The sequence below is a fragment of the Chromobacterium paludis genome (assembly GCF_008275125.1).
Taxonomy (GTDB): domain Bacteria; phylum Pseudomonadota; class Gammaproteobacteria; order Burkholderiales; family Chromobacteriaceae; genus Chromobacterium; species Chromobacterium paludis.
In genome coordinates this window covers 57,672-171,098 of record NZ_CP043473.1, presented here as the reverse complement: position 1 = coordinate 171,098, position 113,427 = coordinate 57,672, and the positions used below count along the sequence as shown (strand labels likewise).

Below are 113,427 nucleotides of genomic sequence, written 5' to 3'. Positions count from 1 at the left end.
TGATCGTGCTGCTGGTTGGCATCAATGTGCGCCGGCCGCTGGACTTCTCGTCCTTCCCCTCCGTACTGCTGATCACCACCATGCTGCGGCTGTCCTTGAACGTCGCCTCCAGCCGCGTGGTGCTGCTGGAAGGCCACACCGGCCCGGACGCCGCCGGCAAGGTGATCGAATCGTTCTCCCACTTCCTGGTGGGCGGCAACGTCGCCATCGGCATCGTGGTGTTCGTCATCATCACCATCATCAACTTCGTGGTGATCACCAAGGGCGCCGGCCGGATTGCCGAAGTGTCGGCCCGCTTCACCTTGGATGCCATGCCCGGCAAGCAGATGGCCATCGACGCCGACCTCAACGCCGGCCTGATAGGCGAGGACGAGGCGCGCAAACGCCGCGCCACCATTTCAGAGGAAGCCAACTTCTTCGGCGCCATGGACGGTGCCTCCAAATACGTGCGCGGCGACGCCATGGCCGGCATCCTGATCATCCTGATCAACGTCATCGGCGGCCTGATCGTGGGCGTGGTGCAGCACGACCTGCCGGTGGGCCAGGCCGCGGAAACCTACACCCTGCTCAGCATTGGCGACGGCCTGGTGGCGCAGATTCCGGCGCTGATCATCTCCACCGCCGCCGGTATCGTGGTGACGCGCGTCGGCACCGACCAGGACATGTCGGAACAGTTCCTGACCCAGCTGTTCACCAAGCCGCAGGTCTTGTACATCACCTCGGCGGTGATCGGCATGATAGGCCTGATCCCCAATATGCCCCACTTCTCCTTCCTGCTGATTGCCGGCGCCCTGCTGGCGCTGGCCCGCAGCATGGAGCAGAAGGCCAAGCGCGAGAAGCTGGCGGCGCTGCAGCAAGCGGCGCAGCCGCAGGCGCAGCCGGAACAGCAAGGCGCCGAGGTGGGCTGGCACGATGTGCAGCATGTGGACCAGCTGGGCATGGAGGTGGGTTACCGGCTGATTCCGCTGGTGGACCGCACCCAGGACGGGGAGCTGCTGCGCCGCATCCGCGGCATCCGCAAGAAAATCGCCCAGGACCTGGGCTTCCTGGTGCCGCCGGTGCACATCCGCGACAATCTCGAAATCAAGCCCAGCGCTTACCGCATCCTGCTCAAGGGCGTGGAAGTGGGCCAGGGCGAAGCCTTCATGGGCCAGTTCCTGGCCATCAATCCCGGCCGCGTCAGCCAGGAAATCGCCGGCACCGCCACCACGGACCCGGCCTTCGGCCTGCCGGCGGTATGGATAGACGCCGGCAAACGCGAAGAGGCCCAGAGCCTGGGCTACACCGTGGTGGACGCCAGCACCGTGGTGGCCACCCATATCTCCAACCTGCTGCAAACCCACGCGGCGGAACTGCTGGGCCGCGAAGAAGTGCAGGCGCTGATCGACCACCAGGCCAAGGAGTCGCCCAAGCTGATCGAAGACCTGGTGCCCAAGGTGGTGCCGGTGGGCATTCTGCAGAAAGTGCTGCAGCAGCTGCTGACCGACGGCATCCACATCCGCGACTTCCGCACCATCATCGAAACCCTGGCCGATCACATCCCGCTGAACCAGGATATAGACGAGCTGACCAGCGCGGTGCGCACCGCCCTGTCCCGCGTCATCGTGCAGCAGCTGTTCCCCGGCGAGGCCGAGCTACCGCTGATGACGTTGGAGCCGCAGCTGGAAAACGTGCTGATGCAGGCGGTGCAATCCAAGGCCGGCGGCGGCCTGGAGCCGGGTTTGGCGGAAAATCTGCTGTCCAGCGCCGCGCAACAAACGGAACAAGTGGAGATTCAAGGGTACAATCCGGTGCTGCTGACGGCCCCCGGCCTGCGCCCGCTGCTGGCGCGTTTCCTGCGTCGGGCATTGCCGCAGCTGCGTGTGATTTCGCATAATGAGATTCCGGACAATAAATCCATTCGTATAATTGCGGTAATAGGCGGCAGCAAGGGCTAAGGGCTAATCGACAATGGTGGTGAAAAAGTTCTTCGGGAAGACCACTCGAGACGCACTCCGGCAAGTTCGCGAAGAACTGGGGGCGGACGCCCTCATTTTGTCCAATCGTCCCACCATGGGCGGCGGGGTGGAGATCATGGCCGTGGCCGACGCCGACGTCGCCAACCTGGCCAGCACGCTGTCCCCGTCCAGCAGCAAGCATCCGCCGCGCAACGCGCCGCCCGCCGTCGCCCGCCCGCAGCAGCCCGCCCCCATCCCGCAAGCCAACGGCAACGCGGTCAACCGCGCCATCGCCCGCACCTACGCCATGCCGGTGGAACCGCTGGAAAGCCCGGCCCCGCCACGCGTGGAGGCCATTCCGCCCCGGCTGGAGCCGGTCTATGCCGCCACGCCGCAGCCCGCCCCCGCCATGGCGCCGCAATACGCCCAGCAGCCGATACCGCCGCAAATGGCCGCCCCGGCCCAGCCGCAGCGCCCATCGCCGCCTCCGGCCGCGGCGGCGCGACCGCACGCCGCGCCGCCCGCCCTGCACAACGGCGAAGAGCCGGAGCAGATGGCGCAGGAGCTGAGGCTGATAGGCGACGAGATCAAGCTGCTCAGGAGCCTGCTGCAAAGCCAGCTGGCCAGCTTCGCCTGGTCTGACATGGAGGGCAAGGCGCCCAACCGCATCGAGCTGTTCAAGCACCTCTTGGCCATGGGCTTCTCCGCCCAGCTGATCCGCCAGCTGATCGAGAAAATGCCGGCGCAGTACCAGGCCGAAGTGGCCGTCAAATGGGCGCGCTCGGCCTTGGTGCACAATCTGAAATGCGCCGACGCGGACCGCGAGGTGATGGACCGCGGCGGCATCTTCGCGCTGGTCGGCCCCACCGGCGTCGGCAAAACCACCACGGTGGCCAAACTGGCGGCGCGCGCCACCATGCGCTTCGGCGCCCAGCACGTGGCGCTGATCACCACCGACAGCTACCGGATCGGCGCCCAGGACCAATTGCGCATCTACGGCAAGATACTGGGCGTGCCGGTGTTCTCCATCCAGAACGAGGGCGATTTGCAGCTGACGCTGGCCGACCTGTCCAACCGCCACATCGTGTTCATCGACACCGTGGGCATGGGCCAGCGCGACGCGCGCGTGCTGGCGCAGATCGACATGCTGCGCACCGCCGGCCGCCCCATCGAGCGGCTGCTGCTGCTGGCCGCCAACACCGACGGCCACACGCTGGAAGACGTGGTGCGCCGCTACCGCGGCGAAGGCCTGGCCGGCTGCATCCTGTCCAAGATAGACGAGGCGGTGGCCCAGGGCCCCAGCCTGGACGTGATCATCCGCAACCGCCTCAAGCTGTTCTACATCACCAACGGCCAGCGCGTGCCGGAAGACTTGCACTCGGCCAACGCCGCCTTCCTGGTCGACCGCGCGATGCGCGCGCAGCAGATCGGCTCGCCGTTCGCGCTGCAGGCCGACGAGCTGCCCATCATGCACGCGGCGCAATCCGGTTGGTTGTAAGCGCGATGCAGGATCAGGCCGCCAGTCTCCGTTTGCTCGCCGCGCAGCACAAGCGCGCGCCCAGCTTCGCCTTCATCGGCTCCCCGCACTCCGGCGCCAGCACCATCGTCACCGAACTGTCGCTGGGCCTGGCCTACGCCGGCCTGCGCCCGCTGGTGGTAGACTGCTGCCAGGGCCAAGTGCAGACCCGCCGCCTGGGCGTGCCCGCCACGGCGACGCTGGAAAGCCAGCTGACCAGCGCGGGCGGGTTGGACGAGATGATGGTGATGTCGCGCCAGGGCGTGCAGTTGATCAATCTCCACGCCCAGCCGGAACAGCGCGCCTTGTTCTCCGCCCAGCTGTGGCTGCGGCTGGGCAGCGAGTTCGGCGCGCTGGAGCGCGACGCCTCGGCGCTGCTGGTGGACGCGCCCAATCCCGGGCAAGACCCGATACCGGCCAGCGTGGCCGATAATCTGGTTTTGGTATTAACACCGGCAGCCGACTCCCTGACCACGGCCTACGCTAATATCAAGCGTCTGGCCAGCCTGTACGGGCGCCAGCGCTTCAACGTGCTGATCAACCGCGCGCGCCACCTGAACGAGGCGCGCGAGCTGTTCACCCGGCTGTCGGCGGTCACCAGCGAATTCCTGACCGTCTCGCTGCGCTGGGTGGGTTTCGTGCCGCAGGACAATACCGTGCGGCGCAGCCAGACGCTGCACCGTCCGCTGATGGAGGCGTTCCCGGACAGCGAAGCCGCGGCCGCCTTCTCGCAGCTGGCCGCGGTATTGCTGCAGTGGGACGCGCCGGAAACCGCGCGCGACAGCACCGGATACATGGACTTGCTGATTGCCGCCTCACGCGACTGGGCCGAGGCGGATGGAGCCAAACCCTTATGACCTTGCCGTCTTTCCGCCGATCGGGCTACGCCGCAGCGGCCCCCAGCGTCGAGATCGACGTGGAGGCCCATGCGCCGCTGGTGCGCAAGCTGGCCAGCCTGATGATCGCCCGCCTGCCGGCCTCGGTGGACCTGGGCGATCTGATCCAGGTCGGCATGATCGGCCTGATCGAGGCTTCGCGCCAATTCGACCCGGCCCAGGGCGTGCTGTTCGAAACCTTCGCCAGCCAGCGCATTCGCGGCGCCATGCTGGACGAACTGCGGCGCGAGGACTGGCTGCCGCGCCAGGCGCGCCGCAACTCGCGCCAGATCGAAGAAGCCATTGCCCGGCTGGAACACCAGTTCGGCCGCGCGCCGCTGGAGTCGGAAATCGCGGCGGAAATGGGCCTGGAGCTGGAGCAGTACCAGGAGATGCTGGGCGACTGCAAGGGCACCACGCTGCTGCATTTCGAAGACTTTAATACGGGCGACGACGAGAGTAGCCATAATCCCGTCGCCAATATCGCGGATGAGGATTCGCCGGACCCGCTGGCCGCGCTGGCCGACGACAGCTTTCGCCAGCAGCTGGTGGACGCGATCAAGCTGCTGCCGGAACGCGATCAACTGGTGATGGCGCTGTATTACGAACAGGAACTCAACCTGAAGGAAATCGGCGCGGTGCTCGGCGTCACCGAGTCCCGCGTCTGCCAGCTGCACAGCCAGGCCGTCGCCCGGCTGCGCGCCAAACTGAAAGACTGGCTGTAAACACCGTCGCGGAAAGCCCGCGTCCCAGACCAGATCGACAACGGAAACATTGTGGACAAGATCAGTTTAATCGCTGTCATATTGGGCCTGACCGCCATCATTGCCGGCCAGGCCATCGAAGGGGGCAATATCGGTTCGCTGCTGCAGCTGACCGCCTTCATGATCGTCATCGGCGGCACCACCAGCGCCGTGATGCTGCAAAGCACGCCCAAACAGTTCATGGCCGGCCTGCGCATGCTGCGCTGGGTATTCCGCCCGCCCAATTTCGACCACGAAAAAATGATCCGCGAAGTGGTCAGCTGGAGCCAGGCCTCGCGCAAGGGCGGCCTGCTGTCGCTGGAAGGCACCATTGCCCAGCAAAAAGATCCTTTCACCAAGAAGGCGCTGCAAATGCTGGTGGACGGCACCGAGCCGGAGACGCTGCGCGCGGTGATGGACGTGGAAATCAGCATGTTCGAGCACGCGCGCAAACAGGCCGCGCGCATTTGGGAGTCGGCCGGCGGCTACGCGCCCACCATGGGCATTCTGGGCGCGGTGCTGGGCCTGATCCACGTGATGGAGAATCTGTCCGACCCGGCCAAGCTGGGCGGCGGCATCGCGGTGGCCTTCGTCGCCACCGTCTATGGCGTGGGTTCGGCCAACCTGTTCTTCCTGCCCATGGCCAACAAGCTCAAGCACCTGGTGGCGGCCGAGATCGCCATGAAGGAGCTGGTGGTGGAAGGCGTGGTGGCCATCGCCAACGGCGAAAACCCGCGCATCATCGAGAGCCGGTTGCGGGGGTATTTGGCGATGCATGAATAAAATCGCCATCACCCGTTTCGACGGCGTGAAAAAGGGCAAGCCTGGGCTTGCCCTTTTTCTTTGCCGCAACGGGGCTCAGAGCTGGCGCAATTCCCTGTCCGGCTTGCGCAGCTCGCTCTCCAGCAGCTTGTAGTAGTCCAGATCAAAAGCCGGCTCGCCTTCCAGCTCGCCGCCGTTGCGGCGGCTGCCCAGATAGCACCAGCGGTCGAACACATGCTCCACCACGTCGCCGCACACCTCGTCGCGCTCCACTACCGCCACCGCGCCCTCGAACGGCCATGGCTTGACGCGCAGCCGCTGCAGCGCGGCCGATAAGCGCTGATTGTGGCTGTCCGCCCCCTCCTCGCCCACGCAGGCGCCGCGGCAACGGCGGATCTGGTAGGCCGCGCAGGGCATGCCCTTGCGGCTGGTCACCTGCTCCACCCCCAGCACGGACTGGCACAGGCCCTGGGCCAGCGCGATCTGCGCCAGCGCCTTGCGCGCCTCGCGCGCGTGGCGGAACATGCCGTACAGGTCAGCGGTGCGGGTGAAGTCGATGTCGCGCGCCGAAACCGGCGCCGGGCGCAGATAAGCATCGGCGCCCATCTGCAATTGCAGCGTGCACACTTCGCCCATCATCCTGGCGCGTGGATTGTGCAGCGGCTGCAAGCGCTGCAGCCACTGCAGCTCGGTCAGATGCGCGCCGAACTCGCTCAGGCTCTCGCGCCATTCCACTCGCGCCACCGGCTCGTCGATCTTCACATCGTGGCGGCCCGGCTTGCGTTCGGCGAAATGACCCAGCGCCTTGCGATACAGATTGGGCGCGCGGCCCACGTACAAGGCGCGGCCGTTCGCGTCGAACAAGGCGTAGACGCCGGCGGAGTCAGGCATGTCTTCTATCTGCTGCTGCAGCTCGGCCGGCAGGCTGGACAACTCGGCCGGCTGGGACAGCAGCTGCGCCGCCTCAGCGGCCACTTTATCGGCCCCCAGCTCGCCCACGGCGATGCGCAGAAACTGATAGACCGCGTCGGCGTCGGCCAGCGCGCGGTGGCGATCCGGCATGACGATGCCGTGGCGGGCGATCAGGCTGTCCAGGCTGTGCTTGAAATGCTGCGGATACAGCCGCCGCGACAACTTGACCGTGCACAAGGCGCGCGCTTGGAAGCGGTGGCCCAGGCGGCGGAATTCATTCTTCAGAAAGCCATAGTCGAAACGGGCGTTGTGCGCCAACAAGAGCCGGCCTTGCAGCCTGGCCAACAGTTCCTCGGCCAAGTCGGAGAATGGCGGCGCTTCTGCCACCATGGCATTGCTGATGCCGGTCATGTTTTCGATGAATTCGGGAATGGGCTGGCCGGGGTTGACCAGCCAGGACAGGCGTTCGACGCGCTCACCGTCCACCAGCACCAGGCCCACTTCGGTGATGCGGTCGCGCGCGATATTGCCGCCGGTGGTTTCCAGATCGACGATGGCGCAGGGCTGTGCAAAAAGGGGATTCACTCTCGCTTCGCTTTCCTATCTTGCGACGACGCGCCATGCCAAACAGATGAAATTGTTGGCCTGCCGCGACAGGGATAGTCGCCGAGTTTACCGGCTTTGCAAAAAAAATCCTATGAAGTGTTGACAGCCCGATTCGCCCTCTATATTATCCGTCCTCTCGCAAGACACAACGTCTCGAGAAACAGCGCACCCGTAGCTCAGTTGGATAGAGTATCTGGCTACGAACCAGAGGGTCGGGCGTTCGAATCGCTCCGGGTGCGCCAGGCATGTCCCTATAGTTTAGCGGTTAGAACACCGCCCTTTCACGGCGGTAGCCGGGGTTCGATTCCCCGTGGGGACGCCACAATACGCATCCGTAGCTCAGTTGGATAGAGTATCTGGCTACGAACCAGAGGGTCGGGCGTTCGAATCGCTCCGGATGCGCCAGCTGTCCCTATAGTTTAGCGGTTAGAACACCGCCCTTTCACGGCGGTAGCCGGGGTTCGATTCCCCGTGGGGACGCCAGGATTCAAAAAAGCCCAGCATGGCAACATGCTGGGCTTTTTGCATTTCCGCGCCAAAAAGGCGGCCAGCGCCGCCCCTCCTTATCCGCGCAAGGCCAGATCCGGCCGCAGGCGCAACGCCGCCAGCAAGTGCCGCCACACCGCCAGGCCTGCCGCCAGCAGGCACAAGGCCAATGCCAGCAACAGCGTCCAGCCGCCTATCGGCGCCCTGACGACGAAACCGTCCAGGTAGTGGCGGATGAACAGCCAGGCCGGCGGCAGGGCCAGCAGAGCGCTGGCCAGCAACACCAGCAGGAACTCCCGGCTGATCAAACGCGTGATCGCCCAGCCGTCGGCGCCATACAGCTTGCGCAACACCACCTCGCGCGCCATGCGTTGCACCGAATAGGCGGATAGCACATAGATGCCGAAGGCGGCGATCAGCATGGCGACGGCGGAGGCGATGGCTAGCAGCTGCGCCGTGCGGATGTCCTGGCCATAACGCTGATCCAGCTGCTGGCGCGCGCTGATCGGCCGCAAGGGATAATCGGGAAAGTAGCGCGGCCACAACTCGGCCAGCGCTTGCCGCATGGCGGATTCGCTGCCGTGGTAGCGGATGGCCAGCGTGCTGGCATAGACGTTGCGCGCGCTGACTCCGAGATACAACATTGGAATAGGCCGCTCGCGCGAAGTCTGCTCGGCGATGTCGGCCACCACGGCGCCGATCGCCTCCTTGCCGCCAAGGAAAGTTTCCGACTCCAGCACATGCCCCACCGCCTGCTGCGGCGTAGCGAAGCCCAAGCGCCGCGCCGCCGACGCGGAGACAATCAGCCCCACGCCGGCTGTCGCGGTGCCATTGCCATCGCACACCGTCGTGCTGCGCCCGGCCAACACGGGCAGACGATATGCCGCGAGGAAGCCGCAATCCATCATGCGGTAGCGCATGTTCTGCATGGCGCCGCCGCCCGCCAAACGGAAATTATTGGAGTTATTGCGCTCGCCCGCCGGCAGGCCGTCGCCATAGCTCAGCGCCAACACGCCAGGCTGCCGCAGCAGCGCCGCGCGCAGGGCGAAGCGCTGCTGCTGATCATGCGCATTGGCATCCCCGGCCTCCACAAACAGCAGGCCATCGCGCGAAAAGCCTGACGGCAGCCGCGTGCCATGCCAAGTTTGCCAGGCCACGGCCAGGGTCACGCCCACCAGGCCCATGGCGATGCCGAATTGCGCCACGGTCAAGCCGCGCCGCAGCCAGACGCCCTGCCGCGTTTCCTGCTGATCGCGCCCGGCCAGGGCCTGAGTGGCGCGCACGCCGGCCGCCACCCAGGCCGGGTACAGGCCGCTCAGCGCGCCGACCAGCGCGGCGAACGCCAAGGTCAGCAAGCAAGCCTGCCAACCGATGAGGCTGCCCAGATCGCGCTGCAGCAGGAAAGAGAATGCCGGCAACAGCAGCCAGGCCAGCAGCAGCCCCAGCGCGGCAGCCGCCAGCGCGATCAACACCGACTCGGCGATGAATTGCCCGGCCACGCGCCCCACACCGGCCCCCAATACCTTGCGCACGCCGATTTCACGCTGGCGGCGGATGGCGCGCACGGTCGCCAGGTTGACGTAGTTGATCGCCGCCAGCAGCAGGATCAGCAGGCCGATGCCGGCGCAGCCCCACAGCATGGTCCGATTGCCGTGCCGATCCGGGTCCGCGCTTTGATCCAGGTCCGGGTCCAGGTAGACATCGGCCAGTTGAATCGCCGAAAACTCAAGCCAGTCCCTGCCGCCCATCTTGGCCAGGATGGCCTGCAGGCCGGGATCGCGATAGTCAGGCGACTGTTTCATCGCCTGGACCAGCAGAGGCCCAACCTCGGCCGCGTCATGGCCGGGTTTGAGCTGAAAATACACCGACGCGCCCCAGGAGAACCAATTGGTGTAGAACTGGGCATAAAGCGAATCCGGCGCCATCCGGCTGTTCCTGCCGCCCAGGATCGCGTAGCGCTGGGTAGCGGTGGCCGGCGGCGCGGCGACGATGGCCGCCACGGTCAAAGCCTTGCCGCCCACGGTGAAGCGCCTGCCCACCGCCTGGGCGGTGCCGAACATGGACTGCGCCTCCTCGTCGGTCACGGCGACGCTATCCGGCCGCGTCAGCGCCCTTTGCAAATCGCCGGCCAGGGTTTTCACCTCGAATAGCTGGGCATAGTCCGGGTCCACCAAGGTGACCCAGCGATTGGCCACCTGGCGGCCTACGCGCACAGGGGCCTGGAAACCATAGGCCATGCTGGCCCGCTGCGCCAAGCCTTGCTCGCGCAAAACCTGGGCGGCGATCACCGGCGCCTCCGGTTGCCACTGATTACGCACGCCGTCCATATTCGGCCTGATCTTGAGCAAGTACACCCGCTCGCGGCCGGCGATATGGCGGTCAAACTGCATCGAATAATGCACATAGCCCAGCAGCAGGACACAGCAGGCAAAGCCTATGGCCAAGCCGCCGATCACCAGCGCCGACCAACCCGGCTCCTTGAGCAACCAGCGCCAGCCCACGCGAAAGTCCTCCCAACGGAAATAAGACATGACACTCCCCTTGTTCATCAGCCGCCGGCCCGTGCGGACACGGACCGGCATGGTTCTTCTATTTATCCGCGCAAAGCCAGCACCGGGCGCAAGCGCAATGCCGCCGCCAGGTGCTTCCACACCGCCAGCGCCGCCACCAGCAGGCACAGCGACAAGGACAGCAGCAGGGTCCAGCCGCCCACCGGCGCGCGTTCGACGAATCCCGCCAGATACTGGCGGATGTAGAGCCAGGCCGGCAGCAGGCCGATGGCGGCGCCCGCCAACAGCACCCACAAGAACTCGCGTCCCACCAAGCGGGCGATGGCGCCGGCGCCGGCGCCGTGCAGCTTGCGCAGCACCACCTCCCGCGCCATGCGCTGCACGGAATAGGCCGCGAGCACATAGATGCCGAAGGAAGCGATCAACAAAGCCACGCCCGCAGCCGCTGCCAGCAACCCCGCTTGCTTGGCGTCGCCAGCGTAACGCTGGTCCAGACGGTAACGCGCGCTTTCCATCTTCAAGGGGTAGTCGGGGAAATAACGCGGCCACAGGCCGGCTATGCTTGCGCGCATTGCCGCTTCCTCACCCCGGAAACGGACCGACAGCACGTCCGCGGAGCCGCCAGCCGCCACATACATCCAAGAACGCGCCTTCTCGCGCGCCGACTGCAGGCGAATATCCGACACCACGCCCGCCACCACGCATCCATCGCCGGCGCCCTCCGCGCTCAGCTTTCTGCCCACCGCCTGCTGCGGCATGGCATAACCCAGATCGCGCGCGGCCGACTCGCTCAGCACGCACTCGCGTCTGGCACCCTCCTGCGGACTCGCGCAGCCCGGCAACATATGCCCGGCCAGCAGCCTGACGCCGTAAGTCTCCAGATAGGCGCAGCCTATGCTGCGCACCTCCAGATTGATCGAACGCCCGCCCTGCTTGATGCTGGTGATGTTCATGGAACCATCGGCCAGATTATTGCCGCTCAGCGCCGCCCCGCTGACGCCTGGCAAGGCCGCCACCGCGGCGCGCAGCGCTTCTCTGGCATGGCCGCTGCTGCCCGTCTCCAGAGTCAGCAAGCCGTCCACCTGGAAACCGGTGTCCAGGCGGCTGCCGTACCAGGCCTGCCAGGCAATGGCCAAGGTCACGCCGCTCAGCGCCATGGCGGCGGCGAACTGCGTCACCGTCAAGCCCCGGCGCAGCCAGACGCCGCGCGTCGTTTCCTGTTGATCGCGCCCGGCCAGCGCTTGGGTGGCCCGCACCCGGGACGCCACCCAGGCCGGATAGGCGCCCGCCAGGCCGCCCACCAGCACGGCCGCCAGCAAGGCCAGCGCCACGCTGCCCAGCGTGAACATCCCGTCCAGCTCCCTTTGCATCAGGAAGGCGAAGCCTGGCAACAGCAGCCACGCCAGCAACAAGCCCAGCGTCATCGCCAGCAGCGACACCAACACGGACTCCAGCAGAAATTGTCCCGCCACGCGGCCCACGCTGGCGCCCAATACCTTGCGCACGCCGATTTCGCGCTGGCGTCGTATGGTGCGCACCGTGGTCAGGTTGACGTAATTGATCGCCGCCAGCAGCAGGATCAACAAACCGATGGCGGCCAGCCCCCATACTTCGCTCAGCCTGGCATGCTCGCTATCGCTCCCGCCCCCCCCGGCATCCAGCCTGGGGTCCAGATACACGTCGGCCAAGGCCGCCGCGCCATACACCACCATGGGCCGGTTCTTCAGCATTTGCCGGAACTCCGGCGGCAAGCCGCGCGAAAAAGCGGAATGTTCGAAAGTTTGCTGCAGATTCGCCAATACCTGCTCGCGGGTAACGCCGGCGCGCGGCCGGAAATACACCTTGCCGGACACGCCACCCCAATTCTCCAGCATGGCCCGCGACATTTTGTCGTCCATCGCCACGAAGCGGCGCGCGGCCAGAATGGCATAACGCTGAGTGGAGGTGGACGGCGGCGCCGCCACCACGGCCGCCACCGCGACATTCTGGCCGTTCACGCGCAAGGCTTTGCCCACCACAGCGACGCTGCCGAACAATTGCCTGGCCTTGTCATCGGTCAGCGCCACCTGATCCGGCCGGCTCAGCGCCGCCGCCAGATCGCCGGCCAGCGTCTTGATCTCAAACAGCTGGGCGAAATCGGGATCCGCCAGCGTCACCACCTGCATGCTGACGGACTGCCCCACCCGCACCGGCTGCTGGACGTCCCAGGCAAGGCTGGTCCGCTCCACCAGCCCGCCATCCCGCATCGCCTGAGCTGCCGGAAAGGGCGCTAAGTTGAGCCATTTGTCGTCCATGCCCGGCAGATTGAAGCGCGACTCCAACTGGTAGACGCGCTCCCGATTTTGCAGATGCTGGTTGTATTGCAGCGAATAGCGCGCATAGCCCAGCAGCAGGAAGCAGCAAGCGAAGCCCACCGCCAGGCCGGCAATCACCAGCGCAGACCAGCCCGGCTCCTTGAGCAACCAGCGCCAGCCGACGCGAAAGTCCTTCACTATCGGATTCATGCCCTCTGCCTCACAGTTGAGTCGCGTCTACCACCACGCGGCCGTCCAGCATATTGATGGTGCGCGAGGCCTGGGCGGCATGCGACGGCGAGTGGGTGACCATGACCACGGTGGTGCCGTCGGCGTTGATCTCGCGCAGCATCTTCATCACCTCGTCGCCATGGGCGCTGTCCAGGTTGCCGGTGGGTTCGTCCGCCAGCAGCAGCGAAGGCTGGGACACCAGCGCGCGCGCGATGGCCACACGCTGCTGCTGGCCGCCGGACAGCTGCGACGGACGATGACCGGCGCGGTGGGTCACGCCCAGCCGCTCCAGCGCGGCGTCCACGCGCTTCTTGCGCTCGGCCGTCGGCACATCGGAATACTCCAGCGCCAGCGCCACGTTCTCGCGCACCGTCAGCTCTTCGATCAGGTTGAAGCTCTGGAAGATGAAGCCCACGCGGCCGCGGCGCAGCTGGTTCAGCCTGGCCTCGCTCCAACCGGCCACGTTCTGGCCGTCGAACCAGTATTCGCCGCCGTTGGGCACGTCCAAGAGGCCCAGCAAGGACAGCAGCGTGGACTTGCCGCAGCCGGACGGGCCGGTCACCGCCACGTACTCGCCAGCCTCGATTTCCAGGTCTACGCCGTTCAGCGCGCGGGTTTGCACTTCGCCGCCGATATGCAGCTTGCTGATGTTCTTCAGTTTGATCATCTCTATTGCTCCCTTGTCATTGTTGCTGCAGCGTCAGCCGCGTGTATTTGCCGAAGGCCGAGTAAGAGGACACGATGACGCGGTCTCCGGCCTTCAAGCCTTCCAGTATTTCCAGCTGGGTCTGGCTGCGCCGGCCGATGCGGATGGCGCGGCGTTCGGCATGGCCGCCATCGGCGCTCAGCACCATGGCCCAGTTGCCGCCGGTATCGTTGACGAAGGCGCCGGTGGGCAGCACCAGGCCCTGCGTCGGCCGGCCCAGCATCAGCCTGCCGTCCAGCCCCTGCCCCGCGTTCAGCGCCGTGGACGGCTGGGCGTCGAACTTCAGCTCCGCCTGGAAATGTCCGTCCTGCACCTGCGGATTGATATTGCTGACCGTGGCGCCCACGGTCTGGCCGCCGTCCAGCTCGATGGCGGCGCGCTGGCCGCGCCTCACCCGCGACAGGTAGAACTCATCCACCTGCGCCGTCAGCTTGTAGCGGCCCAGGCTGTCCACCCGGCCCACCCGCTCGCCCGGCTTCAGCGAGCTGCCCACCTGGGCGGTGAAATTGGTCAGCTGGCCGTCCATGGGCGCGCGCAGCGACAGCGCGGCCAAGGTGTCCGCCGCCATCCGCGTGCCGCGGTTCAACTCATCCTGAGCCTGCTGCATCTGACGCAGCGCGGTTTCCTTGATGCCCAGCTCCCGCGCCTGGCTCTGCTGCTCGTCGCGATAGTCCTCGCGGTATTGCTGCAAGCGGTCGCGGGAATCCTCCAACGCGGCGGTGGAGATAAAACCCTGCGCCGCCAGCGTCGCGTCGCGCTTGTATTGGCGCTCTTGCTGCTTCAGTTTCAGCGCCAGGTCGCTGAGGCGGCGCCGATAATCGCTGCGCGTCGCTTCCAGCTGCTCGCGGGTGGAAGACAGGTTGGCGTATTGCTGCGCCAGATCGGACTTGCGCGCCAAGAGGTCCAGCTGGCGCTGCGGATTAGACAGTTTCATCAGCACCTGGCCGGCCTTGACCTTGTCGCCGTCTCGCGCCAACACCTCGTCCACCCGGCCGCCCTCCACCAGGTCCAGCAACACGGACTGCGCCGGCTGCACCGTGGCGCGCAGGATCACTTCATCGCTGAAACTGCCCTGGGCTACGGTCGCAATCTGCAGCTCACCGGCCGCCACGCGCAGGCCAGTCGGCTGCCAGGCCCACCATGCCGCCGCGCCGCCCAAGGCCAACAGCAGCGCCGCCAAGCCAGCCAGCCGGCCGCGGCTCCAGCGCTTGCGCGCCACCACCTCGTCCATGGCCGCGCCGCTGACCGGCGCCTCCGCGCGCGCCTCGCTCATGCCGCCGCTCCCGGCAGCCAGGAAAAATGCAGCTCCATGCGCAGCACGGCCAGATTGGCCGCCACATGCATGCCGCTCCGCCCCACGTGGCAGGCCAAGGACAAAGGCGCGTCGCGCAGCGCTACCGCCATCAGCATGGCCAAGGCCAGCGTCGCGCACAGTATCAGGGGGGATTTGCCGTTCATGTTTTCACCTCGCTTTACTTATGTCCAATGGATAGCAATCCCCGTGCCAGATATTAAACAATTGAATTAACAGGGAAAATATGCGCAGCTTTGACAAACTGTCCGGAATCGGACAGCGCCCGCCGTCCGATTCCGGACAATGTCCGCCCGGCGGACACGCGGCGCTTGCCAAGACGCGCGCGGCATCGCAACATCATGCCTTTGTACTAATTTAAAGTTGGTCCGATGAGCCGCCCCGTGATTTTGCTGATTGAGGACGATGAAGACGTCGCGCTGGCCGCCCGCATGCTGCTGCGCAAACTGGACGCTGACTTTGCCCACCTGCCTCACCCGCAGCTGTTCGATGCCTGGCAACGCCAGCGCCGGGCGGACATTGTGTTGCTGGACCTCAATTACAGCCCCGGCGCCATAGACGGCGCCGAAGGCCTGGCCATGCTGGCGCGGCTGCGCGCGCTGCCGCGGCCGCCGCAGGTGTTCGCGCTGACCGCCTATGCCGACGTGCCGCTGGCCGTCGCCGCGCTGAAGCAAGGCGCCAGCGACTTCATCACCAAGCCCTGGGACAACGACAAGCTGCTGCAAACGGTGGCCGGCGCCTTGCGCGCGCTGGCGCCGCTTCCCCATGAGCGCACCGGGGCTGGCGATGAGCTGCTTGGCGATTCCCTGGCCATGCGCGGCTTGCGCGCGCTGATCGCCAGCGTCGCCCCCACCGAGGCCAATGTGCTGATCCTGGGCGAAAACGGCGTGGGCAAGGAACTGGTGGCGCGCGCCATCCACCACGCCTCGCTGCGCCGCGACGGGCCGTTCCAGAGCGTGGACATGGGCGCCGTGCCGGAGTCCACCTTCGACAGCGAGCTGTTCGGCCACCGCAAGGGCGCCTTCACCGACGCGCGCAGCGACCGGGCCGGCCGCTTCCAGAGCGCCGCCGGCGGCACGCTGTTCCTGGACGAGATCGGCAACCTGCCGCTGGCCAGCCAGGCCAAGCTGCTGACCGCGCTCGAGCGGCGCCAGGTCACGCCGCTGGGATCGGACCAACCGCAGGCGCTGGACGTGCGCGTGGTCAGCGCCACCAATCTGCCGGAAATCCAGCTGCACGATCCGCAATGCTTCCGCCGCGACTTGCTGTTCCGCCTCAATACCATCGTGCTGCGGGTGCCGCCGCTGCGGGAGCGGCCCGAGGACATCCCGTTGCTGGCGCGCCACTACCTGAGCCATTACGCAGCGCAATACGGCAAGCCCGCGCTGGCCTTGAGCGAAGCCGCCTTGGACCGCCTGCAAGGACACGACTGGCCCGGCAACGTCCGCGCGCTGCGCCATGCTTGCGAGCGCGCGGTGATCCTCGCCCAGGCCTCCGCCTACCATGCCCATGATTTTGGCCTGGACGAGGGGCGCGCGCCGGACGCGTCTCCGCCCGCCGCCGCCGCGCTGAAGCTGGACGACCAGGAAAAGCAGGCCATCCGCCAGGCGCTGGCGCAGTGCGCCGGCAATATCAGCCATGCGGCGCGACAACTGGGCCTCTCCCGCGCCGCGCTGTATCGCAGAATGGAAAAGCATGGCTTACAAAACTGAGCGCCTGCGCGGCCTGATCCTGCTGCAAAGCGTCGGCCTCGCCAGCGCCGCCGCGCTGGGCGCCGGCTGGCGCGACGCCCCGCGGCTGCTGACGCTGAGCCTATGCTGCGGCCTGCTGCTGCTCGCCTGGCAATGGCGCAGCAGCGGACGCCTGCGCCGCCTGGAACGCTGGGAGCGCGCGGCATCCAGCCCGCCCCCGCCGCCCGCCTCGACCGTGCACCCGCCGGAAATCCGGCTGGAGCACGCGCCGGTCGCGCTATTCCGGCTCAGCGGCGAGCGAGCGGAGCCGCTTAACGCGCGAGCCAGAAAACTGACCGCGCCGGGCAATAGCTGCGACCCGGCGGCGCTCTATCGCCAGCTGCAGGAACAAGCCGGCGAGCGGCGCTGGATACGCTTCGAGACCGAGCGCGGCGTGGAACGGGCGCTGGCCTCGGCCAGCAGCCTGGTCATAGAAGGGAAGCCGGAGCGTCTGCTGGCGCTGCTGCCGCTGGAAAGCGAACTGGAAGCGGAAACGCTGCGCGCCTGGCAACAGCTGGTGCATGTGCTGACGCACGAGATCATGAATTCGCTGACGCCGGTAGCCTCGCTGTCGCGCAGCGCCGCGGGCATGCTGGAAGACGCGCCGGCGCTGCCCATGGAACTGCGCGAAGAGCTGGAGCTGGCCTTTGCCGCCATCAGCCGCCGCGCCGACAGCTTGGCCGACTTTGTCACCAGCTACCGCAGCCTGTCGGCGGTGCCCGAGCCCAGCCCGGAAATTGTGGACCTGAGCGAGTTGTTTGAACGGCTGCAGGCGCTGACCGCCCCCGCCTGGCGCGCGCGCGGCGGCCAAGCCGTATTCAGCGTGGAGCCGCTGTCGCTGGAGCTAAAGGCCGACGGCGGGCAATTGGAGCAGGCCTTGATCAACCTGATCAAAAACGCCTATGAAGCCACCGCCCAGCAGGAGGATGCCAGGCTGACCGTCAGCGCCAACCTGGCGCGCGGCGGCCGGCTAAGACTGGAAGTCAGCGACAACGGCCCCGGCGTGCCCGACGACAAGGTCGACCAGATCTTCACGCCGTTCTACTCCACCAAGGCCAAGGGCCGCGGCATCGGCCTGGCCCTGGTGCGCCAATTGGTCAACAACAACGGCGGCACCGTTCGCTACGCGCGCAGCCTGTCCGGCGGCGCGCGGCTGATATTGACTTTCTAACTGATCCATACATTCCTAAGTCATTAGTTTTGCGGAAATTATGAGATAACAAAAAAATGACAAAGTGATAAATTGTGTTTTCCGAAATTGAAAAAGGGCCGGACTCGCCCGGCTGGATTCCGTGAAAACACAAAATCATTTCAAACTGAATGCCGCCTTGCTGGCTCTGCTGTCGTCCGCCGGCGCGGCGCATGCCGCCGACGCCGCCTCGCCCGACGCCTTGGGCAAAGTCACCATCACCGGCTCGCGCATCGCGCGCTCGGCCAAGGAGGGGCCGACCGGCGTCACCGTGATCCGCGGAGAAGACATCGAGAAGCAAGGCCATGCCAATGTCTATGAAGCGCTGGACAGTTTGACGCAGAACACCGGCTTCACCCAGGGGGCGGACTTCGGCAATACCTTCACTCCGGCGGCCAATGCGATCAGCCTGCGCGGCCTGGGCCCCAACCATACGCTGACCCTGATCAATGGGCGGCGCATGGCCGACTACCCCATCGCCTACGAAGGCCAGGTCAACTTCGTCAATCTGGCCAATATCCCGGCGGCGCTGATAGACCGCATCGAAATCCTCAACGGCGGCGCCTCCGCCATTTACGGCTCCGACGCCATCGCCGGCGTGGTCAACATCATCCTGAAGAAGAAAATCGAAGGCGCCGCCGTCAATATCAAGGTTGGCGGCGCCGAACGCCACGGCGGCGAGAACGCCCGGCTGCAACTGACCGGCGGCCGGAGCTGGGACGCGCTCAGCCTGGTCTACGGCGTGGAGCTGAGCCAGCGCCAACCCATCTGGGCGCGTCAGCGCGGCTTCATGTCGGACGCCACCGCGCGGGGAGAAGCGCCTTCCGCCATCCTGTCCCGCCGCATCGCCGGCGGCGCTTACCTCGATGCCGGCGGCGCTTGCGGCAACTTTGCCGGGATGTTCGCGGGCAGCGTGCAAACCGTGGGCAATGCCCAGAAAGGCTATTGCGCCAGCGGGCTGCTCAAGCCGTCCTACTGGACCCTGCAAACCGCCAACCGCAGCCAGAACGGCTTTCTCAACCTCAGCCTCCCGCTCGATGCCCATGTCGAGCTGTTCGGCGACGCCGCCTTGGGACTCAACCGCACCGAAAACAATACTCGTGGCCCGAACTGGACCGCCGCGGCCGGCCAGGGCGGCTATTTTCTGAATCGGGACAGCGGCAGTTACGAGATCTGGAACAAACGCTTCGCGCCGGAAGAATTGGGCGGCGCCAGCCGCTACAACCGAAAGTGGGACGACCTGTCCGCCAATCTCACTCTGGGCGCGCGCGGCGAGCTGGCCGGCAGCTGGAGCTACGAAGCGGCATACAACGCTTCTCTTTACACCAGCCGCTCCACGACGCCCATGCTGCTGGCCGGCGTCAATGATTATTTCCTCGGCCCGCAACAAGGCGTGGACGGCAATGGCATCCCCATTTACGCCCCCGATATTTCCCGCTTTTATCGGCCGCTGACGGCGGCTCAGGCCTCCAGCCTGATAGGCGACAGCGTCGGCCATAACAAATCCTGGCTGCAAGCCCTGAGCCTGAGCGCCAATGGCGACGCCTTTCAGCTGCCGGCCGGCCCCGCCAGGCTGGCTGGTTTGCTGGAGTGGGGCAGCCAGGGCTTCAGCAACGATCCCGAGCCAAGGCTGAACCAGGGCGTGTTCTACAACGCCAGCCCGGCCATCCGCGCCAGCGGCGCGCGCTCGCGCCAGGCCGCCGGCGCCGAATTGCTGCTGCCACTGGCCAAGCCGCTCAATCTGACGCTGTCCGGCCGCTATGACCGCTATGAGATCACCGGCAACAGCGAAGGGAAGTTCACCTACGGCGCCGGCCTGGAATACCGCCCGACCAGCGCCGTGCTATTGCGCGGCAACTACGCCACCAGCTTCCGCGCCCCGGACATGAGCTATTTGTTCCAAACCCAGACCCGCGGCTATTACTCGTCCACCACCGACTACTGGCGCTGCGCCCAGGCCGGCCAGCCGCTTGCCAGCTGCCAGTATGCCAACACATCGCCCGGCGCCAACTACATCAGCAACGGCAATGCCAATCTAAAGCCGGAAAGCGGCAAGTCGTACGGCCTGGGCTTCGTCTGGTCGCCCAGCCGCGATGCCGACGTTTCGCTGGACTACTGGAACATCGCCATAAACGATCTGGTCACCACCCTGGATTCGGACGCGCTGCTGCGCAATGAGTCAGCCTGCCGCTCCGGCGCTTACGACATCCACTCCGCCTTGTGCCAGGACGCGCTGCGCCGCATCGTGCGCAATCCCGCCGATGCGCTGGTCGATCCAGGCGCGATCAACAGCGTCATCGTCAATCCGATCAATGCCGCCAGCGAACGCACCAGCGGCCTGGACCTGAGCGGCAAATATCGCTTGCGCACCGCTCGTCTGGGCGATTTCCTGTTCAAGCTTGCGTACAGCAAGGTGCTGACCCATGTCTACCAACAGTTTTCAGCCGACCCGGCGCAGGACAAGCTGAGCGATATGAGCAATGCCGACTGGCCGGACAAGCTGGACTTCACCACCACCTGGAGCCGGGGAGATTGGACCTCCACGCTGCTGCTGACGCGCTACGGCAAGATACCCAACGGCGCCGGCACCGGCTATCTGACGCCCACCGTGCTGGCCAACTTCAGCGCGACCTACCAGGCGAACAAGCAAACCTCCGTCGGGCTGATCGTCAACAATGTGCAGGACTTCATCAAAAAGGACGACAGCGGCGGCTGGCCCTACTACCCGGTGGGCAGCTACAAGCCCTATGGGCGCCAAGTCTGGCTGGAGCTGGATCATCGTTTCTAAACGCGGGACGGGATGCCAAGGCGGCATCCCGTTTGATGGCTGGCCGGCAAGAGCGGCCTGAAGACATGCGAAAAGCCCAGCATGTTTCCATGCTGGGCTTTTCTGTATCCTGGCGTCCCCACGGGGAATCGAACCCCGGCTACCGCCGTGAAAGGGCGGTGTTCTAACCGCTAAACTATAGGGACAGCTGGCGCACCCGGAGCGATTCGAACGCCCGACCCTCTGGTTCGTAGCCAGATACTCTATCCAACTGAGCTACGGGTGCGTTATCTGGCGGAGAAAGAGGGATTCGAACCCTCGATACAGGTTTAAGCCCGTATGCTTCCTTAGCAGGGAAGTGCCTTCGACCACTCGGCCATTTCTCCGTTCAGAGAGCGCCATATTAATTAGCGGCGCCCCCTGTGTCAAGCGTAAATCTGAAATTATTTACGCCGGCTGGTCCAGTCCGAAAACCTTATGCAATACGCGAACGGCCAGTTCCAGGTATTTTTCGTCCACCAGCACCGACACCTTGATCTCGGAAGTGGAAATCATCTGGATGTTGATGCCCTCTTCCGCCAGCGTGCGGAACATGGTGGAGGCGATGCCGCAATGCGAGCGCATGCCCACGCCGACGATGGAAATCTTGGCCACCTTGTCGTCGGCGTCGATCTTGGCCGCGCCGATATGGGTTTGCACTTCGCGCAGTATGGTCAGCGCGCGGTTGAATTCGCCGCGCGGCACGGTGAACGAAAAATCCGTGGTGCCGTTCTCGCCGACATTCTGGATGATCATGTCGACTTCGATGTTGGCGTCGGCGATCGGACCCAGGATCTGGTAAGCGATGCCCGGCTTGTCCGGCACGCCCTTCACATTGATGCGGGCTTCGTTGCGATCGAACGCGATGCCTGCCACTACCGCCTTTTCCATGCTCTCATCTTCCTCAAACGTAATCAGGGTGCCCTCGCCTTCGTCCTCGAAGCTGGAGAGCACGCGCAAGCGAACCTTGTACTTGCCGGCGAATTCCACCGAACGGATCTGCAATACCTTGGAGCCGAGCGACGCCATTTCGATCATTTCTTCGAAAGTGACCGTCTTCAGGCGGCGCGCCTCCGGCACCACGCGCGGATCGGTGGTGTAGACGCCGTCCACGTCGGTGTAGATCTGGCACTCATCCGCTTTCAACGCGGCAGCCAGCGCCACGGCGGAGGTATCCGAGCCGCCGCGGCCCAGCGTGGTGATATTGCCTTCCTCATCCACGCCCTGAAAACCGGCCACGATGACCACGCGGCCCTCGTTCAGGTCGCCGCGCATCACTTCCTCGTCGATGGACTGGATGCGCGCCTTGGTGTGGGCCTGGTCGGTCACCACCTTCACCTGCCAGCCGCAATAACTCTTGGCGGGCACGCCGATTTCCTTCAATGCCATGGCCAACAGGCCGATGGTGACTTGCTCGCCGGTGGAAACCACCACGTCCAGCTCCCGAGGATCCGGATAGTCCTGGATATCCTTGGCCAGTGCGATCAGGCGGTTGGTTTCGCCGCTCATCGCGGAAACCACCACCACCACATCGTGTCCCTGAGCCTTCCACTTGGCGACGCGGCGGGCCACATTCTTGATGCGCTCGGTTGTCCCGACCGAGGTGCCGCCGTACTTCTGTACGATGAGTGCCATACGTGCTTCTTATTGAAAAAAGTTGAAATATCGAACTTCGATTCTGACCATAGAATGTACAGAATTGCAAGACGGAATTGCCCGACCGCTTATCTCGTCAAGGAATATGCCTTCATCGTTTACTTGGCCTGCAGGAATAGGCAGCCGGTTTGCATCCCTCTGCGGCAAAGGCTACAAACAGTAAGTAGACCCTGCATCCGAAAGACGGGACCCATGCATGACTGCCCCTGTTCAACCCTGGCGCTGGATTCGGCTGGAAATCGGCCTGGCCGTCAATGGGGGCATACAGTATGCCTTGTTCATCAACCATCCCCTTTTCTGGCCTGCCGTCGGCCTCAGCTCGCTGCTGATTGCCCTGCTCTTGCTATGGCCGGCTCCAGCGCCCGCCGCTCCGCCCCCCATTGAAGATGTCCGCCATGCGCGCTACTGGCGCAGCGTGGCCGAACATGTCAACGCCTTGCTCCCGCTTTGGGCCGGCCACGTGGCCCTGGGGCGCGAACAGATAGACCAGGCCGCCAGCCAGCTCACCGAACGCTTTGACCATTTGCTGCGGCAGATCGACCACGCGCCCGCGCTTCCGCCGGACGCGGTCCATCCGGTGGCCGCGGCTCAGGACAAGCTGGAAAACGCGCTGGAGTCCCTGCAGCTGCCGCCCCCTCTGCAAAAGCGGCTGACGCCGCAGCTGGAGCAATTGAAAGCCACCGGCCATCAGTTGCAGTCGCTGGCGCGGAGCTTGATCGAATCCAACCGCGTTCCGACGGAACTGAGTGCGCAGTTCGCCGAGCAGATCGGGCAGTGGACGCTGCAGCTGGAATCGCTGGATGCGGACATCCACGCCAGTTGCCTCGCCTGCCGCCTCAAGCAGGAATCCGCCGACGCCCCGCTGAACTTGCAGGCGACGATAGAGGAAGTCCTGATCCATCTGCAGTTTCAGGACCGGGTCAACCAGATTCTGTCCCACGTCCAAAACGACATCTGGCAGCTGGAGACCCTGCTGCACGAGTCGCTGGAATACCGCGGCGACGACCTCCCGGAGCCGCCCGACACCGAGGCCTGGCTCAGCGCGCTGAAAGCCAGCTACACCACGCACGAGCAGCGCGCGCTGCATAACCGCGAGCACCACGACAAGGCGCAAGGTCCAAACGACATCACCTTCTTCTGAATAGAGAGGGAAACGGCAGATGGCCAAAACGATATTGATCGTCGATGACTCCACCACGCTGCGGCAAGTGGTGAGGATGACCCTGGCCGGCGCAGGCTACGAGGTGCTGGAAGCCGGCAATGGCCTGGAAGCGCTGGAGATACTGGACGGCAGGAAAATCCACCTGATCATTTCCGACGTCAACATGCCGCAGCTGGACGGCATCGCCCTGCTCAAGAGCATCAAGCAGCTGCCGCACTACAAATTCACCCCGGTCATCATGCTGACCACCGAATCGGCGGAAGAGAAAAAACGCGAAGGCAAGGAGGCCGGCGCCCGGGCCTGGGTGGTCAAGCCCTTTCAGCCCCCCGCCCTGCTGACCGCCGTCTCCAAGCTGATCCAACCCTGAACGAGATCCGCAGATGACGCTCTCCCTGTTTGCCGGGCATGAACAAACCATCTTCCAGGCCGCGCAATGGCGCGACGAATTGCTGCGCGCGCTGCAGTCGGGCGAGGACATCCATCTCGACCTCTCCACGCTGGAAGAGCTGGACAGCGCGGGCGCCCAGGTGCTGATCTGGCTGCGGCAAGAGGCGGCCCGCCTGGGGCGGCCGCTCGTCATCGGCAATCCCAGCCGCTGCGTGGTGGAGTTCGCCGCCCTGATGGGCATGGACGCCGTCCTGCTGGCGGATGCGACGGAGGGTGCGCATGGATCTTGAACAGGCGATGCAGACCTTTCTGGAAGAGGCGCGCGAACTGCTGGGAGAAATGGAGGGCATCCTGCTGGACATTGATCCTCTCCAGGCCGATGCCGAGCAGCTGAACGCCCTGTTCCGCACCATGCACACCATCAAGGGATCGGCCGGCCTGTTCGGACTCGACGCCATCGTCGGCTTCACCCACCAGGCGGAAAACCTGCTGGATCATCTGCGCGATGGCCAGCTCAAGCTGGATGATGATCTGGTGGGCCTGTTGCTGCGCTGCCACGACCATGTCAAGCAGATGATCCAGGCGCTGGCGGACAAGGCCGACCTGGACGCGCTGCAAGACCCGCCGCTGATGGCGGCGCTGCAAGGCTACCTGGCGCCTCCCGCCTCGCCCCCCCTGCATGCGGCGCCGGCGGCCACGGCAGAGGCGCCGCCGCGCGAGGAACGCTGGCTCCTGTCGCTGCGCTTCGGTCCCGATGTGCTGCGCAACGGCCTGGACCCCTCGTCGTTCATCCGCTATCTGTCCACCCTGGGCACCGTGGAGCAGGTAGGCGCCGTCAGCTGCAATTTGCCCGCCGGCGCGGCCTTTGACCCGGAAACCAATTACCTGCGGCTGGAGGTGCTGTATCGCAGCGACATCAGCGAGCAAGCGCTAAACGACGTGTTCGACTTCGTGCGCGAAGACAGCGAACTTCACATCTGGCCGCTGCGCCTGGCCGCGGCGCACCTGGAGGAGGCCTGCGCCAGCGCGACGCCGGCGGAGGCCGATGAGCTGCGCCGGCACTGGCAGCGATTCGGCGCGCTGGACGCGGCCGAGGCCGCCATTGAAATCGAAGCCGATGCCGACGCGGCAGTCAAAGCCGAAACCGACGCCCCGTCCCCGCCGCCAGCGCCGCCCAGCCCCGCCGCGGAAAAGGCATCCCCGCCGCCGCGCGAAGCGCCCCACGCGGCGGAAGGCCGCCGCCAGCAGGAAAGCAAGTTTTTGAAAGTGGAGGCCGGCAAGCTGGACAACCTGATCAATCTGATCGGCGAGCTGGTGATCGCCGGCGCGGCGGCCAACCTGATCGCGCGGCGCTCGCAACAACCCCAACTGGTGGAGGCGACGCTGAGCATCGCCAATCTGATCGAACAGATACGCGCCGGCACGCTGTCCATGCGCATGGTGCAGATCGGCGAGATCTTCCAGCGTTTCCCGCGCGTGGTGCGCGATGTGTCGCACGAGCTGGGCAAGGATATCCAGCTGCACATCGTCGGCGCCGAGACCGAGCTGGACAAGTCCATGGTGGAAAAACTGGCCGACCCGCTGATGCACATCGTGCGCAACGCCATGGACCACGGCATCGAGCCATCTTCCGTCCGCGTGGCGAACGGCAAACCGGCGGCCGGCAACCTGTGGCTGAACGCCTACCATGAGTCGGGCAGCATCGTGATCGAGGTGGCCGACGACGGCGGCGGGCTCAACCGCGAGCGCATCCTGGCCAAGGCCCGCGAGCGGGGCCTGCTGGCGGCGGACGAAGTCCTGCCGGACGCGGCGGTGTACCAGTTGATTTTCGAGGCCGGCTTCTCCACCGCGGAGCACGTCACCAACCTGTCCGGCCGCGGCGTCGGCATGGACGTGGTCAAGCGCGGCATCGAACAGCTGCACGGCGCCATCGACATCGACAGCGAACTAGGCCTGGGCACCACCTTCCGGCTGCGCCTGCCGCTGACGCTGGCCATCATCGACGGCTTCTTGGTCGATGTCGGTCCGGCCACCTTCGTGCTGCCGCTGGAAGCCGTGGTCGAATGCATCGAATTGCCCGCCGATCTGCCGCGGCACGGCGTGCACGACTGCATCAATCTGCGCGGCGAGCTGTTGCCCCTGCTGCACCTTGGCGCTTTCTTCGAGCTGGATGCCGCGGCGCCGGCCCGGCGCAACGTGGTGGTCGCGCAATACGGGGAGCGCAAGGCCGGACTGGTGGTGGACGCGCTGCAAGGAGAATTCCAGACCGTGATCAAGCCGCTGGGCGCGCTGTTTTCCTCGCTAAAGGCGATCAGCGGCTCCACCATACTCGGCACCGGGGAGGTGGCGCTGATCCTGGACGTGCCGGCCTTGATCCAGCATGCCTGCCGCAAGGAAACCGAACGCTTCGCCCCGCCCCTTCCGCACGGGACCGGCGGCGCGGCCGAAGAACCCGCCTCTCCACGGAGCTTGCCATGACGGCCATACGGGACATGCGCATCGCCACTCAGCAGGCGCTGGGCTATGGCGCCATCATCGCCCTGCTGCTGCTGTGCGTCGCGGTCGCCCTCATCGGCTTCTACGACCTGGGCGCCGTCATCCACACCATCGCCCGCGTCAATAACGCGGAAACCCGGCTGGCGCACCAGATGCTGGAGCAAAACCAGCAAGTCCGCATCGACATCCGCGATGCCTTGCTCGCGGAAACGCCAAACGACTCCTCGCGCGCCGAGCAGGCGTTTCAGGACAATCTGCGCAGCTATCAGGACACCGAAAACCAGCTGGCCCAGCTCCTGTTGCGCGGCGCGGCGGCCACCTCGCGCGAGCGCGAGCTGATCTCCGCCATCCAGGCCGCCAGCCGCGACGCGCACCAGAACTACCAGCAAGCTTTGTCGCTGACAATGCAACAGCGGGCGCCGGAGGCTCGGCTCATGGTCAACGCCGGCAAGGGCAGCCTGCTGAACCGCAACATCGGCGACCTGGTCGAGTACGAAGACCAGCTGAACAACGCGCAGGTGGACCAGGGCGAGCAGGCGGCGGCCATCAACCGCTACCGACTGCTGGCGCTGGCCGTCGCCGCCATCGCGCTCAGCGCGCTGATCACCGCGCGGATCCGTCGCCAGTTGCTGCGCACCCTGGGCGGCGAGCCTCGCCAGGTGGCCGACATGATGCACGAGGTGGCGCGGGGCAATCTGCTCAGCCGGATCGACCTGCGCCCCGGCGACCGCACCAGCCTGGCCGCCTCCATCATGCAGACCGTGCACACGCTGGCCACCATCATCGCCGAGGTCAAGAACGGCTCGGAGAACCTGTCCATCGCCGCCCAGCACATCCACGCGACCTCGCAAGTCCTGGCGCAGTCGGCCAGCGAGCAAGCCTCCGGCCTGGAGCAAACCTCCAGCTCGGTGCAGCAGATGTCCCACTCCATCAATCAGACCAACGACAACGCGCGCATGACCGAGAGCATCGCGCAGAAAGCCTCCAGCGAAGCGGCGGCCGGCGGCTGCGCGGTGCAGGACACGATACGGGCCATGCGCCAGATCGCCGACAAGATCAGCATCGTCGACGACATCGCCTACCAGACCAATCTGCTGGCGCTGAACGCCGCCATCGAGGCCGCGCGCGCCGGCGAGCACGGCAAGGGCTTCGCCGTGGTGGCGGCCGAGGTGCGCAAGCTGGCCGAGCGCAGCCAGGTGGCGGCGCAGGAAATCGGCACCCTGGCGCGGGACAGCGTCGCCCTGGTGGACCAGGCCGGCGGCATGCTGGAGGAGATCGTGCGCTCCAGCCGCCGCACGTCGGATCTGGTGCAGGAGATCGCCGCCGCCGCGGGAGAGCAGTCCGGCGGCGTCGGTCAGATCAGCCTGGCCATCCAGCAGCTGAGCCAGACGACGCAACAGAACGCCAGCGCCAGCGAGGAGCTGGCCGCCACGGCGGAGGAGATGAACCGCCAGGCGGAAAACCTGCACGATCTGATTGGTTTCTTCCATCTGGGCTCGCTGCGCGCGGGCGGCCACCCGGCGCCGCCTAAGCCAGCGGACGGCGCCGACGCAGGCGCGTTTACGCGCCTGTGAGCGCGGGGGAGCACGACATGGCCGCATTGAACATCCTGCGCCGCAGCGAAGGCGCCCCGGCAACGGACGAAACCGGCGAGACCCTGCAATACCTGACCTTCCAGCTCTCCGGCGAAACCTTCGCCATCGGCATATTGCGCATACGGGAAATCCTGGAATACATCAAGCCCACCACCGTGCCGCTGATGCCGGCCTTCATCCGCGGCGTGATCAATCTACGCGGCGCGGTGGTGCCGGTCATCGACCTGTCGCTGCGCTTCGCCCGCGAGGAAACGGCGATCAACCGCCGCACTTGCGTCGTCATCATCGAAATGGAGCACGCGCAGCAATCGCAGCTGATCGGCGTGCTGGTGGACGCGGTGCATGAGGTGCTGGCGATTCCAGACAGCGAGATCGAGCCGCCGCCGCAGTTCGGCAGCAAGATACGCGTCGATTTCATCGAAGGCATGGCCAAGGTGGATGGCCATTTCGTGGTGCTGCTCAATGTGGACAAGGTGCTGTCTCTGGAGGAGATGTCGCTGCTGTCCGAGCTGGGCCGCCTGGAAAAAATGGAGGAGGAAGGATGAGCGCGCGCCGCCTCCGCCAAGGAGCAGAACGATGAAAAACTTCTCCATCCGCCAGCAGTTCAGCGTGTTGATCGTTTGCGTGCTGGCGGGACTGAGCCTGCTCACCGCCACCGCCTGGATAGGCCTGCGCACCGTGATGATCAATGGCGAGCTTTACCATCAGGTAGTCATCGGCAAGGACTTCATCAACGACCTGGATCCGCCGACGCTGGAGCTGCAATCATGCTTCCTGCTGGTGAATCTGCTGCGCAACACGCCAGATCCATCCATCCGCCAGCAACTGCTCAACCAGTTGCAAACGCGCCGCGCCGCCTTCTACGACACCCAGAAGCAATGGCAGGCCAGCGCCCTGCCGCCCGACATGCGCGCCGCGCTGGAACAGAAAGTCCGCGCCTCGGCCGATGCCTTCTTCCAGGAGGTGGACACCCACTTGCTGCCGGCGCTGGACGCGCACGACCAGCTGGAAATCAATCGCGCCTTCGACCGCCTGTCCGCCGACTACGACCGCAACCACCAGGCCATCCTGCCGCTGATCGAGCAAACCAACCGCATGCAGGCGCAGGCTGAGGCGCAGGCTGAGCGCGGCACGCGCCTGACCTTCGCCATCCTGGCCTCGGTCAGCGCCGGCGTGCTGCTGTTGCTGACCGGCTCCCTGACCTGGATCTACAGCCGCCTGGTGCGCCGGCTGGGCGGCGATCCGCAGGACGTGGCGGCCATCGCCCGCGAAGTCGCCGCCGGACGGCTGGACATCGAAACCGCGGCCGCGCCCAGCGGCAGCCTGCGCGACGCCATGCAGACGATGTGCCGGCAACTGCGCGCCATCATCGGCGAAGTCAAGGACGGCGCCGACAGCGTGTCCTGCGCGGCGCAGCAGATCAGCGCCACCGCGCTGGCCCTGTCGCAAAGCGCCTCCGCCTCCGCCGCCGGCGTGGAGCAAAGCTCGGCCTCCATCGAACAGGTTTCGGCCTCCATCAGCCAGACCAGCGACAACTCGCGCACCACCGAGGCGATCGCGGAAAAAGCCTCAGACGAAGCCACCGAGGGCGGCAAGGCCGTGCAGCAAACGGTGCAGGCCATGCGCCAGATCGCCGACCGCGTCGGCATCATCGACGACATCGCCTATCAGACCAATCTGCTGGCGCTGAACGCCGCCATCGAGGCCGCGCGCGCCGGCAAGCACGGCGCCGGTTTCGCCGTGGTGGCGGCAGAGGTGCGCAAGCTGGCCGAACGCAGCCAGGTGGCCGCGCAGGAAATCGGCGAGCTGGCCGAACACAGCGTGGCGGTGGCGGAACAGGCGGGCAAGCTGCTGAAGGAGATCGTCCGCTCCAGCGGCCGCACCGCCGACCTGGTGCAGGAAATCGCCGCCGCCACTCAGGAGCAGGCCGGCGGCATGGGACAGATCAGCCAGGCCATCCAGCACCTGAACCACTCCACGCAGCAAAACGCCGCCGCCAGCGAGGAACTGGCCTCCACCGCCTCGGAAATGACGCAGCAAGCGGAGCGGCTGCAGCAGGCCATGGGCTTCTTCCGGCTGGGGGCGCAGCTGCGTTCTGCCACCGCCGTTCCGCCCCCTCCCGGCGGCGAGGAAGAACCGTTCCGCTTTTGAATTCGGGAGCGGCGGCCAGTCTGTACTAGATTGAAAAGAAACACGCGCCGTCTCCGCCGGCAACTGACAAGGGAGCCTCCCCATATGGCGACGCCTCCGCCATCCGCCACCAGCCATCCGCCCCCCGCGGCCTCCGCCGAGGACACGGTATTCCTGCATCCCGGCGAATGGCATTTCGGCGGCAGCGGCACCCGCATCCGCACCCTGCTCGGCTCTTGCGTGTCCATCGTGCTGTGGCATCCGCAGGCCAAGCTGGGCGGCATGTGCCACTACCTGCTGGCGCAGCGCAATCATCGCCGCGGCGACACCCTGTCCGGCCGCTACGGCGACGAGGCGATGCTGCTGCTGCTGCGCGAGATCCTGGCCTGCGGACTGCCGCTGCAGGAATTCCAGGCGCGATTGGTGGGCGGCGCCTCCATGATGCTCAGCCGCGAGCGCAAGCTCAGCCACGACGTGCCTTCGCGCAACATCAGCCAGGCGCGCGCCATGGTCAAGCAGCTTGGCCTCAGGCTGCAGGGCGAAGACCTGGGCGGCAACACGCCACGCCTGGTGTTGTTCGAAGTAGCCAGCGGCCACGTCTGGATCAAACAATCGCAAGAGGCCGAGCTGGAGCCTCCGCCTCCCCACACAAGGACGCGCACATGAGCATCAAGGTTCTGATCGTCGACGATTCCGCCGTCGTGCGGCAAGTGCTGAGCCAGGTATTCGACCAGGCCAGCGGCATCGAAGTGATGGACGTCGCCAACGACCCCTATATGGCCATGGACAAGATGAAGCTGCGCTGGCCGGACGTGATCGTGCTGGACGTGGAAATGCCGCGCATGGACGGCATTACCTTCCTCAAGCAGCTGATGTCCAGCCGCCCCACGCCGGTGGTGATCTGCTCCTCGCTGACGCAAAAGGGCACTGACATCAGCATGCAGGCGCTGGCGGCCGGCGCGGTAGAGGTCATCGCCAAACCCGTGGCCGGGGTCAAGGGCTTCCTGGAAGAAAGCGCCAGCCAGCTGGTGATGGCCGTGCGCAGCGCCGCCGCCGCGCGCATGAACCGGGTGCGGGTGATGCCTTCGGCCAGCGCGCCTGCCTCGGCCGCCGGCGCGTCCACGCTGGAGACGCGCCCCAAGCTGTCGGCCGATGCCATTCTGGCCCCGCCCACCGGCAGCAATGTGTTCGCCACCACCGAGCGCATCGTCGCCATCGGCACCTCCACCGGCGGCACCCAGGCCCTGGAAACGATACTGACCGATCTGCCGCGCACCTGTCCGGGCCTGGCCATCGTGCAGCACATGCCGGAAAAGTTCACTCGCTCCTTTGCCGAGCGCCTGAACAGCCTGTCGCAGATCGAAGTGAAGGAAGCCAGCAACGGCGACCGCATCCTGCCCGGCCGCGCGCTGATCGCGCCGGGCGGCAAGCACATGATGGTCAAGCGCAGCGGCGCCTACTACCAGGTGGAAGTGGTGGACGGCCCGCTGGTCAGCCGCCACAAGCCCTCGGTTGACGTGCTGTTCCGCTCCGCCGCCAAGTACGCCGGCAAGAACGCGCTGGGCGTCATCATGACCGGCATGGGGGACGACGGCGCCAAGGGCTTGAAGGAAATGCATGACTGCGGCGCCAAGACCATCGCCCAGGACGAGGAGAGCTGCGTGGTGTTTGGCATGCCCAAGGAAGCCATCAAGCTGGGCGCCGCCGATGAGATCATGGCGCTGGAGCAGATCGCCAAGGCGATTTGCCGACAGAGTTAGGCCTGGCCATGCCGCTGCGAATAGAAGACGTCCTGGTGGTGGAAGACAGCGCGGTGCAGCGCCAGCATGCCTGCGAGCTGTGCACGCAACTGGGCATCCCGGCGCTGCGCCAGGCCGCCGACGGCAAGGAGGCGCTGCTGCGCCTGCGCGAGCGCCTGCCCAGCCTGGCGCTGATCGACCTGGAAATGCCGCACATGGACGGCGTGCAGCTGATCCAGCAGATGGCCAAGGAAAACCTGTCCGTTCCCATCATCGTCACCTCGGGCAAGGATTATCTGCTGATTTCCACCGTGGAGCTGATGGGGCGGGAGCTGGGGCTGCCGGTGCTGGGCGGCCTGAAGAAGCCGCTGCAACAAGCGGCGCTGGAAGACCTGCTCCGGCGGATATGGACGCCGCCCTCCGAACACAGCCCGGAAATCGAACTGTGCCGCGAGCAGGACGTGCGCATGGCCCTGGACCAGAAGCAATTGATCCCCTACTACCAGCCCAAGGTGACGCTGGACGGCGGCCTGCTCAAAGGCGCGGAAGTGCTGGTGCGCTGGCAGCATCCCGAGCAGGGCATCATCCCCCCTTCGCGCTTCATCCCAGTCATCGAGGCCTGTGACTGGGCCACTGAGCTGACCTTGACCATGCTGGAGCAAGGCCTGGCCCAATGGCAGGAGTGGGCGCGGCGCGGGCTGCGCCTGCCGCTGTCGGTCAATCTGTCCGCGCTGTCGCTGAAGGGATCGACCCTGGCCGACGAGATCGAGCAGCGCATCCGCGCCAGCCGCGTGCCGCCGCGCTTCATCGTGTTCGAGATCACCGAAACCGCCGTCGCCGACAACCTGGCGGAGGCGATAGGCATCGCCGCGCGCCTGAGGCTCAGCGGGGTGGGCCTGTCCATCGACGACTTCGGCACCGGCTTCGCCACCTTCCAGCAGCTGATGCGCTTCCCGTTCACCGAACTGAAAATCGACCAGTCTCTGGTGACCTCGATCGCCAACAAGCCGCACCTGGAAGCCGTGTTCAACAGCATACTGGAGCTGGCGCACCGGCTGCAGCTGACCACGGTGGCGGAAGGCATAGAAACGCCGACCGATCTGTCCTTCGTCGGCGAACGCGGCTGCGTGATGGGACAGGGCTATTACTTTGCCAAGCCCTTGTCAGCCGAATTGTTCGAGGATTGGGTCAAAAACCGCCGGCCGCAACAGGAAGGCAAGGCCAAGGAGGCATGAGCGGCCAAGGCTCAGCAGGACCACAGCGGCGGCTCATCCATCAGCGCGATCTGCTCGCGCAGGGCCAGAATCTGCTCTTCCCAGTAGCGCGCCCCGCCAAACCACGGAAAGGCCGCCGGAAAGGCCGGATCATGCCAGCGTCGGGCCAGCCAGCCGCTGTAATGGATCAGGCGCAATGTGCGCAGCGCCTCCACCAGATTCAGCTCCCGCAAGTCGAACTCGCAAAAATCCTCATAGCCGGCCAATACCTCCGCCAACTGGCGAGACTGCTCGGCCCGGTCGCCGGACAGCAGCATCCACAAGTCCTGCACCGCCGGTCCCATGCGGCTATCGTCAAAGTCGACGAAATGCGGCCCGGCGTCGGTCCACAGCAAGTTGCCGACATGGCAGTCGCCATGCAGCCGCAGCATCCCCACCGCGCCCGCGCGCTCGAAACAACGGGCCACGCCTGCCAGCGCCTGCTCCGCCACGCCGCGATAGACCGGCGCCAGCTCAGGCGGCAGCCAGTCGCCGGCCAGGATGAAGTCGGCCGGTTCGCGGCCGAAACTGGACAGGTCCAGCGTAGGCCGATGGCGATAGTCTATCGTCCGCCCCAAGGCGTGAATGCGCCCCAGGAAACGTCCTATCCATTGCAGCGTGTCGCCGCGATCCAGCTCCGGCACCCGGCCGCCACGTCGCTCGAACAGCGCGAAACGGAAGCCGCCATGCTGATGCAGCGTGGCGCCTTGGAGCGCCAGCGGCGGCACCGCCGGAATCTCGCGCTCGGCCAGCTGCTGGCTGAAGGCGTGTTCTTCCAGGATGGCCTCGTCGCGCCAGCGCGCCGGACGGTAAAACTTGGCCACCAGCGGCGGTCCGTCATCCATGCCCACCTGATACACGCGGTTCTCATAGCTGTTGAGCGCCAGCAGGCTGCCGCTGGCCCTGAGGCCCAGGCTCTCGACCGCATCGAGGATAGCATCCGGCGTCAAGCCGGCAAACGGGGGAGGCAATGTGTTTTCCATGGCCGGATTATAGCGGCGGCAGCCACGGCGCGGCCTTTCATCTGCTAATTGTTAAATCAGGGCGATCGCCCTTCACCACGGAGCGTAGCGATGAGACCGCATCTTCCCCATACCCTGCTGACCATTCGCGGCGAACAATTGCAACACGGCTCCGAACGCTGGGCAGACCTCACGCTGCAAGGCTGGCAGCTGCTTTTCGACAGGCAAGCCCGACGCCAAACATGGCGGCTGCTGCGAGAAAAGAGGCTGCGCGCGCGCGAAGCGCTGGGCCGCGTTGCCTGTTGGCTCAGCGGCAGCCTGATCCTGCTGGCGCTGGCCTATCTGCTCTACTGGGTCTCCGCGCGCTGGTAACCCTTTCTATAAAATGGTCTACGCGGCTCATTCTCGTTTTCATTCTCATTTAATTTTGCAATTGAATTTTAATGACCGATAGCAAAAACAATGAGAAAATAAGATTCAGCGCAACACAAGGACGACGAGATGAATCACCCGCACACGCCATGGCATGACGAAACCGACAGCGCGGAACGCCGCCGCGCCGGGCGCGTCAGCACCTTGGTCAGCTCCGCCGTCAATCTTGCGCTATCCCTGGTGCAAATCGTGGTCGGCATCTGGGCTCACTCCGCCGCGCTGGTGGCCGACGGCATTCATTCCTTGTCCGACCTGGTGGCCGACTTCGTGGTGCTGTTCGCCGGCAAACACAGCGGCAAGGGACCGGATGACGATCACCAATACGGGCACCAACGCTACGAAAACGCCGCGTCGCTGATTCTGGGCCTGCTGTTGCTGGCCGTCGGCGGCGGCATGCTGTATTCCTCCGCGCACAAGTTTTCCCATCCGGAAGACATCCCCTCGGTCCACGCGCTGGCCTTGTGGATCGCCGCGCTGGCGCTGGTCGCCAAGGAAAGCCTGTTCCGCTACATGCTGGCCGTGGCCAAGCGCGTGCGTTCCAGCATGCTGGTGGCCAACGCCTGGCACGCCCGCTCCGACGCCGCCTCTTCGCTGGTGGTGGGGGCCGGCGTGGCCGGCAACCTGCTGGGTTACCCGATACTGGACCCGGTGGCCGCGCTGGTGGTGGGCCTGCTGGTGGGCAAAATGGGCTGGCGCTTCGCCTGGGATGCCTTGCACGACCTGATGGACCGCGCCGCCAGCGAGGAGGACGTCGCCGCGATTCGCGCCACCCTGCTCGCCACGCCGGGCATCATAGGCGTGCACGATCTGCGCACGCGCAAAATGGGAGACTTGATCCTGGTGGACGTGCACCTGGAGGTAGACGGCAACATCAACGTGTACCAGGCCCACGCCATCACCGAGGACGCGCAGCAGCGCGTGATCCGCCTGCACCCCGTACTCGATGTGATGACGCATATCGACCCGGCCGAGCACTACAGCAAACAGGCCATGCCGCAGACGGGCTGAGTTTTGCGTTCGACACTTCGCGCCTGTTTATAATCTTTTCACGATATGCGCAAATGATCATAAACAGGCTCTTACAATTTGCGTGCAACTTTTTGCCTGTCCAGGTAGTCTACACCTACCATGACGACAACATCACCACGTACGCTGCGCTGGCTACCGGCCCTGTTGCTGCTGTCCTCGCTCTGGCAATTCGAGTCCCTTGCCGTCAGCCATGCCCCGCAGCCGCTTTCTCCCGCCGCGCCTGAAATCAGCACCTGGGCCGAATCTTGGCCCGCCGACACGCCTTTCCTGCTGGTGCAGGAGGTCAGAGATCAATTCCGACATGCCGATGCCAAGCGCGACGCCGGCACGCCCGTGCGCGACCTGGCCGCGCTGCCGCCGCGCCCAGGCGACGCCGCCTGAGCCAGAAAACGACAAACCCCGCCAAGGCGGGGTTCGATCTCATCAACGTATCATCTCGACTTTATAGCGCGGCGGCAGCAGCAAGGCCGGAACCTCGCGCTTGCCCTTGCGGCTGCGGCGACCGGCGCGCGGCTGCTTCAGCCCCTCGCCCTTGCCCGACAAGGCCGGCGCGGACGGCTCGCGCATGGGCTGCTCGCGCTGCGCCGGCTTAGGCCGCGGCAGCCAGGACGGCCAGAAGCCGTCCACATTCTGCGGCGCCAACGTCTGCTTGGTCAGCTTTTCGATGGCCTCATGCTGCTTGGACTCCTCGGGACACATCAGCGAGATCGCCACGCCCTTGGCCCCGGCGCGGCCGGTGCGGCCAATGCGGTGCACATAGTCCTCCGGCGAGGTCGGCAGCTCGAAGTTCACCACATAGGGCAGCTCGGAAATATCCAGGCCGCGCGCGGCCACGTCGGTGGCCACCAGCACGCGCAGCGTGCCTTCCTTGAACGCGGCCAGCGTCTCCAAACGCGCGCCCTGGGTCTTGTCGCCGTGAATCGCCTCGGCGTTCAGCCCGTCGCGTTTCAAATCGCGCGACAGTTGGTCGGCGCTGATCTTGGTCTTGCAGAACACGATGACCTGGCTCATCTCGCGCGAGCGGATCAAATGGGCCAGCAGTTGGCGCTTCTTGAAGCTGTCCACCTGGTACACCAGCTGCTCCACCTGGTCATTGGTGGCGTTCTGGCGGGCGACTTCCACCGTTTGCGGAGAGCGCATGAAATCGGCCGCCAGGCGCTTGATCTCCGGCGCGAAGGTGGCTGAGAACAGCAGGGTCTGGCGCTCCTTGGGCAGCATGCCCATGATCTTGCGGATATCCTGGATGAAGCCCATGTCCAGCATGCGGTCGCCTTCGTCCAGCACCAGCACTTCCACCTTGTTCAGCTGCACGGTCTTCTGCTGGATGTGATCCAGCAGCCGGCCCGGCGTAGCGATCAGGATTTCCACGCCGCGACGCAGCTCCTGAGTCTGCGGATCCATGTTGACGCCGCCGAAGACGGTGGTGGCGCGCAGCGGCAGATACTTGGTATAGGTCTGCACATTGACGCCGATCTGGTCGGCCAATTCGCGCGTCGGCGACAGCACCAGGGCGCGGATCGGGTGCATGGCCGGCGATACGCTGGTATTGGCGAATTTCTTCAAGCGCTCCAGAATCGGCAGCATGAAGGCGGCGGTCTTGCCGGTGCCGGTTTGCGCGGCGGCCAAGAGGTCGCGGCCGGACAACACCAGCGGAATAGCCTTTTCCTGGATCGGCGTCGGCTGGCTGTAGCCCTGCTCCTCGATCGCGCGCAGGATCTCAGGCGACAGGCCCAGTTCCGAAAACAACATTTAACTCACTCCTGCAATACGGAGGGGCACGTTGCGCCATCGCGCCAACGCGCCCCCATGTTCATCAATCGACCGGCGGCGAATAAAACAAATGCCGCCCGATTAGGGGCGGCAAGTCACCGTCAGCCCATATGGCTGGCCACGCTGATCAGCAGAACCACCGCCAGCCATAGCAAGGCGGTGCGCCAAACCAGGCCCACGGCGCTCCTCAGATAGCTGGGATCGGCCTCGTCGCCCAGTCCCAGTTCTGGGCGGTATTTCATCGAGTAATCCTGCCGCAGCGGATCGCCCAGGCGAACCCCCAGCGCGCCGGCGGCAGAGGCCAACAGAATGCCATTGGCGTAATTCCCCCAGGTCCTGGCCTGGGAACGCCAGCAATACACCGCGTCCTCAAAATCGCCCATCACGGCGAAAGCCGCTGCGGTCAAGCGAACCGGGAGCCAATCCAGCCAAGCCGCCACGCGTTCAGCAAACAGGCCAAACGCATCCTCGCCCGCGCTGCGGCCACCCCATTTCTGGCTCAGCATGGCGCACAGACGATACAGCAAGGCGCCGCACGGTCCCGGCAGCAGCACGAACCAGAACATGGTGCCGAACACGTGACGGTAACTGTCCACCACGCCTTGCTCGATGGCCAGCCGGGAAATCTCCTCGACCGACAGCTCTGCCGTCGGCTGGCCGGTCCAGTTGGCCAGCGCCAGACGCGCATCCAGATCGCGCCCCTCGGCCAAGGCCTGGGATATCTCGGAAAATGCGCCGGAAAAATGGCGGAAGCCCATGGTCAAATAGAGGATCAGCACGTTGAAAGCCAAGGCCAGCAAGGGGCTGACCGACTTCAGCGCATAAAACACCAGCAGGCTCAGCAGCAAGGCCGGCGCGATAGCCGCCAGCCAAGCCAACACCCCGTGACGCTCGGCTCCGGCATTCAGATTACGCTCAAGATGATTGGCATAGCGCGTGAACAGCAGCCATACGCGATTGCGGTTGCCAAGCGGTCGCAATTGCTCCAAGGCCAGGGCGAGGATCAGGGAAATCAGGGTCATGGGTTCTGGATGCGATTTTCACGGGACCGATGGGGAAGATAACACAAAGGGGCCTGCCTCGCCCAGCGGCGATGCATCAATGAAAAGGGCGCCAGCGGCGCCCAAACCCAATGATGCCCGCCTCTCCGCCATCAGGCGGAGCCGAGCAGACGCCGGCCGGTCACCACGTCCGGACGATTGCCATCCTTGCCGTAGCCCAGCGTGTCAGCCGCGGCGTTGCGCAATACGTTCAATGCGCCTTCCACCTCGTTCAGCCGTTCGGACACGAAACTTTCATTGAGCTGGTTGATGCTTTGCGCGCGGCCGATGGCATCCTCAAGCTCGACCCAGGCCGAGCAGGCTTCCGCCTTATCGGCCAGCCAGATATACAGGGTGTCCTTGTCCTGCACGCCCTGCTCCGCCAGCAAGCGGCCGCGCAAGGCTGACTGGCTCGCCAGCAGATCCAGCACCGCGCTCTTGTCGTCCGCCAGCGCCGCCAGACGGTTCTCCTGGCGCTGAATCAGCACTTGCTGTTCCTGCTCCAACAAAACGACAAGCCGGGACGCGAGTTCAGCCTCGGCCCGGCATAACGATACAAACTCTTCAATCACAGACATCTGGTCGATTCTTCAACGCTGTCGTTGTTTCCCGCGCTCACGCAGAGCCGTTCAGCAACTCGCGCGCCGACGAGATCAAGCCGTCGGCGATCTTGTCGGCATTGATGCTGAAGCTGCCGTTGGCGATGGCGGACTTGATGGACTCCACCTTGGCGGCGTCGAACGAAGGCTGCTGAACGCTGGGATCGTTGCCGATGGCGCTCAGGCGGCTGGCCACCGAATTGATCTGCACATTGTCGCTGCTGGCGCTAGTGCTGCTGGAACTGGACGGCGCACGGGGGGGGTCTTGCTCTGGGCGCTGTACGTGCCCGTCAGCTTGCCCGAATTATCGATTTTCATGGCCTGGCCTTCCCGTAGCTAAACTCAACTGTCTCTATTATCGACCGAAAAAACAAACTCTTGAACTATTTTTCCACCGAAATCATCAGAAAACCACAGCGACGCTGCCATCCTGCTGCACTGCGCCGCGCACCACCCTGCCATTGGCCAGCCGGACATTGACCTGCTCGCCCAGCGCCGCATTGCCCATGGCGCTTCCCTCTGCCTCCGCGGCAAAGCCTTCGCCCTGAGCCACAACCTTGACCTGCTGGTTGACGCGCACCAGATACGGCGCCCTCACCATGAAGTTGCGCAGCCAGGCGCCCTCTGGGGCGCCGCTGCGCATCACCCGCCCGACCGCCTGGCTGGCGTCGCTCAGCACGTTGCCTGCCAAGGCCGGATTGCTGATCTCCACCATCCGTATATCGGCCGCCGTCAGCTGTTCTCCAGGCGCCACCGCGCGATTGAGCGCCACGCCCAGGCGCTTCTCATTGATCATCACCGGCAACCGAAGCGCCCAGCCCAGCTCAGGACAGGACAAGGTGACAGCAGTCGCCCCGGTGGTTTCCGATGGATTCGACCATTCCGCCTTGGGCCGCCCGCAGGCCGGCACCACCAGCCGCCGGTCCAGCTTGCCCAGTTTCCAACTGGCCTGACGCAAACCCAATTCACGCTTCAAGAACTGATCGGCCAGGGTTTCCAGCTGTCCCAAGTTCTGATTGCTCTCAGCCCGCGCCGGGAGGGATAGCAGCAGGCACAGGCAGCACAGTAGTAATCTTCGCATGGCTGCATTCTAGCGCAAGCCTCGCAAGGTATGGCGTTGACAAGTTGCTTCCGCCCTCGAATAATCGTTTGAATAGAGTTTAGACTCTTAAATCAAATACAACATAAGCATGCTCGTTTCTACGAGGAGGAAACAATGCGCAACCGCCTGACTACTCTTGCCCTGGCCACCGCGATGGCCCTGCCCGCCGTGGCCCATGCCTACAGCAATGTCTATTTCTTCGGGGACAGCCTATCCGACGTCGGCGCATTCCAGCTGCTGCCTACCCCCACCGGCGGGCAATGGCCGGCCAACGCCCGCTGGACCACCGGCTATGGCGCCAACTGGACCGACGTGCTCAGCGCCCACTACGGCCTGACGTCCAAGCCCAACAATCCCAGCAACGCGAATACCAGCGCACAAGGCAATAACTATGCCCAAGGCGGCGCCATCGCCCAGGACTACACCTCCGCGACGACCAATTTCCCCACAGCAGCCTCCGGCATTGAATCGGTCGGCCCCGACAACGCCACCAAAATCCTGGAGCTGCCCACCCAGATCCAGAACTACCTGACCGCCACCGGCGGCAAGGCAGATGCCAACGCCCTGTATACGGTCTGGATTGGCGGCAATGATGTCATTGCCGCGTTGTCCACCAACTCCAGCACCACCAGCCAGCAATTCATCACGGCGTCGGCCCAGGCCACCGCCACCAGCGTGGGCATGTTGGAGCGCGCGGGCGCCAAGACCATCGTGGTGCCGACGCTGCCCAATATGTCGGCCGCGCCGCTGGCGATCTACGCCTCGCTGCAAGCCTTGCAGCAAGCGCTCCACCTGACCGACAACCAGGTCAACGCCGCCTATGGCGCGGCCTGGCAACAGTTGAGCACCGCATCCGGCGCCGGCAACGATCCCACCCTGATCCAGAATGCGCTGACCGCCGCCAATACAACATTGGGCCTGCCCGCCGGCACCATCGCCGCCGCTTACAACGGCACGCCGGGCAATACCGGCGTCCAGTCCGGCCTGCAGCAGCTGTCCTCCGGCTATAACCAGCTGGTGGACATGATGCTGAGCGGCGGCAACCTGCAGCACAATGTCGTGCGCGCCAATGTCGCCCTTCTGTTCCAGGAAATCCTGGCCAATCCGGGCAAATACGGCTTCACCAACGTCACCGGCTCGGCCTGCCCGCAATCGGCCATCAGCTGCCCGGCCAACGTCCTGCCCAATCAGGTTTACGTCTTCACCGACCCGCTGCACCCGACGCCGGCGGCGCATAAGCTGATTGGCGACTACACCTATGGCCTGCTGCAGGCCCCCTACTTCGCCGCCGCCCTGCCGGATTCCGCGCTGAATAACGCACGCCAATTGGGCGGCGCGCTGGACGCCCGCTACCAGGCCATCCGCTCGCAAGCGCGCGCGGTGGGCACGGTCAGCGCCTTCGTCGACGGCGCGTTCAATCAGGACAAGGTGGGCTATGGCGGCCTGCAGGCCAAACCCAAGGGCCAGCTGTACACCCTGGGCCTGGACTTCCAGGCCACGCCGGCGCTCAGCGTCGGTCTGGCCATGTCGCATCAGCAAGGCAAAACCGACGTCAACAGCGCCGGCACGCCGGGCAGCATCACCGACCGCAGCACCCTGCTGTCCGGTCTGGTCAGCTACAACCAGGATAAGTTCTGGCTGGACGGCGACGCCCACGTCGGCTCTGGCGATGTGGACACCAGCCGCGTCACCACCCTGGGCACGGCCAACATCAGCAATGGCGCCACCACCCGCCAGACCCAGTTCGGTCTGCGTCTGAACGGCGGCTACCGCCTGCAATACCGCGGCGTCACCACCGGCCCGATAGCCGGCCTCGATTACGCTCACGTCAAGGTTCAGGGTTACACCGAGCAAGGCGGCAACAGCAGCAGCATGTATTTCAACGCCCAGAACGAAAGCTCGCTGGTCGGCCGCGTGGGCTGGCAGCTGGATGCCACCGTGGGCAAGTTCAGCCCCTACGCCAAGGTCAGCTACGCGCATCAGTTCAAGCAGGATGATCGCAGCGTGACCGCCGGCCTCGCCACCGCGCAAGGCGACTGGACCACCAATCTGGGCAAGCCGGCCAGCAACTGGGTGGAATGGACCGCCGGCGTCAGCGCCAACTTCAACAAGAGCGTCAGCGCCTTCGGCCAGCTGACCGCCACCACCGGCAAGAACGGCGGCAACCAGACCGGCGGCAACATCGGCGTGGCCATGTCTTTCTGATAGGCAGGCTCCAAATAAAACAGGCTCCGCATGCGGAGCCTGTTTTATTTGCCTATGGCCGTCTAGCGCGACGTTTGCGCAACGCCAGCCAGACCAGCAGGATGGGGACGGCAATCGCGCAGAAATTCCGCATCCCGGGCTCCATCGCCAGCAGCCGGGGGAGCCAGTACGGCTTAGTCTCCACCAGGGTCAGAACGATAAGGCCCTGCAACAAGAAACCCAGTGCTACTCGCCACAGCTTGCCTCGCATGCGCATCCCCCGTTCCCAATCCGCTCAAGCCGCCCTCAAGCCAGCGTCTTCTCAATATAGGCCTTAACTTGTTCCGCATCCGCCGACAGCACCGTCACGCGCTGCGGCAGCGCTTCCAACGCCTCGAAACCGGCCGGGCGCGGCGGATCGCGGTCCAGCGCCTCGCGTATGGTTTCGGCGAACTTGGCCGGCAGCGCGGTTTCCAGACACACCACGGTTTCGCCGGCGCGGCGCAGTTCGCGCGCCACCTTGATGCCGTCGGCGGTGTGGGTGTCCACCACCACGCCGTCTTCGGCGTCTACCTGGCGTATCGTCGCGATGCGGTCCGCGTGCGCGCTCTTGCCGGAAACGAAGCCGAAGTCGTCGCGCACGCGACGCATGGTTTCCGCATCCAGCTGGAAGCCGCCGCCGCCATCCACCTCGGCCCACAAGCGCTTCACCGACTCGCCGTCGCGGCCGACCAGGTCGAACACGAAGCGCTCGAAGTTGGAGGCCTTGGAGATGTCCATCGACGGGCTGGAGGTGACATAGGTGCGCTCGCTGCCGCGCGGCGCGTAGCGGCCGCTGCGGAAAAACTCGTCCAGCACGTCGTTTTCATTGGTGGCGACGATCAGGCGTTCCACCGGCAGTCCCATCTGCCGCGCCACATGGCCGGCGCAGACATTGCCGAAGTTGCCCGATGGCACGCAGAAGCTGACGGTTTCGTCATTGCTGGCCGTGGCGCGGAAATAGCCGTGGAAGTAATACACCACCTGGGCCACGACGCGCGCCCAGTTGATGGAGTTGACCGTGCCGATTTTGTGCTTCGCCTTGAAGGCGTGGTCGTTCTGCGCCGCCTTCACGATGTCCTGGCAGTCGTCGAACATGCCCTGGATGGCGATATTGTGGATGTTTTCGTCCTGCAGGCTGTACATCTGCGCGCGCTGGAAGGCGCTCATCTTGCCATCCGGGCTCAGCATGAACACCTGGATGCCGCGCTTGCCGCGCATCGCGTATTCGGCGGCGGAGCCGGTGTCGCCGGAGGTGGCGCCCAGGATGTTCAGCGTCTCGCCGCGCTGGTCCAGCACGTACTCGAATAGCTGGCCCAGGAACTGCATCGCCATGTCCTTGAAGGCCAAGGTTGGGCCGTTGGACAGTTCCAGGATGGCCAGGCCGTCATGCAGGCGTTTGACCGGCGTGATGGCCTCGCTGCCGAACACTTCCGCGCGGTAGGCGCGCGAGACGATGCCCTTGAGGTCCTCCGCCGGGATATCGTCGGCGAACAGGCTGATAATTTCGAAAGCCAGCTCGGCATAGCCCAGGCCGCGCCAGGCATCCAGGGCGGCGCGGTCGATCTGGGGGTATCGCTCCGGCAGCAACAGGCCGCCATCCGGCGCCAGGCCCATCAAAACGGTGTCGCAAAACGGCAGCGGCGCCATGCCGCCGCGGGTACTGACATATTTCATTGCTCAGTTTCCAGATATTGGCCGCAAGCGGCCGAGGCTTCTTTCAGCCGCTTCTTGCCGCGCGGGTCGTCTTTCTTGATCTGGCCGGACAGCACGCCCATCACCTCTTCCGTGCTGAAGGTGCCAGCCAGCTTCTCGCTGGCGCACTGACAGTAACGCTGCACTTGCTCGTTGCCGGGCAAGCCCGCGCCGTCCGACGCCGGCGTGCGCTTGAGGCAGCCGCGCATCAAAAAGCCCTGCAACAGCTGGTGCTGGCCGGGGCTGAGCGGCGTGGCCGCGGCCACGCCGGACAAGAGCGCGGCGTACAAGCCCGCCTGCAACGATTTAGTCATTGAGCTCTTCCATGCGCAGGCGCACCACCTTGCCGGCCACGCTGTCCAGCGCCTCGATGCCGGCGATGGCATGGTTGATCGCCTTTTCCTGCACGCGGTGGGTCAGGATCACCACCTCGGCCGTGCCATCGGACACCGAGCCTTTCTGGATCAGCGCCTCGATGGAGATGCCATTTTCGGCCAGCAGGCGCGTGATATTGGCCAATACGCCGGCGCGATCGATGGCGCCGATGCGCAAATAGTAAGAGCTGGTCACCTCGGTGATCGGCAGAATGGCCAAATCCTGCAATTGGTCAGGCTGGAAAGCCAAATGCGGCACGCGGTGCTCCGGATCGGAGGTCAGCAGACGGGTGACGTCGACGATGTCGGCCACCACGGCGGAGGCGGTGGGCAAGGCGCCGGCGCCGGCGCCGTAGGACAGCGTCGGTCCCAGCGCGTCGCCCTTGACCAGCACGGCGTTCATCACGCCGTTGACGTTGGCGATCAAACGGCCTTCCGGGATCAGCGTCGGGTGCACGCGCAGCTCCACGCCGGCATCGGTGCGGCGGGTCAGGCCCAGCAGCTTGACGCGGTAGCCCAGCTCCTCGGCGTAGCGGATGTCGCGGCCGTCCAGCTGGCTGATGCCTTCCAGATAGCACTTGTCGAACTGCATGGGGATGCCGAAGGCCAGCGCCGCCATGATGGTCAGCTTGTGGCCGGCGTCATGGCCTTCGATGTCGAAGGTTGGGTCCGCCTCGGCGTAGCCCAGCTGCTGCGCCTGCTCCAGCACCTCGGCGAAGCTGGCGCCCTTGTCGCGCATCTCGGTCAGGATGAAGTTGGAGGTGCCGTTGATGATGCCGGCTATCCATTCGATGCGGTTGGCCGCCAGGCCCTCGCGCAGCGTTTTGATGATGGGGATGCCGCCGGCCACCGCGGCCTCGAACGCCACCATCACTCCCTTTTCCTGAGCGCGGGCGAAAATTTCCGTGCCGTGCAGCGCCAGCAGCTTTTTGTTGGCGGTCACCACATGCTTGCCGTTTTCAATCGCCTTGAGCACCAGCTCCTTGGCGATGGTGTCGCCGCCGATCAGCTCGACCACGATGTCCACGTCCGGGTTGTTGACGATCTGCAGCGCGTCGTCCACCACCAGCACGTCCGGCCCCAAGGCGGCGCGGGCCTTGGCCACATCGCGATTGGCGGCCTGGATCAGGCGGATTTCGCGGCCGGCGCGGCGGGTGATCTCGCCGGCGTTCCGTTTCAGCACGGTGGCGGTGCCGCCGCCCACGGTGCCCACGCCCATCAGGCCGATATTGATCGGTTTCATATCCATCTCCATTCAGTCCCTGGTTTTATTTCGGCTCAAGGCCGTCTGGATAGCCTGGGCTATCCGCACGGTCCTGCCGGCGGCGGGAAGCCAACCCGCCGCCTCATGCCTTAAACGATCAGGCCTCGCTGCCGTGGCGCTTGCGATAGCGCTCCAGGAAGCTGGCGATGCGGCCGATGGCCTCGATCAGATCGTCCGAGTTGGGAAGGAATACCACGCGGAAGTGATCGGGCGCAATCCAGTTGAAGCCGCTGCCCTGCACCAGCAGCACCTTCTCCTGCTGCAGCAGTTCCAGAATGAATTGCTGGTCGTCGGCGATCGGATAAACCTTGGGGTCCAGCTTGGGGAACAGATACAGCGCGCCCTGCGGCTTGACGCAGCTGACGCCCGGAATCTCGGTCAGCAGCTTATGCGCCAAGTCGCGCTGGCGCGCCAGGCGGCCGCTGGGCGCCACCAGGTCCTCGATGCTCTGATAGCCGCCCAAGGCGGTCTGGATGGCGTATTGCGAGGGCACGTTGGCGCACAGCCGCATCGAGGCCAGCATATTCAGGCCTTCGATATAGTCCTTGGCATGCGTCTTTTCGCCCGACAGCACCATCCAGCCGGCGCGGTAGCCGCAGGCGCGGTAGTTCTTGGACAAGCCGTTCAGCGTCACCACGAACAGGTCCGGCGCCAGCGAGGCGATGGAGGTGTGCTTGACCTCGTCGTACAACACTTTGTCGTAGATTTCGTCGGCGTAGATGATCAGCTGATGCTGGCGCGCCACTTCGACGATTTGCTTCAGCAGCTCGGGCGGATAGACCGCGCCGGTAGGGTTGTTGGGATTGATGACGACGATGGCGCGGGTGGACGGCGTGATCTTGGCGCGGATGTCGTCGATGCTGGGGAACCAGCCCTGCTCCTCGTCGCACACATAATGCACGGCCTTGCCGCCGGCCAGGCTCACCGCCGCCGTCCACAGCGGATAGTCCGGCGCCGGCACCAGCACTTCGTCGCCATTGTCGAGCAGCGCCTGCATCGCCATCACGATCAGCTCGGACACGCCATTGCCGATGATGATGTCGTCCATGGACACATTGGGCAGATGCTTCTGCTGCGCGTAATGCATAATGGCCTTGCGCGCGGCGAACAGACCCTTGGAATCGGAATAACCGGACGCCGCCGGCAGATTGACGATCACGTCCTCGATGATTTCGTCCGGGGCGAAGAAGCCGAAGGGCGCCGGGTTGCCGATGTTCAGCTTGATGATGCGGTGGCCCTCGTCTTCCATCTTCTTGGCGTGCTCGAGCACCGGGCCGCGGATGTCGTAACAGACGTTGGCGAGTTTTTGCGATTTATGGACTGGCTGCATGGCGGCGACGGTTTCCGTGTCTGTCCGCCCGCCGGACGGAACGGTCTTGCGCTGGCGGTGTGGTTTCATGGGATCTCTTGATTTTATATCGGCCGGCTGGGCGAAAACCCCGCGCTTCGCGGGGTCGCGCCGGCTCCGGGTCTGGGTATAATCCTATCCCAATATTTGGTGCACTGCACGAGGCCCGCCACACGTCCGCGCCGCGCCGTCCAATCGCCGCTTCTTGAAGGGATTCCGATGAAAATGCATCAGGCCTCCGGCCAAGGCAAAAACCTGTTCACCGGCTATGGCGAAGGCCATGTGCTGATCAACGCCCAGCGCCACGACGGCAATCTGATCGTCAGCGCCGACAAGATCGCGCCTTGGGCCGCGGCCGACTTCTCCAGCCTGGCCGTCGAGCACTTCGACGCGCTGTTGGCCTATCAGCCGGAGGTGGTGCTGTTCGGCTCCGGCAAGAGCCAGCGCTTCGTCCACCCGCGCTTGTACGCGGCGCTGACCCAGGCCGGCATCGGCATGGAATGCATGGACACCCAGGCCGCCTGCCGCACCTTCAACATCCTGCTGGCGGAAGACCGCCGCGTCGTCGCCGCCCTGCTGGCGATCTAAGCCGCCTCGCCAGCCGGCCGCCGCGCCGGCTCGCGGTGATAGGCCCACACCACGGCTGCGGAGCCCAAAGTCACCAGCGCCAGCAAGGCGAACAAGGCCGCCTGGCTCCAGGCCAGGCCGATCAACACCCCGCCCAGCCACGGTCCCAGCACGGAGCCGACCCGCCCCACGCCCAGGCTCCAGCCCACGCCGGTGGCGCGCAAGCCGGTGGGATAGGCGCTGGCCGCCAGCGCATTGACCGCCGGCTGAACGCCGATGATGCAGAAGCCGGCGCAGAACAGCAGCGCATATAGCCACAGCGCCTCGCCCCGCACGCCGCCCAAGGCCCACAGTCCCAAGGCCGCCAGCAGGAAACAACTCAGCAGCACCTTGCGGTAACCGACGCGGTCTATCCAATGGCCGAAGGACAAGGTGCCGACCACGCCGCCCAGCTGCAGCATGCTGCCGGCCAGCAAGGCGTGGCGCATGTCTAGCCCCTGCGCGCGCAACAGCGAGGGCATCCAGTTGGACAGGAAATACAGCACGATCAGGTTCAGAAAGCTCAGCAACCACAACAGCAGCGTGCGCCGGGCCAGGCCGTTGCGGAACAGCTCGGCCACCGGATTGCTGAGAGACGGCCGCTCAGCCAGAAAGAATGCCGCGCCGGCCGACAAAGACGGCTCCATGCGGCGCAGCCAGAACGCCGCCTGCTCCGATTTGCCGCGCAGCAGCAGGAACTTGGCCGACTCGGGCAAACCTCGCAGCATGGGCAGCCACAGCAGCAAGGGCGCGACGCCGCCCACCAGGAACACCGCGCGCCAGCCATGGACCGGAATCAGCCAGGCGGCCAACAGGCCGCCCAGCAAGGCGCCGGCGGTGAAGCCGCAGGAGATGAGCATCATCAGGCTGGCGCGCCGCCGCGCCGGGCTGTACTCGCCGGCCAGCGCCATCGCGTTGGGCATGATGCCGCCCAGCCCCACCCCAGTGAAGAAGCGCAGCGCGATCAACTGCGGCAGCGTGGCCGCGCCCGCCGTCGCCAGCATGCCGGCGGAAAACAGCAGCGTGCAGGCCAGCAAGATCGGACGGCGGCCTATGCGGTCCGCCAGCGCGCCGAACAGCAGCGCGCCCAGCATCAAGCCCAGCAAGCCGGCGCCGAATACCGGCCCCAGGGCGGACTTGGCGATGCCCCAGTCCTCCAGCAAGGCCGGCGCGACATAGCCCATGGCCTGCACGTCGAAGCCGTCCAATATCATGCACAGCCCGCATAAGATCAGCAGCCGGTACTGAAACCCGCCCAGCGGCCGCTCGTCCAGCCATTTTCCCAACTCCATGCCCGCCCCTCTGATATGCAAATGTCAAAACAGCATCGAGGAATGTCGGGGATGGGTCAAGCTGCGGCGCAGCACAGATCAAAGAGCGGAGATCAATGAATCGATGGCTAATCGGCAGCCTCCACCCCCTTTCGACCCGTGCCGGCAAAACAGCTTGGGACCAGGGGCCTTTAAGCCGCCGTTTTTTCGATCGGCGGCGCCTGGACCCAGGCTGTTTTGTCGGGGTTTCTCGGGTCGCAGGGGCGGCCTGGGGGCGCTGGGGGGCTGGCCGCGCAGCCCCCCAGCCCGCCCGGCGGGCGGAACCGCCATGAAAATCATCGTCCGCGCAGCGGACTTCCTTTCCTCGACATCGCAAAATGCCACTCACCCCAATCAGGTGAACGGCATCTTCCAAGGCATGCGAGACCGGGCCGGAACGGCCCGTCCAACCATCAATGCAGCTTCAAGGCCGGCCGCGCCGCGCGGCGCAGCTTGTCGCCGATGAACAGCAAAATCGCCAGCGCCCAGCCGTGCACGGCGGCCTGGTGCATGCGGTACAGCGAGGCGTAGATCAGCTTCGCGCCGCGGCCTTCCACGTGATAGTCGCGCTTGGGCCCCACCACCGCCGCCAAGCTACCCACCGCGGTGTGCTTGCCCAGCGACACCATCATGCCCTGCGGCTTGAACACGAACGGCCGCGCCGGCTTGTCGTCCAGCCGGCGCGCCAGCTCGTCGGCCAGATAACGCGCCTGCTGGTGCGCCACTTGGGCGGTGGCGGCCAGCATGCGGCCGCTGTCGCCGTCCGGAGCGGCCGCGCAATCGCCCATCGCGTAGACGCAATCGCCGCCGGCGCAATGCAAGCGGGTATCCACCACCAACTGGTTGACGCGGTTGACCTCCAAGCCATCCAGCGTGGCCAGCCAGGCCGGCGCCTTGACGCCGGCCGCCCATACCGTGATGTCGGCCTCCACCTTCCGGCCGTCCTTCAACAGCACGCCATCCGCCCTCACTTCGGCCACCACGCTCTTAGTCAGCACCTGGATGCGCCTGCCGGACAATTGCTCCTCGGCATAGGCCGACAAGGACGGGGGCGCGGCGGCCAGGATGCGCTCCGCGCCCTCTATCACGCTGATCCTCACTCGTTCCGGCTGCAGCCGCGCGCCGTAGTGGTGCAGTTCGCACATGGTATGGTTCAGCTCCGCCGCCAATTCCACGCCGGTGGCGCCGCCGCCGACGATGGCGATGGACAGCGCGCGCGAAGGCGCCGCGCCGCCGCTGGCGCGGAAGGCCTGCTCCAGCACGCGGTGGCGCAGCGCTTCGGCGTCGGCCGGCGTGTTCAGGAACATCGCGTGCTCGGCCACGCCAGGGGTGCCGAAATCATTGGCCTGCGCGCCGACGGCGATCACCAGCCAGTCATAGGACACCTCGCGCTCCGGGCTCAGTTCGCTGCCGTCTTGCGCCTGGATGGCCGCCAACCGGATCGCGCGCTTGGTCTGATCCAGGCCGGTCATATAGCCGAACTCGAAGTCATAGCCGTTGCGGTAGCCGTGGGCGAAGTAATTGACCTCGTCCTCGCCGGTGTTCAGCGCGCCGGTGGCCACCTCATGCAGCAGCGGTTTCCAGATATGGGTGGGCGAGCCGTCCACCAGCACGATCTGGGCGCGATGGCGCGCGCCTAGCGTGCGGCCCAGCCGAGTGGCCAACTCCAGCCCTCCGGCCCCTCCCCCTACGATGACGATGCGCGGCAGCGCGGCGTTGCGGCTCAGCATAAGCAGCTCCTGATGAGTGGAATTTTTTGCCAAGATTACCGCATTTTTCGCGCCATCAACGGCGTGCGGAGAAAATTAGCCGGCGTCATGGGCACTTCATGCCAATGGCGCGCAGGCTCGCGCGGACGTGGGCCGCTTATCCACAGCCATGCCCAATTTACAAAGTTATCCACAAAGCATGGATCGGCATGGGAAGGGAGCTTAGTAGGGCGGATGCCCCGCAGGGGAGATCCGCCATGCCGCGGCATCGCCGGCAGCAAGCAAGGCCGAACTTTTCGAATGAATGCGTTCGCATGGAGGCATCGCGCGGGCAAGGCCAGCTGGCCTGCCCGTCCTACGCGGCTGACGCAAGAGTCGACGGACCCGCGCGGAAGCGAGGCGGATCGCCCCGCTTGCGGGGCATCCGCCCTACAGCAAGTTTTGGGCCGACAGAATAGCAATCAAGAGCAGCGAGACAGGGCGGGCAGGCCTTCAGACCCTGCCCGCACGCGCCTCTCTGTGCACTCTGACTCTTGCGTCAGAGTTATCTTGCCCCGCCCAGCAGACTAGGCGCTGCGGCATGGCGGATCGCCCCGCTTGCGGGGCATCCCCCTACAGCAGGCTCTTGGCTAGCAGGCCGGCCAGCAGGATGGCGATCAAGAGCAGCAGGAAGTTCTGGCGCTTCTGCTCGCGCATCAGGTGCATATAGCCATCCACCAGCAGATCGGTCTTGGCCGAGTTCAGCGTGTCATGCAGCTTGCGCGGCAAGGTGGGCAGCGTGGTAGCCCACTGCGGCGCCTCGTTCTTCAAGGTGCGCAGCAGGCCGCGCCAGCCTATCTGCTCGTTCATCCACTTGGTCAGGAAAGGCTTGGCCGTGGCCCACAGGTCCAGGTCCGGGTCCAGCTGGCGGCCCAGGCCTTCGATATTGAGCAGGGTCTTCTGCAGCAACACCAGCTGCGGCTGGATTTCCACATTGAAGCGGCGGCTGGTTTCGAACAGGCGCAACAGCACCATGCCGAAGGAGATCTGGCTCAGCGGCTTCTCAAAGATGGGCTCGCACACGGTGCGCACCGCGGCCTCCAGCTCCTCCGCGCGGGTATCTCTGGGCACCCAGCCGGATTCGATGTGGGCGGTGGCCACGCGGTGGTAGTCGCGGTTGAAGAAGGCCAGGAAGTTGACGGCCAGGTAATGCTTGTCGGTCTCGGTCAGGCTGCCGACGATGCCGAAATCCAGCGCGATATAGCGGCCGTTGGCGGCGACGAAGATATTGCCCGGGTGCATGTCGGCGTGAAAGAAGCCGTGGCGGAACACCTGGGTGAAGAAGATTTCCACGCCGAAGCGGCTAAGCTTCTTCAGGTCCACGCCGGCCTCGCGCAGCCGGGCGATTTGCCCCACCGGGATGCCGTGCATCCATTCCAAGGTCAGCACTTCGCGGCTGGAGTAATCGTAAAACACCTCGGGCACGATCAGCTGGTCCGAGTCCTTGAAATTGCGCCGCAGCTGCGAGGCGTTGGCCGCCTCGTGCATCAAATCCAGTTCGTCGTGCAGGTATTTGTCGAACTCGGCCACCACCTCGCGCGGCTTCAGGCGTTTGCCGTCGGCGAACAGCTTTTCCACCCAGCCGGCCAAGGTCCGCATCAGGGACAGGTCTTGCTCGATCACCGGCAGGATGCCGGGCCGCAACACCTTGACCGCCACTTCGCGGCCCTTGCCGCCGTCCGGCCGGCGCAGCCAGGCCTTGTGCACCTGGGCGACCGAGGCGCTGGCCACCGGCTTCAGATCGAAATCGACATACAATTCTTCAATCTTTCGGCCCAGGCTGCGCTCCACCACCTGGCGCGCGATTTCGCCGTCGAAAGGCGGCACGCGGTCCTGCAGCAAGGCCAGCTCGTCGGCGTATTCCGGCGGCAGCAGATCGCGCCGGGTGGACAGCACTTGGCCGAACTTGACGAAGATAGGCCCCAGGCTCTCCAGCGCCAGCCGCATGCGCATGGGCAGCGGCGAGGCGGTGTCGCGGCGGATGGGACACAGACGGAACAAGGTGCGCAGGAAGGCGAGCTTGGAATGTCCTGCGAGGAAATCGTCCAGACCGTAGCGGTAGAGGGTGGCAACTATCTTCAGCGAGCGCGATATCGACATACGGTCCGTCAGGTCTGGGGATTCTGTTTAGGGTTGAGCGCGGCTTCCAGCCGCGCGAGGCGCTTGTCCAGCCGGTCGGCGTCGTCGCGCAACTGGTCCACCTCGGCGACGAAGCGGCCCACCCGGTGGCGGCCGGCCAGCATCGCGCCGTCTTCGCGCAGATGCTCCATCCAATTGTCGGCCAGGCGAAAAGCCAGCTGGCCCTTGAAGCCGAACAGGCCGCGCGCCAGCGTTTCGATGCGCTGCGCCGCCACATCGCCGAACACACGCGACAAATCCTCGCCGGCATGCCATTGCAGCTGGCCTATGATGCGGCCCAGCGCGGCGGCCAATTCGGCGTCGCCTTCCAAGGCGATGTCCGCCAGCTGCGGCGCCTGGCCGGACAGATGCGAAAACAGCACGCCGTGGCGCAGGCGCAGCCTAGCCTCCGGCTCGCCCTCGCAGGCGGCCAGCCAGCCTTCGTCCGTCACCACGCCGGCCACATGCAAGGGCGGCAGGGCGATGGCCACGCGGCGGCCGGCAAAGCGCGCCAGCTCGGCGCGGCGCGCCGGGTGCTGGTTCAGCAGATGATTGAAGGCGGCGATCTGGATGGCCATGGCGCGCTCCCGCGGTGAATCAGAATTTAACGCCCTTGTGCAGCGCAACAACGCCGCCGGTGAGGTTATGGTAGTCCACCTTGCCGAAGCCCGCGTCCAGCATCAGCTGCTTCAGCGTTTCCTGGTCCGGGTGCATGCGGATGGATTCGGCCAGATACTGATAGCTGTCGGCGTCGCCCGCCACCAGCTTGCCCATGACGGGCAGCGCCTTGAAGGAATAGAAGTCGTAGAACGGCGACAGCGGCTTCCACACCTTGGAAAACTCCAGCACGAACAGCTTGCCGCCCGGCTTCAGCACGCGGCACATTTCCTTCAGCGCCGCGTCCTTGTGCGTCATATTGCGCAGGCCGAAGGCCACCGACACCGCGTCGAAATAGTTGTCGGGGAACGGCAGCTTCTCGGCGTCGGCCAGCGACACCGGCAGGATCAGGCCTTCGTCCAGCAGGCGGTCGCGGCCCACGGTCAGCATGGAGCTATTGATGTCGGTCAGCCACACTTCGCCGCTCTTGCCCACGCGCTTGGCCCAGCCGCGCGACAGATCGCCGGTGCCGCCGGCGATGTCCAGCACCTTGTCGCCGGCGCGCACGCCGGAGGTGGTCAAGGTGAAGTGCTTCCACACGCGGTGCAGGCCGCCGGACATCAGGTCGTTCATCACATCGTACTTGCTGGCCACCGAGTGGAAGACTTCGGCCACCTTGCCGGCCTTCTCACTCTCCGCCACGGTCTTGTAACCGAAATGCGTGGTCTTATCCATGCTCACTCCCTGCTCGCGCCGGCGGCGGCGAGCTTATCCAGATATTGCTGCCAGTACTGGTCGCGATGGGCGCCCAGCTCGTATAGATAGGTCCAGCTGTAGAGGCCGCTGTCGTGGCCGTCGTCGAAAGTGATCTTCAAGGCGTAATGCCCCACCGGCTCCAGCGCCGTGATGCCGACATGCCTCTTCCCGCTCTGCAGCTTCTCCTGGCCGACGCCATGGCCGCGCACTTCGGCCGATGGCGAATAAACGCGCAGGTATTCGCATGGCAGCTCGAAACGGGCGCCGTCGTCGAAGGCGATTTCCAGCACCTTGGACAGCTGGTGCAGCTGGATTTCCACCGGCTGGGCGGCGTGGGGGGCGACTCCGGACATGGCGCAATCCTTTTAAAACAAGCTTGACCGCCACCAAATCCACGAAAAACACGAAATAAAACCAAACCACTCAAACCAGACAGACTTTCACGAGAGTCATTAGTCTCGCGGCGCTTTCATTTCGTGTCGTTCCGTGGGTTTCGCGGCTAAAAAATACTGCCTCTCAACCCTTGCGCTCCAGCAGCATGGCGTCGCCATAGCTGAAGAAGCGGTATTGCTGCTCCACCGCGTGACGGTAAGCGTGGAAAATCTCGTCATAGCCAGCGAAGGCCGACACCAGCATCATCAGCGTGGATTTGGGCAGATGGAAATTGGTCAGCAAGCGGTCCACCACGCGGAACGCATAACCAGGCGTGATGAAGATGTCAGTCTCGCCACGCCCCGCTTTCAGCTCGCCGCCGCGGGCGGCGGATTCCAGCGCGCGCACGCTGGTGGTGCCGATGGCCACCACGCGGCCGCCGCGGGCGCGGGCGGCGGCGACGGCGTCCACCGTCGCTTGCGGGATGTCGTAAATCTCGCTGTGCATCTTGTGCTCGGCCACATTCTCCACCTTCACCGGCTGGAAGGTGCCGGCGCCGACGTGCAGCGTGACGAAGGCGGTTTCGATGCCTTGGGCCTTGAGCCCGGCCAGCATCTCATCGGTGAAGTGCAGGCCGGCGGTCGGCGCCGCCACCGCGCCCTGTTCGCGGGCGTAGACGGTTTGGTAGCGCTCGTCGTCGTCGTGCTCGGCGCTGCGCTCGATATACGGCGGCAGCGGCAGCTTGCCCGACGCCTCCAGGATGTCGTACACATTTTCCTCGGCCAGGAAGCGCAGCTTGAACAGCGAGTCCTGCCGCTCCACCATCTCCGACTCCCAGCGGCCAGCGAAGATCAGCCGGCTACCCGGCTTGGGCGACTTGGACGCGCGGACATGGGCCAGCGCCGTGTGGTCGTCCAGCACGCGCTCGATCAGCGCCTCCACCTTGCCGCCGCTGGCTTTTTCGCCAAACAGCCGGGCGCGGATGACGCGGGTGTCGTTGAACACCAGAAGATCGCCCGCTTGCAAGCGGGACGGAAAATCGGCGAAAGTGAGATCGGACAGCGCCATGCCGTTCACGTAAAGCAGGCGGCTGGCGCCGCGCACGGCCGGCGGATGCTGGGCGATCAGGGCATCGGGCAGGTGGTAATCGAAATCAGAGAGCTGCATTGCTAAGACTATCGTTCAGAACCGGACGATTATACCCTCGCCCCGGCGGCGGGCACAGAGGCGAAAGCGCCAAAGCTCCGCCGCGCTGCCGATGCGCGGCAAACTATTTTCACGACATATTGCGGATGCGCTACACTGCCCGGCTCGGCAAAATTAAGCGTTTTACTCTAAAACCAAGCATTTGGCGGCGGATCCGCGCGCTAAACAGTTGTTTTAATTTCTGCAAAAGCTGGACATCTTGCGTCGAAGTGCGGCAAACTCGCGGCCAACGATGAATAACAGGAGTCAGGCCTTGAGCCGATCCATCCTCGTGCTGCACGGCCCCAACCTCAATTTGCTGGGGGTGCGGGAGCCGCAACACTACGGCCGGGACACACTTGACGCCATCAACCAGCGGCTGGCCGATCAGGCCCAGGCCGCCGGCTTTGCTTTGACAGCATTGCAAAGCAACGCCGAGCATGTACTGATAGAACGCATACATCAATGTCTGGATGACGGCACTGGCTTCATCCTGATCAATCCGGCGGCGTTCACCCACACCAGCGTCGCGCTGCGCGACGCCCTGGCCGCGGTGAAGGTGCCGTTTATCGAAGTACATCTATCCAATGTCCACGCCCGCGAGCCGTTCCGCCAGCATTCGTACTTTTCCGATCTGGCACTCGGCGTGATCTGCGGGCTGGGCCCCCACGGTTACGAGCTGGCGCTGGCGCATGCGCTGCGGCATCTGGCCGCTCAGCCCTGACTGCCGTAACTGAACATCCCATTCGAAGGATCAATAATGGACCTGCGTAAACTGAAAAAACTGATCGACCTGGTCGAAGAGTCCGGCATTGCCGAACTGGAAGTGACCGAGGGCGAAGAAAAAGTCCGCATCACCCGCGTGTCCGCCACCCAACCGCAGGCTTATGCCCAGCCGGTGGCTCAGATGTACGCCGCGCCCGCCGCCGCCCCGGCGCCGGCCGCAGCCGCCGCGCCCGCCGCAGAAGCAGCGCCCGCCGCCGCCAACCACCAGAACGCCATGAAGTCGCCCATGGTCGGCACCTTCTACCGCTCGCCCAGCCCCGGCGCCAAGTCCTTCGTCGAGGTGGGCCAAAGCGTCAATGCCGGCGACACGCTGTGCATCATCGAAGCGATGAAGCTGATGAACGAGATCGAAGCCGACCGCTCCGGCGTGGTCAAGGCCATCCTGGCCGAAGACGGCCAGCCGGTGGAATACGGCGAGCCGCTGTTCGTCATCGAGTAAGACGCTCCGGCGAACTCGCAAGATTCAGGGCACGGCCAAGGTCTGTGCCCTTGTCGTTTGACGTGACAGCAAAGGCCGGCCGATCATGCCGATCCAGGCCGGCCTAGTGGAGACTTCCATGTTCGAAAAAATTCTGATCGCCAACCGCGGCGAAATCGCGCTGCGCATCCAGCGCGCCTGCCGCGAAATGGGCATCAAGACCGTAGTCGTGCACTCCGAGGCCGACCGCGAAGCCAAATATGTCAAGCTGGCCGACGAGTCGGTCTGCATCGGCCCCGCCCCGTCCGGCAAGAGCTACCTCAACGTGCCGGCCCTGATCGCCGCCGCCGAGGTCACCGACGCCCAGGCCATCCACCCCGGCTACGGCTTCCTGTCGGAAAACGCCGACTTCGCCGAGCGCGTGGAACAATCCGGCTTCGTCTTCATCGGCCCGCGCCCGGACACCATCCGCCTGATGGGCGACAAGGTGTCGGCCAAGAACGCCATGATAGAAGCCGGCGTGCCCTGCGTGCCCGGCTCCGAAGGCGCGCTGCCGGATGATCCGGCGGAAATCGTCAAGATCGCCAAGAAGATCGGCTTCCCGGTCATCATCAAGGCCGCCGGCGGCGGCGGCGGTCGCGGCATGCGCGTGGTGCACACCGAGGGCGCGCTGATCAACTCGGTGCAGATGACGCGCACCGAGGCCGGCGCGGCCTTCGGCAACCCCACCGTCTACATGGAAAAATTCCTGGAGCATCCGCGCCATATCGAAATCCAGGTGCTGGCCGACGAATACGGCAACGCCATCTACCTGGGCGAGCGAGACTGCTCCATGCAGCGCCGCCACCAGAAGGTGATCGAGGAAGCGCCGGCGCCGGGCATCACCGAGAAGCAGCGCCAGAAAATCGGCGAAGCCTGCGCCGAAGCCTGCCGCCGCATCGGCTACCGCGGCGCCGGCACCTTTGAATTCCTGTTCGAGAACGGCGAGTTCTACTTCATCGAGATGAACACCCGCGTGCAGGTGGAGCATCCGGTGACGGAAATGATCACCGGCGTGGACATCGTGCAGGAGCAGATCCGCATCGCCGCCGGCGAGAAACTGCGCTATAAGCAAAAAGACATCGTGATCGCCGGCCATGCCATGGAATGCCGCATCAATGCCGAGGACCCGTTCACCTTCGTGCCGTCTCCGGGCAAGATAGAGAGCTACCACCCGGCCGGCGGCCCCGGCATCCGCATCGACTCGCACATCTACCAGGGCTACACCGTGCCGCCGCACTACGACTCCATGGTAGGCAAGCTGATCGCCTACGGCGACACTCGCGAACAAGCCATGGCGCGCATGCGCGTGGCGCTGTCGGAGATGGCCATCTCCGGCATCAAGACCAATATCCCGCTGCATCAGGAACTGTTCCTGGATGCGGCCTTCCAGCGCGGCGGCACCAGCATCCACTATCTGGAGCACCGCCTGTCCGAGAAAAAGAAGGGGGAACACTGATGGCCTGGTTGCAAGCCACCATAGACTCCGACTCCTCCGTCGCCGAGCGCTTCGCCGACGCGCTGATGGACGCGGGCGCGCTGTCCACCGCCATCGAGGACGCCTGGGCCGGCACCGACAAGGAACAGCCCATCTTCGGCGAACCGGGCGAGCCGGTGGACCAGCTGTGGAGCCAAAGCCGCATCATCACGCTGTTCGACGAGAACGACGACCCTGCGCTATTGATCGCCGCCGCCGCCACCGCCTGCCAACTGGCGATGCCCACGTATAAGATCGAGCGCGTGGAGGAGCAGGACTGGGTTCGCCTGACCCAGTCGCAGTTCGACCCCATCCGCATCTCGGACCGGCTGTGGATCACCCCCACCTGGCACGAGGCGCCGGCGCCGGACGCGGTCAACCTGCAGCTGGACCCGGGCCTGGCCTTCGGCACCGGCAGCCATCCCACCACGCGGCTGTGCCTGCAGTGGCTGGACAAGCAGCTGCAAAGCGGCGCGTCCGTGCTCGACTACGGCTGCGGCTCCGGCATCCTGGCCATCGCCGCGCTGAAGCTGGGCGCGGCCTCCGCCGTCGGCATCGACATCGATCCGCAGGCCGTGCGCGCGAGCAAGGACAATGCCGAGCAAAACGGCGTGCAGGCCGATTTCTTCCTGCCGGACGCCAATCCGCAGGCCCAATACGACGTGGTGTTGGCCAATATCCTGGCCAATCCGCTGCGCATGTTGGGCGACTTGCTGGCAAGCCATGTGAAAACCGGTGGTAGAATCGTGCTCTCCGGCATCCTCGCCGAACAAGCCGACGAATTGTCCGCCATCTACAACCAGTGGTTCGAGATGGACGCGCCGGTGTTCGACGAAGGATGGACACGATTGACAGGAACCCGACGCGCCCAGGTATGACATATACGACACAGTGCCCAAGTTGCCAGACCCGATTCAAGGTCAATGACGCCCAGCTCGCCGTAGCCGACGGACTGGTGCGCTGCGGGCGCTGTTCGCATGTGTTCAAGGCGCCGGATTACTTCGTCGTCGCGCAGCCGGCCCCCGCGCCGGCCGCGCCCTCCCCGCTGATGCCGCCGCAGCCTGCGGCGGCGCGCGAGCACGATCCCATGGACGACTTCGAGCTGGAAGTGCCGGCGGACTTCGATCCTCAAGCGCACCCTGACGAAGCGGCCAGCCTGCCGCCCTCCGCGCCCCCGCTGGAGCCGCCGGCCGCGGCCACGGAAGCCCCGGCGTCAGCCGCCATGCCCCCGGAAGGGGTGGAGGAGTTTCAGCGCGCCCTGGCCGAGGCGATGCAGAATCGCCACGTCACCACGCCCATCGGCAATCCGTTCGACGAAGCGGAACCCTCCCCCGCGATCGCGGCCGAGCCCGAGGTGTACGGCAGCCGCCGCCGTGCCGAGACGCCGCCGGAACCGGAGCCGGAACCGGCCAAGCCGATCTACCGGGTGGAGCCTGACGAGCCACTGTTCACCGACGCCGACGCAGAGGAGGAAGAGGAGGCGCATGACAGGAAGCCCACCGCGCCCTGGGTCAACGGCCTGTTGATCGTGCTGGCCGCATTCGGCCTGCTATTCCTGGCGGCCCAGCTGGTTTTCCTCAACCGCACCCGCATCGCGGCGGAAGCGCCGGAGATGCGGCCCACGCTGGAGCGGCTATGCCAAGCCATGGGTTGCGACGTGCCCTGGCCGTCCGACATCGCGCTGATCCGCACCGAGTGGTCGGAACTCGCCTTCGTGCCCGACTACCCCAATCTGATCCAGCTGTCCGCCACGCTGAAAAACCACGCGCCTTACGCGCAAACCTATCCGATGCTGGAGGTCACGCTGAAGGATAGCGACGACCAGGTCTTGATCCGCAAGGTGTTCACGCCCAAAGAGTATCTGAAGGCCGATGACTTCAAGCTGGGCCGCTTCAACGGCAACAGCGAGGTCAAGGTCACCATGCGGCTGGACGCCGGCAAGGTGCATGCGATGGGTTACAGCCTGTACTGGTTCTATCCCTAAAATCGCTAGCTACCGCGTTTAATCAAACGCGAATCCGAACAACTGCTTGAGGTGGGCGTTCGGGGCGCATTTATACTGTTTTAGCGCGGTGTCGATTGATGCCTTAAAGGCGTTCCGATCCGTCTCATCCATTGCCTCGTTGAAATCCAAACGGACCAGCTTGCTGACCAAACCGTCCTCTCCGGTATCGAAAAACACGGTGACTTTGACCTTGATCGGGTGGGCCGCCAAGACGCTAGGCGGATAGACCGGAGAAACCGTTTTTTCACATGCCGCCCACACAGATGCGGCCTCGCACAAGGCTACGGCCGCCAATAGCCATTTTCTCAACATCACAACACGCCTCAAAAAAAAACCAAGACTATATCAATTCGTCATGTTTTAAAGAACATCTCCAGATATTCGACGAACACTCTGACCTTGCCCGGCACGTGGCGGCGCACCGGATACACCACCGACAGATCCAGGCAGTGCCAATCGTAATCTTGCAAAATGGGCACCAGTTTCCCCTCCTCCAGCGCCTTGTCCACCAGGAAGCGCGGCTGCAGCACGATGCCCATGCCTTGCGCGGCGGCCTCGGTCAGCACGTCGCCGTTATTGGCCCTGAGCGGCCCTTTGACCTTGACTCGCCCCTGCTCGCCATCCGGCGATTGGTAGTCCCAGACATTGGGTTGCGCGGTCAAGGCGTATAACAGACACTGATGCTCGGCCAGCTCGGATGGATGGCCCGGTTCGCCGTGGCGCGCCAGGTAATCGGGCGAGGCCACCACCAGATCGCGGATCTGCGCCAGGCGCTTGGCCACCAGCGTGGAATCGGCCAGGTTGGAGACGCGCAAAGCCAAGTCGAAGCCCTCTTCCACCAAATCCACCCGCCGGTCATTCAGGTTCAGCTCCACCTCGATGCGCGGGTGGCGCTGGTGGAAGCCGCCGATGATGGCGCCCAAGTAACGCATGCCGAAGGACACCGGCGCCGATACTCTGAGCCTGCCCACCGGCTCGCTGGCGCCGTGCGACAGCCTGGCGTCCAACTCGTCCAGCTCCGCCAGCAGGCTGCCGGCCTGGGCCAGATAGGTCTCACCGGCCTCGGTCAAGGACAGCTTGCGCGTGGTGCGATGCATCAAGCGCGCGCCCAGCCGGTTCTCCAGCGCCGCCACCAGCTTGGTGACCATGGCGCGGGACAGCTCCAGCCGGTCTGCCGCCGCAACGAAACTGCCCAGCTCCGCCACCGCGACAAAGGCGCGTATCTCAGAGAAACGGTCCATATTGTTTCTATAAAGTAAATAATTATTTCAATTAAAGCACATTTATTGAACGCAAGCTCGATGTTCAAATAGCGCCATCGCAATTTGATCTGGAGCACCCGCCATGAACCGCTTTCAAAATCCCTACCTCGCCGCCTTGCTGCTGCGCCTGTCCTTGGGTCTGATGTATCTGTCGCACGGCGCGCTGAAGCTGTTCGTCTTCGGCCCGGCCGGCACCGCTGGCTACTTCGCCAGCCTGGGCCTGCCCGGCTTCCTCGGCTACATCGCCATCGCCGTGGAAATCGGCGGCGGGCTGCTGCTCCTCGCCGGCATCTGGGCGCGCTGGGTGGCCCTGCTGCTGATCCCGCAACTGCTGGGCGCCATTGTCCTGGTCCACGCCGCCAACGGCTGGATGTTTGCCAATCCGGGCGGCGGCTGGGAATATCCGGCCTTCCTGATCGCCGCTTCGCTGGTGGTGTTTCTGCAGGGCGATGCCAAACGTTCGATCCCGGCCTGAACGTTCCGCCGCCCGCCACCAGGCCGGGCGGCGGCTGAGGGAATTTAGAGTTTCACTACAAAAAAGCAACAGCCGTCCCGCCTGCGCATTTCGCGCCAACTTCAAGGCAATCAAGCCTCAACTCGCGCCCCGCCCCAAAATGCTGCAACGCAGCAGCCGATCCGAACAATTCAAACTTGCACATTTTGTTGATTGCCATCAAGCTGCTGCGTAATTTGCATGTAGTTTAACTACAATCCTTGGCAAGATATACCTCGACACAGCCGTCAATGCCAGCCGCTCTCGGCCCGTATATAATTGCCGAAAGCCAGTCAGCGCAGGCGATAAGGTCAAGCTCGCTCTCAAATGGCCTTGCGCTGGCGCAAATAGAATCGGTTTGATTGACGCTCGTAATAAAACGACTGGAATTATCCACGAATTGAGGAGTTTCACATGGGCACCTCCGCACCAAGACTAGACATCCTGGCCCCCCTTTCCGGATGGCTAGTCCCCTTGGACAGCGTTCCGGACCCGGTATTCGCCGGCAAGATGGTGGGCGACGGCGTTTCGCTCGACCCTACCTCCGGCAGCCTGCTGGCGCCGGTCAGCGGCGTGATCAGCAATCTGCACGCCGCCCATCACGCGCTCACCATCACCACTGCGGAAGGCGTGGAAGTCATGGTGCACATCGGCATCGACACCGTGATGCTGAAAGGCGAGGGCTTTTTCCCGCTGGTGGAGCAAGGCCAGCAAGTCAGCGTGGGCCAGCCGGTCATCGACTTCGACCTGGACCTGGTGGGCCGCAAAGCCGCCAGCCTGCTGACCCAGATCATCGTCACCAATGGCGAGACCGTCGCCCGCATGCAGCCCGCGCAAGGCATGGTCAACGCCGGCCGCGACGTGGTGCTGTCGCTGCAACTGGCCAACGGCCATGACGTGCTGCAAGCCGTCGCTGGCGAGCCGCAATTGTCGGCCGACATCGCCATCGGCAATCCGGCCGGCCTGCACGCCCGCCCGGCCGCCGTGTTCGCCAGCAAGGCCAAGAGCTTCTCTTCCGACATCCAGCTGATCCTGGGCGACAAGGAAGCCAACGCCAAATCCGTGGTTGCCATCATGGGCCTGGCCACCAAGCTGGGCGACCAGGTACGCATCCGCGCCCAGGGCGGCGACGCCGACGACGCCATCGCGCAACTGACCCAGCTGCTGAACGACCGCTGCGGCGAGAAGGCCGACGAAGCGCCGGTCGCCCCGGCCGCGGTTTCCGTTTCCGCCCAGCAAGAAGACAGCGACACCCAGCTGGCCGGCGTGGGCGCCTCGCCCGGCATCGCCATCGGCCGCATCGTGCACCACCGCCTGCAGGAATTCGACGTAACGGAACAGGGCAAGGGCGCCAATGTGGAGCAACAGGCTTTCGCCCGCGCCACCGAGGAAGCCGCCGCCCAGCTCGATCTGGTCAAGGCACAGCTGACCGACCCCGCCAAGCAAGCCATCCTGTCCATGCACCAGGAACTGCTGCAAGACCCGGACCTGCTGGCGCAGACCTACGCCGGCCTGGCCGAGGGCAAGTCCGCCGCCTGGTCCTGGCGCGCCGCCTTCAGCGCCTACTCCGCGCGCCTGGAAGCGCAAGACAACCCGCTGCTGCGCGAACGCGCCAACGACATCCGCGACGTGGGCCGCCGCGTGCTGGCCCTGCTGGCCGGCGTGAAGCAGGCCGCGCTGGTGCTGCCGGCCGGCTCCATCCTGATCGCCGAAGACCTGGCCCCGTCCGACACCGCGTCTCTTGATCCGTCCAAGGTGATGGGCTTCTGTACCCGCACCGGCGGCGCCACCAGCCACGTGGCCATCCTGGCCCGCTCGCTGGGCATACCGGCGATCTGCGGCATCTCCCAGGCCGCGCTGAAGCTGCCGGAAGGCCTGCAAGTGATCCTGAACGGCAACGAAGGCACGCTGGCCATCGCGCCGAGTGCTGAAGACCTGGCCGCCGCCGAGCAGGAAATCGCCCGCCTGGCCGAGCGCCGCGCCGCCGAGGCCAAGAGCTCCATGCAGCCGGCGCAGACCAGCGACGGCGTGCGCATCGACGTGGTGGCCAATATCCGCAACGCCGCCGACGCGCGCGAAGCGGTGGCCAAGGGCGCCGAAGGCGTGGGCCTGTTGCGCTCGGAATTCCTGTTCGACAACCGCGACACCGCGCCGACCGAGCAGGAACAAGCGGCCGAATATTGCGCCGTGGCCGAAGCGCTGGGCAAGGACCGCCCGCTGGTGGTTCGCACGCTGGACGTGGGCGGCGACAAGCCCTTGTCCTACCTGCCGCTGCCCAAGGAAGACAACCCCTTCCTGGGCCTGCGCGGCATCCGCGTGAGCCTGGACCGCCCGGACCTGCTGCGCACCCAGCTGCGCGCCATTCTGCAAGCCGCGCCGCTGACCCGCCTGCACATCATGTTCCCGATGGTGGCCTCGCTGGAAGAGCTGCGCGCCGCCCGCGCCATCCTGGCCGAGGAGCAGGCCGCGCTGGGCATCAGCGACGTCAAGGTAGGCATCATGGTGGAAGTGCCGTCGGCCGCCGTACTGGCCGCGCGCTTCGCGCCGGAAGTGGACTTCTTCTCCATCGGCACCAACGACCTGACGCAGTACGTGCTGGCGATGGACCGCGGCCACCCGCAACTGGCCAAGCAGGCCGATGCGCTGCATCCGGCCGTGCTGGCGATGATCGCGCTGACCTGCGAAGGCGCGCGCGCTCACGGCAAGTGGGTGGGCGTCTGCGGCGGCCTGGCCTCCGACGAACGCGCGGCGCCGCTGTTGGTGGGCATGGGCGTGCAGGAGCTGTCGGCCAGCACGCCGGCCGTCGCCTCGGTCAAGGCCACGCTGGCGCGCTGGAGCCTGGCGGAATGCCAGCAGCTGGCCCAAGACGTGCTGGCGCTGTCCACCGCGACCGATGTCCGCCATTACTTGAATCAACACGCTCGTTAATAGAAATAAGTGTCGGCGCGGGCGGGGGCCGCGGCGCTGGACGGGGAGACCATCGGGGAGACTCGATGCCGTCCGGCGCCACTCCCGCAGCCTTAACCCGCGGCGAGACTTTGTAGTAGAGGGGACGGCCTCACAGCCGCTCGACATTCCATAAGCATGTCAAAGCAGGATAATAATCATGTTTAGTCAATCGTTCGCTTTTCTGCAGAAGATAGGCAAGTCGCTGATGCTGCCGGTGTCGGTTCTGCCGGTGGCCGGCCTGCTGCTCGGCATCGGCGCCACCGACTTTCACACCACAAACACGGTCGTCCTGGCGATTCTGTCCTTGATGAAAAACTCCGGCGACGTGATCTTCGGCAATCTGCCGCTGATCTTCGCCGTCGGCGTGGCGCTGGGCTTCACTGAAAACGATGGCGTCGCGGCCATCGCCGCCGTGATCGGCCACCTGGTCACCACCGTCACCCTCGGCGTGATGGCTGGCCTGATGGGCATCAAGCCGGACACCATCATGGGCCTGCCGTCCATCCAGACCGGCGTGTTCGGCGGCATTCTCGCCGGCTGCCTGGCGGCCTATATGTTCAACCGCTTCTACCGGATCAGTCTGCCTGAATACCTGGGCTTCTTTGCCGGCAAGCGCTTCGTGCCCATCGTCACCGCCATCAGCGCCATCGGCCTGGGCGCGGTGCTGTCCTTCGTGTGGCCCCCGATCGGCAACGGCATCAAGGCGTTCTCGCAATGGGCCGCCGTGAGCGATCCGCGCACCGCCGCCACCGTGTACGGCTTCGTGGAACGTATGCTGATCCCGTTCGGCCTGCACCACATCTGGAACGTGCCGTTCTTCTTTGAAATGGGCGATTTCGTCGACGCCACCGGCAAGCACATCCACGGCGACATCAACCGCTTCTTCGCCGGCGACCACACCGCCGGCGTGCTGTCCGGCGCCTTCCTGTTCAAGATGTTCGGCCTGCCGGCCGCCGCCATCGCCATCTGGCACTCGGCCAAGCCGGAAAACCGCGCCAAGGTTGGCGGCATCATGATCTCCGCCGCGCTGACCTCGTTCCTGACCGGCATCACCGAGCCGATCGAGTTCTCCTTCCTGTTCGTGGCGCCGGTGCTGTACGTGATCCATGCTCTGCTGGCCGCCTCCACCCAGTTCGTGGCCAACACGCTGGACATGCACATGGGCTTCACTTTCTCCCAGGGCGGCATCGACTTCCTGATGTTCAACCTGATCGGCGATAAGTCCAAGCATGCCGCCTATGTGTTCATCCTCGGCCCGATCTACGCCGTGATCTACTACAGCGTGTTCCGCTTCGTGATCGCCAAGTTCAACCTGAAGACCCCGGGCCGTGAAGACGACAATGGCGAAACCGCCGTCGCCGTCAGCGAAGACCAACGCGCCCGCGAACTGGTGCTGGCCTTCGGCGGCCGCTCCAACATCCGCAGCCTGGACGCTTGCATCACCCGTCTGCGCATCGCGGTGCAGGATACCGCCAAGGTTGACCAGGCCAAGCTGAAAGGCATGGGCGCGTCCGGCGTCGTCGTGGTCGGCAGCGGCATCCAGGCCATTTTCGGACCGCTGTCCGAAAACCTGAAGACCGATATGGAAATCTACCTGCGCAGCGCCGGCAGCGACGCCGAGCTGTCCTCCGCGCCGGCTGCCAGCGCGCCGGCGCAAGCCGCCCCGGCAGCCCCGGCCGCCGCAGCCAAGGCTGACGTGGCCGCGCTGAAACAGGCCCTGGGCGGCAACGCCAACGTGGCCAAGGTAGAGGCCATCGCCCACACCCGCCTGCGCGTGGAACTGAAGGACGCCAGCCGCTTCAATGAAGCCGCGGCCCGCGCCGCCGGCGTCAGCGCGGTGACCCAAGTGTCCCCGGGCACGCTGCACCTGATCGTAGGCGACCAAGCCGCGGCCCTCGCTGCCGCCCTGCTCGCCTAAGCGGCCAAGTCTCCGGCCCAAGCAAAACGCCAGCGCTACCCCGCTGGCGTTTTGCTTTGCGCGCCGCCCTGCCGGCCAGGCGATCCCCAGGCCGCCGGCTGCGCAGCGCGACCGTCTATCCCGGCGCGCGGCCTGGCAGACGCCCTCCCCTCATAGGCCGAATGCCTCGCGCAGATGGCGCGCCATGCCGGAATCCGCATGATGGTAGATGCGCGGCGCGTCCGGCAGGGCCTGCCGCAATCGGGCATGCGCATTGCCCATCAAGCGCGGATGGCCGGCGGCCTGCAGCAGCTCGATGTCGTTTTGCCCATCGCCGAAGGCGATGCAGGCGCCCGCCTCCAGCCCCAGCCGCGCCAACACCAGCTTGAGCGCCCCGCCCTTGGACACGCCCGCAGCCATCACCTCCAGGCAAAAATCCAGCGAGAAGGTGATGTAAAGCCGATCGCCGAAGCGCGCGCGCAGCTCGGCCTCCAGTTGCAGCAGATGCTCATGCGGCGCGACGTAAAGCACTTTGTAGACGCCCTCGCCGTCATGCCCGCGCAAGTCCATCACCGCATACGGCGGCGTATCGCCCGGAATCAACGCGTCCAACAGGGGCGAGCGGCCATTGGCCAACCAGCCGTCGTCCAGGAAGTAATGCATGGCCACGCCGTCGGAAAAAGCCGGCCGGGAGATTTCCCGCACCAGCTCCGCCTCTATGTCCAGGCCGAAGATCAACTCATCGTCCAAGCCATGCACGCGCGCGCCGTTGGAGCTGATCAGATAGGCCGGCACCGCCAACGCCTCCCTCACCTCCCGCACGTCGCGGTAATGGCGCCCCGTGGCCAGCGCCAAGGCGACGCCGCGCGCCTGCAAAGCCTGCAGCGTCTGGGCGGTCAAGGGAGTCACGGCGTGGTGCTGGTCCAGCAGCGTGCCGTCCAGGTCGGTGGCGATCAGGCGGTAGGGCATGGCGGTCTTTCAAGGCGAAACGCACGATTATAGCCGCGTCCGCCCGACAGTCCTCAAATTGACAAAGCCACAAGCCATAGATAACTTGACCTATTCCCCGCCGCCAGGAGTTCGCCGCATGGCCAATCATTACGCACAGTTATTGCGCACGCCCGGCGTCGCCACGCTGGCGCTGGCGAGCTGGGCGGCCCGCCTGCCTGGCGCGATGATAGGCATAGGCGTCATCACCATGCTGTCGCTGACCCAGGGCAGCTACGGCTTGGCCGGCGCGGTGGCCGCCACCATGACCGTGGCCACGGGCCTGCTGTCGCCGCAAATCTCGCGCCTGGCGGACCGCTACGGCCAAAGCCGCGTGCTGCCGCCTGCCGCCGCCGTGGCCGCGCTGGCCTTGCTGGCGCTGGCGCTATGCAGCCGGCTGGGCGCCCCAAGCTGGCTATTGTTCGTCTTCGCCGCGCTGGCAGGCTGCCTGCCCAGCATACCGGCGATGACCCGCACGCGCTGGGCGCGCCTGTTGGACGGCCAGGCGCTGCTGCCCACCGCCTTCGCCATGGACAGCGTGCTTAGCGAAATCGCCTTCGTCATCGGTCCGCCGCTGGCCATCGCCCTGTGCATGAGCGGCTGGCCGCAGGCCGGCCCGGTGTGCGCGGCGCTGTTGATGCTGTGCGGCGTCGCCGTGCTGCTGCGCCAGAAAGCCACCGAGCCGCCGGCCCATCCCGATGCTCCGCGCAGCGGACGCCCGGCGCTGTTCCTGCTGCCTGTGCCGACCTTGGCGCTGCTGCTGTGCACGCTAGGGGCGATCAATGGCGCAATCGACGTCAGCGCCGTGGCCATCGCCAAGGCCGAAGGCGCGCCATCCGCCGCCAGCTGGGTGCTGGCCTTGTATGCGCTGGGCTCCGGCATAGGCGGGCTGACTTTCGGCGCCATCAAACCGGCCTTGCCGCTGGGCCGCCTGCTGCTGTATTGCTGCGCGGCCACGGCGCTCAGCGCCGTCGGCATCGCGCTAGCGCCGGGCAGCACCTGGCTGGCGGCGGCCATGTTTCTGTCCGGCCTGTCGTTCGCGCCCACGTTGATCGTGGCCATGGAGATGGTGGAGAAGGTGGTGCCGCGCGCGCGGCTGACGGAAAGCCTGACCTGGCTGGTCACCGGCATTTACTTCGGCGTGGCCGGCGGCGCCTCGGCCAGCGGCCTGTTGACCGACGCCTACGGCGCGCGCGCCGGCCTGAGACTGGCGCTGGCGGCCGGACTGGCGTCATGGTTGATCGCCGCCCTGCAACCGCGCGCCTCGCCTCGCCGCCAGCCGGCGGATGCGTCAAATTAGCATCCAATGCAAAAAGCCGAACCCTTGCGGATTCGGCTTTTTTGATTCTGGTGGCCAGTCGCGGAATCGAACCACGGACACGCGGATTTTCAATCCGCTGCTCTACCAACTGAGCTAACTGGCCTTGCTGTGGTGGCCAGTCGCGGAATCGAACCACGGACACGCGGATTTTCAATCCGCTGCTCTACCAACTGAGCTAACTGGCCACTGCTACCAACCGCGCTGTCGCGCCGTCAGAGCCATGCATTTAATCAGAGGACGCCCTTGGCGTCAAGCTTAAATTGCGAAAAAACGAATCCGCCCTAGCGTGGGAAAAACAAACGGCGAGGCCGCCGGAGCGGCCTCGCCGTTCAATCAAGCACTTACACCGCGTCCGGCTGTTTGGACGGATGGGCGTCGGCAAACGCCGGAATCGCTTCCAGCGCCTCCGCGATGCGGACTAGGGTCGGATACGGCGCCAGGTCCACGCCGAAGCGGCGCGCGCTGAACACTTGCGGCAGCAGGCAGATGTCGGCCAGGCTCGGCTCGTCGCCCACCGCATAGCGGCCGGCTCTCCGCGCCAGTTGCTGTTCCAACGCATCGAAGCCGGTGCGGATCCAGTGGCGGATCCACTCGGCCTTGCCTTCCTCGCTCGCGCCGAACGCCGCCTGCAGATGCTTGCCCACGCGCGGGTTCTGCAGCGGATGGATGTCCGCGGCGATGGCCAGCGCGATGGCGCGCGCCTGCGCGCGCGCCGCCGGGGCGGCCGGCAGCAGCCTGGTGCCTTCCGGGTAGGCCTCGTCCAGATATTCGCAAATGGCCAGCGACTGCGCGATTTGCACGCCGCCGTCGTCCAGCAGCGGCACCAGGCCGTGCGGATTGATCGCCAGATACTCGGCGCTTCTTTGCTCGCCCTTGAGCAGATTCACCGCGCGGTACTGATAGGCCAGGCCTTTCAGGTTCAGCGCGATGCGTACCCGGTAGGCCGCGCTGGAGCGGTAATAGCCGTAGAGGATGCGCTCAGCCATGCTTGGCCACGGCCTGGGCGATGGCGCCGAAAATGCTTTGCCCGGAGGCGTTCTTCATCTCGATGCGCACGGTGTCGCCCACCTTCATGAACGGCGTCTTGGGCGCGCCCTGCTCGATGGTCTCGATCATGCGTTGCTCGGCCAGGCAGCAGGAGCCTACGCTGCGGTCCTTGTTCGAGATGGTGCCGGAGCCGACGATGGAGCCGGCCACCAGCTCGCGCGTTTTGGATACGTGCGCCACCAGCTGCGGGAAGCTGAATTGCATTTCCACGCCGCAGTTGGGATTGCCGTAGAAGGCGCCGTTGTAGTCCACCTGCAGCGGCAGATGCACTTTGCCGCCCTGCCAGGCTTCGCCCAACTCGTCCGGGGTGACGGCGACCGGCGAGAAGGCGGTGGCCGGCTTGCTCTGGAAGAAGCCGAAGCCTTTGGCCAGCTCCGCCGGGATCAGGTTGCGCAGGGTCACGTCGTTCACCAGCATCAACAGGCGGATGTGCTTTTCATCGGCCGGCGCGCCCAGCGGCACGTCGCCGGTGATCACCGCCACCTCGCCTTCGAAGTCCAAACCCCAGGCTTCGTCGCGCAGCGGAATGTCGGCCGTCGGCGCCAGGAAGGCGTCGGAGCCGCCCTGGTACATCAAGGGGTCGGTGTAGAAGCTTTCCGGCACCTCGGCGCCGCGCGCCTTGCGCACCAGCTCCACGTGGTTCAAGTAGGCGCTGCCGTCGGCCCACTGGTAGGCGCGCGGCAGCGGGCTCAGACAGCGCTGGGCGTCGAAGGCCACTTCATCCGGCACCTGGCCGTGGTTGATCGCGTTGTAGACCTCCTTCAGACGCGGCTCAACCTGGGCCCAGTTGTCCAGCGCGGCCTGCAGCGTGGCGGCGATGGCGGGCACCGCCACGGCGCGGGAGAGGTCGCGGCTGACCACCATCAGCTGGCCGTCGCGGGTGTGGTTGTGATAGGTCGCTAATTTCATCTTGATGTTCTTTCTGCTAGCGGCCGCTGCGGGCCGTTTCTCTATATCCATTTTCAGCTCGGCCTGAATGCGATTGCGTCGCGAGCGGGCCGAGGTCGACGAGAGAAGCGCAGCGGTACAAATCGTACCGCGAGCATCGCAGCGCCGAGATCGGCTCGCGCAGCAGCAATGGCGTCAGGCCTGCTTGGGCTTCCAGCTATCCACGTAACCCTGCCACTCCACGGAGGCGAGGCCCGGCCCCTGCTCCAGCGCGTCGCGGGTGTCTATCATCACCGCCACCTCGTCGGTGAAGGTCTTCGGGTCCGTCATCGCCTTGGCGAAAGCCTTGGGGTGCGGGCCATGCGTGAAGCCGGCCGGGTGGAAGGTCATCATGCCGGGCTTGATGTTGTCGCGGCTGAAGAAGTCTCCGGCGTGGTAGAAGATCACTTCGTCGTAGTCGTCGTTGTTGTGATAGAACGGGACTTTGAGCGCGCCTGGGTCGGACTCGATGGGACGCGGCACGAAGGTGCAGATCACAAAACCGTCGGCGACGAAGGTGGTGTGGGCCGATGGCGGCAGGTGATAGCGGTGGCTCATCAGCGGGCGGATGTCGCGCCAGTTGACGCGCGCCACCGACAGATTGCCGTGCCAACCTATGGCGTCCAGCGGGTTGAAGGGGTAGGTGACGGTGGACAGCGCGCCGCGGCGCTTGATCACCACCTGCCACGGGTCTTCGGTCTGCTGCGCCTTGAAGGCGTCGTCGATGGCCGGCACGTCCAGCACCGCCTCGTCGAAGATGGCGTGCGGGCCCACCAGGCCTTTTTCCGGCAGCTGGTAGGCGCCGTTGCTGGTTTCAATCATCAGCATGGTGGTGGGGCTGGCCGGTTCAATGCGCCAGCTGGTGGAGCGCGGGATCAGCAAATAGTCGCCGTCGCGGTAGCTCAGGTGGCCGTAGTCGCAGAACAGCTCGCCGCTGCCGGCGTGGATGAACAGCAGATCGTCGCCGTCGCCGTTGCGGAACAGCTGGGTCATGGCTTGCTCGCAGCGCCAGATGCGCACCTTGCACTGGGCGTTGTGCAACACCAGCGGCGCCTCCCAGGGCGCCGGCGCGCCGTGCGGCAGTTCGTTCAGGTCGAAGGCGCGCGGGCGCAGCGGGCCGTCCCAGTCGCTCCAGCCGGTGGGCGGATGCTTGTGGTGCAGGTGGGTGGCCGGGCCGAAGAAGCCGCTGCGGCCCACTTCACGCTCGTAGATGCCTTCGGCCGGCAAGTCGGCGTGGGCCTGGCGCGAGATGGTGCCTTCGCGGTGCGGAAAACTGATCCATTTACGCATTTTGACAATCCTGTTTTGCCGCGGAAATACACACAAAACACGGAAAGCATTCTGAGCGTGAATCCATGCCTCAAGAGGCGCAAGGATTTTGCCCGTTCTTGCGTTTCCGTGTCCTTCCGCGTATTTGCGTGGCCAAGTTGCTTTGGGCTGCCGTCACGCGCCGGTTTGAACGGGAAGCGACGGCACCCAGAACCGTTTTCAGTGGCTGGCCGCTCAGGCCTTCAGCACGCCGCGGCGGATCTGGTCTTCTTCGATGGATTCGAACAGGGCCTTGAAGTTGCCTTCGCCGAAGCCTTCGTTGCCCTTGCGCTGGATGATCTCGAAGAAGATGGGGCCGATCACGGTTTCGGTGAAGATCTGCAGCAGGATGCCTTCCACCGGCGCGCCGTCGATCAGGATGCTGTTCTTCTTCAGGCGGGCCACATCCTCGCCATGACCCGGCACGCGCGCGTCCACCTTCTCGTAATAGGTGTCAGGCGTATCCAGGAAGCGGGTGCCGCGCGCCTTCAGCGTCTCTACCGTGGTGTAGATGTCATCGGTGGTCAGCGCGATGTGCTGGATGCCCTCGCCGTTGTACTGGCGCAGGAATTCCTCGATCTGGCTCTTGTCGTCGGACGATTCGTTGATCGGGATGCGGATCTTGCCGCACGGGCTGGTCATGGCCTTGGACACCAGGCCGGTCAGCTTGCCTTCAATGTCGAAGTAGCGGATTTCGCGGAAGTTGGCGATGCCGGTGTAGAAGTCCGCCCACTTGGCCATATTCCCGCGCTGCACATTGTGGGTCAGGTGGTCGATCAGGGTCAGGCCCACGCCGAACGGGTGCTGGTCCACGCCGTCCAGCGGCACGAAGTCCACGTCGTAGATGCTGTGCTCCGGACCGTAGCGGTCGACGAAGTACAAGGCGGAGCCGCCTATGCCCTGCACTGCCGGGATGTTCAGCTCCATGACGCCGATGGGGCGCTGATAGGGCTGGGCGCCATGGGCCAAGGCATATTCATAGGCCTTGGCGGCGTCCTTGACGCGCCAAGCCATGGCGCAGGCGGACGGGCCGTGCGCATGGGCGAACTCGCTGGCGGGCTGGCTCAATTCGGCGTTCAGGATGAAGTTGATGTCGCCCTGGCGGAACAGGCTGACGTTCTTGCTGCGGTGGCGGGCCACTTCGGTGAAGCCCAGCGACAGGAACAACTCGCGCAGCTTCTCAGCGCCTGCGGCGTCCGGCGCGGTGTATTCGACGAACTCGAAGCCGTCGGTGGCGAGCGGGTTCTCCAGCATGGTTTCCATTTTCATCTGCTTCTCCTCTGTTATATAGATCGCGTCCAGATGGTATGGACGGCAATAATTCACTCGTTTGAGCGTTCTCTGTAAACGTTTGTAGACTAAAGGCGTTTAAGTAAGCAGACCGCCCGTCTGCACCGCATGGCGGGTAGTTGGCAGTTTCGACTAGAGGGAAGCAGCAGAGAGTGGGAGTCGGGGCGCTTGGGGACATGCGCCTCTGGCCAGCCGCCGATGGGCGGGACGGCAAACTCTCCGGATCTATGCATCGTTTTCTGCTGTTGCCCACCATCGACATGCCTCGGCAGTCTTGCTGCTGCCGTTGGCGATTTAGGCTTTTTATTCTATGGAAAGGTCATGGCAATTTTCTTGCTAAATTGCTTTTCATAGTTAAAACTAAAGAATAAAATGCCTTTACAAACCGATAAACAGGAGAAAATATGCCAAGTCTTACATTAGATAAGACAGACTTGCGTATTCTGGCCGAATTGCAGCTGGATGGCCGCTTGACCAACGTCGAGCTGGCCGAGCGCGTGGCGCTGTCGCCGTCGCCCTGTCTGCGCCGGCTGAAGCAGCTGGAGGAGTCCGGCGTGATCCGCCAATACGTGGCTCTGCTCGATCCTGCGCATATCGGTCTGGGCCTGCAGGCCTGGGTGCGCGTGACGCTGGAGAAGCGCGGCAATATGCATCTGCAAAGCTTCATCGAAGCGGTGCAAAGCTGGCCGGAAGTGATCAACTGTTTCGCCATGACAGGCGAAATGGACTATCTGCTGCAAGTGTATTTCGAAGATATGGAGCACTTCTCCCGCTTCGTGATGGACGAGTTGCTGCAGCATCCGGGCGTGGAGGATGTGAAGTCCAGCTTCGTGCTGAAGGAGATCAAGCGCACCACCGCGCTGCCCCTGGGGCAGATGCGCGGCTGACGCTCGCTTTCGGCAATAAAAAACGGCCCGCATGGGCCGTTTTGCTTTCCGGGCCAGGCTCAAGCGCGCGCGTGATGGGCGGTGGCGCCGGCCAAGAGCTTGTCGGTATAGGCGATGGCGGCCGCCGACAACAAGAAGGCCAGGTGCAAAAACAGCTGCCACTTGATGGTGTGCTCGTCGATGCGGCTGGCGTTGATGAAGGTCTGCAGCAGGTGGATGGACGAGATGCTGATGATGGCCATGGACAGCTTCACCTTCAGCACCGAGGCATTGACATGGTCCAGCCACTCCGGCTGGTCCGGGTGAGTGTCGATGCGCAGGCGCGACACGAAGGTCTCATAGCCGCCCACCGTCACCATCACCAGCAGGTTGGCGATCATCACCACGTCGATCAGGCCCAGCACCGCCAGCATGATGTCGGTTTCGGTCAGGTGGTTCAGCCCCTCCAGCAGCTCCCACAGCTGGGCGAGGAATTTCCACGCGTACACGCCTTGCACCACGATCAGGCCGAGATAGATGGGCAGTTGCAGCCAGCGGCTGCTGAAAATCACCTGGCCGAGCAGCGATTTTCGCGGTTCGATGGAAGCGGTTTGTTGGTCTTGCATGGGCTTTCCTGTGGCTTGCGGCTGCGGACGGCGGCAAACCGCCCGCTTGCCGTCACAGACCCAGCCTCTGCCAGATGGTGGAGACCAGGCCTGCCTGGTTCAAGGTATAAAAGTGCAGGCCGGGCGCGCCGCCTTGCAGCAGGCGGTCGCACAGCTCGGTCACCACATCCAGCCCCAGCGCGCGGATGGATGCGGTGTCGTCGTAATAAGCCTGCATGCGCAGGCGCAGCCAACGCGGCACCTCCGCCCCGCACATGTCGGAGAAGCGGCAGAGCTGGCCAAAATTGGAAATCGGCATGATACCGGGCACGATGGGAATGTCCACCCCGCGCGCGCGCGCCTCGTCGACGAAGCGGAAATAGCTGTCGGCGTTGAAAAAGTACTGGGTCATCGCCGAATCGGCGCCGGCCCGGACCTTGCGCACGAAGTTGTTCAGATCATCCTCGGCGGAACGGGCCTGCGGATGGAACTCCGGATAGGCGGCCACTTCGATATGGAAGTGATCGCCGTGCTCGGCGCGAATGAACGCCACCAGCTCGTTGGCGTAGCGGAATTCGCCGGCCGCCACCATGCCGGACGGGATGTCGCCGCGCAGCGCCACCAAGTGGCGGATGCCGTTGGAACGATACTCATTGAGAATGGCGGCGATGTTCTCGCGGGTGGAGCCGATGCAGGACAGGTGCGGCGCGGCGGCCTGCCCTTCGCTGCGGATTTCCAGCACGGTAGACAGGGTGCCGTCGCGGGTGGTTCCACCGGCGCCAAAAGTCACCGAGAAGAACTGTGGTTTGAACTGGGCCAGCTGCTGGCGCGTGGTGCGCAGCTTGGCGATGCCTTCCGGCGTTTTGGGCGGGAAAAATTCGAAACTGAAGGTGCGCGGCGTCTGCGTCATGGTGATCCTCTCTATCGCTGTCCTGGCTGGCTTGCCGGTCTCGCGCCGGCTGTCGTCTCGTGCCTGTCGCAAAAAACGGACAGCTCCATTCTAGGGGCGCTGTCCGTTTCGCCTTGGTTCAATAATCAATAACGATAGTGATCCGGCTTATAAGGGCCTTGCTTGGGCACGCTGATGTAGGCGGCCTGCTGGTCGGACAGCTCGGTCAGCCGCGCGCCGATGCGGGCCAGGTGCAGACGGGCCACCTTCTCGTCCAGATGCTTGGGCAGCACGTACACCTTTTTATCGTACTTGTTGCCGTTGGCGAACAGCTCGATCTGCGCCAGCACCTGGTTGGTGAAGCTGTTGGACATCACGAAGCTGGGATGGCCGGTGGCGCAGCCCAGGTTCACCAGGCGGCCTTCGGCCAGCAGGATGATGCGCTTGGCCGGTTCATTGCCCTGGGGCGGGAAGACAATGTGATCCACCTGCGGCTTGATATTATCCCACTGGTACTGGCGAAGGCTGGCGACTTCGATCTCGCTGTCGAAGTGGCCGATATTGCAGACGATGGCGTTATTGCGCATCTTCTTCATGTGCTCATGGGTGATCACGCCGACGTTGCCGGTGGCGGTGACGAAGATGTCGGCCTGATCGGCCACCTCGTCCATGCGCACCACGCGGTAGCCTTCCATCGCCGCCTGCAGCGCGCAAATCGGGTCGATCTCGGTCACCCACACCGTGGCGCCCAGCCCGCGCAGGCTCTGCGCGCAGCCCTTGCCCACATCGCCGTAGCCCAGCACCACCGCCACCTTGCCGGCCACCATCACGTCGGTGGCGCGCTTGATGCCGTCCACCAGAGATTCGCGGCAGCCGTACAGGTTGTCGAACTTGGACTTGGTGACGGAGTCGTTGACATTGATCGCCGGGAACGGCAAATGCCCGTCCTTCTCCATCTGGTACAGGCGGTGCACGCCGGTGGTGGTTTCCTCGGTCACGCCCTGGATGTGTTCCAGGCGCTTGGAGTACCACTGCGGGTCGATGGCCAGATGGCGCTTGATCGAGGCGAACAGCGCGGTCTCTTCCTCATTGGTCGGGTGCGCCAGCACGCCGATGTCCTTCTCGGCCTTGCTGCCCAGCATCAACAGCAAGGTGGCGTCGCCGCCGTCGTCCAGGATCATATTGGCCGGCTGGCCGGCGGGCCATTCGAAGATCTTGTGACTGAACTCCCAGTACTCGTCCAGGCTCTCGCCCTTGAACGCGAACACCGGAATGCCGGCGGCCGCGATGGCCGCGGCGGCGTGGTCCTGGGTGGAGAAGATATTGCACGAAGCCCAGCGCACTTCGGCGCCCAGCGCAACCAGGGTTTCGATCAGCACCGCGGTTTGCACCGTCATGTGCAGGCTGCCGGCGATGCGGGCGCCGCGCAGCGGCTGGCTGGCGCGATACTCGTCGCGCGTGGCCATCAGGCCCGGCATTTCGGTTTCGGCGATGTTCAACTCCTTGCGGCCCCAGCCGGCAAGCGAGATGTCTGCTACATGAAAGTCGGAAAAGTCAGCCATCGTGAAGCATCCTTGTTCACGCGGCCAGGCAGGATGCGGCCCACCCGTCATCCCGTGCCCGCCACGGTCATGAGTCAGGTGAGCGCCGTTGGATCGCCGGCCCGATGGCGGCGGCGCGCCGAGCCTGGGGAGGACCACCTCCTCGCAGCGCCCCTCGGCATGCCGGTCGATTATACCGGCTTCCGGCGGAAAATATAGCCGCGGACATGCCATGGCCAGGCATAAAAAAACCGCCAGCATGGGCTGGCGGCTTTGGATCCCGGCGACGGAACGCTTACAGGCCGGCGTCGGCGCGCAGCGCCTCCACCTTGTCGGTGCGCTCCCAGCTGAACTCCGGCTCTTCGCGGCCGAAGTGGCCGTAAGCGGCGGTCTTGCCGTAGATCGGACGCAGCAGGTCCAGCATCTGGATGATGCCCTTCGGACGCAGGTCGAAGTGCTTCTTCACCAGCTCCACGATCTTGTCGTTCGGGATGGTGTTGGTGCCGAAGGTGTCCACGGCGATCGAGGTCGGCTCGGCCACGCCGATGGCGTAGGAAACCTGGATCTGGCACTGGCGCGCCAGGCCGGCGGCCACGATGTTCTTCGCCACGTAACGGCCGGCGTAAGCCGCGGAGCGGTCCACCTTGGACGGGTCCTTGCCGGAGAAGGCACCGCCGCCGTGCGGGGCCGCGCCGCCGTAGGTGTCGACGATGATCTTGCGGCCGGTCAGGCCGCAGTCGCCCATCGGGCCGCCAATGACGAAGCGGCCGGTCGGGTTGATCAGGAATTTCGTTTCCGGCGTGATCATGTCCGGCGGCAGCACCGGCTTGATGATGTCCTCGATCACCGCCTCGGTCAGGGTCTGGTGGTCGATGTCCGGGCTGTGCTGGGTGGACAGCACCACGGTGTCGATGCGCTTGGGCAGGCCGGTGGCGCTGTCGTAGACGCAAGTGATCTGGCTCTTGGCGTCCGGGCGCAGCCACGGCAGGCGGCCGTCCTTGCGCAGTTCGGCCTGGCGCTGCACCAGCCGGTGCGCGTAGTAGATCGGGAACGGCATCAGCGTCGGCGTTTCGTCGCACGCGTAGCCGAACATCAGGCCCTGGTCGCCGGCGCCCTGGTTCAGGTCCAGGCCTTCGCCCTCGTTGACGCCTTGGGCGATGTCCGGCGATTGCTTGTCGTAGCAGGCCATCACCGCGCAGCCGCGGTAATCGAAGCCCAGCTCGGAATCGTCATAGCCGATGCGTTTGATGGTGTCGCGCGCGACCTTGATGTAGTCGACATTGGCGGTGGTGGTGATCTCGCCCGCCAGCACGACCAGGCCGGTGTTGACCAAGGTCTCGGCCGCTACGCGCGCGTGCTTGTCCTCGCGCAGGATGGCGTCGAGGATGGCATCGGAAATCTGGTCGGCGACTTTGTCCGGGTGGCCTTCCGATACGGATTCCGAGGTAAACAGGTATTCACTCATTTATTCTGCGTTCCCAAAAAATACAAAACCCTGTGGTGATAAAATAGGCCGCTTTCAGACCCAGACTGCTGAATTCATGTCCAAGCTAGTCCATTTACTACTGTCTGTCCTGGCGCACCTCCCCTTATCCTGGCTACAAGGTTTGGGTGCCGCTCTGGGGCGACTGACTTATCGCGCTTCCCCCGGCTTCGCCGCTAGGCTGCGGGAGAATCTAAGTTCTAGTAAAATCTTCGAAAATTATCAGCTTTTACCAGGTGAAGTCAATCTGAGCGCGGCGGAAACAGGCAAGGGCGCGCTGGAGCTGGCCATCGCCTGGTGCCGCAGCCCCGAAGACATTGCCGCCATGGTCAAGCACTGCGCAGGCTGGGAGCATGTCGAGGCCGCGCTGAAAAACAACAATGGCATCATCTTTGTCACGCCGCACCTGGGCAGCTATGACATCGCCGGCCGCTACATCAGTTCCCGCCTGCCCTTCCCGCTGACCGCCATGTACCGTCCGCCCAAACTGCAATGGCTGGAACCCGTGATGCAGGCTGGCCGCGCGCGCGGCAAGGGCAAGACCGCGCCGGCCACCGCCGCCGGCGTGCGCGTGCTGATGAAAGCGTTGAAGTCGGGCGAAGCCACCATCATCCTGCCCGACCAGGTGCCCGGCAACGGCGAGGGCGTGTGGGCGCCGTTCTTCGGCCGCCCCGCTTACACCATGACGCTGGTGCCGCGTCTGGCGCAGATGAGCGGCGTGACCACGCTGTTCTTCGTCGGGGAGCGGCTGCCTGGCGGCCAGGGCTTCGCCGTGCACATCGAACCACTGAGCCAGCCCTTCACCGGCGACAAGGATGCCGACTGCGCGTTGATGAATGCGCAAGTGGAAAACCTGATCCGCCGCTTCCCCAGGCAGTACCTGTGGAGCTACAACCGTTACAAATGCCCGCCAGGCGTCAGCCGGCCGGACGCTGAACATCAATAAGGACACGCATGAAACTCGCCTTCGCCCTGCTTTGGCTGATCCGCCTGCTGCCGATGCGGGCCATCGGCCTGCTCGCCCGCGGACTCGGCAATCTGGCTTACTTGCTGGCCAGCGGACGCCGCCGCGTCGGCCTGATCAATCTGCGGCTATGCTTCCCGGACATGCCGCAGGCGGAACGCCGCCGTCTGATCCGCAAGAATTGCCAGCACATGATACGCATGGTGCTGGAGTATGGCGTGTGCTGGTGGAGTTCGGCCAAGCGCATCGACGACCTGGTGACCATCAAGAACCTGCACTACGTCACCGACCTGCGCGAGCAAGGCGAGGACGTGATCCTGTTCTACCCTCACTTCGTCGGCTTCGAAATGTGCGTCTATGCGCTGAACCAGTACATTCCGCTGGTCAGCGTCTATTCCCACCAGAAAAACGAGGCGCTGGATAAGCAGATTTACGCCGGCCGCCAGCGCTACGACAACGCCTACATCGTGTCGCGCCAGGAGGGCCTGCGCCCCATCATCAAGGCCATGCGCAAGGACCACGCGCCCTTCCTGTATTTGCCGGACCAGGATTTCGGCGTGCGCGACTCGCTATTCGTCGACTTCTTCGGCGTCAAGGCGGCCACCATCACCGGCCTGTCGCGCATCGCCAAGCTGGCCCGCGCCAAGGTGGTGCCCGCCATCGCCCGCCGCGTCGGCGACCGCTTCGAGCTGGAGTTCTACCCCGCCTGGGACCACTACCCCAGCGAAGACATCGAGGCCGACACCCGCCGCATGAACGCCTTCCTGGAAGACCGCGTCCGCGAAATCCCAGACCAGTACTTCTGGCTGCACAAGCGCTTCAAGAGCCGGCCGCAGGGCGAGGCCCGCTTTTACTGAGGCCAGGCCGGGCGCGCCCGGCTTGGCATGCCATTGCGCTAAATCAATAGATTCCTTGAGTGGCCTGCGGTATATTGTTAAGCTTTTTAACAATTGACGCACAAACTATTAACTTAAGGAATGAGACGATGCGAAGTACCGCTCTGTTCGCCCTGTCCGCCGCGGCCATCGCGCTGACGGGTTTGTCCGGCTGCGCCAGCGAAAGCTCCCAGGCCCTGGCCGTGCAGCAAGTCGCCAGCGCCAACAAGCCCTATGCCGGCGCGCGCTCCCCCATCTCCGTGGGCAAGTTCGACAACCGTTCCAGCTATATGCGCGGCATCTTCTCCGACGGCGCCGACCAGTTGGGCGGCCAGGCCAAGACCATCCTGATCACCCACCTGCAACAAAGCAACCGCTTCAATGTGCTGGATCGCGCCAATATGGAAGAGATCAAGCAGGAGGCCGGCCTGAAGAAGCAGGCGCAGAGCCTGAAGGGCGCGGACTACGTCGTCACCGGCGATGTGACCGAGTTCGGCCGCAAGGAAGTGGGCGACCAACAGCTGTTCGGCATCCTCGGCCGCGGCAAAGAGCAGATCGCTTACGCCAAAGTCAACCTGAACATCGTCAACACCCTGACCTCCGAAGTGGTGTACTCCGCCCAGGGCGCCGGCGAATACAAGCTGTCGAATCGCGAAATCGTCGGCTTCGGCGGCACCGCCAGCTATGACTCCACGCTGAATGGCAAGGTACTGGATCTGGCTATCCGCGAAGCGGTCAACAATCTCGTCAACGGCATCGACTCCGGCGCCTGGAAACCGAGCAAGTAACTCCCCATCCGTGAAGACAATGAAAACGAAAAAGAAATTGGGCGGCCTCGCCGCCGCCATCGCCAGCGCGCTGCTGCTCTCCGCCTGCGCCGGCGGTCCGCCGCAACTGTATCAATGGGAAGGCTATCAACCCGAGGTGTACGCCTACTTGAAGGGCGACGCGCAGGATGCGCAGAAACAGATCGCCACGCTGGAAGAAGGTCTGGAGAAAATCCGCGCCAAAGGCAATCACGAACCGCCGGGCTACCATGCCCAGCTGGGCATGCTTTACGCGTCGGCCGGCAACTTGGACCGGATGCAGAGCGAATTCCTGACTGAGAAGAAACTGTTCCCGGAATCCACCGCCTATATCGACTTCCTGCTGTCCAAGCAGAAGAAATAAGGAGCCAGCCATGCTGAAAGCCCTGTCCAAAATGGCATGCATCGCCGCGCTGGCCGCATTGGCAACCGGTTGCGCCGCGCCGGTGAAGCGCGACTACACCGCTTACAAGCAAAGCAAGCCGCACTCCATCCTGATCCTGCCGCCGGTCAACAACTCGCCCGACGTCAACGCCACCAATGGCGTGCTGTCGCAGATGACGTACCCGCTGGCGGAAGCCGGCTACTACGTGCTGCCGGTGGCCCTGGTCAACGAGACGTTCAAGCAGAACGGCGTGACCACGCCCAACGACATGCAAGCGCTGCCTATCGCCAAGCTGCACCAGATCTTCGGCGCCGACGCCGCGCTGTACACCACGATCAGCCGCTATGGCGTGCACTACACCGTGCTGGACAGCGTGGCCGAGGTATCGGTCACCGCCAAACTGGTTGACTTGAAAACCGGCCAGGAGTTGTGGGAAGGCAGCGCCAGCGGCAACAATGCCAACAACAACAATTCCGGCGGCGGCCTGATCGGCATGCTGGTCAGCGCGGCGATCAAGCAGATCGTCAACAACGTGAGCGACGCCACCTACCCGGTAGCCGGCATGACCAGCAATATGCTGCTGTCCGCAGGCCATCCGAACGGCGTGCTCTATGGCCCGCGTTCGCCCAACTACGGCACCGACTGATCCCTCGGTCTCGCCGCCAGTCAATCGCCCGCCTCGCAGCGGGCGATTTTTTTCCTTACCAGTTGGGCAGCAGGAAGGCTGCGCCGCAGCTGTCCTCATATTCGCCATCCGGCGTATTCACGAAGCTCTCCGCCGCCGGGAAAGCCGCCAGCTTGTCGGCCTGCAGCGTGAACCAGAACTGGGTCAGCACGTTGCGGCCCTGTTTGTCCTTGCCGCACTGCAGCTGCAGGGAACGGCGCTGATCGGTGCCGAAGGCTTTGACGAAGGCGTCCTGCAGCTCCTGACGCGTGCGCGTCTGTCCCGCCTGCTCCAGCAGATAATCGCCAAAATCGCTGTCCACCACCGCCTGGCGCATTTTCAAAGCGGTCTCAAAAAACTGATGCGCCGGGAAGCCAAAACACTGCACATGCTTCACGTATTCGTGCAGCTGCAAGTCATCCTTCAGTTGCGGCATCACCTCCTTCAGCTCCGACTGGACTTCCGGCGGCATGGCGGGCACGGTCAGAATGTGCGGGAAAAACGAGCAGCCCTTGGCCCACCACTGATGAACCGGCACCTTCTGATCAATCAGGCTCTGCGGCTCCGACGCCCACAGACCGTGCAGACCGATGCGCACCTCATGCGACTGTTCGGGCAAGCAGCCCTCCCCCGTGGAGCAAAATCCCGGTTGCCACGTCAGGGCATAGGTGTAGCGGGGGAAGTCGGCATGGCGTGCCGGCTTCAGATCGGCGGCGTGGGCCGCGCCGGCAAAGGCCGCGGCGGCCAGCAGCAAAGCGATGGTTTTTTTCATATAGCCTCGGAACAGAGTAGCAAGACATGCGAATGTCAACGATTTGGCCACGCAAGGCAAGACATGGCAATAGGACGTAACAAAAAAAGCACTGCCTAGGCAGTGCTTTTAAGTGGCAACGATAGCCGCTCAGTGCGCGGACTTGCGCCAGAAGTAGCGGTAGGCGAAGCCTGGAAAGGCTGCCACCAGGAACAGCGCCAGCACCGTGACGTAAAACTGCCAATGCTGCTCATGCACCGGCATCTGCCGCGCTTCCAGCAGCCTGGCCAAGCCGCCCACCAGACAGAACAGCAGCGCCATCTCCAGCGCCTGCCAGCCGAAGTGCTTGCGCGCCACCTTGAAGACGCCGGCGAAGCGCTCGCTGACGAAAGGCAGGTTGGCGGCCGCCACGGCCAGCACGAGCAGGAAGGTGATGCTGCTATCCATGGCCGACTCCTTACAGCATGCCCAGAGACTGGCGCATCACTTGCGCGCACAGCTCAAGCAGCGACTGCGGCAGCATGCCCACCACCAGCAAGGCCAGCGCGTTCAGCGACAGCACCAGCTTCATGTCGGCGCGCACCGCGATCGGAGCGGTGTCTTGAGCCTCGTCGAAGTAGATGGCCTTCACCACGCGCAGGTAGTAGAAGGCGCCGATCACCGACATCAGCACCGCGAACACGGCCAGCTTGACCATGCCGATGTCCAGGATGGCCTGGATCACGGCGAACTTGGCATAGAAGCCCAGCAGCGGCGGGATGCCGGCCATCGAGAACATGGCCAGCAACATCAGCAGCGCATACCAGCTGCTGCGGCTGTTCAGGCCCTTCAGGTCGTCGATGGTTTCGCACTCGAAGCCCTTGCGCGACAACGCCAGGATGATGCCGAAGCCCACCATGGACATGGCCACATACACCACGGCATAGAACAGCGCGGCGGTATAGCCCTGCTGGGTGCCGGCCAGCACGCCCAAGAGCAGAAAGCCCATATGCGAGATGGTCGAGTACGCCAGCATGCGCTTGATGTTGGTCTGCGCGATGGCGGTGATGTTGCCGATGGCCATGGAAAGCACGGCCACGATGATCAGCATGCTCTGCCAGTCGCCGACCAACACGTCCAGACCCTGCGCCAGGATGCGCAGCACGAAGACGAAGGCAGCCAGCTTGGGCGCGGCGCCGACCATCAAGGTGACGGAAGTCGGCGAGCCCTGATACACGTCCGGCACCCACATGTGGAACGGCACGGCGCCCAGCTTGAAGCTCAGGCCGGCGACGATGAACACCAGGCCGAAAATCAGCAGCATGGGGTTGGCAGAGTGCGACTTGATGGACTTGGCCACGCCGGCCAGTTCCAGCGTGCCGGTGGCGCCGTAGATCATCGAGATGCCGTACAGCAGCAGGCCGGAAGCCAGGGCGCCCAGCACGAAGTACTTCATCGCCGACTCGGTAGCGGACACCGAATCGCGCTGCAGCGCGATCAGCGAGTACAAGGCCAGCGACAGCAGCTCCAAGCCCATGTACAGGGTCAGGAAGTGCGAGGCCGACACCATCAGGTTCATGCCCAAAAGCGCGAACAAGGACAGGGAGAAATACTCGCCCTTGAACAGGCCGCGGTCTGCGGTGTACTGGCGGCTATACACCAACACGATGGCCGTGGTGGCATACATCGCCATCTTGACCAGGGCGGCCAGCGGGTCGGCCACGTACATGCCGGAGAAGGTATGCACCGGGTACGGGGTAAAGGTATAGACCTGGGTGACCGCCGTGCCGAGCAGGGTCAGCAGCGTCAGGCCGTAGGTGATGCCGCGCTTTTCATCAGGGATGAAAAGATCCAGCATCAGCACCACCAGCAAGGCGCCGATCAGGAACAGCTCCGGCATCGCGGGTATCAGGTTGAGATCAGCCCAATTCATTTGTATGTATTCCTTCCGCGCTTACAGCTTGCTCTGCGCAACATGCGTGATCAGGTCGTTCACCGCCAGGTGCATCTTGGAGACGAAAGCCTGCGGGTACAGACCCATGCCCAGCACCATCACGGCCAGGATGGCCAGCACCAGGAACTCGCGCTTGTTCACGTCGGTCAGTTCGGCCACGTGCTGGTTGGCCACATCGCCGAAGATCACGCGCTTGTACATCCACAGGGTGTAGGCGGCGCCGAAGATCAGCGTGGTGGCGGCCAGGGCGGCGTACCAGAAGTTCACTTGCACCGAACCCATGATCACCATGAACTCGCCGACGAAGCCGGAAGTGGCAGGCAGGCCGGAGTTCGCCATGGCGAACAGCATCATGAAGGCGGCGAAGATAGGCATCTTGTTGGCCACACCGCCGTAATCGGCGATGTTGCGGCTGTGCACGCGGTCATACATCACGCCGATGCAGAAGAACATCGCGGCGGAGACGAAGCCGTGGGACACCATCTGCACCAGCGCGCCTTCCACGGCCCACTGGTTCATCTCGCTGCCGGTGAACATGAACATGCCCAGGGTCACGAAGCCCATGTGGGAAATGGACGAGTAAGCCACCAGCTTTTTCATGTCCGACTGCACCAGCGCCACCAGGCCGATATAGACCACGGCGACCAGCGACAGGCCGACGATGATCGGGCCCAGCTCGCGCGAGGCGTCAGGCAGGATGGGCAACGCGAATCGCAGGAAGCCGTAAGCGCCGATCTTCAGCGTGATCGCGGCCAGCACCATGGAGCCGCCGGTCGGCGCTTCCACGTGGGCGTCCGGCAACCAGGTGTGCACCGGCCACATCGGCACCTTCACCGCGAAGGACAGGAAGAAGGCGATGAACAGCAGGATCTGCACCGTCAACGGAATCTTGGCGATGTGCTGGAAGGCCTGGATGTCGAAGTTCTTGCCAGCCTGGAAGTACAGGTAGATCAGCGCCACCAGCATCAGCAGCGAGCCGAGCAGGGTGTACAGGAAGAACTTGATCGAGGCGTAAACGCGACGCGGACCGCCCCAGACGCCGATGATCAGATACATCGGAATCAGCATGCCTTCGAAGAAGACATAGAACAGGATGGCGTCCAGCGCGGCGAAGGCGCCGTTGATCAGGCCGGACATGATCAGGAAGGCGGCCATGTACTGCGCCACGCGCTTCTGGATCACTTCCCAGCCGGCGATCACCACCAGCAGCGTGGTGAAGCTGTTCAGCACCACGAACAGCATGGAGATGCCGTCCACGCCCAGGTGGTAGTTGATGTTGAACGCGGAAATCCACGGCTTCAGTTCTTCGAACTGCATGCCGCCGTTGAGGTTGTTGAACTCGGTGAACAGCGGCACCGACAGCAGGAAGCCCGCGAGGGCCCCTGCCAAGGCAAGCCAGCGCGCCAGCGGCGCGCGCTGGTCGCCGCCGGTGGCCAGCACCACGAGGCCGGCCAGGATCGGCGTCCAGATCACCAGACTTAGCAGATTAGTCGACATAGTCAAACCTATATTGTTATTTCAATCGCAAGGGCCAGCACTCAACGCCAGATCAGCGGCCAGAACCACATGGTCATCAGCCCCAGCACGCCGATGATCATCGCGGTGGCGTAGCTGTAGATGAAGCCGGTTTGCAGGCGGCGGATCTTGCCCGAGAACCAACCGACCAGCTTGGCGGTGCCGTTGACCATCAAGCCGTCGATCAGCAGCATGTCGCCCACCTTCCAGAAGAAGGTGCCGATGGCGCGGGAGCCCTTGGCGAACACGGCGAAGTAGATCTCGTCCAGGTAGTACTTGTTTTCCAGCAGCTTGTGCACCGGCGCGCACTTCTCCTTGATGGCGGCCGGGATGTGCGGCGCCTTCATGTAGAAGTACCAAGCCACCACCACGCCGGCCAAGGCCAGCAGGAAAGGCAGGCTGGTGAAGGCGTGCAGGCCCATGGCGACGGCGCCGTGGAACTCGTGGTGCAGCTCTTCCATGCCCGGGTGCACTTCGTTGTTGATGGCGATCACACCCTTGAAGAAATCGCCGTACACCAGCTTGTCGATGCCGAAGTAGCCCACCAGCACGGACGGGATGGCCAGCATCACCAGCGGCAGGGTCACCACCCACGGGCTTTCATGCGGCTTGTCGTTCGGGCCCAGGCCATGATGATGGTCGTGGGACACCTCTTCGTCGTCGCTGTCGCCATGGTGCTCGTGGTGCGAGCCATGGTTCTCCATCCAGCGTTCCTTGCCGTGGAAGACCAGGAAGTACATGCGGAAGGAGTAGAAGGCAGTGATGAACACGCCGGCCACGACAGAGAAGTAGGCAAAACCCGCCGCGGACAGGTGCGACGCGCCCACGGCCTCGATGATCGAGTCCTTGGAGTAGAAGCCGGAGAAGAACGGCGTGCCGATCAGCGCCAGCGAACCCACCAGCGAGGTGATCCAGGTAATGGGCATGTACTTGCGCAGGCCGCCCATATTGCGCATGTCCTGGTCATGGTGCATGCCCATGATCACGGAACCGGCGCCCAGGAACAGCAGCGCCTTGAAGAAGGCGTGCGTCATCACGTGGAACATGGCCACGGAATAAGCGGACGCGCCCAGCGCCACGGTCATATAGCCCAGCTGCGACAGCGTGGAGTACGCCACTACGCGCTTGATGTCGTTCTGCACCATGCCCAGGAAGCCCATGAACAGCGCGGTGATCGCGCCGGCCACCAGGATCACGTTCAGCGCGGTGTCGGACATCTCGAACAGCGGGCTCATGCGCGACACCATGAAGATGCCGGCCGTCACCATGGTGGCGGCGTGGATCAGCGCGGAGATCGGGGTCGGGCCTTCCATCGAGTCCGGCAGCCACACGTGCAGCGGGAACTGAGCGGACTTACCCATCGCGCCGATGAACAGCAGGATGCAGGTGACCGTCATCAGCGACCATTCGTGGCCCGGGATGATTTCGATGGTCTTGTGCGCCAGCGCCGGGGCGGCGGCGAACACGTCGCTGTAGTTCAGCGAGCCGCCGAAGTAGGCCAGCACCATGCCGATGCCCAGCAGGAAGCCGAAGTCGCCCACGCGGTTGACCAGGAAGGCCTTCAGGTTGGCGAATACCGCGGTCGGACGCTTGAACCAGAAGCCGATCAGCAGGTAGGACACCAGGCCCACCGCTTCCCAACCGAAGAACAGCTGGATGAAGTTGTTGCTCATCACCAGCATCAGCATCGAGAAGGTAAACAGCGAGATATAGCTGAAGAAACGCTGGTAGCCCGGATCATCCTGCATGTAGCCGATGGTGTAGATATGCACCATCAGCGACACGAAGGTGACCACCACCAGCATCATCGCGGTCAGCGAGTCGACCAGGAAACCGACCACGAACTCGTGGCCGCCCACGGTCAGCCAGGTGTAAACCGGTCCGTTGAACACTTCCGCGCTTCCATTGAGGAAGCCCAGGAGCACCTTGAGCGACAGCGCGGCGGACACCGCCACGCCGGCTATCGTGACGACGTGCGAAGCGCGCCGTCCGATCGCCCATCCAAACAGGCCTGCAATGATGGAACCCGCCAGCGGAGCGAGTGCAATCAGCAGGTATAAGCTCTTCATATCCATGCTTTTGTGCTTTAGTTGTGGTTCCGGTTTGCCTTAGCCCTTGAGGCTGCCCAAGTCTTCAACATTGATGCTCTGCAGGTTGCGGAACAGCACCACCAGAATCGCCAAACCAATGGCGGATTCGGCGGCGGCAACCGTCAGGATGAAGAACACGAAGATCTGCCCTGCCGAATCCGACAGATAGTGCGAGAACGCGATGAAGTTGAAATTCACCGCCAGCAGCATCAGCTCGATGGCCATCAGCAGAATGATCAGGTTCTTCCGGTTCAGGAAGATGCCCAGCACGCTAATGGCAAACAGGATGGCGGCCAGCACCAGAAAGTGAGTCAGTGTCAGCACGTTTCCCCCTTATTGGTTGATTGGCCGTCAGGCCTGTTGCTCACCGGAATCGGCCGCTTCGGCCTCTTCCACTTTTTTCACGGCATCCATCTTGACGATGCGCACGCGGTCGTCGCGACGCACCTTCACCTGGATGGCAGGATCGATCGCCTTGCTGTCCTTGCGCGCGCGCATGGTCAGGGCAATGGCGGCCACCATGGCCAGCAGCAGCACCACGGCCGCGATTTCAAACGGCAGCAGGTAAGTGGTGTACAGCTGGCTGCCCAGCATCTTGACGTTGCTGAAGTCGGCGGCCAGCGGCGCGGCGGCCTTGAACTGGCCCAGGCCGGCTTGCGGGCTCATCAGGATCAGCGCCATCTCGAACACCATGACGGCGCCGACCAGGGCGGCCACCGGCAGGTTCTTCCAGAAGCCTTCGCGCAGCTGTTCGATATTGATGTCCAGCATCATCACCACGAACAGGAACAGCACCATCACCGCGCCGACGTAGACCAGCACCAGCGTGATCGCCAGGAACTCGGACTCCATCAGCAGCCAGTGGCCGGCGCTGGTGAAGAAGGCCAGCACCAGATACAGCGCGGCGTGCACCGGGTTCTTGGCCGTCACCACGCGCAGGGCGGCGAAGATCAAGATGGCGGACAGAACGTAGAAAATTACCGTAGTCAGGTTCATGGCCTCCCCTTAGCGATACTTGGCGTCGGCCGCCTTGTTGGCGGCGATTTCGGCCTCGTACTTATCACCCACGGCCAGCAGCATCGGCTTGGTGTAGTAGAGGTCGCCACGTTTTTCACCGTGGTATTCGAAAATGTGCGTTTCCACGATGGCGTCCACCGGACAGGCTTCCTCGCAGAAGCCGCAGAAGATGCACTTGGTCAGGTCGATGTCGTAGCGCGAGGTGCGGCGGGTGCCGTCTTCGCGCTGTTCGGACTCGATGCTGATCGCCATCGCCGGGCACACCGCTTCGCACAGTTTGCAGGCGATGCAGCGCTCTTCGCCGTTGGCGTAGCGGCGCTGCGCGTGCAGGCCGCGGAAACGCGGCGAAATCGGCGTCTTCTCTTCCGGGAACTGCACGGTGATCTTGCGGGCGAAGAAGTAGCGGCCAGTGACCATCAGGCCCTTGACCAGCTCCACCAGCAGGAAGGTCTTGAAAAAGTTGCGGATCGAATTCATTTTTTCACCTATCCCCTGTCTCAGTGCCAAATCGACAGCGGGGTAAACATCCACACGCCCACTACCAGGATCCACACCAGGGTCACCGGGATGAACACCTTCCAGCCCAGGCGCATGATCTGGTCATAGCGATAGCGCGGGAAAGTGGCGCGGAACCACAGGAAGCAGAACAGGATCAGCGCGACCTTGATCGCCAGCCAGATGAAGCCGCCGGCGCCCAGGATGCCCCAGGAAGCCGGGAACGGCGACAGCCAGCCGCCCAGGAACAGCACGGCGGTCAGCGTCGACACCAGGATCATGTTGGCGTATTCAGCCAGGAAGAACACCGCGAAGGCCATGCCCGAGTATTCCACGTGGAAGCCAGCCACGATTTCCGACTCGCCTTCCGCCACGTCGAACGGCGCGCGGTTGGTTTCGGCCACGCCGGAGATCAGGTAGACGATGAACAGCGGGAACAGCGGCAGCCAGTTCCAGGACAACAGCGAGCCGCCAGCCATGCCGACCGACTGCTGCTTGACGATGTCGATCAGGTTCAGGCTGCCGGACACCATCAGCACGCCGACCAGCGCAAAGCCCATCGCCAGTTCGTAGGACACGATCTGGGCGGCGGAACGCATGGCGCCGAGGAAGGAGTACTTGGAGTTGCCCGCCCAGCCAGCGATGATCACGCCGTACACGCCCATCGAGGTCAGCGCCAGGATGTACAGCAGACCAGCGTTGACGTTGGCCAGCACCAGGCTGTCGGTGAACGGCACCACCGCCCAGGCCGCCAGGGCCGGACCGATGGCCAGCACCGGCGCCAGCAGGAACAAGCCCTTGCTGGAGTTGGTCGGCAGGATGATTTCCTTCATCAGCAGCTTCAGGCCGTCGGCGATAGGCTGCAGCAGGCCGAACGGACCCACGCGGTTGGGGCCGATGCGGATCTGCATGTAGCCGATCACCTTGCGCTCGGCCAGGGTCAGATAGGCGACGGCGCCCATCATCGGCAGCACGATGGCGAGGATCTTCAGCAGGGTCCAGACCACGAGACCCGCTTCAGCGCCAATAATACCTTGCAAGAACTCCATGGCTTACCCCTGCTTGATCTCGATAGCGTCGAACATGCCGCCCAGCGCCAGCGTGGAAGCGTGCGCGGTGGCGACCCGTACCACGTCGGCCGGCAGGCTGTCGTCGGCTTCGACGCGCACGCGCGCCTCGCCCGAGCCCTGCTTCAGCAACGCGGTGGAGCCGGCGTCGATGCCCAGCTTGGCCAACAGGCTGCCGTGGGCGTAAGCGACATCCGCGCCCTTGGCTTCATTGGTGGCCTGCAGCGACGGCGCGCGGCGGCTGATGGCATCGGCCTGATACATCGGCACTTCGCCGATGCGGACGATACCGGCGGCGATGGCCGGATTGGCCGCGACCTTGGACAAGGCGTTGTTCAGCTTGGCAGCCAGATCGCCGAACTCGGCGCGCACGTCCTCGGAGCTGTTCTGCTCGAAGCCGGCCAGGCTCAGCATATTGCCCAGCACGCGCAGCACCTTCCAGGCCGGACGGGCTTCGCCCAGCGGCTTGACCACGCCGTTGAAGGTTTGCAGCTTGCCTTCCATATTGACGAAGGAGCCGGCGGTCTCGGAGAACGGCGCGATCGGCAGCAACACGTCGGCGTAGTCGAGCAGACCTTGGCCCTTATAGGCGGTCAGCGCGATCACGGTGGCGGCTTGCTTCATCGCCGCTACCGCGGCTTGCGGGTTGTAGCTGTCGAACTCCACTTCCGTGTTCAGCAGGAAGTAGGCCTTCTTCGGCTTGGCGATCATCGCGGCGGCGTTGTCGCCGTTTTGCGGCAACGCGCCCACCAGTTCGGCGCCCACGCTGTTGGCGGCTTCGGCCAGCATGCCGAAACGCGCGCCGGACAGGCGGGAGATTTCCTGGGCCAGCGACAGCAGTTGGCTGTAAGCCGGATGGTGTTGCGCCACATTGCCCAGCACGATGGACGCGGTTTCCGCGCCAGTCAGGCTTTCGGCGATGACGCGGGCCTGGGCGGACACGTCCACCGCGGCCAGGTCGATCTCGCTGACGCCAGCCTTGATCTCGGCCACAGCCTTCAGCACTTGCGACAGCGCGTTCACCAGCGCCAGCGGCGACACGATCAGCTTGCCCTTGATCTGGGTCAGCAGATTATCGTCGGCGACGTGGATAATGTTCAGCTCGCTGCCCTTCTTCACCGACTGGCGCAGACGCGAGGCCAGCAGCGGCTGTTCCTTGCGCAGCGTGGAGCCAATCACCAGCACGGACTTGGCGGCGGCCAGTTCGACGATGGAGGAGCCCAGCCACTCGGCGCCTTGCTTGGCGGCATCGGCGGCGAAATCGCTGCGGCGCAGGCGGTAATCCACGGCGTTGACGCCGAAGGCGCGCGCCAGCTTTTGCGCCAGGTGCAGTTCTTCGGTGGTGGAGTGCGGGTTCAGCAGGAAGCCGATGGCGTCCTTGCCGTGATCGGCGGAAACGCCGTTCAGGCCCTTGACCACGTAGTTCAGCGCGGTTTCCCAGTCGGTCTCATGCCACTTGCCGTCGAACTTGATCATCGGCTTGGTGAGACGCTCGGCGCTGTTCAGGCCCTCATAGGAGAAGCGGTCGCGGTCGGCGATCCAGCATTCGTTGATGGCTTCGTTTTCCAGCGGCAGCACGCGCATCACTTCGTTGCTCTTCACCTGGACGATCAGGTTGGAGCCCAGGCCGTCGTGCGGGCTCACCGACTTGCGGCGGGACAGCTCCCAGGCGCGCGTGGCGTAGCGGAACGGCTTGGAAGTCAGCGCGCCCACCGGGCACAGGTCGATGACGTTGCCGGAGATTTCCGAGTCCACGGTCTTGCCCAGGAAGGGCAGGATCTCGGAGAACTCGCTGCGGTTGGCCATGCCGATTTCCTGGAAGCCGCCCACTTCTTCCGTGAAGCGGACGCAGCGCGTGCAGTGGATGCAGCGCGACATTTCCTCGGCGGAAACCAGCGGACCCATGTCCTTGCCCACCACCACGCGCTTGTCTTCCTCATAGCGCGAGGTGGAGTTGCCGTAGCCCACGGCCAAGTCCTGCAGCTGGCATTCGCCGCCCTGGTCGCAGATCGGGCAATCCAGCGGGTGGTTGATCAGCAGGAATTCCATCACGCCCTGCTGCGCCTTCTTGGCCAGCGGCGACGCGGTATGGACCTTCATGCCGTCAGTAACGGGCGTGGCGCAAGCCGGCAGCGGCTTCGGCGCCTTTTCCACTTCCACCAGGCACATGCGGCAGTTGGCCGCGATGGACAATTTCTTGTGGTAGCAGAAGTGCGGAATATAGGTGCCCACGGAGTGGGCCGCCTCGATGACGGTGCTGCCTTGCGGCACCGTCAGTTTTTTACCGTCGATTTCGATTTCAAGCATCGCTCAACACCATTTGTGATCCACCAAGGTCTTTCCGTGTTCGATCGCGTACTCGAACTCATTGCGGAAATGCTTGGTGAAACTGCGAACCGGGAACACCGCGGCATCGGCCAGCGCGCAGATGGTGCGGCCGGCCATATTGTTGCCCACGGAATCCAGAAGCTCCAGATCGCCCTTGCGGCCTTGGCCGTTGGCGATGCGGTGGATGACCTTGTACAGCCAGCCGGTGCCTTCGCGGCACGGCGTGCACTGGCCGCAGGATTCTTCGTGGTAGAAATAGGCCAGACGCTCCAGCGCCTTGACCATGCACACGTCCTCGTTCATCACGATCACGGCGCCCGAACCCAGCATGGAGCCAGCCTTGGCGATGCTATCGTAGTCCATGGTGCATTGCATCATGATGTCGCCGGTCAGCACCGGCGCGGAGGAACCGCCCGGAATCACCGCCTTCAGCTTCTTGCCGTCGCGCATGCCGCCGGCCATTTCCAGCAGCTCGGAGAACGGCGTGCCCAGCGCGATCTCGTAGTTGCCCGGACGGTTGACGTGGCCGGAAACCGAGAACAGCTTGGTGCCGCCGTTGTTCGGCTTGCCCTTCTCCAGGAAGGTTTGCGCGCCGTCGCGGATGATGAACGGCACCGAGGCGAACGATTCGGTGTTGTTGATGGTGGTCGGCTTGCCGTACAGGCCAAAGCTGGCCGGGAACGGCGGCTTGAAGCGCGGCTGGCCCTTCTTGCCTTCCAGCGACTCCAGCAGCGCGGTTTCTTCGCCGCAGATGTAGGCGCCGTAGCCATGGTGGGCGTAGAGCTCGAAGTTGAAGCCGGAGCCCAGGATGTTCTGGCCCAGGAAACCCGCCTTGCGCGCCTCTTCCAGCGCTTCCTCGAACAACACGTAGTCTTCGAAGATCTCGCCGTGGATGTAGTTGTAACCCGCCTTGGTGCCCATCGCGTAACCGGCGATGATCATGCCCTCGATCAGGGAGTGCGGGTTGTAGCGGATGATGTCGCGGTCCTTGAAGGTGCCCGGCTCGCCCTCGTCCGTGTTGCAGACGACGTACTTGTCGCCCGGAAACGAGCGCGGCATGAAGCTCCATTTCAGGCCGGTCGGGAAACCCGCGCCGCCGCGGCCGCGCAGGCCGGAGTTCTTCACTTCCGCGATCACGTCTTCCTGCGTCATCTTGGAGTCGAGGATGCGGCGCAGCGCCTGATAGCCGCCGCGGGCCACATAGGCGTCCAGACGCCAGCAATCAGGCTGGGCGGTGTCGACGCCGTCGAAAATCACGCCATTAGCGAAGACAGCCATTATTTCAACTCCGCCAGTTTTTTATCGATTGCTGCGGGCGTCATGAAGCTGCACATCTTGTGGTTGTTCACCAGCAAGACCGGCGCGTCGCCGCAGGCGCCCATGCATTCGCCTTCCAGCAGGGTGTACATGCCGTCGGCGCTGGTTTCGCCGATGGCGATGCCCAGCTTCTTCGAGATGTACTCCGCGGCATTGACGCCGCCGGACAACGCACAGGGCAAGTTGGTGCAGACGGTGATCTTGTATTTGCCCACCGGCTTCATGTCGTACATGTTGTAGAACGTGGCGACTTCGTAGGCGGCCACCGGGGCGATGCCCAGGTAGTCGGCGACGAACTCGATCACGTCCTTGTTCAGGCAGCGCGCTTCCGGGGTTTCACCGGTGGCGCGCCGCTCGTCCAGCGCGATGCGCAGGGCGCCCATGACTGCAGAGCGCTTCTGGTCGGCCGGGTATTTGGCGACCTCGCGGTCGATCAAGGCTAGCGATTGTGCGGACAGCATCAGCGGTCAATCTCCCCAAACACGATATCCTGCGTACCGATGATGGCCACGACGTCGGCGATCATATGACCCTTGGCCATTTCGTCCAGCGCGGCCAAGTGGACATAGCCCGGCGCGCGGATCTTCAGACGGTACGGTTTGTTGGCGCCGTCGGACACCAGATAGATGCCGAATTCGCCCTTCGGGTGTTCCACCGCCGCGTAAGCTTCGCCTTCCGGCACGTGCATGCCTTCGGTGAACAGCTTGAAGTGGTGGATCAGGTCTTCCATATTGGACTTCATGCCTTCGCGCGAAGGCGGCGCCACCTTGTGGTTGTCGGTGATCACCGGCCCCGGATTGGCGCGCAGCCAGGCCACGCACTGCTGGATGATGCGGTTGGACTGGCGCATCTCTTCCACGCGCACCAGATAGCGGTCGTAGCAGTCGCCCGTCACGCCCACCGGCACGTCGAAGTCCATCTTGTCGTACACGTCGTACGGCTGGGTCTTGCGCAAGTCCCAGGCGATGCCGGAACCGCGCAGCATCGGGCCGGTCATGCCCAGGTTCAACGCGCGCTCGGCCGTCACCACGCCGATGCCAACGGTACGCTGCTTCCAGATGCGGTTATCGGTCAGCAGGGTTTCGTATTCGTCGATATAGCCCGGGAAGCGATCGGTGAAGTCGCTGATGAAGTCCAGCATCGAGCCCTTGCGGCCCTCGTTCAGGCGCGCCAATTCCTTGGCGTTCTTGATCTTGGACACGGTGTACTGCGGCATGCTGTCCGGCAGATCGCGATACACGCCGCCCGGACGGAAGTAAGCCGCGTGCATGCGCGCGCCGGACACCGCCTCGTAGCAGTCCATCAAGTCTTCGCGCTCGCGGAAGGCGTACAGGAACATGGTCATCGCGCCGATGTCCAGCGCGTGGGCGCCGATCCACAGCAGGTGGTTCAGCACGCGGGTGATCTCGGCGAACATCACGCGGATGTATTGCGCGCGCTCCGGCACCTCGATGCCCATCAGTTTTTCGATGGCCAGGCAGTAGGCATGCTCGTTGCACATCATGGACACGTAGTCGAGACGGTCCATATACGGCAGCGACTGGATGAAGGTCTTGCTCTCGGCCAGCTTCTCGGTACCGCGATGCAGCAGGCCGATGTGCGGATCGGCGCGCTGGACGACTTCGCCGTCCAGCTCCAGCACCAGACGCAGCACGCCGTGCGCGGCCGGGTGCTGCGGGCCGAAGTTCAGGGTGTAGTTACGGATCTCAGCCACCGTAGTTCTCCTCGCGAATGATGCGCGGAGTGATTTCGCGCGGTTCGATGGTGACAGGCTGGTAGATCACGCGCTGCTGGGTCGGGTCGTAACGCATTTCCACATGGCCGGACAGCGGGAAGTCCTTGCGGAACGGATGGCCGACGAAACCGTAGTCGGTCAGCAGACGGCGCAGGTCGGGGTGGCCTTCGAAAACGATGCCGTACAGGTCGAACGCTTCGCGTTCGAACCAGTTGGCGGCATTCCAGATATCGTTGACCGATGGGATCACCGGGAAGGCGTCGTCCTCGGCGAAGACGCGCAGACGGATGCGGTGGTTCAGCTTGACGGACAGCAGATGGTACACGGCGGCGAAGCGCGGACCGTCCCACGGCTCGTCGCGGTAGGCGCTGTAGTCCATGCCGCAAATGTCGATGCATTGTTCGAAGGCGAGGTCGGCGTGGTCGCGCAAGGTTTGCGCGACGGACAGCAGATCGGACGCCTTGCAGACGATGGTCAGCTCATCCAGGGCCAGCGTGCTGCGCACGAGCTTGTCGCCCAGCGCGGCGGCAACGACCGAACCCAACGCTTCCATTTTTTTGGAGGCCATAAGTATTTACCTTAGCGGGCGATGGTGTTGGTACGCTTGATCTTGTTCTGCAGCTGGATGATGCCGTACAGCAGCGCCTCGGCGGTCGGAGGACAGCCCGGCACGTAGACATCCACCGGCACGATGCGATCGCAGCCGCGAACAACGGAATAGGAGTAATGATAGTAGCCGCCGCCGTTGGCACAGGAGCCCATCGAGATCACCCAGCGAGGTTCGGCCATCTGGTCGTATACCTTGCGCAGGGCGGGCGCCATCTTGTTGCACAGCGTGCCGGCGACGATCATCAGGTCGGACTGGCGCGGACTGGGCCGGAACACGATGCCGAAGCGGTCCAGGTCGTAACGCGCCGCGCCGGCATGCATCATTTCCACCGCGCAACAGGCCAGGCCGAAGGTCATCGGCCACAGCGAGCCGGTGCGGGTATAGTTGATAAGCTTATCGGCTGTCGTGGTGACGAAGCCTTTCTCCAGAATCCCTTCTACTCCCATTCCAGAGCTCCCTTCTTCCACATGTAGACGAAACCGAGCGTCAGCACGGCCAGAAACTCGACCATCACGCCCAAACCATAGACGCCCAGATCCTTCAGCACCACGGCCCACGGAAACAGGAATGCGATTTCCAGGTCGAACAGGATGAAGAGAATGGCGATCAGGTAATAGCGGACGTCAAACTTCATGCGGGCATCTTCGAAGGCCTCGAAGCCGCATTCGTATGGAGAAAGTTTTTCAGCATCAGGACGATTCGGCGCCAGCAGTTTGCCCAAGACGATAGGGCCCACGCCGACCAGAAGTCCGACGATGACAAACATCAGAATGGGAAAGTAGTTTTGCAGCATTTCCCGTACACCCCCAAAAAAAGAGGGGTCACCCCCTCTTGGCTCCAAATAAAACAGGCCACCGGAGTCCCGGTGGCCTGTTTTTGAATGGTGGTGCCGACAGTGAGACTCGAACTCACACAGCTTTCGCCACTACCCCCTCAAGATAGCGTGTCTACCAATTTCACCATGTCGGCACAGCAAAGCTTTTTAAATTTTTACTCCGGGATCTTGGAAGCAGGTCCGGAAGCATTTTTATTAGGCGCGCCTGCCGGGATTTGCGGCACTGCCTGCTCAATCTTTCCACCCATGACGCCAAGGTCGTGCTTTCCGCCCCCGGAAAGATACACGAGACCCATGGCAGTAGAGAAGAAGATCACCGCGGCTACCGCAGTGCTTCTACTCAGGAAATTCGCGGAACCAGACGCACCAAAGAGACTGCCGGATGAGCCGCTACCAAAGGCCGCACCCATGTCAGCACCCTTGCCGTGCTGCATCAAAACAAGGACGATGATACTTACCGCGGACAGTAAGTTGACAATCCAAATAAGCGTCTTGAGAAGTTCCATACTATATCAATTTTCCTGCGGCTTGGCAAATCACTCTGAATGAACCGGCGTCCAGCGAGGCCCCTCCGACCAATGCTCCGTCGACGTTTTTCGTCGCCAGAATCGCTTCGGCATTCTCTGCTTTGACACTGCCGCCGTAGAGGACGCGAATCTTATCGGAGGCCGCAGCGTTTTGCAAGCACCAGTTTTTGATGAAGGCATGGATTTCGGCAATCTGCTCCAGTGACGCCACCTTGCCGGTGCCAATCGCCCAGACCGGTTCGTAGGCGATGACGTAGTCACCTTCCACTTCGCTCAGCACGGACAATTGCTCGGCAACCACTTCCTTATAGCTGCCCGCCTCGCGTTGTTCCAGCGTTTCCCCCACGCATAGCACCGGCGCGACACCTGCGGCGATGGCATGGCGCATCTTGGCCAGCAAGGCCGCGTTGTCCTCTCCGAAATACTGGCGGCGCTCGGAGTGGCCCACCAGCGCGTAGCGACAGCCCACGTCGGCCAGCATGGCGGCGCTGGTTTCGCCGGTAAAGGCACCGTCAGCGTCGAAACGGCTGACATCCTGGGACGACAAGGCGATCTTGCCGCCCTTCAGCTGCTCGGCCAGTGCGGCCAGATAGACTGCTGGAGCGGCAACGCCGACACCTTCGCGGTTGGTGGTTGCATCCTTCAACAACGCTTCGGCCAGCGCGCGCGCGCTGTCCAAACGGGTATTCATTTTCCAGTTGCCTATCACCAGCTTGGCGGTCATGCCGTTCTCCCCATCATTATTAGAAGATGATGGCGCGGATTATAGCCCAGGCCCCCGTCCCCTCCAATGGTGCTGGATCAAGCATTCACGACTTGTAATATTTCTGAAAAAATTCAGCTTTACGATGACGGCCATCACAACAGCAGCCCATCACATTTCGGGAGTTAAGCATGAAACAGTCCGTACGCCTTGTTGCAGCTCTTGGTTCTGTACTGATCGCAGGCTCGGTTTACGCAGCCGATATCACCGGCGCAGGCGCGACCTTCCCCTACCCTCTGTACGCCAAGTGGGCCGCCAATTACAAAGGCGTTTCCGGCAATAACATGAACTACCAGTCCATCGGCTCCGGCGGCGGCATCAAGCAGATCCAGTCCAAGACCGTGGACTTCGGCGCCTCCGACATGCCGCTGAAACCGGAAGTGCTGGAACAATCGGGCCTGACTCAGTTCCCGACCGTGATGGGCGGCGTGGTGCCGGTCTATAACATTCCGGGCATCGCCGCCGGCCAGATCAAGCTCACCGGCCCGCTGCTGGCCGACATCTACCTGGGCAAGATCAGCAAGTGGAACGACCCGGCCCTGACCAAGCTGAACCCCGGCGTGAAGCTGCCTGACCAGCGCATCTCCGTGGTGCGCCGCTCCGATGGCTCCGGCACCACCTTCATCTTCACCAACTACCTGTCCAAGATTTCGCCGGAATGGGCCAAGGAAGTCGGCTCCAACACCTCCGTCAGCTGGAAGGGCAGCTCGGTGGGCGGCAAGGGCAATGAAGGCGTGGCCAACTACGTGTCCCGCATCAAGGGCTCCATCGGTTACGTGGAATACGCCTACGCCAAGCAGAACAAGCTGAGCTACGCTCTGCTGGAAAACCAGGCCGGCGTGTTCGTGAAGCCGGAAGAAGGCTCCTTCAAGGCCGCCGCCGCCAACGCCGACTGGAAGAAGGCACCGGGCTTCTACCTGCTGCTGACCAACCAACCGGGCAAGGCCAGCTGGCCGATCGCCGGCGCCACCTTCATCCTGATGCACAAGAAGCAGGACAAGCCGGGCCAAGCCACCGAAGTGCTGAAGTACTTCGACTGGGCGTACAAGAACGGCGACAAGACCGCGCAAGAGCTGGACTACATCCCGATGCCGGACAATGTGAAGGGCATCATCCGCGCCAGCTGGAAGCAAATCACCGACGGCAGCGGCAAGACCGTCTGGAACTAAGCTACACTGACGCGACAGCGTAACCGTCGCACCCAGGCCGGGGGGAGCACGCTCCCTCCGGCCTTGTGTCTGAACCACCAAGACCACGACACATGCAAAAATTGAATCAACATCGGCAGCTGGGCATTCAGCTGCTGCTGGACAAACTGTTCCGTGTGACCACCCGCAGCTTCGCCTTCCTGGTGCTGGCGCTGCTGGTGGGCATCCTTATTTCCTTGCTGATCGGCGCGCTGCCGACCATCCATCATTTCGGCTGGGGCTTTCTGGCCAGCGCCGAATGGGATCCGGTGCAGGAAAAATTCGGCGCCGTGGTACCCATCTTCGGCACCCTGGTCACCTCGTTGATCGCCCTGCTGATCGGCGTGCCGGTCAGCTTTGGCATTGCGCTGTTTCTGACTGAGCTGTGCCCCACCTGGCTGAAACGGCCGCTGGGCATCGCCATCGAACTGCTGGCCGGCATTCCGTCCATCATCTACGGCATGTGGGGCCTGTTCGTGTTCGCGCCCTTCTTCTCCGACCATATCCAGCCCTGGCTGATCGACAATCTGGGCGACGTGCCGCTGATCGGCTTCCTGTTCCAGGGCGCGCCGATAGGCATAGGCCTGTTCACCGCCGGCCTGATCCTGGCCATCATGGTGATTCCCTTCATCGCGTCGGTGATGCGCGACGTGTTCGAGGTGGTGCCGGTGATGCTGAAGGAATCGGCCTACGGCCTGGGCTCCACCACCTGGGAAGTGGTGCGCCACGTGGTGCTGCCTTACACCAAGACCGGCGTCGTCGGCGGCATCATGCTCGGCTTGGGCCGCGCGCTGGGCGAAACGATGGCCGTGACCTTCGTCATCGGCAACTCCTCGCGCTTCACCTCCAGCCTGTTCGAACCCGGCAACTCCATCGCCTCCTCGCTGGCCAATGAATTCGCCGAGGCCAACGGCGACTTGTACATCGGATCGCTGATCGAACTGGGCCTGATCCTGTTCTTCATCACCTTCGTGGTACTGGCCTGCTCCAAGCTGCTGCTGCTGCGCCTGAAGAAGCAGGAAGGCAAGCCTTCCTGATATGAAAGACGTCACAACGATGAGCCAAGCGACTATGACTGACGCCCTGCCTAACGCTGCCGCGTCCGGCGGCCTGAAGATGGACAGCGCCATCTATCGCCGCCGCCGGCTGACCAACAAGCTGACCATGACAGTTTCCATGCTGACCATGGCCTTTGGTCTGTTCTGGCTGTTCTGGATTTTGATCACCCTGCTGCAACACGGCCTGTCCGGCATCAACTGGCAGGTGTTCACCGTCAGCACGCCGCCGCCGGGCAGCACCGGCGGCCTGGCCAACGCCATCTACGGCAGCTTGTTGATGACCACCTTCGGCACCCTGTTCGGCACCCCCATCGGCATCCTGGCCGGCATTTACCTGGCCGAGTTCGGCCAGCGCGGCTGGCTGGCCCCGGCGACGCGCTTCATCAACGACATCCTGCTGTCGGCGCCGTCCATCGTGATCGGCCTGTTCATCTATGAAGTGTATGTCGTCTCGGTCGGCCACTTTTCCGGCTGGGCCGGCTCCTTCGCCCTGTCCATCCTGGTGATCCCGGTGGTGGTGCGCACTACGGAAAACATGCTGCGCCTGGTGCCCAACAGCCTGCGCGAAGCCGCCGCCGCCCTGGGCGCGCCGCAATGGAAGGTGACGCTGTACGTGACGCTGCGCTCGGCCAAGGCCGGCGTGCTGACCGGTATTCTGCTGGCCGTGGCGCGCATTTCCGGCGAAACCGCGCCGCTGCTGTTCACCGCGCTGAACAACCAGTTCTTCAACAGCAATATGAACCAGCCGATGGCCAACCTGCCCATCGTGATCTTCCAGTTCGCGATGAGTCCGTACGAAGACTGGCACACCCTGGCCTGGGCTGGCTCGCTGCTGATCACCTTCAGCGTGCTCACTCTGAACATCGTCGCCCGCTGGATGGGCGGCCAAAAGAATCAATCGCATTAAGGCATGACAACCATGACCAGCACCAAGCTCCAGGTTCGCAACCTGAACTTCTTTTACGGCAATTTCCACGCGCTGAAGAACATCCAGCTGGACATCGCCCCGCGCAAAGTCACCGCCTTCATCGGCCCGTCCGGCTGCGGCAAATCCACGCTGCTGCGCACCTTCAACCGCATGTACGAGCTGTACCCCGGCCTGCGCGCCGAGGGCGAAATCCTGCTGGATGGCCAAAACGTCCTGAGCCGCGACATCGACGTCAACCTGCTGCGCGCCAAGGTAGGCATGGTGTTCCAGAAGCCAACGCCGTTCCCGATGTCCATCTACGACAACATCACCTTCGGCGTGAAGCTGTACGAAAAACTGTCCAAGGGCGAGATGGAAGACCGCGTGGAATGGGCGCTGCGCAAGGCCGCGCTGTGGGACGAAGTCAAAGACAAGCTGAAGCAGTCCGGCCACTCCCTGTCCGGCGGCCAGCAGCAGCGTCTGTGCATCGCCCGCGCCGTGGCCTCCAAGCCGGAAGTGCTGCTGCTGGACGAGCCGACCTCGGCGCTGGACCCGATCTCCACCGCTCACATCGAAGAACTGATTCATGAGCTGAAGGAGGACTACACCATCGCCATCGTGACGCACAATATGCAGCAGGCGGCGCGCGTGTCCGACTTCACCGCCTATATGTATTTGGGCGAGCTGATCGAGTTCGGCAACACCGATGACATCTTCACCGCGCCCAAGGTCAAGGCGACGGAAGACTACATCACCGGCAAGTTTGGTTAAGCGGCGAAGCCGTCTGACATTGGGTCCCGCCTGGCGCGGGACCTGTCTTTTCTGTCGGACAAAATGATCATGACATGATAAAAAATCCAGCATCTACCCTTGTGGCAAGCCATCTCTGTCAAGCGGATTCTGAAAATTAAGCAGGCAAAACCACACGCATTTTATTTTTCTTATAAAGACTTGACGCCACCTGTTCGGAACCCAACAATCGCGCCTTTACGATAACCTCTGACTCGCCATGCTGGACCTGTTCTCCGGGCTCGACACCCACGTAGTCATTACCTTGGTGCTTTCTCTGGGCTTCGTGCTCGCGTTTGAATTCATCAATGGTTTCCACGACACCGCCAACGCGGTCGCCACCGTCATCTACACCCAGTCGATGAAGCCGCGCCTCGCCGTGTTTTATTCCGGCATCTGCAACTTCCTCGGCGTGATGACCGGCGGCTTGGCCGTGGCCTACGCCATCGTGCATTTGCTGCCGGTGGACCTGCTGATCTCGGTCAACACCAGCCGCGGCATGGCCATGGTGTTCGCCCTGCTGGCCGCCGCCATCCTGTGGAACCTCGGCACTTGGTATCTGGGCCTGCCGGCCTCGTCCAGCCACACGCTGATCGGCGCCATCCTGGGCGTGGGCGTGGCCAACAGCCTGATCAACCACACCTCGCTGTCCCACGGCATCAACTGGGGCAAGGCGGTGGACGTCGGCGCCTCGCTGCTGGTCTCTCCCATCGTCGGCGCGGTCATGGCCGGCCTCATCGTCATTCTGCTGCGCCGCTTCCGGCCGCACAGCAATGTGCACAAGACGCCCTACTTGCGCCAGCAAGTGGAAGGCCGCAAGCATCCGCCGTTCTGGACCCGTTTCATGCTGATCGTATCGGCCATGGGCGTCAGCTTCGCCCACGGCTCCAACGACGGCCAAAAAGGCGTGGGCCTGGTGATGCTGGTGCTGATCGGCATCGTGCCGGCCAAGTTCGTGCTGAACCTGGACAGCACGCCTTACCAGCTGGAACGCACCCGCGACGCGGCGCAGCATCTGCAGCAGTTCTACCAGCGCCACGAGGCGGATCTGTCCAAGATCATCGTCAAGTCCACCAGCACCAGCCAGTATGAATGCCATCCGCAGCAAACCGTGGCCACCTCCGCCCAGTTGCTGAAGCTGATGGGCGACGGCAACGACTACCACAACCTCAGCGCCTCCCAGCGTTGGGACGTGCGCACCCAGTTGCTGTGTCTGGACGACGCCGCCAAGAAAGCCTCCGATCTGCCCAATTTGTCGTCCGACGACAAGCAGCTGCTGAGCAATCTGCGCAAGGACCTGACCGCCACCACCGAATACGCGCCCACCTGGGTGATCGTGGCCGTGGCCTTGTCCATCGGCATCGGCACCATGATAGGCTGGCGCCGCGTGGTGAAGACTGTAGGCGAAGGCATAGGCAAGAAGGACATGACCTATGCCCAGGGCGTAGCTGCGCAAGCCACCGCTGCCGTCTCCATCGGTCTGGCCAGCTGGTTTGGCTTCCCGGTGTCCACCACCCACGTGCTGGCCAGCGGCGTGGCCGGCACCATGATCGCGGACAAAGCCGGCCTGCAAATGAGCACCATCCGCTCCATCGCCCTGGCCTGGCTGTTCACCCTGCCCGCTGCCATGCTGCTGGCCGGCAGCATGTACTACCTGGCCGCGCATTGGTTCTAAACCTACCTCGCTGCAAAGAAAAGCCGCTCCTTGAGCGGCTTTTTTCATGCTTGATTCAGGTCAATGGGAGGCAGGACTATTGTTGAAGCCATAATTCACAAATTGCTAATATGAAGCCGCTTCATCAATGGTTTCCTTTGTTTGCAGCAATCCTCCCTCGCCGCCGCGATGCCCCCAATCGCGGCGGATTTTTTTATGCCTTGAGGAATTGCTCGCGTCCGGCCAGCCAACGCTCCAAGTGCGCCTCCGCCGCCTGCGGCCAACGCTCCAGCAGGACAGGCGCCAAATCGCGCGCCGCCTCCAGCAGCGCCTGGTCCTGCTCCAGGTCGGCGAAGCGCAGCATCGGCAGGCCGCTCTGGCGCGCGCCCAGGAATTCGCCCGGACCGCGGATCTGCAAGTCTTGCCGCGCGATCTCGAAGCCGTCGGTATTCTCGTAGATCACCTTCAGCCTGGCCTTGGCCAGGTCGGACAAGGGATTTTCAAACAACAGCACGCAGACGCTGCGCGCGCTGCCGCGCCCCACCCGGCCGCGCAGCTGGTGCAGTTGGGCCAGGCCCATGCGCTCGGCGTGCTCTATCACCATCAGGCTGGCATTGGGCACATCCACCCCCACTTCGATCACCGTGGTGGCCACCAGCACGTCCAGCAGGCCGGCCGCGAACGCCGCCATCACCTCCGCCTTTTCCGCCGCCTTCAGCCGGCCATGCACCAGCCCAATGCGGCGGCCCGGCAAGTCCTGCTGCAATTGCTGGTGGCAATCCACCGCCGTCTGCAGCTGCAGCGCCTCGGACTCCTCGATCAGCGGACACACCCAATAGGCCTGATGGCCCTCGGCGCAAGTCTTCTCCACAAACTGGACGACTTCGGCGCGGCGCGGGCTGCCGATCAACTTGGTGACGATGGGCGTGCGGCCCGGCGGCAGCTCGTCTATCGCCGACACGTCCAGATCGGCGTAGAAGCTCATCGCCAGCGTGCGCGGGATAGGCGTGGCCGACATCATCAGCTGATGCGGCTCCTCGCCCTTGTCCTGCAACGCCAGCCGCTGGCCGACGCCGAAGCGGTGCTGCTCGTCGACGATGGCCAAGCCCAGCTTCTGGAAGGCCACGTCGTCCTGAAACAGCGCGTGGGTGCCCACCGCCAGCCGGCATTGGCCGGTGGCGATCTCCTCCAGCGCCTGCTGCTTGGCCTTCTTCCTCAGGCTGCCGGACAGCCAGGACACGCCCATTCCCAGCGGCGCCAGCCAGCCGGACAGCTTCAGGTAATGCTGCTCGGCCAGGATTTCGGTCGGCGCCATCAGCGCCACCTGGTAGCCGGCCTCGATCGCCGACAAAGCCGCCAGCGCGGCGACGATGGTCTTGCCGCTGCCGACGTCACCCTGCAGCAGCCGGTGCATGGGATGCGCCTCGCGCAGGTCGGCGCGGATTTCGTCCAGCACACGGCGCTGAGCGGCGGTGAGCGGAAACGGCAGCGCGTCCAGCAATTGCCGCGTCAGCCGGCCATCGCCATGGATGCGCGGCGCCTGGCCCTGCCGGCGCGCGCGGTAAGCCAGCCGCATCGACAACTGCTGCGCCAGCAGCTCGTCGAACTTCAGCCGCTGCCAGGCCGGCAGCTGCGGATCGGCCAGCTGCTGCGCCGTCCACTCCGGCGGCGGCTGGTGCAGCAGGCGGATGGCCTCAGCGAACGGTTGCAGACCAAGGGGCGACACCAGCTCGCCTGGCATCAACTCATCCAGCTTTTGCGATTTCAACTCGGTGTGGACCAGCTTGCGCAGCACCAGCTGGGCCAAGCCATTCACCGTCGGGTAGACCGGGGTCAGGCTCTCCGCCAGCGGCGCGCCCTCGCGCACCTCGCGCGTCTTGGGATGCACCATCTCGTCGCCGGCGAAGCCGCGACGGATTTCGCCCAAGGCGCGGATGCGGCTGCCCTCGGCAAACTGCTTGAGCTGGCTGGGATAAAAGTGGATGAAACGCAGCAGTAAGCTGCCGCTGCCGTCCTCGATCTGAACGCGGAGCTGCTTGCGCGGCTTGTAACTGACCTCATGCGCGGTGACCGTGCCCTCCACCAGCACCGGCTGGCCATACGGCGCGTCGGCGATGGGATAGAGATGGGTTTCATCCTCGTAGCGCAGCGGCAGGTGCAGCACCAGGTCGAAGCGGCGGCGGATGCCCAGCTTCTCCAGCTTCTTGGCCAGCGCGGCCGGCACAGTCGGCGGCTGGTTGGCGAGATCGGTCGGGGAATTCATGAAGCCGATTGTACCCAACAATGCGAAAGGCGGAAGCGGCTCGCGCCGGCTTCCGCCTCGTCCTTAGGACATGTGTCCGCTAAATTACTGCTGGCGTTCCCATACCTGGGTGCGGCCCAGCAGGGAGAAGCCGAGGAAGCCGCGCACTTCCAGCTTGTTGCCGTTGTCCACCAGCTTCATCTTCGCGCTGTAAACCTTGCCGGACTTCGGATCCAGGATGTGGCCGCTGTTCCAGCCTTCGCCTTCCTTCTTCAGGCCCCACAGGATTTGCATGCCGTTGACCGGCTTGTCCTTGTTGGCGCCGTCGCACTTGTCGCATACCGCGTCCGGGTGCATGAACAGCTTGACCACCTTGCCGCTCAGCTCGCCGTTGGCGCCTTCGTTGATCTGCACCAGCGCCTTGGCCTGGTGGGTCTCGTCGTCGATGGTCTTCCACACACCGGCCGCGCCGCCTGCCAGCGCCAGTTGGCTTGCCATGCCTAAAGCAGCCGCCAGACCGGCGATTTTGGCGATTCGAATCATGATGTTTCCCTCGTTCGTTTGTTATAAACAGCAGTTTGGAGTAGCGGCTCTAGGATGCCAATTGCCGTGCCCAGCGTCAAGCCGGCTTCAGTTCTGAAATACCCCCTCCCCCATCGCCATCACGCGGCCGCCCACTCCGACCGCCCCTTGGGCATCGACATCCAGGTACAGCACATTCGGCCGGTTTAGCGCCCCGCCCTGCTCCACACGCCAAGACAGCGGCCCTAGGCCGTTCAAGACGCACCAGCCGCCCAGATTGGCGCAGGCGCTGCCGGTGCCCGGGTCTTCGATGATGGCGCCCAATTGCTCGAAAAACAGCCGCACGGTGGCGACGCCATCCTGCTGATGCCAGAGATAAGCGATGCTGCGCCCGGGACGCAGCGTGGCATGGCGACAGAACAAGGCGTGGTCAGGCCGCGCGCGCAACACGGCTTCGCGGCTGGCCAAACCGATCAACAGCTGCTCGCTGCCGGCATTGACCCATTGCGGCGCATGCAGCACGTCCGCCGTTTCCAAACCCAGCATGGCCGCCGCCTCTTCGCTGGAACAACCGCGCCGCGCCGTCGCCGGCAAGGCGCGCAGCCGGAACAAGCCGGCCTCATGCGTGATGGGAATCCGGCCGGAGCGCGTGCGCAGCGCGTACGCGTCGCCCAGCTCGCCCATGCCATGCAACACGGATGCCGCGCCTAGCGTGGGATGGCCGGCGAACGGCAGCTCATAGCCGGGCGTGAAAATGCGCAGGCTGGCGGCGCACTCGGCATCGCCGGGAAACAGGAAAACGGTTTCCGACAGATTGAACTGGCGGGCGATCAGCTGCATGTCGTCATCCGTCAGGCCGGCGGCGTCGGTGAACACCGCCAGCGGATTGCCGCCGAAGCGCTGCTCGGCGAACACATTGACGATCTTAAAGGCATAGGCGGACATTAATCATCCTTATATAAATGGCATGCCCGATCCTGCATCTGATCCTCCACCTTGGCAAGCCGCATCTGCGCGCGGTCCGCCTCTTTCTTGGAGGCCGCCTGGCGCGCGTTGTCGTGCAAAACCCGCTTTTTTTCGGCCAGCCGCTGGCAACGCTCGCGCTCGGCCAGCCATTTCTTGCGCTGCTCGCGTCTGGCCCTCTCCTCCGCCACGGCCGCTTTCTGTCTGGCCTTTTCCTGCTGGCCCGCCCAGTCTTGCAAGTCGCGCCGGTAGCGCTGCGTCGCCGCCTTGCCCTGCTCGCCCTGCTCCACCACGCTGAACGGCTGCGAAGACAGCTCCAGGCGCTCATGCCCGGCGGGACAAGGCTGCTGGCCATAAGCGATGCGACCGGCCTCGTCGCGGCATTTGACCACCTGGGCCGCGCAGGCCTGCCACGCCAAGGCTAAACACAAGAAGTACAGGCTACGCATGGCTGGCTCCAGAAAGAGGGAAGTCATCTAGCTTGCTCTGCGCTTAAACACTGGGCTACTGGCAGCAAGACAGGCTGGCCACCCTGAGCGGGAGGAGAGCGCTTCAAGAAAAAACCCGCGCATAGCGCGGGTTTTGCTTGCCGAGAAACGCCAGGCTTACAGCACCATCACCGCTTCGGCTTCCACCAGCACGCCCTTGGGCAGGCTGGCCACGCCGACGGCGGCGCGGGCCGGGAACGGCTGGCTGAAGTACTGGCCCATGATTTCGTTGAAGGTGGCGAAGTTGGACAGGTCGGTCAGGTAGGCGTTGAGCTTGACGATCTGGTCCAGGCTGCCGCCGGCGGCCTCGCACACGGCCTTCATGTTCTTGAACACCTGGTGGGTTTCGGCGGCGAAACCGCCTTCCACCACGGCCATGGTGGCCGGGTCCAGCGGGATCTGGCCGGACAGGTAGACGGTGTTGCCTGCCTTGACGGCTTGCGAGTAGGCGCCGATGGCGGCCGGAGCCTTGTCGGTGTGGATAATTTCCTTAGCCATTATTCATCTCCTTCTTTGAGGAACAGGGTGAGCAAATCGTTGAGAAAGCGCTGGCCTTTCAGCGTCGGGCGCAGCATGGCGCCATCGCCCTCCAGCAGGCCTTGCGCCTGGGCGTCGTCCAGCTGGCGGCGGATCAGCACCAGCGGCAGCCCGGTGCGTTCCTGGAACAGGCGGCTCTCGAAGCCGCCGGTCAGGCGCAGCAGATTCATCATGAATTCGAACGGCAAGTCGGCGCGGGCGACTTTCTGGCTGCTTTGCAGCGGATTGCCGTCCGCCACCGCCTTCAGATAGGCCGCCGGCTGCTTGTGCCGCATCTGGCGCACAATGCCGGCGTGGCTGCTGATCTTGCCATGCGCGCCGGCGCCGATGCCGATATAGTCGCCAAACTGCCAGTAATTGAGGTTGTGCCGGCTGTGCCGGCCCGGTTTGGCGAAGGCCGAGGTTTCGTAATGATCGAAACCGGCGGCGTCCAAGCGGGATTCTATCGCCTCCTGCATGTCGGCCGACACCTCGTCGTCCGGCAGGTTTTGCGGCGTTTGCACGGCAAACAGCGTATTCGGCTCAATCGTCAGGTGATAGGCCGACAAATGCGTGATGCCGTAGGACAGCGCAGTGTTCAGGTCGGACAGCGCCTCGTCCAGGGTCTGGCCCGGCAGCGCGTACATCAGGTCCAGATTGACGTTGTCGAAGTGGGTCAGCGCGATCTCGACCGCGCGCTTGGCCTCGTCGCCATCGTGGATGCGGCCCAGCGCCTTCAAGTGCTTGGGATCGAAACTCTGGATGCCGATGGACAGCCGATTGATGCCGGCCTCGCGGTAGCCGCGGAAGCGCTCGATCTCGAAAGTGCCGGGATTGGCCTCCATCGTGATCTCGGCGTCCGGATGCAGCTTCATGCGCGCGCGCACGCCGGCCAGCAGCGCGTCCATCGCCTGCGGGCTGAACAGGCTGGGCGTGCCGCCGCCCATGAAGATGCTGGTCAGCGGCCGGCCCCATACCTCGGGCAGGCTGAATTCCAGATCGCGCAGCAGCGCGTCGACATAGGCCATCTCGTCAAAGCCGTTTTTCGGCTCGTGCGAGTTAAAGTCGCAATACGGGCACTTGCGGATGCACCACGGGAAATGCACGTACAAAGACAGAGGCGGCAGCTCGCGCAGGCCGCCCGTCAGCGCCGACAGATCGACCACGCTCATGCCAGCGCCTTGAGCTTGGCCATCAGCGCGGCCAGCGCCTGGCCGCGGTGGCTGACGCGGTTCTTCTCGGCTGCGTCCAGTTCGGCCACCGACACGCCATAGCTGGGCAGGTGGAAATGCGGGTCATAGCCGAAACCGCCCTCGCCGGCCGCCTCGTCGCGCACTTCGCCCAGCCAGATGCCGTCGGCCACCAGCGGTTGCGGGTCGTCGGCATGGCGCACCAGCACCAGCACGCAGTAATACCAGGCGCGGCGGTTGGCCTCGCCCTGCAGCTTTTCCACCAGCAGCGCGTTGTTGCGCGCGTCGGACTTGGGTTCGCCGGCGAAGCGGGCAGAGTACACGCCCGGCGCGCCGCCTAGCGCTTCCACGCAGATGCCGGAATCGTCTGCCAGCGCCGGCAGGCCGGTCAGCCGGCTGGCGTGGCGCGCCTTCTCCAGCGCGTTTTCCAGGAAGGTGTGGTGCGGCTCCGGGCATTCCGGCACGTCGAAATCACGCTGCGGGCGCACGGTGACGCCCAGCTCGGCGAACAGCGCGCCGAACTCCTTCAGCTTGCCGGGGTTATTGCTGGCGAGAACCAGTTGGTCGAACATCTTTTCGCTCTTTCTATCTTGTGGGTGCGGCCGAACCGGGTCGATGGCGTCCGGCCAGGCCGCCAGCTTAGCGGCTGACCTTCACTTCCGTCCACATCCGCGCCAGCGCGCGGCGCTCTTTCGGCGTCAGTTCGCGCAAGACCGTCCATGTCTTGGCTTGCTCGGCCGTAGGATGGATCACCGGGTTGACTTTCAAGTCGGCGCGGAAATAGGCGCTGGCGGTGGATACCGGGTTGGTCGCGCCGTTGAGGTTGGTCAGTTGGGCGGCGTTTTTGCCGTCCAGCATGAAATTGATGAACTGGTGCGCTAGGTCCGGCCGCTTGGCGCTGGCGGTGATCGCCATGGTGTCGACGCCGACCTCATTGCCTTCGCGCTGTGGCGCGTTGCCGATATGGAAGGGCCGCTTGGTCAGGCGCGCGTCCTCGCTGGCCTGGAAGAATTCGGTGGAGTAGCCCAGCGCCGCCCAGATATTGCCGACCGCCAGCTGCTTCAGATAGCTGGCATTGGAGAAGGCCGCCCAATACGGCTTGGCGCGCTTGATGACATCGCGCGCGGCGCGCATGTCGGCGTCGGTCGCCTTATTCGGGTCCTTGCCCAAGTAGAACAGCGCGGCGGCGAATACCTCGCGCGAGCTATCCAGCACCGTCACCTTGCCCTTGATCTTCCGCAGCACATTCGGATCGAAAATCACCGACCAACTGGTCGGATCGATGCCCAGCTGCTGCAGTTTCTCCACGTTGTAGCCCACCGAGGTCAGCGACAGCACGGTGGGGATGGTGTAGCGGTTCCCCGGATCATAGCTTTGCGACAAATAGGCCGGCGCCACATTCTTCAGATTGGGAATCCGGCGGTGGTCCAATGGTTGCAACAACTTTTGCTTGGTCATCGCCTGCACCACGAAACTGGACGGAAACACCATGTCGTAGCCCTTGGCCCCGGCGGCCAGCTTGGCCAGCATTTCCTCGTTGTCCCCATAGTAGTCCTGCACCACCTTGCAGCCGCAGCGTTTCTCGAACTGCCTGACGATGTTGTCCGATAAGGAACCGCTCCAGTTGTAGATGTGCAGCACGTCATTGGGACCGGCCCAGGCCAGGCCGGAAGACAGCGACAGGGCAAGCATCAGCTTTTGCAACGTTTTCAATTGGGATTCACCTCCAGACAGTCATGCCGGGCATGACAACCATGACAAAAGGCGGCCGAGGCCGCCTAGCTCAGGGCGGCCGCCTCAAGCAGCCGGAATGTAGCGTCAACCGCGGCGGCTTTGCAGCGTCGCCTCATAGGCCAGGCGCAACAAGCCGGCATCGGCGCCATCCAAGAGCTTGGCGTCGGACAGCATGCGCCGCCAGTTGCGCGCGCCGGGCAGGCCCTGGAACAGGCCCAGGATGTGGCGGGCGATATGGCGCACATTGCTGCCGTCGGATAAACGCGCCGTCACATAAGGCATCATCGCCTCCACCACCGCCGCGCGTTCCGGCCCCGCGGTTTCATCGCCATAGAAGCGAGCGTCCC

104 protein-coding genes, 10 tRNA genes, 1 pseudogene and 1 riboswitch (2 of these 116 running past the window's edge) are annotated in these 113,427 nt (G+C 64.2%); of the genes and pseudogenes, 47 read left to right on the top strand and 68 right to left on the bottom strand.

Translation table 11 applies throughout. The features are described 5' to 3' along the window. The 5 genes in view from flhA to FYK34_RS00850 are tightly spaced (at most 51 nt apart) and all read left to right on the top strand, a layout consistent with a single transcriptional unit that may run on beyond the window. Positions 1-1,937, top strand: the 3' portion of a protein-coding gene (gene flhA, locus FYK34_RS00870; RefSeq protein ID WP_149294625.1) for a flagellar biosynthesis protein FlhA. Its footprint begins 148 nt before the window's first position; only the last 1,937 of its 2,085 coding nucleotides appear in the window; its start codon lies off the left edge, out of view; it ends in the stop codon at positions 1,935-1,937. Positions 1,938-1,950: 13 nt separating this feature from the next. Continuing rightward, positions 1,951-3,435, top strand: a complete 1,485-nt coding sequence (gene flhF / locus FYK34_RS00865; RefSeq protein WP_149294624.1) for a flagellar biosynthesis protein FlhF — start codon at positions 1,951-1,953, stop codon at positions 3,433-3,435. Between the two features lie 5 nt (positions 3,436-3,440). Next, positions 3,441-4,310: a MinD/ParA family ATP-binding protein gene (locus FYK34_RS00860; RefSeq protein WP_149294623.1), complete on the top strand. Its 870-nt coding sequence runs from the start codon at positions 3,441-3,443 to the stop codon at positions 4,308-4,310. Further along, entirely contained in the window at positions 4,307-5,053 is a 747-nt protein-coding gene (locus tag FYK34_RS00855; protein ID WP_149294622.1) for an RNA polymerase sigma factor FliA, read from the top strand. Before FYK34_RS00860 ends, FYK34_RS00855 begins: the two co-directional genes overlap by 4 nt. Before the next feature lie 51 nt (positions 5,054-5,104). Further along, on the top strand, positions 5,105-5,854 hold the full coding sequence (locus tag FYK34_RS00850; RefSeq protein WP_149294621.1) for a flagellar motor protein: 750 nt from the start codon (positions 5,105-5,107) through the stop codon (positions 5,852-5,854). Between the two features lie 75 nt (positions 5,855-5,929). Here the strand turns inward: FYK34_RS00850 and FYK34_RS00845 are convergent, their stop codons facing one another. Beyond that, complete coding sequence (locus FYK34_RS00845; protein ID WP_149294620.1) at positions 5,930-7,330, bottom strand: exonuclease domain-containing protein; 1,401 nt, start codon at positions 7,328-7,330, stop codon at positions 5,930-5,932. 186 nt (positions 7,331-7,516) lie between these two features. On the opposite strand from FYK34_RS00845, the gene FYK34_RS00840 reads away from it, so the two are divergent. From FYK34_RS00840 to FYK34_RS00825, 4 genes are all read left to right on the top strand, one after another. Then, positions 7,517-7,593, top strand: a tRNA-Arg gene (locus tag FYK34_RS00840). A gap of 5 nt (positions 7,594-7,598) precedes the next feature. Further along, a tRNA-Glu gene (locus tag FYK34_RS00835) sits at positions 7,599-7,673 on the top strand. A 6-nt stretch (positions 7,674-7,679) separates the two neighbouring features. Then, positions 7,680-7,756: transfer RNA gene (locus FYK34_RS00830), tRNA-Arg, on the top strand. A gap of 3 nt (positions 7,757-7,759) precedes the next feature. Next, positions 7,760-7,834: transfer RNA gene (locus FYK34_RS00825), tRNA-Glu, on the top strand. Between the two features lie 80 nt (positions 7,835-7,914). Here FYK34_RS00825 and FYK34_RS00820 read toward each other — a convergent pair. The 5 genes from FYK34_RS00820 to FYK34_RS00800 all read right to left on the bottom strand — a co-directional run bounded on the left by FYK34_RS00820 (position 7,915) and on the right by FYK34_RS00800 (position 15,036). Further along, a complete protein-coding gene (locus FYK34_RS00820) occupies positions 7,915-10,368 on the bottom strand; it encodes an FtsX-like permease family protein (protein ID WP_168209611.1) in 2,454 nt (817 codons plus the stop codon). Positions 10,369-10,430: 62 nt separating this feature from the next. Then, positions 10,431-12,851, bottom strand: a complete 2,421-nt coding sequence (locus FYK34_RS00815) for an ABC transporter permease (RefSeq protein WP_149294618.1) — start codon at positions 12,849-12,851, stop codon at positions 10,431-10,433. A gap of 10 nt (positions 12,852-12,861) precedes the next feature. Beyond that, positions 12,862-13,539, bottom strand: a complete 678-nt coding sequence (locus FYK34_RS00810; RefSeq protein ID WP_149294617.1) for an ABC transporter ATP-binding protein — start codon at positions 13,537-13,539, stop codon at positions 12,862-12,864. Between the two features lie 16 nt (positions 13,540-13,555). Then, positions 13,556-14,851 carry an efflux RND transporter periplasmic adaptor subunit gene (locus FYK34_RS00805; RefSeq protein ID WP_149294616.1) on the bottom strand — a complete coding sequence of 432 codons (1,296 nt, stop codon included), beginning with the start codon at positions 14,849-14,851 and terminating at the stop codon, positions 13,556-13,558. After that, positions 14,848-15,036 carry a hypothetical protein gene (locus tag FYK34_RS00800; RefSeq protein WP_149294615.1) on the bottom strand — a complete coding sequence of 63 codons (189 nt, stop codon included), beginning with the start codon at positions 15,034-15,036 and terminating at the stop codon, positions 14,848-14,850. Before FYK34_RS00800 ends, FYK34_RS00805 begins: the two co-directional genes overlap by 4 nt. A gap of 237 nt (positions 15,037-15,273) precedes the next feature. Between FYK34_RS00800 and FYK34_RS00795 the strand changes: the two genes are divergently transcribed. From FYK34_RS00795 to FYK34_RS00785, 3 genes are all read left to right on the top strand, one after another. Then, positions 15,274-16,602, top strand: coding sequence for a sigma-54-dependent transcriptional regulator (locus FYK34_RS00795; protein WP_231137332.1), 1,329 nt, complete (start codon positions 15,274-15,276; stop codon positions 16,600-16,602). Further along, the gene (locus tag FYK34_RS00790; RefSeq protein WP_149294613.1) at positions 16,586-17,791 is read left to right on the top strand and encodes a sensor histidine kinase; all 1,206 of its coding nucleotides are present in this window, start codon (positions 16,586-16,588) and stop codon (positions 17,789-17,791) included. The genes FYK34_RS00795 and FYK34_RS00790 overlap by 17 nt, the downstream gene beginning before the upstream one ends. A gap of 121 nt (positions 17,792-17,912) precedes the next feature. Next, complete coding sequence (locus FYK34_RS00785; RefSeq protein ID WP_196782568.1) at positions 17,913-20,597, top strand: TonB-dependent receptor plug domain-containing protein; 2,685 nt, start codon at positions 17,913-17,915, stop codon at positions 20,595-20,597. A gap of 110 nt (positions 20,598-20,707) precedes the next feature. Here the strand turns inward: FYK34_RS00785 and FYK34_RS00780 are convergent. The 4 genes from FYK34_RS00780 to FYK34_RS00765 all read right to left on the bottom strand — a co-directional run bounded on the left by FYK34_RS00780 (position 20,708) and on the right by FYK34_RS00765 (position 22,250). Next, positions 20,708-20,782, bottom strand: a tRNA-Glu gene (locus tag FYK34_RS00780). 3 nt (positions 20,783-20,785) lie between these two features. Continuing rightward, a tRNA-Arg gene (locus tag FYK34_RS00775) sits at positions 20,786-20,862 on the bottom strand. 6 nt (positions 20,863-20,868) lie between these two features. Beyond that, positions 20,869-20,962: transfer RNA gene (locus FYK34_RS00770), tRNA-Ser, on the bottom strand. A 61-nt stretch (positions 20,963-21,023) separates the two neighbouring features. Then, positions 21,024-22,250, bottom strand: coding sequence for an aspartate kinase (locus FYK34_RS00765; protein ID WP_149294612.1), 1,227 nt, complete (start codon positions 22,248-22,250; stop codon positions 21,024-21,026). A gap of 217 nt (positions 22,251-22,467) precedes the next feature. On the opposite strand from FYK34_RS00765, the gene FYK34_RS00760 reads away from it, so the two are divergent. The 10 genes from FYK34_RS00760 (at position 22,468) to FYK34_RS00715 (ending at position 33,015) form a co-directional block, all read left to right on the top strand. Then, entirely contained in the window at positions 22,468-23,412 is a 945-nt protein-coding gene (locus FYK34_RS00760; RefSeq protein ID WP_149294611.1) for a hypothetical protein, read from the top strand. Between the two features lie 19 nt (positions 23,413-23,431). After that, positions 23,432-23,800, top strand: a complete 369-nt coding sequence (locus tag FYK34_RS00755; protein WP_149294610.1) for a response regulator — start codon at positions 23,432-23,434, stop codon at positions 23,798-23,800. A 13-nt stretch (positions 23,801-23,813) separates the two neighbouring features. Further along, positions 23,814-24,110: an STAS domain-containing protein gene (locus FYK34_RS00750; protein ID WP_149294609.1), complete on the top strand. Its 297-nt coding sequence runs from the start codon at positions 23,814-23,816 to the stop codon at positions 24,108-24,110. Further along, on the top strand, positions 24,100-26,298 hold the full coding sequence (locus FYK34_RS00745) for a chemotaxis protein CheA (protein ID WP_149294608.1): 2,199 nt from the start codon (positions 24,100-24,102) through the stop codon (positions 26,296-26,298). Before FYK34_RS00750 ends, FYK34_RS00745 begins: the two co-directional genes overlap by 11 nt. After that, positions 26,295-27,890, top strand: coding sequence for a methyl-accepting chemotaxis protein (locus tag FYK34_RS00740; protein ID WP_168209609.1), 1,596 nt, complete (start codon positions 26,295-26,297; stop codon positions 27,888-27,890). Before FYK34_RS00745 ends, FYK34_RS00740 begins: the two co-directional genes overlap by 4 nt. A 17-nt stretch (positions 27,891-27,907) precedes the next feature. Then, positions 27,908-28,456 carry a chemotaxis protein CheW gene (locus tag FYK34_RS00735; protein ID WP_149294607.1) on the top strand — a complete coding sequence of 183 codons (549 nt, stop codon included), beginning with the start codon at positions 27,908-27,910 and terminating at the stop codon, positions 28,454-28,456. 31 nt (positions 28,457-28,487) lie between these two features. Then, positions 28,488-30,062, top strand: a complete 1,575-nt coding sequence (locus tag FYK34_RS00730) for a methyl-accepting chemotaxis protein (RefSeq protein WP_196782566.1) — start codon at positions 28,488-28,490, stop codon at positions 30,060-30,062. A gap of 84 nt (positions 30,063-30,146) precedes the next feature. Then, on the top strand, positions 30,147-30,707 hold the full coding sequence (locus tag FYK34_RS00725) for a chemotaxis protein CheD (RefSeq protein WP_149294606.1): 561 nt from the start codon (positions 30,147-30,149) through the stop codon (positions 30,705-30,707). Then, positions 30,704-31,801 carry a protein-glutamate methylesterase/protein-glutamine glutaminase gene (locus FYK34_RS00720; RefSeq protein ID WP_149294605.1) on the top strand — a complete coding sequence of 366 codons (1,098 nt, stop codon included), beginning with the start codon at positions 30,704-30,706 and terminating at the stop codon, positions 31,799-31,801. The genes FYK34_RS00725 and FYK34_RS00720 overlap by 4 nt, the downstream gene beginning before the upstream one ends. 8 nt (positions 31,802-31,809) lie before the next feature. Continuing rightward, complete coding sequence (locus FYK34_RS00715; protein WP_168209608.1) at positions 31,810-33,015, top strand: EAL domain-containing response regulator; 1,206 nt, start codon at positions 31,810-31,812, stop codon at positions 33,013-33,015. Positions 33,016-33,026: 11 nt separating this feature from the next. On the opposite strand, the gene FYK34_RS00710 is transcribed toward FYK34_RS00715, so the two are convergent. After that, positions 33,027-34,004, bottom strand: a complete 978-nt coding sequence (locus FYK34_RS00710; protein ID WP_231137331.1) for a serine/threonine protein kinase — start codon at positions 34,002-34,004, stop codon at positions 33,027-33,029. Positions 34,005-34,106: 102 nt separating this feature from the next. Here FYK34_RS00710 and FYK34_RS00705 point away from each other — a divergent pair, with 102 nt between their 5' ends. The 3 genes from FYK34_RS00705 to FYK34_RS00695 all read left to right on the top strand — a co-directional run bounded on the left by FYK34_RS00705 (position 34,107) and on the right by FYK34_RS00695 (position 35,837). Beyond that, positions 34,107-34,367 (top strand): hypothetical protein, encoded by a 261-nt coding sequence (locus FYK34_RS00705; RefSeq protein WP_149294603.1) that lies wholly within the window; start codon positions 34,107-34,109, stop codon positions 34,365-34,367. Between the two features lie 129 nt (positions 34,368-34,496). Then, positions 34,497-35,435 carry a cation diffusion facilitator family transporter gene (locus FYK34_RS00700; RefSeq protein WP_149294602.1) on the top strand — a complete coding sequence of 313 codons (939 nt, stop codon included), beginning with the start codon at positions 34,497-34,499 and terminating at the stop codon, positions 35,433-35,435. Positions 35,436-35,555: 120 nt separating this feature from the next. After that, on the top strand, positions 35,556-35,837 hold the full coding sequence (locus FYK34_RS00695; protein ID WP_149294601.1) for a hypothetical protein: 282 nt from the start codon (positions 35,556-35,558) through the stop codon (positions 35,835-35,837). 42 nt (positions 35,838-35,879) lie between these two features. Here the strand turns inward: FYK34_RS00695 and FYK34_RS00690 are convergent, their stop codons facing one another. From FYK34_RS00690 to flgA, 5 genes and pseudogenes are all read right to left on the bottom strand, one after another. After that, positions 35,880-37,205 carry a DEAD/DEAH box helicase gene (locus FYK34_RS00690; protein ID WP_149294600.1) on the bottom strand — a complete coding sequence of 442 codons (1,326 nt, stop codon included), beginning with the start codon at positions 37,203-37,205 and terminating at the stop codon, positions 35,880-35,882. 122 nt (positions 37,206-37,327) lie between these two features. Then, entirely contained in the window at positions 37,328-38,248 is a 921-nt protein-coding gene (locus tag FYK34_RS00685; RefSeq protein ID WP_149294599.1) for a CobD/CbiB family protein, read from the bottom strand. 131 nt (positions 38,249-38,379) lie between these two features. After that, entirely contained in the window at positions 38,380-38,844 is a 465-nt protein-coding gene (locus tag FYK34_RS00680) for a flagella synthesis protein FlgN (protein WP_149294598.1), read from the bottom strand. 37 nt (positions 38,845-38,881) lie between these two features. After that, positions 38,882-39,109, bottom strand: a pseudogene (gene flgM, locus FYK34_RS20655) (flagellar biosynthesis anti-sigma factor FlgM); the annotation flags it as partial. 159 nt (positions 39,110-39,268) lie between these two features. After that, positions 39,269-39,946: a flagellar basal body P-ring formation chaperone FlgA gene (flgA, locus tag FYK34_RS00670; RefSeq protein ID WP_149294597.1), complete on the bottom strand. Its 678-nt coding sequence runs from the start codon at positions 39,944-39,946 to the stop codon at positions 39,269-39,271. A gap of 135 nt (positions 39,947-40,081) precedes the next feature. Here flgA and FYK34_RS00665 point away from each other — a divergent pair, with 135 nt between their 5' ends. Next, entirely contained in the window at positions 40,082-42,172 is a 2,091-nt protein-coding gene (locus FYK34_RS00665) for an autotransporter outer membrane beta-barrel domain-containing protein (protein WP_149294596.1), read from the top strand. A 285-nt stretch (positions 42,173-42,457) separates the two neighbouring features. Here the strand turns inward: FYK34_RS00665 and thrC are convergent, their stop codons facing one another. From thrC to FYK34_RS00645, 4 genes are all read right to left on the bottom strand, one after another. Beyond that, positions 42,458-43,867, bottom strand: a complete 1,410-nt coding sequence (gene thrC / locus FYK34_RS00660; protein WP_149294595.1) for a threonine synthase — start codon at positions 43,865-43,867, stop codon at positions 42,458-42,460. Next, complete coding sequence (locus tag FYK34_RS00655) at positions 43,864-44,199, bottom strand: hypothetical protein (RefSeq protein ID WP_149294594.1); 336 nt, start codon at positions 44,197-44,199, stop codon at positions 43,864-43,866. The genes thrC and FYK34_RS00655 overlap by 4 nt, the downstream gene beginning before the upstream one ends. Then, positions 44,192-45,502, bottom strand: coding sequence for a homoserine dehydrogenase (locus FYK34_RS00650; RefSeq protein ID WP_149294593.1), 1,311 nt, complete (start codon positions 45,500-45,502; stop codon positions 44,192-44,194). Before FYK34_RS00650 ends, FYK34_RS00655 begins: the two co-directional genes overlap by 8 nt. 118 nt (positions 45,503-45,620) lie before the next feature. Then, entirely contained in the window at positions 45,621-46,853 is a 1,233-nt protein-coding gene (locus FYK34_RS00645) for a pyridoxal phosphate-dependent aminotransferase (RefSeq protein ID WP_149299667.1), read from the bottom strand. Positions 46,854-47,090: 237 nt separating this feature from the next. Here FYK34_RS00645 and FYK34_RS00640 point away from each other — a divergent pair, with 237 nt between their 5' ends. Continuing rightward, the gene (locus FYK34_RS00640) at positions 47,091-47,459 is read left to right on the top strand and encodes an Mth938-like domain-containing protein (protein ID WP_149294592.1); all 369 of its coding nucleotides are present in this window, start codon (positions 47,091-47,093) and stop codon (positions 47,457-47,459) included. Here the strand turns inward: FYK34_RS00640 and FYK34_RS00635 are convergent. The 7 genes from FYK34_RS00635 to queA all read right to left on the bottom strand — a co-directional run bounded on the left by FYK34_RS00635 (position 47,456) and on the right by queA (position 55,545). Then, positions 47,456-48,769, bottom strand: a complete 1,314-nt coding sequence (locus FYK34_RS00635; protein ID WP_149294591.1) for an MFS transporter — start codon at positions 48,767-48,769, stop codon at positions 47,456-47,458. The genes FYK34_RS00640 and FYK34_RS00635 overlap by 4 nt on opposite strands. 431 nt (positions 48,770-49,200) lie before the next feature. Beyond that, a complete protein-coding gene (locus FYK34_RS00630) occupies positions 49,201-50,517 on the bottom strand; it encodes an NAD(P)/FAD-dependent oxidoreductase (RefSeq protein WP_149294590.1) in 1,317 nt (438 codons plus the stop codon). 591 nt (positions 50,518-51,108) lie between these two features. Beyond that, positions 51,109-52,635, bottom strand: coding sequence for a ubiquinone biosynthesis regulatory protein kinase UbiB (gene ubiB / locus FYK34_RS00625; RefSeq protein WP_149294589.1), 1,527 nt, complete (start codon positions 52,633-52,635; stop codon positions 51,109-51,111). Positions 52,636-52,643: 8 nt separating this feature from the next. Continuing rightward, entirely contained in the window at positions 52,644-53,231 is a 588-nt protein-coding gene (locus FYK34_RS00620; RefSeq protein WP_149294588.1) for a ubiquinone biosynthesis accessory factor UbiJ, read from the bottom strand. Positions 53,232-53,250: 19 nt separating this feature from the next. Further along, complete coding sequence (gene ubiE / locus FYK34_RS00615; RefSeq protein ID WP_149294587.1) at positions 53,251-53,985, bottom strand: bifunctional demethylmenaquinone methyltransferase/2-methoxy-6-polyprenyl-1,4-benzoquinol methylase UbiE; 735 nt, start codon at positions 53,983-53,985, stop codon at positions 53,251-53,253. A gap of 2 nt (positions 53,986-53,987) precedes the next feature. Further along, positions 53,988-54,359, bottom strand: coding sequence for a gamma-butyrobetaine hydroxylase-like domain-containing protein (locus tag FYK34_RS00610; protein ID WP_149294586.1), 372 nt, complete (start codon positions 54,357-54,359; stop codon positions 53,988-53,990). Between the two features lie 163 nt (positions 54,360-54,522). Beyond that, complete coding sequence (gene queA, locus FYK34_RS00605; protein ID WP_149294585.1) at positions 54,523-55,545, bottom strand: tRNA preQ1(34) S-adenosylmethionine ribosyltransferase-isomerase QueA; 1,023 nt, start codon at positions 55,543-55,545, stop codon at positions 54,523-54,525. A 271-nt stretch (positions 55,546-55,816) separates the two neighbouring features. On the opposite strand from queA, the gene aroQ reads away from it, so the two are divergent. The 5 genes from aroQ (at position 55,817) to FYK34_RS00580 (ending at position 60,267) form a co-directional block, all read left to right on the top strand. Next, entirely contained in the window at positions 55,817-56,287 is a 471-nt protein-coding gene (gene aroQ / locus FYK34_RS00600) for a type II 3-dehydroquinate dehydratase (RefSeq protein WP_174774491.1), read from the top strand. A 36-nt stretch (positions 56,288-56,323) separates the two neighbouring features. Then, a complete protein-coding gene (accB, locus tag FYK34_RS00595; RefSeq protein WP_149294583.1) occupies positions 56,324-56,788 on the top strand; it encodes an acetyl-CoA carboxylase biotin carboxyl carrier protein in 465 nt (154 codons plus the stop codon). A gap of 118 nt (positions 56,789-56,906) precedes the next feature. Next, positions 56,907-58,265 carry an acetyl-CoA carboxylase biotin carboxylase subunit gene (accC, locus tag FYK34_RS00590; RefSeq protein WP_149294582.1) on the top strand — a complete coding sequence of 453 codons (1,359 nt, stop codon included), beginning with the start codon at positions 56,907-56,909 and terminating at the stop codon, positions 58,263-58,265. Continuing rightward, a complete protein-coding gene (prmA, locus tag FYK34_RS00585) occupies positions 58,265-59,161 on the top strand; it encodes a 50S ribosomal protein L11 methyltransferase (protein ID WP_149294581.1) in 897 nt (298 codons plus the stop codon). Before accC ends, prmA begins: the two co-directional genes overlap by 1 nt. Next, on the top strand, positions 59,158-60,267 hold the full coding sequence (locus FYK34_RS00580) for a DUF3426 domain-containing protein (protein WP_149294580.1): 1,110 nt from the start codon (positions 59,158-59,160) through the stop codon (positions 60,265-60,267). The genes prmA and FYK34_RS00580 overlap by 4 nt, the downstream gene beginning before the upstream one ends. Positions 60,268-60,285: 18 nt before the next feature. Here FYK34_RS00580 and FYK34_RS00575 read toward each other — a convergent pair whose 3' ends face one another. Continuing rightward, complete coding sequence (locus FYK34_RS00575) at positions 60,286-60,600, bottom strand: hypothetical protein (RefSeq protein WP_149294579.1); 315 nt, start codon at positions 60,598-60,600, stop codon at positions 60,286-60,288. A 41-nt stretch (positions 60,601-60,641) separates the two neighbouring features. Then, positions 60,642-61,529, bottom strand: a complete 888-nt coding sequence (locus FYK34_RS00570) for a LysR family transcriptional regulator (RefSeq protein WP_149294578.1) — start codon at positions 61,527-61,529, stop codon at positions 60,642-60,644. Positions 61,530-61,632: 103 nt separating this feature from the next. On the opposite strand from FYK34_RS00570, the gene FYK34_RS00565 reads away from it, so the two are divergent. The 3 genes from FYK34_RS00565 to ptsG all read left to right on the top strand — a co-directional run bounded on the left by FYK34_RS00565 (position 61,633) and on the right by ptsG (position 66,910). Next, on the top strand, positions 61,633-62,025 hold the full coding sequence (locus tag FYK34_RS00565) for a DoxX family protein (protein WP_149294577.1): 393 nt from the start codon (positions 61,633-61,635) through the stop codon (positions 62,023-62,025). A gap of 432 nt (positions 62,026-62,457) precedes the next feature. Further along, complete coding sequence (gene ptsP / locus FYK34_RS00560; protein ID WP_149294576.1) at positions 62,458-64,971, top strand: phosphoenolpyruvate--protein phosphotransferase; 2,514 nt, start codon at positions 62,458-62,460, stop codon at positions 64,969-64,971. A gap of 178 nt (positions 64,972-65,149) precedes the next feature. Further along, entirely contained in the window at positions 65,150-66,910 is a 1,761-nt protein-coding gene (ptsG, locus tag FYK34_RS00555; protein ID WP_149294575.1) for a PTS glucose transporter subunit IIBC, read from the top strand. Between the two features lie 150 nt (positions 66,911-67,060). On the opposite strand, the gene FYK34_RS00550 is transcribed toward ptsG, so the two are convergent. Continuing rightward, a complete protein-coding gene (locus FYK34_RS00550; RefSeq protein ID WP_149294574.1) occupies positions 67,061-67,858 on the bottom strand; it encodes a Cof-type HAD-IIB family hydrolase in 798 nt (265 codons plus the stop codon). A gap of 118 nt (positions 67,859-67,976) precedes the next feature. Between FYK34_RS00550 and FYK34_RS00545 the strand changes: the two genes are divergently transcribed. Beyond that, the gene (locus tag FYK34_RS00545; RefSeq protein WP_149294573.1) at positions 67,977-69,176 is read left to right on the top strand and encodes an MFS transporter; all 1,200 of its coding nucleotides are present in this window, start codon (positions 67,977-67,979) and stop codon (positions 69,174-69,176) included. 48 nt (positions 69,177-69,224) lie between these two features. Here the strand turns inward: FYK34_RS00545 and FYK34_RS00540 are convergent. The 6 genes from FYK34_RS00540 to hppD form a co-directional block, all read right to left on the bottom strand. Beyond that, positions 69,225-69,300, bottom strand: a tRNA-Phe gene (locus FYK34_RS00540). A gap of 6 nt (positions 69,301-69,306) precedes the next feature. Then, a tRNA-Phe gene (locus FYK34_RS00535) sits at positions 69,307-69,382 on the bottom strand. A gap of 156 nt (positions 69,383-69,538) precedes the next feature. Next, positions 69,539-70,183, bottom strand: a complete 645-nt coding sequence (gene maiA / locus FYK34_RS00530) for a maleylacetoacetate isomerase (RefSeq protein ID WP_149294572.1) — start codon at positions 70,181-70,183, stop codon at positions 69,539-69,541. Then, positions 70,176-71,153: a fumarylacetoacetate hydrolase family protein gene (locus FYK34_RS00525; RefSeq protein ID WP_149294571.1), complete on the bottom strand. Its 978-nt coding sequence runs from the start codon at positions 71,151-71,153 to the stop codon at positions 70,176-70,178. Before FYK34_RS00525 ends, maiA begins: the two co-directional genes overlap by 8 nt. A 174-nt stretch (positions 71,154-71,327) precedes the next feature. Continuing rightward, positions 71,328-72,461 (bottom strand): homogentisate 1,2-dioxygenase, encoded by a 1,134-nt coding sequence (locus FYK34_RS00520; protein WP_149294570.1) that lies wholly within the window; start codon positions 72,459-72,461, stop codon positions 71,328-71,330. 213 nt (positions 72,462-72,674) lie between these two features. Beyond that, the gene (gene hppD / locus FYK34_RS00515) at positions 72,675-73,748 is read right to left on the bottom strand and encodes a 4-hydroxyphenylpyruvate dioxygenase (protein ID WP_149294569.1); all 1,074 of its coding nucleotides are present in this window, start codon (positions 73,746-73,748) and stop codon (positions 72,675-72,677) included. Between the two features lie 425 nt (positions 73,749-74,173). Here hppD and FYK34_RS00510 point away from each other — a divergent pair, with 425 nt between their 5' ends. Further along, complete coding sequence (locus FYK34_RS00510; protein WP_149294568.1) at positions 74,174-74,656, top strand: Lrp/AsnC family transcriptional regulator; 483 nt, start codon at positions 74,174-74,176, stop codon at positions 74,654-74,656. 59 nt (positions 74,657-74,715) lie between these two features. On the opposite strand, the gene FYK34_RS00505 is transcribed toward FYK34_RS00510, so the two are convergent. The 4 genes from FYK34_RS00505 to metK form a co-directional block, all read right to left on the bottom strand. Then, entirely contained in the window at positions 74,716-75,261 is a 546-nt protein-coding gene (locus FYK34_RS00505; protein ID WP_149294567.1) for a TIGR00645 family protein, read from the bottom strand. A gap of 52 nt (positions 75,262-75,313) precedes the next feature. After that, on the bottom strand, positions 75,314-76,150 hold the full coding sequence (gene metF, locus FYK34_RS00500; RefSeq protein WP_149294566.1) for a methylenetetrahydrofolate reductase [NAD(P)H]: 837 nt from the start codon (positions 76,148-76,150) through the stop codon (positions 75,314-75,316). 125 nt (positions 76,151-76,275) lie between these two features. Further along, positions 76,276-77,691: an adenosylhomocysteinase gene (gene ahcY, locus FYK34_RS00495; protein ID WP_149294565.1), complete on the bottom strand. Its 1,416-nt coding sequence runs from the start codon at positions 77,689-77,691 to the stop codon at positions 76,276-76,278. A 73-nt stretch (positions 77,692-77,764) separates the two neighbouring features. Further along, positions 77,765-77,853, bottom strand: a riboswitch (S-adenosyl-L-homocysteine riboswitch). A 112-nt stretch (positions 77,854-77,965) separates the two neighbouring features. Next, positions 77,966-79,135 carry a methionine adenosyltransferase gene (gene metK / locus FYK34_RS00490; protein WP_149294564.1) on the bottom strand — a complete coding sequence of 390 codons (1,170 nt, stop codon included), beginning with the start codon at positions 79,133-79,135 and terminating at the stop codon, positions 77,966-77,968. Between the two features lie 76 nt (positions 79,136-79,211). On the opposite strand from metK, the gene FYK34_RS00485 reads away from it, so the two are divergent. The 5 genes from FYK34_RS00485 (at position 79,212) to FYK34_RS00465 (ending at position 82,829) form a co-directional block, all read left to right on the top strand. Further along, on the top strand, positions 79,212-80,099 hold the full coding sequence (locus FYK34_RS00485; protein ID WP_149294563.1) for a lysophospholipid acyltransferase family protein: 888 nt from the start codon (positions 79,212-79,214) through the stop codon (positions 80,097-80,099). 8 nt (positions 80,100-80,107) lie between these two features. Next, on the top strand, positions 80,108-80,974 hold the full coding sequence (locus FYK34_RS00480; RefSeq protein ID WP_149294562.1) for a lipid A biosynthesis lauroyl acyltransferase: 867 nt from the start codon (positions 80,108-80,110) through the stop codon (positions 80,972-80,974). A gap of 128 nt (positions 80,975-81,102) precedes the next feature. After that, positions 81,103-81,780 (top strand): CsgG/HfaB family protein, encoded by a 678-nt coding sequence (locus FYK34_RS00475; protein WP_149294561.1) that lies wholly within the window; start codon positions 81,103-81,105, stop codon positions 81,778-81,780. Between the two features lie 19 nt (positions 81,781-81,799). Further along, positions 81,800-82,162: a DUF4810 domain-containing protein gene (locus FYK34_RS00470; protein ID WP_149294560.1), complete on the top strand. Its 363-nt coding sequence runs from the start codon at positions 81,800-81,802 to the stop codon at positions 82,160-82,162. 10 nt (positions 82,163-82,172) lie between these two features. Next, the gene (locus FYK34_RS00465) at positions 82,173-82,829 is read left to right on the top strand and encodes a DUF799 domain-containing protein (RefSeq protein ID WP_149294559.1); all 657 of its coding nucleotides are present in this window, start codon (positions 82,173-82,175) and stop codon (positions 82,827-82,829) included. A 55-nt stretch (positions 82,830-82,884) separates the two neighbouring features. Here the strand turns inward: FYK34_RS00465 and FYK34_RS00460 are convergent, their stop codons facing one another. The 19 genes from FYK34_RS00460 to tpiA form a co-directional block, all read right to left on the bottom strand. Continuing rightward, positions 82,885-83,619: a ribonuclease T2 family protein gene (locus FYK34_RS00460; RefSeq protein WP_149294558.1), complete on the bottom strand. Its 735-nt coding sequence runs from the start codon at positions 83,617-83,619 to the stop codon at positions 82,885-82,887. 129 nt (positions 83,620-83,748) lie between these two features. Continuing rightward, positions 83,749-84,045 (bottom strand): DUF2818 family protein, encoded by a 297-nt coding sequence (locus FYK34_RS00455; RefSeq protein WP_149294557.1) that lies wholly within the window; start codon positions 84,043-84,045, stop codon positions 83,749-83,751. Positions 84,046-84,055: 10 nt separating this feature from the next. Further along, positions 84,056-85,510 (bottom strand): NADH-quinone oxidoreductase subunit NuoN, encoded by a 1,455-nt coding sequence (nuoN, locus tag FYK34_RS00450; protein ID WP_149294556.1) that lies wholly within the window; start codon positions 85,508-85,510, stop codon positions 84,056-84,058. 21 nt (positions 85,511-85,531) lie between these two features. Next, positions 85,532-87,028, bottom strand: a complete 1,497-nt coding sequence (locus tag FYK34_RS00445) for an NADH-quinone oxidoreductase subunit M (RefSeq protein WP_149294555.1) — start codon at positions 87,026-87,028, stop codon at positions 85,532-85,534. Positions 87,029-87,069: 41 nt separating this feature from the next. Beyond that, positions 87,070-89,121 (bottom strand): NADH-quinone oxidoreductase subunit L, encoded by a 2,052-nt coding sequence (gene nuoL, locus FYK34_RS00440; RefSeq protein WP_149294554.1) that lies wholly within the window; start codon positions 89,119-89,121, stop codon positions 87,070-87,072. Positions 89,122-89,154: 33 nt separating this feature from the next. Continuing rightward, the gene (nuoK, locus tag FYK34_RS00435) at positions 89,155-89,460 is read right to left on the bottom strand and encodes an NADH-quinone oxidoreductase subunit NuoK (RefSeq protein ID WP_011134506.1); all 306 of its coding nucleotides are present in this window, start codon (positions 89,458-89,460) and stop codon (positions 89,155-89,157) included. Positions 89,461-89,487: 27 nt separating this feature from the next. Continuing rightward, the gene (locus FYK34_RS00430) at positions 89,488-90,132 is read right to left on the bottom strand and encodes an NADH-quinone oxidoreductase subunit J (RefSeq protein WP_149294553.1); all 645 of its coding nucleotides are present in this window, start codon (positions 90,130-90,132) and stop codon (positions 89,488-89,490) included. Positions 90,133-90,141: 9 nt separating this feature from the next. After that, positions 90,142-90,621, bottom strand: coding sequence for an NADH-quinone oxidoreductase subunit NuoI (gene nuoI / locus FYK34_RS00425; RefSeq protein WP_196782679.1), 480 nt, complete (start codon positions 90,619-90,621; stop codon positions 90,142-90,144). Positions 90,622-90,650: 29 nt separating this feature from the next. Further along, positions 90,651-91,697 carry an NADH-quinone oxidoreductase subunit NuoH gene (nuoH, locus tag FYK34_RS00420; protein ID WP_149294551.1) on the bottom strand — a complete coding sequence of 349 codons (1,047 nt, stop codon included), beginning with the start codon at positions 91,695-91,697 and terminating at the stop codon, positions 90,651-90,653. A 3-nt stretch (positions 91,698-91,700) separates the two neighbouring features. After that, the gene (gene nuoG / locus FYK34_RS00415; RefSeq protein ID WP_149294550.1) at positions 91,701-94,022 is read right to left on the bottom strand and encodes an NADH-quinone oxidoreductase subunit NuoG; all 2,322 of its coding nucleotides are present in this window, start codon (positions 94,020-94,022) and stop codon (positions 91,701-91,703) included. A gap of 3 nt (positions 94,023-94,025) precedes the next feature. Further along, positions 94,026-95,321, bottom strand: coding sequence for an NADH-quinone oxidoreductase subunit NuoF (nuoF, locus tag FYK34_RS00410; protein WP_149294549.1), 1,296 nt, complete (start codon positions 95,319-95,321; stop codon positions 94,026-94,028). Then, positions 95,321-95,821, bottom strand: a complete 501-nt coding sequence (gene nuoE / locus FYK34_RS00405) for an NADH-quinone oxidoreductase subunit NuoE (protein WP_149294548.1) — start codon at positions 95,819-95,821, stop codon at positions 95,321-95,323. Before nuoE ends, nuoF begins: the two co-directional genes overlap by 1 nt. Next, positions 95,821-97,074, bottom strand: a complete 1,254-nt coding sequence (locus tag FYK34_RS00400) for an NADH-quinone oxidoreductase subunit D (RefSeq protein ID WP_149294547.1) — start codon at positions 97,072-97,074, stop codon at positions 95,821-95,823. Before FYK34_RS00400 ends, nuoE begins: the two co-directional genes overlap by 1 nt. Further along, positions 97,067-97,663 carry an NADH-quinone oxidoreductase subunit C gene (locus FYK34_RS00395; RefSeq protein ID WP_149294546.1) on the bottom strand — a complete coding sequence of 199 codons (597 nt, stop codon included), beginning with the start codon at positions 97,661-97,663 and terminating at the stop codon, positions 97,067-97,069. The genes FYK34_RS00400 and FYK34_RS00395 overlap by 8 nt, the downstream gene beginning before the upstream one ends. Before the next feature lie 11 nt (positions 97,664-97,674). Continuing rightward, positions 97,675-98,151, bottom strand: a complete 477-nt coding sequence (locus FYK34_RS00390; protein ID WP_019103471.1) for a NuoB/complex I 20 kDa subunit family protein — start codon at positions 98,149-98,151, stop codon at positions 97,675-97,677. Continuing rightward, positions 98,142-98,498, bottom strand: a complete 357-nt coding sequence (locus tag FYK34_RS00385) for an NADH-quinone oxidoreductase subunit A (RefSeq protein ID WP_011134496.1) — start codon at positions 98,496-98,498, stop codon at positions 98,142-98,144. Before FYK34_RS00385 ends, FYK34_RS00390 begins: the two co-directional genes overlap by 10 nt. Positions 98,499-98,589: 91 nt before the next feature. Then, a tRNA-Leu gene (locus FYK34_RS00380) sits at positions 98,590-98,674 on the bottom strand. A 21-nt stretch (positions 98,675-98,695) separates the two neighbouring features. Then, positions 98,696-99,046 carry a preprotein translocase subunit SecG gene (gene secG, locus FYK34_RS00375; RefSeq protein ID WP_149294545.1) on the bottom strand — a complete coding sequence of 117 codons (351 nt, stop codon included), beginning with the start codon at positions 99,044-99,046 and terminating at the stop codon, positions 98,696-98,698. Position 99,047: 1 nt separating this feature from the next. Next, positions 99,048-99,791, bottom strand: coding sequence for a triose-phosphate isomerase (gene tpiA / locus FYK34_RS00370; protein ID WP_149294544.1), 744 nt, complete (start codon positions 99,789-99,791; stop codon positions 99,048-99,050). A 170-nt stretch (positions 99,792-99,961) separates the two neighbouring features. Here tpiA and pstS point away from each other — a divergent pair, with 170 nt between their 5' ends. From pstS to FYK34_RS00345, 5 genes are all read left to right on the top strand, one after another. Continuing rightward, the gene (pstS, locus tag FYK34_RS00365; RefSeq protein ID WP_149294543.1) at positions 99,962-100,999 is read left to right on the top strand and encodes a phosphate ABC transporter substrate-binding protein PstS; all 1,038 of its coding nucleotides are present in this window, start codon (positions 99,962-99,964) and stop codon (positions 100,997-100,999) included. A gap of 92 nt (positions 101,000-101,091) precedes the next feature. Further along, positions 101,092-102,054 carry a phosphate ABC transporter permease subunit PstC gene (gene pstC / locus FYK34_RS00360; protein ID WP_149294542.1) on the top strand — a complete coding sequence of 321 codons (963 nt, stop codon included), beginning with the start codon at positions 101,092-101,094 and terminating at the stop codon, positions 102,052-102,054. A 34-nt stretch (positions 102,055-102,088) separates the two neighbouring features. Beyond that, on the top strand, positions 102,089-102,982 hold the full coding sequence (gene pstA / locus FYK34_RS00355) for a phosphate ABC transporter permease PstA (RefSeq protein WP_149294541.1): 894 nt from the start codon (positions 102,089-102,091) through the stop codon (positions 102,980-102,982). Between the two features lie 3 nt (positions 102,983-102,985). Beyond that, the gene (pstB, locus tag FYK34_RS00350; protein ID WP_149294540.1) at positions 102,986-103,753 is read left to right on the top strand and encodes a phosphate ABC transporter ATP-binding protein PstB; all 768 of its coding nucleotides are present in this window, start codon (positions 102,986-102,988) and stop codon (positions 103,751-103,753) included. A gap of 238 nt (positions 103,754-103,991) precedes the next feature. Beyond that, complete coding sequence (locus FYK34_RS00345) at positions 103,992-105,446, top strand: inorganic phosphate transporter (protein WP_149294539.1); 1,455 nt, start codon at positions 103,992-103,994, stop codon at positions 105,444-105,446. A gap of 193 nt (positions 105,447-105,639) precedes the next feature. Here the strand turns inward: FYK34_RS00345 and recG are convergent, their stop codons facing one another. From recG to dusA, 9 genes are all read right to left on the bottom strand, one after another. Continuing rightward, the gene (gene recG, locus FYK34_RS00340; RefSeq protein ID WP_149294538.1) at positions 105,640-107,688 is read right to left on the bottom strand and encodes an ATP-dependent DNA helicase RecG; all 2,049 of its coding nucleotides are present in this window, start codon (positions 107,686-107,688) and stop codon (positions 105,640-105,642) included. A gap of 84 nt (positions 107,689-107,772) precedes the next feature. Beyond that, entirely contained in the window at positions 107,773-108,210 is a 438-nt protein-coding gene (locus tag FYK34_RS00335) for a DUF2147 domain-containing protein (RefSeq protein WP_149294537.1), read from the bottom strand. A gap of 87 nt (positions 108,211-108,297) precedes the next feature. Beyond that, on the bottom strand, positions 108,298-109,134 hold the full coding sequence (locus tag FYK34_RS00330; RefSeq protein WP_149294536.1) for a PhzF family phenazine biosynthesis protein: 837 nt from the start codon (positions 109,132-109,134) through the stop codon (positions 108,298-108,300). Then, positions 109,134-109,601, bottom strand: a complete 468-nt coding sequence (locus tag FYK34_RS00325; protein WP_168209607.1) for a DUF4124 domain-containing protein — start codon at positions 109,599-109,601, stop codon at positions 109,134-109,136. Before FYK34_RS00325 ends, FYK34_RS00330 begins: the two co-directional genes overlap by 1 nt. A 156-nt stretch (positions 109,602-109,757) precedes the next feature. After that, positions 109,758-110,138, bottom strand: coding sequence for a RidA family protein (locus FYK34_RS00320; protein WP_043623676.1), 381 nt, complete (start codon positions 110,136-110,138; stop codon positions 109,758-109,760). Further along, positions 110,138-111,328, bottom strand: coding sequence for a radical SAM family heme chaperone HemW (hemW, locus tag FYK34_RS00315; RefSeq protein ID WP_149294534.1), 1,191 nt, complete (start codon positions 111,326-111,328; stop codon positions 110,138-110,140). Before hemW ends, FYK34_RS00320 begins: the two co-directional genes overlap by 1 nt. After that, a complete protein-coding gene (rdgB, locus tag FYK34_RS00310; protein ID WP_149294533.1) occupies positions 111,325-111,918 on the bottom strand; it encodes an RdgB/HAM1 family non-canonical purine NTP pyrophosphatase in 594 nt (197 codons plus the stop codon). Before rdgB ends, hemW begins: the two co-directional genes overlap by 4 nt. Before the next feature lie 67 nt (positions 111,919-111,985). Continuing rightward, positions 111,986-113,059, bottom strand: coding sequence for an ABC transporter substrate-binding protein (locus tag FYK34_RS00305; protein WP_149294532.1), 1,074 nt, complete (start codon positions 113,057-113,059; stop codon positions 111,986-111,988). Positions 113,060-113,164: 105 nt separating this feature from the next. Then, positions 113,165-113,427, bottom strand: the 3' end of a protein-coding gene (dusA, locus tag FYK34_RS00300; RefSeq protein ID WP_196782562.1) for a tRNA dihydrouridine(20/20a) synthase DusA. 781 nt of this gene lie beyond the right edge of the window; 263 of the gene's 1,044 nt are visible here — the last part of the coding sequence; the start codon falls outside the window, past its right edge; its stop codon occupies positions 113,165-113,167.

Coding starts and splice junctions, on each gene's coding strand:
- flhF (WP_149294624.1), top strand. CDS start 1,951: ATGGTGGTGAAAAAGTTCTTCGGGAAGACCACTCGAGACGCACTCCGG.
- FYK34_RS00860 (WP_149294623.1), top strand. CDS start 3,441: ATGCAGGATCAGGCCGCCAGTCTCCGTTTGCTCGCCGCGCAGCACAAG.
- FYK34_RS00855 (WP_149294622.1), top strand. CDS start 4,307: ATGACCTTGCCGTCTTTCCGCCGATCGGGCTACGCCGCAGCGGCCCCC.
- FYK34_RS00820 (WP_168209611.1), bottom strand. CDS start 10,368: ATGTCTTATTTCCGTTGGGAGGACTTTCGCGTGGGCTGGCGCTGGTTG.
- FYK34_RS00815 (WP_149294618.1), bottom strand. CDS start 12,851: ATGAATCCGATAGTGAAGGACTTTCGCGTCGGCTGGCGCTGGTTGCTC.
- FYK34_RS00810 (WP_149294617.1), bottom strand. CDS start 13,539: ATGATCAAACTGAAGAACATCAGCAAGCTGCATATCGGCGGCGAAGTG.
- FYK34_RS00805 (WP_149294616.1), bottom strand. CDS start 14,851: ATGAGCGAGGCGCGCGCGGAGGCGCCGGTCAGCGGCGCGGCCATGGAC.
- FYK34_RS00800 (WP_149294615.1), bottom strand. CDS start 15,036: ATGAACGGCAAATCCCCCCTGATACTGTGCGCGACGCTGGCCTTGGCC.
- FYK34_RS00790 (WP_149294613.1), top strand. CDS start 16,586: ATGGCTTACAAAACTGAGCGCCTGCGCGGCCTGATCCTGCTGCAAAGC.
- FYK34_RS00765 (WP_149294612.1), bottom strand. CDS start 22,250: ATGGCACTCATCGTACAGAAGTACGGCGGCACCTCGGTCGGGACAACC.
- FYK34_RS00760 (WP_149294611.1), top strand. CDS start 22,468: ATGACTGCCCCTGTTCAACCCTGGCGCTGGATTCGGCTGGAAATCGGC.
- FYK34_RS00755 (WP_149294610.1), top strand. CDS start 23,432: ATGGCCAAAACGATATTGATCGTCGATGACTCCACCACGCTGCGGCAA.
- FYK34_RS00750 (WP_149294609.1), top strand. CDS start 23,814: ATGACGCTCTCCCTGTTTGCCGGGCATGAACAAACCATCTTCCAGGCC.
- FYK34_RS00745 (WP_149294608.1), top strand. CDS start 24,100: ATGGATCTTGAACAGGCGATGCAGACCTTTCTGGAAGAGGCGCGCGAA.
- FYK34_RS00740 (WP_168209609.1), top strand. CDS start 26,295: ATGACGGCCATACGGGACATGCGCATCGCCACTCAGCAGGCGCTGGGC.
- FYK34_RS00735 (WP_149294607.1), top strand. CDS start 27,908: ATGGCCGCATTGAACATCCTGCGCCGCAGCGAAGGCGCCCCGGCAACG.
- FYK34_RS00730 (WP_196782566.1), top strand. CDS start 28,488: ATGAAAAACTTCTCCATCCGCCAGCAGTTCAGCGTGTTGATCGTTTGC.
- FYK34_RS00725 (WP_149294606.1), top strand. CDS start 30,147: ATGGCGACGCCTCCGCCATCCGCCACCAGCCATCCGCCCCCCGCGGCC.
- FYK34_RS00720 (WP_149294605.1), top strand. CDS start 30,704: ATGAGCATCAAGGTTCTGATCGTCGACGATTCCGCCGTCGTGCGGCAA.
- FYK34_RS00715 (WP_168209608.1), top strand. CDS start 31,810: ATGCCGCTGCGAATAGAAGACGTCCTGGTGGTGGAAGACAGCGCGGTG.
- FYK34_RS00705 (WP_149294603.1), top strand. CDS start 34,107: ATGAGACCGCATCTTCCCCATACCCTGCTGACCATTCGCGGCGAACAA.
- FYK34_RS00700 (WP_149294602.1), top strand. CDS start 34,497: ATGAATCACCCGCACACGCCATGGCATGACGAAACCGACAGCGCGGAA.
- FYK34_RS00695 (WP_149294601.1), top strand. CDS start 35,556: ATGACGACAACATCACCACGTACGCTGCGCTGGCTACCGGCCCTGTTG.
- FYK34_RS00690 (WP_149294600.1), bottom strand. CDS start 37,205: ATGTTGTTTTCGGAACTGGGCCTGTCGCCTGAGATCCTGCGCGCGATC.
- FYK34_RS00685 (WP_149294599.1), bottom strand. CDS start 38,248: ATGACCCTGATTTCCCTGATCCTCGCCCTGGCCTTGGAGCAATTGCGA.
- FYK34_RS00680 (WP_149294598.1), bottom strand. CDS start 38,844: ATGTCTGTGATTGAAGAGTTTGTATCGTTATGCCGGGCCGAGGCTGAA.
- flgA (WP_149294597.1), bottom strand. CDS start 39,946: ATGCGAAGATTACTACTGTGCTGCCTGTGCCTGCTGCTATCCCTCCCG.
- FYK34_RS00665 (WP_149294596.1), top strand. CDS start 40,082: ATGCGCAACCGCCTGACTACTCTTGCCCTGGCCACCGCGATGGCCCTG.
- thrC (WP_149294595.1), bottom strand. CDS start 43,867: ATGAAATATGTCAGTACCCGCGGCGGCATGGCGCCGCTGCCGTTTTGC.
- FYK34_RS00655 (WP_149294594.1), bottom strand. CDS start 44,199: ATGACTAAATCGTTGCAGGCGGGCTTGTACGCCGCGCTCTTGTCCGGC.
- FYK34_RS00650 (WP_149294593.1), bottom strand. CDS start 45,502: ATGAAACCGATCAATATCGGCCTGATGGGCGTGGGCACCGTGGGCGGC.
- FYK34_RS00645 (WP_149299667.1), bottom strand. CDS start 46,853: ATGCAGCCAGTCCATAAATCGCAAAAACTCGCCAACGTCTGTTACGAC.
- FYK34_RS00640 (WP_149294592.1), top strand. CDS start 47,091: ATGAAAATGCATCAGGCCTCCGGCCAAGGCAAAAACCTGTTCACCGGC.
- FYK34_RS00635 (WP_149294591.1), bottom strand. CDS start 48,769: ATGGAGTTGGGAAAATGGCTGGACGAGCGGCCGCTGGGCGGGTTTCAG.
- FYK34_RS00630 (WP_149294590.1), bottom strand. CDS start 50,517: ATGCTGAGCCGCAACGCCGCGCTGCCGCGCATCGTCATCGTAGGGGGA.
- ubiB (WP_149294589.1), bottom strand. CDS start 52,635: ATGTCGATATCGCGCTCGCTGAAGATAGTTGCCACCCTCTACCGCTAC.
- FYK34_RS00620 (WP_149294588.1), bottom strand. CDS start 53,231: ATGGCCATCCAGATCGCCGCCTTCAATCATCTGCTGAACCAGCACCCG.
- ubiE (WP_149294587.1), bottom strand. CDS start 53,985: ATGGATAAGACCACGCATTTCGGTTACAAGACCGTGGCGGAGAGTGAG.
- FYK34_RS00610 (WP_149294586.1), bottom strand. CDS start 54,359: ATGTCCGGAGTCGCCCCCCACGCCGCCCAGCCGGTGGAAATCCAGCTG.
- queA (WP_149294585.1), bottom strand. CDS start 55,545: ATGCAGCTCTCTGATTTCGATTACCACCTGCCCGATGCCCTGATCGCC.
- aroQ (WP_174774491.1), top strand. CDS start 55,817: ATGAATAACAGGAGTCAGGCCTTGAGCCGATCCATCCTCGTGCTGCAC.
- accB (WP_149294583.1), top strand. CDS start 56,324: ATGGACCTGCGTAAACTGAAAAAACTGATCGACCTGGTCGAAGAGTCC.
- accC (WP_149294582.1), top strand. CDS start 56,907: ATGTTCGAAAAAATTCTGATCGCCAACCGCGGCGAAATCGCGCTGCGC.
- prmA (WP_149294581.1), top strand. CDS start 58,265: ATGGCCTGGTTGCAAGCCACCATAGACTCCGACTCCTCCGTCGCCGAG.
- FYK34_RS00580 (WP_149294580.1), top strand. CDS start 59,158: ATGACATATACGACACAGTGCCCAAGTTGCCAGACCCGATTCAAGGTC.
- FYK34_RS00575 (WP_149294579.1), bottom strand. CDS start 60,600: ATGTTGAGAAAATGGCTATTGGCGGCCGTAGCCTTGTGCGAGGCCGCA.
- FYK34_RS00570 (WP_149294578.1), bottom strand. CDS start 61,529: ATGGACCGTTTCTCTGAGATACGCGCCTTTGTCGCGGTGGCGGAGCTG.
- FYK34_RS00565 (WP_149294577.1), top strand. CDS start 61,633: ATGAACCGCTTTCAAAATCCCTACCTCGCCGCCTTGCTGCTGCGCCTG.
- ptsP (WP_149294576.1), top strand. CDS start 62,458: ATGGGCACCTCCGCACCAAGACTAGACATCCTGGCCCCCCTTTCCGGA.
- ptsG (WP_149294575.1), top strand. CDS start 65,150: ATGTTTAGTCAATCGTTCGCTTTTCTGCAGAAGATAGGCAAGTCGCTG.
- FYK34_RS00550 (WP_149294574.1), bottom strand. CDS start 67,858: ATGCCCTACCGCCTGATCGCCACCGACCTGGACGGCACGCTGCTGGAC.
- FYK34_RS00545 (WP_149294573.1), top strand. CDS start 67,977: ATGGCCAATCATTACGCACAGTTATTGCGCACGCCCGGCGTCGCCACG.
- maiA (WP_149294572.1), bottom strand. CDS start 70,183: ATGGCTGAGCGCATCCTCTACGGCTATTACCGCTCCAGCGCGGCCTAC.
- FYK34_RS00525 (WP_149294571.1), bottom strand. CDS start 71,153: ATGAAATTAGCGACCTATCACAACCACACCCGCGACGGCCAGCTGATG.
- FYK34_RS00520 (WP_149294570.1), bottom strand. CDS start 72,461: ATGCGTAAATGGATCAGTTTTCCGCACCGCGAAGGCACCATCTCGCGC.
- hppD (WP_149294569.1), bottom strand. CDS start 73,748: ATGAAAATGGAAACCATGCTGGAGAACCCGCTCGCCACCGACGGCTTC.
- FYK34_RS00510 (WP_149294568.1), top strand. CDS start 74,174: ATGCCAAGTCTTACATTAGATAAGACAGACTTGCGTATTCTGGCCGAA.
- FYK34_RS00505 (WP_149294567.1), bottom strand. CDS start 75,261: ATGCAAGACCAACAAACCGCTTCCATCGAACCGCGAAAATCGCTGCTC.
- metF (WP_149294566.1), bottom strand. CDS start 76,150: ATGACGCAGACGCCGCGCACCTTCAGTTTCGAATTTTTCCCGCCCAAA.
- ahcY (WP_149294565.1), bottom strand. CDS start 77,691: ATGGCTGACTTTTCCGACTTTCATGTAGCAGACATCTCGCTTGCCGGC.
- metK (WP_149294564.1), bottom strand. CDS start 79,135: ATGAGTGAATACCTGTTTACCTCGGAATCCGTATCGGAAGGCCACCCG.
- FYK34_RS00485 (WP_149294563.1), top strand. CDS start 79,212: ATGTCCAAGCTAGTCCATTTACTACTGTCTGTCCTGGCGCACCTCCCC.
- FYK34_RS00480 (WP_149294562.1), top strand. CDS start 80,108: ATGAAACTCGCCTTCGCCCTGCTTTGGCTGATCCGCCTGCTGCCGATG.
- FYK34_RS00475 (WP_149294561.1), top strand. CDS start 81,103: ATGCGAAGTACCGCTCTGTTCGCCCTGTCCGCCGCGGCCATCGCGCTG.
- FYK34_RS00470 (WP_149294560.1), top strand. CDS start 81,800: ATGAAAACGAAAAAGAAATTGGGCGGCCTCGCCGCCGCCATCGCCAGC.
- FYK34_RS00465 (WP_149294559.1), top strand. CDS start 82,173: ATGCTGAAAGCCCTGTCCAAAATGGCATGCATCGCCGCGCTGGCCGCA.
- FYK34_RS00460 (WP_149294558.1), bottom strand. CDS start 83,619: ATGAAAAAAACCATCGCTTTGCTGCTGGCCGCCGCGGCCTTTGCCGGC.
- FYK34_RS00455 (WP_149294557.1), bottom strand. CDS start 84,045: ATGGATAGCAGCATCACCTTCCTGCTCGTGCTGGCCGTGGCGGCCGCC.
- nuoN (WP_149294556.1), bottom strand. CDS start 85,510: ATGAATTGGGCTGATCTCAACCTGATACCCGCGATGCCGGAGCTGTTC.
- FYK34_RS00445 (WP_149294555.1), bottom strand. CDS start 87,028: ATGTCGACTAATCTGCTAAGTCTGGTGATCTGGACGCCGATCCTGGCC.
- nuoL (WP_149294554.1), bottom strand. CDS start 89,121: ATGGATATGAAGAGCTTATACCTGCTGATTGCACTCGCTCCGCTGGCG.
- FYK34_RS00430 (WP_149294553.1), bottom strand. CDS start 90,132: ATGAACCTGACTACGGTAATTTTCTACGTTCTGTCCGCCATCTTGATC.
- nuoH (WP_149294551.1), bottom strand. CDS start 91,697: ATGGAGTTCTTGCAAGGTATTATTGGCGCTGAAGCGGGTCTCGTGGTC.
- nuoG (WP_149294550.1), bottom strand. CDS start 94,022: ATGCTTGAAATCGAAATCGACGGTAAAAAACTGACGGTGCCGCAAGGC.
- nuoF (WP_149294549.1), bottom strand. CDS start 95,321: ATGGCTGTCTTCGCTAATGGCGTGATTTTCGACGGCGTCGACACCGCC.
- nuoE (WP_149294548.1), bottom strand. CDS start 95,821: ATGCTGTCCGCACAATCGCTAGCCTTGATCGACCGCGAGGTCGCCAAA.
- FYK34_RS00395 (WP_149294546.1), bottom strand. CDS start 97,663: ATGGCCTCCAAAAAAATGGAAGCGTTGGGTTCGGTCGTTGCCGCCGCG.
- FYK34_RS00390 (WP_019103471.1), bottom strand. CDS start 98,151: ATGGGAGTAGAAGGGATTCTGGAGAAAGGCTTCGTCACCACGACAGCC.
- FYK34_RS00385 (WP_011134496.1), bottom strand. CDS start 98,498: ATGCTGCAAAACTACTTTCCCATTCTGATGTTTGTCATCGTCGGACTT.
- secG (WP_149294545.1), bottom strand. CDS start 99,046: ATGGAACTTCTCAAGACGCTTATTTGGATTGTCAACTTACTGTCCGCG.
- tpiA (WP_149294544.1), bottom strand. CDS start 99,791: ATGACCGCCAAGCTGGTGATAGGCAACTGGAAAATGAATACCCGTTTG.
- pstS (WP_149294543.1), top strand. CDS start 99,962: ATGAAACAGTCCGTACGCCTTGTTGCAGCTCTTGGTTCTGTACTGATC.
- pstC (WP_149294542.1), top strand. CDS start 101,092: ATGCAAAAATTGAATCAACATCGGCAGCTGGGCATTCAGCTGCTGCTG.
- pstA (WP_149294541.1), top strand. CDS start 102,089: ATGACTGACGCCCTGCCTAACGCTGCCGCGTCCGGCGGCCTGAAGATG.
- pstB (WP_149294540.1), top strand. CDS start 102,986: ATGACAACCATGACCAGCACCAAGCTCCAGGTTCGCAACCTGAACTTC.
- FYK34_RS00345 (WP_149294539.1), top strand. CDS start 103,992: ATGCTGGACCTGTTCTCCGGGCTCGACACCCACGTAGTCATTACCTTG.
- recG (WP_149294538.1), bottom strand. CDS start 107,688: ATGAATTCCCCGACCGATCTCGCCAACCAGCCGCCGACTGTGCCGGCC.
- FYK34_RS00335 (WP_149294537.1), bottom strand. CDS start 108,210: ATGATTCGAATCGCCAAAATCGCCGGTCTGGCGGCTGCTTTAGGCATG.
- FYK34_RS00330 (WP_149294536.1), bottom strand. CDS start 109,134: ATGTCCGCCTATGCCTTTAAGATCGTCAATGTGTTCGCCGAGCAGCGC.
- FYK34_RS00325 (WP_168209607.1), bottom strand. CDS start 109,601: ATGCGTAGCCTGTACTTCTTGTGTTTAGCCTTGGCGTGGCAGGCCTGC.
- FYK34_RS00320 (WP_043623676.1), bottom strand. CDS start 110,138: ATGGCTAAGGAAATTATCCACACCGACAAGGCTCCGGCCGCCATCGGC.
- hemW (WP_149294534.1), bottom strand. CDS start 111,328: ATGAGCGTGGTCGATCTGTCGGCGCTGACGGGCGGCCTGCGCGAGCTG.
- rdgB (WP_149294533.1), bottom strand. CDS start 111,918: ATGTTCGACCAACTGGTTCTCGCCAGCAATAACCCCGGCAAGCTGAAG.